Origin of the sequence: Cupriavidus sp. SHE (assembly GCF_000812445.1) — a bacterium.
Lineage (GTDB): Bacteria > Pseudomonadota > Gammaproteobacteria > Burkholderiales > Burkholderiaceae > Cupriavidus > Cupriavidus metallidurans.
Genome location: NZ_JWMB01000009.1, coordinates 1 through 113493 on the forward strand (window position 1 = coordinate 1; position 113493 = coordinate 113493).

Genomic DNA, 113493 nt, shown 5'->3' on the forward strand with positions numbered 1-113493 from the left:
CGACTACGAGGCTCTGCTGCCCTGGAGGCTCAAGCCCTCAACCGTCTAGCGGATACCGCCGGCGGCCGCAAGGGGCGCCCTTAAAAGACCGCTTACAACCAAGCATCAAACATCCCCTCGGACGTGTTTAACAAATCAATGCGTATTGCGAAACCTCTGTACTCTGTCGTGCGTTGCATGCTCATCTCCAAGTCGTTTTGACATTCTTCGCAAGGTCAAGCCCGAAATCGAAGGTGACATCGCAGATGGTTGGAGGCCAGGCAATCATGCCCACCTGATTCTCGGCATCAGGTCGTTGTGCTCGTCAATCGCTACACCACCCAGTTCGTGAATCAACTGCTTCGTGGATTCCTTGGAGTTCGAGTCGCAACTGGAGATCATCAGCAACTGGTCTGGTGTCATTTGCGCTTTCTGCCGCCGCAGTCCGAGACGGCTAATCCTGGTGCCGACCAATCCCCCGACCCACCAGCCGCTCATGGCACCTAGCGTCATAGCACCAACATAGGCAATGGCAGTGGCACTTGTACCGACTGAGACTCCGTATCTCAAAACAGCCAGCGCGGCGATGATCGCGCCGACGAAGATTCCGCTGATCGCCAGTTCTTCGCGATACGTGGTCTGACCAACGTCGATGCTTGGCAACCCGTCCACTGGCTGATTGTCACGCTGGGAAAACCAAGGCCCCACAATCAGTGCTGATGTATTGGCAAGGTCGCCGAGTCGCGCTTGTGCCAATCGTGCGGTAACGACGTCTTTCAGAATGAAATACAGCAACGTACGCATTGTGTTACCTCACTCAGCATTATTCTTCTGCCGGCGATCCGACGGACGACTGTGGAGAAATTTCGCCTCAGCGCGATCCCAGTCGAACAATAGCGTGGCTGCCCCATGCCATTGAGTTGCCACTACGCGTATGAATCCAGGTCTCCTTGCCGACCAGGTGGTCACGCATAGGGCGCGTGATGGGCAAGCTTCGGTCGAGAAGGATCGCAATCGCCGGGCATCGATTGCATCGATCCTGGCGCACGTCGGACTTTCCTGGATATTGAGGGTGTTGGCGAGCAAACGTCGCCGCGTGGCATCTTGCATGGAGTTTCCAGGAAATCCCCGTGAGTGACTTTAGGAGTCACCAGTCCTCAGACGTCGTCGAGGGGGAAGCCCGGAAACGAGCGAAGGCGCTCCGAAACCGATGATCATCGGGAACGCTCTAGCTAAGAGTATAGGGGGACGTTTAATCCCCTCCTATCGCCCTTACAAAATGGCTCGGCAAGCGTTGCGTCGTGTACTTTCGATCAAGCTCAAACCACCCGCCGAGGACGATCCATCCCTATCTGATCATACGGCCCGTTGAGCGATCCAGCTTCCAGAGGGTGGTCCACCAAGGACCCCTAGCCTACGCGATCAACGGACTGAACCATGTCAGTTGCGACGCCTACCATCAGCCCACTACGCCAGCGCATGATCGTAGACATACGGATTCGAGAGTCTGCGCCCCGACTACGGGGCCTGACGCCGAGCGCATTGTGCTCAAGGTCGCGGATATCTTCCGCCTCCACGGTCCACCTGCTTGAGCCTCGGGCAGTTGCATGTCATGTCGGGCATCGTAGGACCAATTGATGTCACTTGGAAGGATTATTACGACGATTGCACTCACAACGCTTTGTTCAGTTGCCCACGCCGGCATGTTCAGTACACGCGCAAGGAAGCATGTTTGCTGAGTGCTATTCGGAGTGCGGTACAGGACCTGATGCAGGTAGAACCGGAGGCCGTCAGAGCAGACAGTGCGCGGTCTCTGGCAAATCCGGCGAAGTGATTAGGATCGGATCCCGCTCGCCCTCATTGTCAATCGCAGTGTGAGCTGACAACAGCCAGAGAGCCGCGCAGGTCCGGGCAATCTCGCGGTGCAGCGCAACCGTCATGCTGTAGCGCCGCACCCGCTGCTGACTCACGAAGTCCAGTTAGCGACTGGCAGCCTTCAGAGAAGAACGCCCGCGAAAGCAGACTCAAGGGAAGGGCCAAAAGCATGCCAAGCGCGCACTCAACGTATGAGTGCCGCTGAATGCTGCATGGCCATGCAGACCATCCAGCGGCCAGGAACGACGAGCCGCAGCGATTATCCTCTGGGCCAGAGAATCAATTGCGTGTTGCGAAAACTAGCGATCAGGGCGTTGTCGCCACCGCGACGGACCTCAGCATCCCAGACCTGAGTCGTGCGCCCTTTGTGAATGGGGCGCGCGGTGCAAATCACAATGCCATCGCGGGCCGTTCCGAGCATGTTGCTCTTGAGTTCTACTGTGGTGAACCCGCTGGCCCCGGCTGGTAGGCTTCGCACGGTCCCATAGCCGCAGCATGTGTCCGCGAGCGAGACTACCGTTCCCGCATGCAAGTAGCCATTCCAAGCGCCCAAGGCACGACGCACCTCAAGCGTCGCCACTACTTCATCCGGCTCCACTTTGACAAAGCACATGCCAAGAAGGCCAGGCAAATAGTCAGCACCGGCCGCATTCCATTCTTCCAGCGTAACTGGGGGATTAATGTCCATGAGTTACCTCGATGGTTACAGGGCAGTTTCGCATTCTACTGGTCTTCCCGGCCACTGCGCCTCCGGGGCCACCGCAATAGCAGCATGGGAATCATCGCGAGCATGTTCCATCCTGGCCAGAACTTCGCGAGCGCCAGCGCAGCAATCGCGCAAGCGGTGAACATCCTGCTGCGATAACGCAATCGCTTGGCCGTGGCTGTGGCAGTGGTCGCGGCATCGAGCAGTAACTCGTGATGCTTCAGCACATGTGCAATCCTGCGCCACGTACACAGGGCGATGCACAGTAGATGCCCACTGTATAGCTGGGATGCAGTCGCGAGATCCCCATACGCTCCTTGCACTGATTGAGAGAACGGGAAGAGACTAACAAGCGCGAGCAAGATCAGTTCGATACGAAGGAGGTCCGGATCGATCTTTGAGAGCAAAGCAAAGGTGCGCTGCTGAACGACCCAAGAGGCAGCGATCACAGCAAAGCTCAACAGCCAGATCGTCGCCTTGGGCAAGAGTCCGGCCAGCGCCTGGCGCAACGCCGCGTCGTCCACGCCGGGAGGTAGCGCAGGCAGGCGCAGGTCCAGCACGAGAAGTGTTAGCGCGAACGCGAAGATGCCGTCGGCAAGTGCCTCGAGGCGGTGCTTGCTAAGAACTGGCGACTCTACCGGCAGTGACATGGATGCCCCCTTGAACTGAGAAGCCGGACGCGCAAAGGAATCTAAGTGCACGGCGGCCAATGGCGGTCAGTTGCGGCCAGTTACGGCGCAGACAAGCATTTTGGCATTCAACCACGCCTTTTCGTGGGCGACCGCACATTCTTGCGCACTCGGCAGTAAGCAATATGCTTTGATTCAGCCCGCAATCGACAACGACTGAATAGATTGAGAGGTGAACCGACAATCGACGATCATGGACAGGCCCTTCCTCGACGGTACGACGATATCCCGTCCCAGGCTGTGTTTGCTTCCGCACCGACCTCATGACGTCCGGCGTGTGTGAATAGATCGAGAAACAGCGTGGCGACAACCTGGTCCATCGCGATTCCCGATGATGAAACGTACCTCAGCCCGATTGATCGCCCTTTCGATGCATAGTTGGCTACATCTCGCCGCCGCAGGACCGTAGTGAGCATGTTCCGGTACCACTCCAGGAAACCTTGATGACTGCCGCATAGCGGCCTGCGCCATGACCGAGGCTCACACGTACCCGGGTCTCGCGAGGAGCGGAAGAATTGTCAGGCTCAACAATGTCGGAAGCACACCATGCGCAAACTCATAATGGGCATTGTGGAATTTCGCGAGAAGATGCTACCGCGGTACGCAGAACAGTTCAGCAAGCTCGCGCTCGCGCAAACGCCTGATGCGCTCTTCATCACGTGTTCGGATAGTCGGGTTGTTCCGGACCTGCTCGCATCGACGCATCCCGGCGATCTTTTTACGATGCGCAACGTTGGCAATCTGATACCCCCTGCAACCGCGGAAGGGGTCTCGACCGGCGATCTCTCCGAGGCAAGCGCAATCGAGTACGCGGTGTTGGTGCTAAAGGTCGCGAATATTGTCGTGTGTGGGCATTCCGAATGCGGCGCTATGAAAGCTGTCTACTCACGCAACCCGAAGCTGAAAGCACCAAATCTTGACAAATGGCTTTACCACGCCAGCAACGCGGCGTTCCGCCTCGAACACGAGGGTGCGCTCGATGAAAGCCTGAAGCCGCACGACCAGCTGTCACAACTCAATGTCCTCGTGCAGATCGAGCATCTGATGACTTACCCGATCGTACGCCGGCAAGTTATGGCCGGGGCGCTGGTACTAAGCGGCTGGTGGTTCGACATAGCGACCGGCGACATGTACGCCTATGAGCGGGCGAGCCGTTCGTTCGAGGTCATTGACCGCGCGCTGGCCGAGCGGCTTGCTTCGCGCCTTGCCTCGCGCGCGCGGTGAAGGCCGGGACGATATCAAGATGGCCATCCGTACCACGCGCGACGCGCTCTCTCGCATTTTCTACCAGCGCTGTTTCTGGCTCTTTGTAGTGTTGCTCACGCTCATCGGCGCGGTGTCGTTTGTCCCACCGACCGACAGTGGCCGTCTCGTCCTGAACATCGTCAATATGTTTCTGCTGCTGGCGACCGTGGCAGCCGTCGGCCGCACAACCCTGTCGTTCGTGATCGTGCTGTTACTTGCCGTTCCGGCCATGTGGTTCCAGTACCTCGGCCTTTGGCACGATGACGACAGCAGCCTCGCCATATCCTGGCTGTTCAGCGTTGCGCTTTACTTCATCACCGTCGCGTACCTTCTCCGCTATGTCTTCCAGCCCAGGATCATGACGCCGGACAAGCTGTTTGGCGCCGCTGCCGCCTATCTGTTGATCGGCGTCCTCTGGGCGTACGTCTATGCGAGTATCGGATTCTTCTATCCGCAGTCGTACATGGTCGTCGGGCAGCCGGGGAGGCTCGTCTACGCCGACGCGCTTTACTTCAGCATAACCGTCCTGACGAGCACGGGCTTCGGCGACATCACGCCACTCACGCGCCCCGCACGCGGCATGTGCATGGTGGAACAGATCACCGGCAGCTTGTTCGTCGCGATCCTGATCGCCCGCCTTGCTGGTGTCTATCCTCCGCGAGAGAGTTACACGGACGACAAATCCTAGTGCCCTCAAGCTAGTGGAACAACTCGGTGTAGGACAGTATTCCGCGTCCAATGCCACCTGTGACGAGAACCCTGCCGTCCGCCAGCAATGTTGCCGTGTGTTGCTCGCGCATTTGCTCAAGGCTGCCGACCTGGGACCAGCTTCCGGTTGTGGGGTTGTACAACTCGGTCACGAACAAGTCACGGCCGTCTGTTCCGCCAGCCACCAGTACTCGTCCGCTTGCCATGAGCGTGGCGGTATGGAAGTCACGTGCCTGTTGCAAGCTGCCGGTCGTTGACCACGTACCCGCCGCAGGATCGTAGAGTTCAGCGGTTGCGAGCGCATTTGTGCCATCGAATCCCCCGACTGCGAGCACCCTGCCATCGGTGAGTTGCGCGGCAGCGTAGACGTTACGGGCCTGGCTCATGCTGCCGGTCGGCGACCACGTGCCCGTGGCGGGGTCGTATAGCTCGGCCGAGGCCAGCGCGCCACCGCCGGCGTCTTCTCCGCCGGCTACCAGGACCCTGCCATCGGGCAGCAACGTGGCGGTATGTTGTTTGCGTGCCTGGCCGAGATTGCCGGTGGGCGACCAACTACCCGTGGCTGGATCGTAGAGTTCGGCCGAGGCCAGTGCTCCCGTACTGCCTCCCTGCCCCTCGCCGCCTGCCACCAGCACGCGGCCATCGAGCAACAGCGTGGCAGTGTGACTGTCACGCTGCTGGCCCAGGCTTCCGGTCTGCGACCAGCTACCTGCGGCCGGGTCAAACAGTTCCGCCGAGGACAGCGCGTTCCCTCCACCGGTACCGAATCCCCCTGCCACCAGGACTCGCCCGTCGGGCAGAAGCGTAGCGGAGTGCGCTTGCCGGCTCCGCGCCAGGCTGCCCGTTCGCGTCCAGCCGTTCGTGGACGGATCAAACAACTCGGCAGCGGAGGTCGCCTGCTTCCTGTTCCCTGCCGCCACCAGGACTCGACCGTCGGGCAACAGCGTGGCCGTATGCCGGAAGCGCCCTAGATTCATGGCATCGGCGGGTTGCCACCCGCCGACCTGGGCTGCTGCCACCGTAAGGGAGATCTGCGCGGTGACGCTGCCAGCGCTATTGCTGGCGGTAACGAAGAACGTCGTCTGGGCCAGTTCGGCAGTGGGCGTGCCGCTGACGACCCCGCTCTGCGTGTCGAGGCTCAATCCTGCCGGCAACGCAGGGGATACCGAAAACTGGGTAACTTCGCCGCCAGAGTAGGCGGGCTCGTTGTACGTGATCGGCACGCCCACGATGTATTCGGGTAGCGCATCCACATAGACGAGGCCAGCCGGCGGCACGACCGCCGCAGCCACTTCGATCGTCAGCAGGGCCTGGACGCTGTCCACACTGTTGGCGCCCGTCACCGTATAGACCGCTGATGCGGTCACTGCAGTGGGGATGCCAGTGATGATGCCGGTCTGAGGGTCCATGGCAAGGCCCGCCGGCAAAGCCGGCGAAACGCTGTACTGTGTGATCTCGCCGCCCGTGCTGATCGGCGTGTTGGGCGTGATCGACGCATTGGTCGGGTAGATGACTGACCGGTCCAGGTAGTCCAGGCCGTCTGGCGCGATGGGAACGTCCTTGACTTCGATTTCGACCCGGGTTGTCGAACTGCCCGCAGCGTTACTCGCTGTGATCGTGTAGACCGTGGCATGGCTGTCGCCCGTAGGCGTGCCGCTGATCGTACAACTCTGCGGATCGAGGGTCAGGCCCGGAGGCAGCGGCGGCGATACCGTGCATTGGGAAATGGCGCCCCCGCTATGACTCACCGTGTCTGGGACCACTGGAACGCCGACTGCGTAGATCGGCGATTCGTCCCGCTCGACCAGGCCGGCTGGTGATGTCAGAACGTTGATCGTACTGCCCCCACTATCGCTGCCGCCATTACCACACCCCGTCAAGACGATTGGCAGAGACACGAGCAGAGTCGCCAGCCAGCGCAGATTCGGCATCTCAAACTCCGGCAGGATCATTTGATCCAACTAGCTTAGATCACAGTTCGGCGGCGCAATGATGGACGAAAGGTCCATTAACTTTGAGATTTCATGTCCCGCCTCAAACTTAATAGGGTGCCAATCCCAGACGAATCAATGGGTTGCGCGGCACGGCACCAAACTGACTGGTTCGAATTCTCACAGCAGGTGGGTAATAGTTGCGGCCTGCCTCGCTGTGACTGGGAGCAAGGAAGCGGCACACTGCCAATGCGAGTCGACGCGCTTCAGATCGACCATTTATTGCCGCTTCCAAATCCCGCCCTTGTTGACTGGAGCGCTGTCTTAAGCCGACGTTAACAGCACGTAAAGCATCCTGCCCATCAGAAGTTCCGTATCCGGCTCGATGAGGAATTCTGGCCGCATAAGTGCCATCGCTCGTGGCGGGATGGCCCGCATTACCTAAACGCATTTGCTGATATCCGACGACACCGGTCAGAACGCCATCGCTACGAAGATCTAAGCCGTGGCGGAGCGGGGTCCGCCACCGCCTGTGGGCGCCTGACGACATCTGCCTCCCCAGTACTTACTCGCTCGCGAAGCAATGCCAGTCTTACTTTCCTACGCGAATAACGACTGATGCAATGCAAGCGAGTAAGACGGTGCAGAGACAGATGAATATCAATGCCGCATGGGCTGAGGGCGGAGCCGTCTCGAGCGTGAGCGAGCGATGGCGATACCACCCCACAGCAAACATGGCCAAAGCGCCAACGACAACCAGCAAGGCGGCCACCCACAAGCCGGCGGAATGTGCCTCCGCGGCGGCGCGCACTAGTAGAGCACCGTTGACCAGTGTGGAAAGTGCTGTACGTCTCCATGCGAGCGCGGTGCGCTCCGGCTGGGCGCCAGGATCGCGACTCACTGAAGCTTGACCACCAGTCCGACAGTAAGGACCAATGCTACGCAGCTGATCACAGCACTGAGCAGCGGGATGCCGATAGAGGCAGGAAGGGGCCCGGAATGACGCATCGCGATCTCATTCCCCTTCCAACGAGAATAAGCGCAGCCTGCCATCACCGCTGCCAGCAACGACAACGCTAGTGCTACACAAGAAAGTACGGCTTTCGATTCCACATGGCTAGCGAATTGGTCGAGAACAATGCCGCCAGCCAAGACGGCAAGTGCAGTCCGAATCCAAGCCAGAAAGGTGCGCTCGTTCGCAAGCGTGAATCGATAGTCCGGCTCCTGACCAAGCATCTGCCACTGCGGTCGCTTCATACTCGTACTGTTCCTTGGGACAATGACTGGGCGCCAGGCGCATACAGATTTGGTACCCCCTGCTCCTGGAGCCATCCAGTGGTACATGAAAACCAACATGGAATCGTCGATTTGACGAGGGTATTCCAAATACCGACCGGATGAGAGGCAAGCCAGGAGGGATGATCGTCGTTACTGAAAATTCAATGACGCAATGAATCAGATCGCAGGATAGGCGCTTGCCTCAGTGAATCTGAATGCCAGTCTCGGCAATCTTCTTTCCCCAGGTGTCGTAGTCGCTGCGAATGCGGTCGCGCAACTCGACTGACGTCGAGGTCCGCGGCAGCATGCCCATGCTCTGAAGTCGCTCTGCAATGTCTGGCCCGTTGACAGCCTTACGCAGGGATTCCTCCAACCGCCTCATGACGTCCGGCGCAACTCCCGCAGGTGCCACCAGGCCGTACCAGGAGTTCAGGCCGAACTGAATGCCGAGCTCCCTGAACGTGGGAGCCGAGGGGAACATCGGAGAGCGCTGCGGCGAGGTGACGGCAAGAACGCGCACCTTCCCGGCCTTCACTTGCGTCGACGCCAGGCCCCATCCACCGAAGACCGCATCGATTTCGCCGCCCAGCATGGCCATTACGGATTCGCTGGATCCCTTGTAAGGAATGTGCAGGATGTTAACGCCAGCGGCCTTGTTCATGACCTCGCCGCTGATGTGACCCGCGCTACCCTCTCCCCATGAGCCAAAACTGAGTTTTCCCGGGCTAGACTTTGCCCGCGCCATCAGATCAGCATAGGAGGTGATCGGCGAGTTCTTCGCCACCATCAACGCGTTTCCTGAAACGGAAATCAGGCCGATCGGGGCGATGTCGGTAAGCGGGTCAAAGAGTCTCTTGGCGACAAGGTGAGGCGACAGCGCGAGTGCCGCCTGGTAAACGATGCCGATGGTGTATCCGTCAGGTTTCGCGTTTGCGACCGAGGCCACACCGATCAATCCGCTGGCGCCAACCTTGTTCTCGACGACGATCGGCTGTCGCAGGTCCACACTCATTTGCCGGGCCACGAGGCGCGCGAGGATGTCGGGCTCGCCGCCCGCGCTGGCAGGTACCACTAGCCTGATTGGCCGCACCGGAAATCCGGTTTCCGCCTGCGCCGTGGCACTCAGGGAGATGCAGCAAAGCGCCGCAAGGGAGATCAAACGAGCAAAGTGTTTCTTCATGACGTTAACCTGTAAGGAGGGAGGTCAGCGGTTGGCGTCTTCAAGTATCAGATCGACCGCCTTCTCGCCAATCGCAATCGACGGCGCGTTGGTGTTGGCAGAAGGCATCGTCGGCATGACGGATGCGTCTGCGACACGCAGGCACGCCACGCCACGCACGCGCAGGCGCTCGTCCACCACGGATCTCGCATCGGTACCCATGCGGCAGGAGCCGATGGGGTGATAGGAGGTCTGGCCGACCGCGCGCGCGTAGTCGAGCAGTTCCTCATCGGAGTTGCCCGCGGGACCGGGTCGGGTTTCCCGCACCACGAAGCGCGCGAGGGCCGGCTGCTGGGCAACTCTGCGCGCCAACCGCAGTGCCCCGAGCATCGAAGCGACATCGTCGGGGTGCTGCAGGTAGTTGGCGTTCATCGCGGGTGCCTGAGCAGGGTCAGGCGAAACGATATGCACCGTGCCCTGCGACTTTGGCGTGAGCGCAAAGGTCCCGATGGAGAAGCCGGAGAACTCATCCAGGACCAACTTGCCGGCCGTGCGCGCGTCGGCGCTCGATAGGTAATGCAGCTGGAGCTTCGCGTCCGCCTGACTCAAGTGCGGCGCGGTGCGCACCAAGGCATGCGCGACCGCGCTACCGCTGCTCATGAGACCGTTGCCATGCACGGCCAGGCGCGCCGCCATCAGTGCCTTGCGCCACAGGCTCGGCATGATCTGGTTGAGCGTCACCGCATTGCGAGATTCGAAGGTCAGGCGCACATGCAGATGGTCGCGCAGACATTCGCCCACCTCCGGCGCATGATGCCGCACGTCGATACCCAGGGCGCGCAGGCGCGCCGCATCGCCAATGCCTGAGAGCTCCAGCAGTTGCGGGGACTGCAGCGCACCGGCTGAGAGGATGACTTCCTTCGCGGCAAGCACTTGGCGCAGTTCGCCGCCGACTCGGTACTCGACACCGCATGCCCGCGAGCCGTCGAACAGAACGCGCTGTGCCATGGCGCCCGTCTGCACGCTCAGCTTGCTGTTGGCGGGCAGAGACTTCAGGTAGGCATCGCGTGCACTGACACGCAGGCCGCGCCGGGTGTTGAGCTGGAGGTAGCCAACCCCTTCGTAGTTGATGCCGTTGTAGTCCGGGTTGGCAGGTATGCCGGCCTGCACGCAAGCCTGCACAAAGCCCTCCATTAGCGGCAGATGCGGCCCATACTCGCTCACCCGCACCGGGCCGGCGTGTCCGCGCATCGCCGGGTCACCCGCCCGGTAGCACTCCGCACGTTTCAGATAGGGCTTGAATTTGTCGCTGCCCCAGTCTGCGAGGCCATGCTCGTCGCGCCAGCGGTCGTACTCCTGGCTATCGCCGTGCACCCAGATCATGCCGTTGACCGCCGAGGAACCACCAAGCACCCGCCCACGTGGCCAGTAGATTTTCCGGTCGTTCAACTGCTTTTCGGGTTCCGTGAAAAAGCGCCGCACGACCCGCTCATCGCGAATCAGGTAGGCCACCCCCGCAGGCACTCGAACCCACACCTGGCGCGAGTCATTGCCCGCCTCGAGTAGCGTCACGCTGTGCTTGCCAGAGCGTGCCAAGCCAGCGGCCAGAGCGCAGCCGGCGGAACCGGCGCCGACCACGACGTAGTCTGCCGTTGTCTGCGTCGCCTTCATGCGAGGGTTCCCAGGTTGCGCATCAATCGCTGCGCCTCCCTGCCCATGCGCTCGAAGCGAGCGTCTGGCTGCTCCGGCTGCAGAAACGTCGGGCCGAAGCGCGGCGCTGTCGGTGCAATGGTCAGTTCAATCAGTGCTGGAGCAGGCTGGGCCAGGCAGGAAGCAATGCCCTCCCGAAGGTGCGCCGCCTGGTCAAAGCGCGTTGCACTGGCATAGCCAGCGGCCTTGGCCATCGCGCAGAAGTCGATCGGCGCAGAACCCGCCACCGCCAGGTTGGCGCCGCCGTTGAACTGCACCCCATTGGCAAACACGAAGTGGTAGAGGTTCGCCGGGCGCGCGCCCGCGACTGTCGCCAGCACGCCAAGCTCCATCAACAGACTCGCATCGCCGTCCAGCACGATAACCTTGCGCTGCGGGACCGAGAGCGCCAATCCCAGCGCCAAACCGGCCGCGCCGCCCATCAGCGGCACGGAGGAAAGGCCGAGCGCATAGTCCGGATCGATCTGATCCATGCAGTTCATGGCGGACATCGTGCTGACCACGATTGCCTCGGCGCGCGCGTCGCGAATGATCTCGCAAGCTTCTTGTGTATTCAGAGTCATGCTCAGTTCCATCCGGTGTAGTGACCAATCAGCACAGCGGCAGGCATGTGGCGTGCAACGCTGGCTCTCGCCGCTTCCTCGATACAACCAACGTCCTGCGGCCCATCCAGGCGCCAATGCGGGATACCCATCACGTCCAGCATCGGTTCCACGAGGTTCACCACACGCCGGCGCGATTGGGCAGGGTCCTGTCCGACATTGTCGAACTCGCGCCCGAACTGGCCAACCACCAGCAGCATCGGCAGGCCAGCATCCAGGCCAACGGCGCGCAAGCTGTTGATGCAATTGAGCAGGCCCTGATTCTGGATAAGTACGGCTGTCCGCTTACCACCAATCTGCAAGCCCCCGGCCACATGGATGGCCTGGTTCTCGTCCGAGCAATGGATGACTTTGAATTGCGCGCGGCGATCGAGCAGGGCGTGAACCGAGAGCTGAACGAAGTCAGGCACGGTGACGATGTGATGCAAGCCGCTTGCGTCAAGGCAGTCGACGATGGCACTTGCGGCAACCGATGAAGGAAGGGAGGTCATGGGTTCGCTTCTGGAAAAGGTGCAGGTAGTTTAAGAAGCAAGCCAATAATCGACTATTCAGATAATCTGATACATTGATGCCAAAAACGTATCGCCCTGATCAGGCATTACCACCGTGGACGACCTTAACCATCACCTGTTGCGCAAATTGCGCCTGCGGCATTTCGAGCTGCTGGGCCACCTCGGGGAAGTGGCGACTGTGCACGCGGCTGCCAAGCGCATGCACCTCACCCAGCCGGCGGTGTCGCGCATGATCCAGGAGATCGAGGAAATCTTCGGTGGCCCCCTGTTCGATCGCACCGCGCGTGGGATTTCCGCCAACCACATCGGGCTCGCGTTGATGCGTCGCTCCGGGATGCTGGTGGCAGAACTCGCAGCAGCCCAGCAGGAGGCCACCGTGATGCGCGCGGGCGCCAGCGGGATGCTGCGCATCGGCACCTTCTCGGGCTCTACCTCATTGCCGCAGGGCATCGTCGAGTTACGACGACGCATGCCGAATGTCTTCGTTCAGATCCGTGAAGCGCATGTGAGTCAGCTCATCGCCGACCTGCTGCAGGGCGAAATCGATTGCATCGTCGGGGCGCTCGCGCCCGATGAACTAAACAATGAGCGGCTGGACCGCCTGCGTGTCGACGTGCTGGCCGAAGATCACATGTGCGTGGTCGCGTCGCGTACCCATCCACTGGCCAAGCGAAGGAAGATCAGCTGGAATCAACTTGCCGAACAGCAATGGATCCTGCCACCCCGAGGCTCCCTGCTGCGCCGCGCCGTCATCGCCGCCAGCCTGACGGAAGGCATCACGCCGCCACAGCCGTGCATCGAATGCCTCTCTCCCCTCACGGTGCTAACGCTCATTCGCCTGGACCCGCGTTGTATCGGGCCGATGCGCATGCAGCAGGCACAAGAGGAGGTCAGAATCAACAAGAGCCTGGTCATCCTGGATGTGCAACGCATCGCCGCGATGCCCCCCTTGACGATGATCACCCGAACCGCAACGGGTATGCGCGAGCTTGTGGTTGCTCTGAAGAGTTGCCTCGTTGATGCAGTCGGCGGCAATTCCACGAAGCCGACTATCTCAGGGTAAGCGTCGTCGAGCTTGCCGCGAGCGCGGCCGCCTGCTGAGCATACCTGCACGAGAACAGGAGCCGTCGCTACCAGCGCCGAACAGCTTCCAGTACCGAACGCGCTGTCCGACGTGGCAACGGCCAATGCAAAAGACGCGCGCGCGGAGCTGCGATCGAGCTATACCAAGCTATTCCCCTGCACTCCCAATAACTGGCTCCGGGCAAGGAACACCGCCGCTTGAGCCACACTATCTGTTCAGGTATCGTCTCGCGAGTCGTGCGGTGGATGCACCCATGCGGACTACCTACCTGTTGATTGTGAGAGGTGAGAACTGATGATCGACCATACCGGCGTCAACGTTAGCGATTTCTCCCGGAGTCTGGGCTTCTACGCTGCTGCGCTTGGCGCGATTGGCATCGTCAAGATCATGGAAATTCCGGCCAGCGTGACTGGACACACTGACGTGGCCGGATTCGGGCCGCCGGGAAAGCCGGAGTTCTGGATTATTTCGGGCGCCCCCAACAAGCCACCGCTGCACGTCGCTTTCCGCGTAGACAGCCGGGCGGAAGTCGATGCGTTCTACAAGGCCGCCATGGCGGCCGGCGGCCGCGACAACGGTGGCCCCGGGTTGCGACCGCACTATCATCCGGACTACTACGGCGCCTTCGTTCTCGATCCAGACGGCCACAACATCGAAGCAGTCTGCCACCAGGCCGCCTGACAACGCTCGGTTGAAGGCGGCAACGATGGGGATCAGAAGTTGTGGGTGATGCCCAGACCGAAGCCGCTGACCGCATCGCCTGCCTTCAGGCCGGGCACGGAATTGGCCGACAGGTTGTAGCTGGCGGTGGCGTGGTTAACCAGACGCGTATAGGCCGCCCAGAGTTCGGTGCGCTTTGACAGCGTATAGCCATAGCCCAGCGACACCTGCCACGCGCCGGAATCAGTGCCCGGCAGGCCGATACCGCCCACGGCCTGGACGGTGTTGCCGTGGGCATTGCCCCCCTGCGTGTACGACGCACGGAACGTATGTGGCCCGCGATTGTAGGTAGCCGCAGCCTGCCACGCATCGCGCCGCACCGACTGCCCCGGCGCAGGCTCGTAGCTGAGCCGCTCATAGGCGGCGCGCAATCTGACGCCGCCGATGGCGTACACCAGTCCGACCCGATCGGCGTAGTCGTGCGAGCCGCTATAGAAATAATCGCCGTGGTACTCGTGGCCCCACGCCGCATACCATTGGCCGGATTCATAGCTGACCAGCCCAGACCAGGCAATCGGATTCGTGGTGGCAGTGCGGTTTTCCGGCATCGATACCGCCACGCGCGCCGACACACCGCCCCAGTCCGGCGTGGCGTACTGGACAAGGTTGGGCTGGCGACGGTCGAACGACTGCGGCGAGACGCCATTCGCGGCGGTCACGAAGCCATTCCCCATGATCGAGTTGGACGCGAAGATCCCTGCCGTGAACGGGTCCACCTTGTACACCGACACGTAGCGCAGGGGCATCTCCCACTGCCCCATCCAGAACTGCCCCCAGGGGCCGCTCAGACCAACGGCAGTATTGCGGTCACCGATCTGCGCGGTGCCGGTGCCGTCCATGCGCAGGTTCGTCTCGATCTGGAAGAAGGCACGGTTGCCGCCTCCCAGCGACTCCCCGCCACGAAAGCCGAGCACCGACAGATCGTTGGACAGGCGTGCCAGGGACTGGCTGCGCCCGTTCCCGGAGATCTGGATCGACTCGACGTTCTCCTTGATGAAACCGTAGATCTGCACGCCGTCGCTCTGGGCGGCGGCTGGGGTGGCTGCACAGAGCAGCACGGGAAAAGAGGCAACGAGCGGTGCGAGCCGCCCCCGGTACAACGGTTCCATTTTGTCTCCATGTCGTTATGAGTACAGTTTCTTACAAACGAACTCATATTTGAAGTTCGTGTATACACCAATAAGAAACGGTATTCATTGCATGGAGACCGCCTGTAGATTCGACTGTTACCAGCTGTTGCGCACCTCCGCGTGCCCGGCGTCTTCCCCGTCCCCTTGTGCCGCACCGCCGCGCTTCCGGTACCAGAGCCAGTAGGCCGCCGACAGCGCCAGCATGAAAGGCACGCCCGCCACCAGGGTCATCCTGAACTCCGGCGTGAACCACGTTGTCACCAGCGTGGCGAACATCAGCCCCGCGCCGAGCAGCGTTGTCACCGGAAAGCCCCACATCCTGAAGGCGAGCGGCCGCCCCCGGTGTTGCCGCCGAAAGAACAGATGCGTGATGAAGATCATCAGCCAGGTGAACATCGCACCGAACATCGAGATCGCCATCATCAGCATGAACGAGGCATCCGGATACACCACGTTGAGCACCACCGCGAAGGCGATGCCAACGGTGGACAACAACAACGCCGTCATGGGCACGCCGCGACCGTTGACCTGACCCAGCGCCTTTGGCGCGTAGCCCGCGCGGGACAGGCTGAACATCATCCGTGTGGTGATATAGAGCTGGCTGTTCATGGCAGACAACGCCGCCACCAGAATCACGAAGTTGAACACCGCTGCGGCACCCGGCACGCGCGTGGCCGCCATCACCCTGACGAACGGACTTTCACCGGCGCCGGCCGCCGTCCACGGCACGATCATCAGCATCAGCGCGAGCGTCAGCAGGTAGAAGAACACCAGACGCACCATGGTCGCGCGAAATGCGCGCGTGATGGCGGTCTCCGGGTCGCGTGCCTCGCCGGCCGCCACGGCAATCATCTCGATGCTCAAGTAGCTGAAAATGGACACGATCACCGCCACCCACATACCCCACATCCCCTTCGGGAAGAAGCCACCATGCGCGGTGTAGTTGGCCAGCCCGATGCCGGACCCGTCCGGCGCGCGTGTCACCACATAGGCGCCGAGCAGGATAAAGCCGACGATGGCGGCAATCTTCAGCATCGAGAACACATACTCGACTGCGCCGAACACCTTGACGCTGGTGGCGTTGATGCCGGTCAGCGCAGCGGAGAAACCGACGATCCAGTACCACCCGGGCACCGCCGGGAACCAGTACTTCATGTAGACCGCGATGGCCGTGACTTCCGTGCCGACCGCGAATACGATCGACGACCAGTAGGCATAGCGCACCAGGAATCCGGCCAGCGGCCCGATGTAATGCTCCGCATTGGCGCCGAACGAGCCGGAAGTCGGATGCGCCACCGTCATCTCGGCCAGGCAGCCCATCAGCAGCAAGGCGATCAACGCCCCGATGGCGTAGCTCACCAGCACGCTCGGGCCGGCGAAGCCGATGGCAAACCCGCTCCCCAGGAACAGGCCCGTACCAATCGCGCCACCGATGGCGATCATGGAGAGCTGTCCCGTGGACAGCCCCCGATGCAGCCCCTGCTCCCGCTCGACGATTGCGTCGAATCCCTGTTGCTGCCTCATCGCTTGTCTCCTCTTATTGTTCTGGCCGTTGCACTCAGGTCACTGACTTGCGCGTGCGGAACGCTTCCGTGTTCCACGCCTCGCTTGTGACGATGTCCTTCAGTGCTGCGATGGTGTCCCAGATATCTACGTGGCGAACGTAGAGCGCGGCAAAACCGAAGCGCAGGATGTCAGGGGCGCGGAAGTCGCCGATGATGTTGCGCGCGATCAGCGCCTGCATGATCGCGTAGCCCTCCGCATGCCGCAGCGATACCTGGCTGCCGCGTTGCTCTGCATCACGCGGCGTGGCCAGCGTGAAACCCAGTCCCGCCAGTTCCTGCTCGGCCAGTGCAATAAACAGGTCGCCCAGCGACACGCTCTTCTCGCGCAATGCTTCCATGTCGACACCGTCGAACGCTTCCAGCGCGCTCTCCAGCGAAATCAGGCCGAGTTGCGGCGCGGTACCCGTCAGCATCCGGTCGATACCGGCATGCGGTGCGTACTCGTGCGTGAACGCAAATGGCTGAGCGTGGCCATGCCAGCCGGAAAGCGGCTGACGGACATGCTCCAGGTGGCGCGAGGCGACGAACACGAACGCAGGCGCACCGGGGCCGCCGTTCAGGTACTTGTACCCGCACCCGACCGCAAAATCGACCTCGCAGCGATTCAGGTAGACCGGCATCGCGCCCGCCGTGTGGCAGAGGTCCCAGACCACCAGCGCGCCCGCCTCGTGCGCACGGCGGGTCATTGCCTCCATGTCGTAACGCTTGCCCGTCTTGTAGTTCACGTGGGTCAGCGAGACGATAGCCACGTTCTCGTCGATTGCGGACATCACCTCTTCCGGATCGACGCAACGCAGCTCGCAGCCCGTCATCTCCGCAACGCTCTCCGCAATGTAGACGTCGGTCGGGAAATTGGTACGCTCGGCGAGAATCACGCCGCGGCCGGGCCGCATACGAGTGGCCGCCACCAGTACCTTGAACAGGTTGACCGAGGTCGAATCGGCCACGATCACCTCACCCTGCCCGGCGCCAATCAGCCGGGCAATGCGATCGCCGGTGCGCTGCGGCGCGGGATACCAGTCGGCATCGTTCCACGAACGGATCAGGCCTTCCGCCCATTCCTGTTCGATGGCCACCTTCATGCGGGCTGGCACATTGGCGGGCATCGCGCCCAGGGAATTGCCATCGAGGTAGATGGTGCCGGCCGGCAGCGCAAATCGTGCGCGGCAGCCAGCCAGTTTGTCTGCCGCGTCCAGTGCGGCACAGTCTTCGCGAATCATCATGGGTTGCGGGAATGCTGCTAGAAAAAAGCGTGGAAATGCTGGTGTCCCGTCGGGACATCAACCCAGCGTGTCAGGCCGCGCGTCCGGGATGGACTTGTCCGCAGTGCGGGCAGCGGCGCTTGTCTTCCGAGGCGTAGAAGCTCTCGAAAAGAGGCGGGAGGTCGGTGACGATGCTCTTGAGCTGCACCTCGACGCGATGCACCAGGTGACCGCATGCGTCGCAATACCACTCGAATCCGTCCAGCATGCCGGCGGGCCGCTGCCGCTCGATCACCAGGCAGGCGCTGCCGGCCTCGGGACGCTGCGGGGAATGGCGAACGTGCGGGGGCAGCAGGAAGATGTCGCCCTCTTTCAGGTCCACCCGCTCGCGCCTGCCGTCGACCCAGAGATTCAGGTAGGCATTGCCGCGCAGCTGGTAGAAAAATTCCTCGAGCGGATCGTCGTGATAATCCGTGCGGTGGTTGGGCCCGCCCACCACCGTCACGATGAAATCGCTGTCCTGCCACACCTGCCGGTTGCCGACGGGCGGCTTCAACAGGTGTGCATGCTCGTCGATCCAGCGCGGGAAATTGAAGGGCGCTCCGTAGGTCAGCATAGGTGTCTCTCTCCGTCGGTGTCGCGTCGCAAGGCGTCACCGGCCTCTTGAATGGCTCGACCGGAGTCTAGGGGAGCCACGCCGGCCTCGATAATCAAACATCCGGCGCTGGCTATCCCGAACAGGAATACCAGCGCGTCCCGAAGCCCCCCTTTCGGAATGTGTCACTCAGCAAGGCAGCGGCACGTCGGGCACGTCGGGCACGCTTGCCTGCGCGGCCTCTCGCAGGCAAGCGATGAATGCACGGCCCGCCGCGCTCTGTTCCTTGTTCGAACGCACCGAGAATCCAACCGTGCCGAAGGCGCAGGTCTCCGGCAGGTCGAGGACGCGCAGCAGGCCCGCGCGCGCGAACTGGTTCGCCGCCACGCTTGGCATCAGTGCGATGCGTGGGGTCTCCATCAGCAGCCCAAGGTTGGTCAGCAGCGACAGCGACTCGACAACGTCCCCTGGCAGCGGCAGGCCGGCAGTGCGGAATAGCTGCTCCGCTGCCAGGCGTGCCGGAGAGTCGGACGTCGGGAGTATCCACGCCGAATCGGCCAGCTCGGACAGGTGCCCCACGCGATCCGGTGCGTCGCCGTAGCCCTTGCCGACCACCGCGCAGAGCGACTCCTCGAACAACACCTCATGCGCCAACGGGAATGCCGTGGCAATCGGCAGTTCGCGCTCGGGAAGGCGGCCGACGACGATGTCGAGGTCTCCCGTGGCCAGCGCCGGAAACAAGTGGGCGGTGGTGCCTTCGCGCACGGTCACCAGTACGTTCGGTGTGCGCGACTTGAGCATGGAGATGGCCAGCGGCAACAGTCGTGCCGATGCCGAGATCAGCGTGCCGACGATGACGTGTCCGCTGGTCCCCAAGCGGAAATCATTCAGCTCGTCGGTCATGTAGCGCAGTTCGGCCATCAACGACTTGACGCGCTGGCCGAGCAGCAGCCCAAGCTCCGTCGGCATCACGCCGCGATTGGAACGCAGGAATAGCGCGCCATCGAAGCAAGACTCCAGTTCGTGGATCACCTTGGTCACGGCTGGCTGCGTCAGACGCATGTCATTGGCGGCGCGCATCACCGAGCGCGTCTGCAGCACCCGCTCGAAGATCATTAGTTGGTTCAGCTTCAACCTGCGAATCAGCGAGATCTCGCTGAGTGGATTGACGGACATTTGAGCCTCGGAATCACAAAGTTTGGAAGTCCTGCACGGGCAGCCGGTGATTTCCCACGCCATACATGCTGTATAGCGCACACACATTCGGGTCAACCCGCTATTACCAAACCCCCTCTGTGTATAAGAAAATAATCATCGGAATACACATAATCGTCTACGTATAATTTGTAACGCCCGAGTATACACGCTGAGGAAATACGCGGGAGAGAGGAAGACGCCGCCGGGCGACGTCTTCCGCACGACGGCAGGGGGAGGTGCCTGCGGCGATGACCAGCGACCCACGCTGGCCGCGCCGCCGTGCGGATGGACGTTGCCCGCGACACAAGAAACGAAAAGATTCGGAGACACAATGAAAAGGAAGCTGCTTGTACCGGGCGCGATGCTGTTCGCATGCGCTGGTGCCTACGCCCAGAGCGCGGTATGGCTATCGGGCTACGTCGACCTGAACATCGAGCACCTGATTCAATCGGGCCCGGCCAGCGTCACGCGCATGACCAGCGGCGGGCTGAACAACTCGCGCTTCAACCTGAGCGGCGTCGAGGATCTCGGCGGCGGCTACAAGGCCGTGTTCACGATCGAGCCGATGTTCTCCGCCGACACGGGCGTGCAGTCGGCGCAGTTCCGTCAGTCCTTCGTCGGACTCAAGAGTGCGGACCTGGGCGAGGTGACGATGGGCCGCCAGTTCACGCCTTCGTACTGGATTGCGGGTTACGCGGACCCGAGCTGGGCCGCCGCGTACAGTATGGTGAACAACATGGAGTTCTTCTACGCGTCCTATCGCGTGGACAACGCCATCCAGTACAAGACGCCGACCTTCTACGGATTCACCGGCCGCGTGATGTATGCGTTCGGACTCGAAGACACGACGCGTGCGGGGCGCTTCCTCAGTATCGGCGTGGACTACCGTAACGGCCCGCTGTTCCTGGGCGCGGTCAGCGAGCAGCAGTACACACGCGACATCCACCAGGCGTCGCAGATCCCGTCGTCACGCGACAACTACTTCTCCGCGGTCTACCGCATTGGGGGCTTCGAGCCAACCGCCATCTTCCATACCTATAAGGGTTACTACGCGTATCCCCCCTATGTGGCGTTCAATTCGAGCGGCTGGGATGCCCAGATCGGCGCGCGCTGGAACATCGACGGCCGCAGCCGCTTGTATGGCAGCGTGGTCTATCGTCACGACGACAACAACAAGAGCATCACCAGCGCGACCGGTTTCGTGATCGGCTACATCTACGGCCTGTCCAAGCGTACCGATCTCTATGCCACCTACGCACACGTGCACAACCAGAACACGGTGCCGATCGCGTACCCGGTGACCTTCCAGTCCAACCCGAGTCCCGGACAGAACCCATCGGGGATGCAGCTTGGCATCCGCCACGCCTTCTGAACACACCCGCTTGCTGCCGGCGCTGCAGATGTGGCACCGGCTGGAACCACATCGCCTGATCAACAAGGAGTCAGTCATGCATCATCCCCAACGCCGGCATCGCCACACGGCCCTGACCAGGGGCTGCGCCCTGGCAATCGCCCTGATGTCCACCGCCCTGCTGCCGCTGGCCGCACGGGCCGCCGGCGCCGAATCCGCGCCTCCCGCAGCCGCCACCCCTGCCGTCACGCCGAACGCAGGCCAGGTCACGCCGGGCACGCCCAACGTCAAGGACCCGTACCTGGCAGGCTGGCTGCGCCTGACCCCCGACCGTCGGCCCACCGCGCTAAAGGCCGGCGTCGACTACGGCATGGACCCGGCCACCGGCGAGTTCATCTGGCCCAAGGCCACGCAGGAAGTCCACAACGGCCAACGCTTCCCTGGCGAGATGACCACGTGGGACAAGAACACCTACTCGAAGAACGTCAAGGTTCTCGCCTTCTACCCGGGTGTCGGCTCGCCGTTCCATGCCTGGAACAACATTATCGACTTCGAGGGCAAGCGATACCTGTACATCCATGATCGCGACTACCTGCGCATCATGGACGTGACCGACCCCGCTCACGGCAAGGTGGTCTACTCGCAAGGCGGTGTCTGGGGTCCCAAGGGATCGAGCGAAAAGTATGATCCGAACACCGTGCAGGACTACCTCGGTGGCGCGACCATCGCCTGGAGCAAGAAGCTGGGCAAGCCGGTCATGGTGGCCTCGTATGAAATCGGCCGCTACGGCCTGATGCAGGAGAAGATGGAGCAGCCCGACAAGGTCGCGGCTCAGCGCCACTACAACTCGCTCAAGGGCTTCAAGGTGTTCGTCATGGACGGCCCGCTGCCCAGCCAGTGGAGACTGCTGGCAACCCGCACCACGGACACGCAGCATCCAGATGCGCCAGTGGGCCAGCAACAGGGTTCCGGCTCGCTGGATGCGCCCGAGTACTACGGCGGCAAGTACATGATCGTCGCATCGGCGCCCGACGACAGCTACGCCCTGACCGAATACCCCAACTATCTGTACTCGCCCGGATACCAGGTCTGGGACATGTCGGACCCGGCCAATCCGACCTTCGTGTCGCAGGTGGCGGTACCGGGGCAGATCCTCGGCAATGCGGAGCATGAACAGACCTACCTCATGAACCCGCGCGCGGGTAACCGCACCTCGTGGATGGGGGCACGCAATCCCATCTTCCTGCCCAAGTCGCTCGAAGCAGGCGGCAAGATCGGCTTCGGCGCGATGGGTGGTCTTGGGTTCTATGCGTTCGACCTGTCCAACCCCGCCCATCCCAAGATGCTCGGCAACGTCAACACGCCGCCGAGCTACGCCGGCACCGAGTTCGACAATGCCGACGTAAGCCAGTACGAGCGCACGGGCTACGTGTTCACAAACGGCTATCCGATGAACCGGGATTGCTACGAGCCGTACAAGGACATCTTCGTCGTCGACGCGCGCGATCCCGCGCGCCTCAAGGTGGCGGCCAAGCTGCCGCGGCCCGAGGTCCCGGCCGGCGCGCCCTTCACCAGCTTCTGCCAGCGCGGCGGCAACTTCGGGCCCAAGCGCGCCAACGCCATCGGTCAGCCCGGCGGCTGGCGCCAGGGCATCGTGCCGTACTCGTTCTATAACGCCGGCGTGCAGATCTATGACGTGAAGAACCCGGCGCAGCCCACCATCGCCGGCTACTTCATTCCGCCGCTGGCCGACGAGACGCAGCTGCCGTCTTACACGCTGGGCAAGGGCGTGTTCGCGATCTACACGGAGTACGACCGCAACATCATCTGGGCCTTTACCGAAGACGGCGCCTACGCACTGTCGACGCCGTTGCTCGGCGAACCCGTGCTCGGCGCGCCGGCAAAGCCCTGGCCGCGACGCTAAGCATGTCGGCCCGCCACGCCTTGCGTGGGCCGGCGGGCCGGTCTTTCAGGCGACACGATGAATTGATGAAGTCGAAGATGAAGTCGAAGAAAGCGTTTGTTTTTGCGGTGTACTCCACTTGGGCGGCCGTGCTCGGCCTGTTGAATCCGGCCGCGCACGCCGCCCCTTCTTCCAGTGAGGAAACCTGCCGCGCGTGTCACGCGCTCGATACGGTCAAGGTTGGGCCGCCATTCCGTGCGATTGCCTCGCGTTATCACGACGATGCCGACGCCGTCGACAAGCTGAAGCAGAGCATGCTCCAGGGTAGCAGCGGGAAATGGGGCACGGCGCAGATGCCGCCCAATCCCATCACGCCCGCCGAAGCCACGCGCTTCGCGCACTGGATCCTGCAGCTTGCGGCACCGGGCCAGCGCAACTAGTGGCAGCCGACGCGCCGGCTGCCACATGCGCGCCGGCGGCGTCGCGCTCAGCCTGCCAGATCGACCGGATGGGCCGGCGCAGCGTGACGGAACCATCCGTCCAGATTGCGCAGCAGCGCCTCGTGCTGGGCCACGCGCGTTTCGGGCGAACGGCCCGCCATGTGCGGCGTCAGGATGACCTGATCCATCTCGCGAAACGCCTCGGGCACCAGGGGCTCGGTTTCCAGCACGTCGAGCGCGGCACCACCCAGTTCGCCGCGTCGCAGTGCCTGTACCAGCGCCTCGGTATCCACCACGCTGCCACGCGCCACGTTGACAAGCAGGCCGTCGGGACCCAGCGCGCGCAGTACCTCCGCGTCGACCAGATGCCGAGTGGCCGGACCGCCGGGACAGGTCAATGCCAACACATCGCTTGCGGCCGCCAGCGAACGCACGTCGCCATACGGCGTGCGGTTCGGCTGCAGAGCGCCACTGCGGCGCAGGTAGGCCACGCGCATGCCCACGGCCTCTGCCAGCGCGGCCAGACGCTGGCCGATATTGCCAAGCCCGACGATGCCCAGGGTCTTGCCGCGCACGCCCGGCCGCGGCGCGCGCAGCGCATCCCATTGCCCCGCCTTCAGGCCGCGATCGAGCATCGCAATGCCGCGCGACCACGCCAGCATCATCGCCAGCGCGTGGTCCGCCACGACCTGGCTATTGGTATCCGGCGCATGGCACACGCGCACGCCACGCATCCGCGCCGCATCCCGTTCGATGTTCTCGTAGCCGGCCCCAAAGCTCGCGACCAGTTCCAGCGCCGGCAATGCGGCCATCTCGGCCCCGGTCAGTCCCGTAGAGCCATTGGTCAGCACTGCGCGCGCCTGCACACGCTGCGCCTCGTCCACCGCTGTCCACGGCACGAACCGGTAACGCGGCGCATGCGCCCGCAGCCAGTCCTGATCCAGTGGCAGCCGCGTCAGCACGACCACCTCCCCTTCGTCTTTCATGCACGCCAGCGACATTGCCTCGCTCCCTTTGGCTCGTTGTTGATGGGTTCTGCGTCGATACACGGTACACGATGAAAAGTATCACTTACGCCTTGACATGTATACACGTAGAAAATAAAGTATTCACAAACGCGGATGTGCATAAAACGAACCGGGAGACCGAGTACGTGCTGCGCATACCAACTTTGTCCGACAACACCAAACAGGAGACATGGTGAATTGGTATAGCCTCGCCACTTTTGAACTTGCCGGCCGGCAGCAACCCGGCCTGGTCGTCGAGAACACGCTCTATGCGCTGCCCGATGTGGGCCAGGCGTGCGGCATCGAGGCATCGCGCCTGCCGCAGGACCTGAATGCGGCACTGGCGGACTGGTCGCGCCATGCGCCGCTGCTGGCCGACGCCGCCGCACGTATTCCCGCATTGCGCGCGGCTGGCAAGCTCGCCGCCGTGGACGCCGCCGCCACCTATGCGGCGCCCTATCGGCCACGCCGGATCTTTGGCACCGCCTCAAACTTCTACGAGCACGCGGACGAGATGGGCACCAAGCTGGCTGCCCGCAGCGAAAGCCAGCCCTACATATTCATGAAGGCTGAAACCAGCGTGGTGGCCACCGGCACCACGGTGCTGATGCCGCCGGAAACCAAGAAGCTCGACTGGGAAGTGGAGCTGGGCGTGGTGATTGGCCAGGCATGCCGCCATGTCAGCGTGGAGGACGCGCTGTCGGTGATCGCCGGCTATACCGTGTTCAACGACATCAGCGCGCGTGACCTGAACCGCCGCACCGACTATCCGTTCACGCACGACTGGTTCCGCGGCAAGAGCTTCGATACCTTCGGCCCGATGGGCCCGTGGCTGGTGCCCGCGGCCTGCATCCCCGATCCGCAGAACCTGCGCATGACGCTGCATGTCAACGGCGAAGCCATGCAGAACGGCAACACCTCGCAAATGATCTTCTCGGTGGCCGAGCAGATCGCCTACCTGTCGCGTATTCTGACGCTGCAACCTGGCGACCTTATCGCCACGGGCACGCCGGACGGTGTGGGCATGGGGCGTGGAGTCTTCCTGAAGCCTGGCGACAGCATGACGGCCTGGGTCGAGCAGATCGGCACGATCGAGAACCGCGTCGCGCTGGAACCGGACGCACGCTAGCCACGCGCCGGCCACAGCCCGCTTCGCCAGGCAAACCAGGCAGGAGACAATCACATGACCCCCATTCGAACCCGCAAGCTGGGCCACCTCGTCCTGATGGTGCGCGATCTCGAAGCATCGACGCGCTTCTACACCGAGGTCCTGGGACTTACGGTGTCGGACCGTATCGCCGACCAGATGGTTTTCCTGCGCGCCGGCGAGGACCACCACGACCTGGCACTTTCGCGGCTTCCGCCCGACGCGCCCGACCGCGACACCCCACCCAGCTACACACGGCCAGGGCTCGAGCATTTCTCGTACTACGTGGAATCGCTCGATGAAATGCAGCGCGCGGTCGAGGTGGCACGCAGCCACGGCGTCACCATCGAGCGTGGCATCGGGCAGCACGGACCCGGCGGCAATTGGTTCCTCGTCTTCAAGGATCCCGATGGCAACAACGTCGAGATCTATACGGAGATGCAGCAGATTCCCACCGGCAGCGAGCACACCGCGCAGACTTGGGAGCGAAACCTGGAATCGTTTGACCGCCATCGCCTTGCACACTTCGTGGTGCCGCCGGCGCCGGGCCTGCTCGCGGCCAAGCAGCGCAGCGAGCAACGGCCTGCCCCGGCAGAAGACGACGATGCCGGCAAGGACACCGGCGGCGGAGCGGGCGCATGACCGGGAGCGCCATGCCGGTGGCATCGGCGTTCCCGGGACTCTCGTCCTCGCAGGCCAGCGCCATGCTGGCCCTTGGACCACGCTGGACCGATGACATCCAGGCCAACCGGCGGCAGGTATGCACGATCTACGACAGCGTGCATGCGGCACAGCCTGCCGACGGCGTACGCAGCCACGCGAACATTGCCTACGGTACGCACGCACGGCAACGGCTCGATCTCTATCTGCCGGAGGGCAGCGCCGCCGGCGATGCCCGGCCAGTGGTGGTCTTCGTCCACGGTGGCGCGTTCATACGTGGCGACAAGGATGCCAGCCCGCATATCTACGCCAACGTGCCACGCTGGTGCGCGCGGCAGGGCTACATCGGTGTCAACGTCGAGTACCGGCTGGCTCCGGAGGCCTCCTATCCCGCCGGGGCCGAGGATGTGGCCATGGCGCTGGCGTGGTTGCGTGCCCATGCACGCGCCCATGGCGGCGATCCAGGGCGCATCGTATTGATCGGCCACTCCGCGGGCGGAAGCCACGTCGCAAGCTGCCTCAGCGACCCTGCCTGCGGCGAGAACGGCTCTGGCGTGGTCGGTGCCGTGCTCGTCAGCGCACGCCTGCAGGCCGACACGCTGCCGGACAACCCCAACGCCAACGGCGTCGCCGCGTACTACGGCAGCGACCCGGCACTGCAACTGGCCCACGCGCCGATGCCCTTCGCGGGGCGCCTGCGTGTGCCGTTGATGGTGGCCTTCGCGGAGTTCGAGAATCCCTACCTGGATCTGTACGCGCTGCAGTACGCGGCGCGCGTACGCGAGGCACAGGGGAGCAGCCCGCGCGTGGTGCAGGTGGCACGCCACAACCATACGTCGATCGTCGCCCACCTCGGCACGGCCGACACCACATTCAGCCAAACCCTGAGCGAGTTTCTGGAGACGGTCACGCGGATAGCTACGTAGCTCCCAACCCACCGACCCCACCGCCCTACCAGACAAGCATCAAAGAAAAAAACAGGAGACAAAGTCATGCCCACCCAACAACTACGGGGCGTGTTCACCCCCGTCGTCACCCCGTTTCATGAAGACCTGTCGATCAACCTGCCCGCTTTCGTCGCGCACTGCAAGCGGCTGATCGCCGACGGCGCCGGTATCGCCATCTCGGGCACCAACAGCGAAGCCTGCTCGGAAACGTTCGAGGAACGCATCGCGCTCGTCGATGCCGCGATCGATGCGGGAATCCCCGGCGAGCGCGTGCTGGTGGGAACCGGATGTTGCGCCATCGACGATGCCGTGGTACTGACGCGCCACGCCATCGATCGTGGTTGCGCGGGTGTGCTGGTGCTGCCACCGTTCTTCTTCAAGAACGTGAGCGAAGACGGTGTCTTCGCCTACTACAGCGAACTGATCGCGCGCGTCAACGATCCCGCCCTGCGCATCGTGCTGTACCACATCCCTGCGATGTCTGGCGTGCCCATCTCGCTGTCGCTGATCGAGCGCCTCGTGCAGGCATTCCCAACGCATATCGTGGGCATCAAGGACAGCAGCGGCAACTGGGACAACCTGGTGGCCATGCTCGAGCGTTTCCCGTCGCTCTCCATTTTTCCAGCCTCGGAACTGCTGATGCTGCGCAGTCTGTCGCTGGGTGCCGCCGGCTGCATCTCCGCCACCAACAACATCAACGCGCGCGCCATTGCGCAGGCATTCGCCGACGCCGCCGACGCAGCGCGCCTGCAGCCAGCGATCGCCGCGGTGCGCAGCACGGTGGAGCGATTCCCGATGGTGGCCGCCGTCAAGCACACGCTGGCGCAGCAGACCAGCGACCCCAGCTGGCGTCACGTGCGCCCGCCCCTTGTGCCGCTGGCGGCGGATGCCTCCACCGAGTTGCTGCAGGCACTGGCCGGCATTCCCGCCATGGAGGCGCGCGCATGAATCCGCCGCCACTTGCGGCGTACTCGCCTGCGCGCCGGGCCGGTGGCCATGTCCACCTGGCCGGCATGAGCCCGCGTACACACGATGGATGCGCGGGCGTTTCGACCGGCGCTAACGGCGAGCGTGTCTATGACCTCGCCGCGCAGACCGAGTGCGTGCTCGACAAAATCGATCGTGCCTTGCTGGCGGAAGGACTCGAACTGGCCAACTGCGTGACGATGACTTGCTATCTGGTCGACATGCGCGACTACGCCGCATTCAATGCGGCCTACGATGCCATCTGCATGCGCCGCTTTTCCAGCGCGGGCCAGCCCTTGCCGGCGCGTACCTGTGTGGCTGTGGCCGCGCTGCCGCACCCTGACATGCGCGTGGAGATCACCGCGACGGCCTGGGGGCCGGACACGCCGGAAAACCCAGGCAACGCACGGGGTGCCGCATGAGCGCGCCAGTCGCATCCGATGTGCTCGACACCCTGTTCCTGACGGCCCGCAGCCACAACGGCTGGCTCGACGGGGACGTCTCCGACGCCACATTGACCCGGCTCTACGCACTCGTCAGCCAGGGGCCGACCAGCGCCAACTGCAGCCCGATGCGCCTGGTCTTTGTGCGCTCCGACGCCGCCAGGGCAAGGCTCCTGCCTACCCTCGCGCCAGCGAATGTCGACAAGGTCAGGCACGCCCCAGTCACCGCCATCGTGGCCTACGACACGGCGTTCCACGCGTTCGGCGAAACCTTGTTCCCGCACCGTCCCGCCATGTTCGACACGTTCGCAACGGACCCCGCACTGGCTGCGGAAACGGCGATGCGCAACGGCTCGATGCAGGGCGGCTACCTGATTCTGGCGGCGCGCGCGCTCGGCCTGGACTGCGGCCCGCTCTCCGGCTTCAATGCAGACGCGGTGAACCGCGCCTTCTTTCCCGACGGGCGCTGGCGTGTCAACTTCCTGTGCAACCTTGGCAAGGGAGACCCGGCGCGACTGTTCGCAAAGCTGCCGCGATTACCCTTCGATCAGGCCTGCCGCATCGAGTAGCACTGACGGCCGCAACCCATCACAATGTCCCCCTGCGCACAGAGCCAGAAGGCCGGTGCAGGAGAACTGGAGGAGACCATGAACATTTCCCATCTGCGCGCCCGCCTGCGCGCCATCACCCGCGGGGCCGCGCTGGCGCTGTGCGCGCTCGTCGCCGGCCCCGGCTACGCGCAGGAGCCCTGGCCATCGCGGCCGGTCACCATTGTCGTGCCCTTTGCGCCGGGCGGTAATACCGACATGATCACGCGCCTGATGGCCGAGCGCCTGACCAAGGCGTTCGGCAAGCCATTCGTCGTGGACAATCGCGGCGGTGCGGCGGGCCTGATCGCGGCCGAGTACGTCGCGCGCGCGCCCGCCGACGGCTACGTGCTGTTCATGTCCACGCTGACGCAGATCGTCACCGCGCCAATGACCAACAAGATCCGCTACGATCCGGTGCGTGACTTCGTGCCCATCATCAACGTCGGCGGCAATCCTTTCGTGCTGACGGCCAGTACGCGCAACAACTTCAAGTCGCTCGACGATCTGGTGCGCTATGGCAAGGCCCACCCCGGCGCACTCAATGTCGGACATGCCGGCAATGGCGGCCTGACGCAACTCTCCGCACTGCTGTTCCTGAACCGGGCCGGCATCCAGGCCACCATGGTTCCGTATCGCGGCGGCGCGCCGGCGCTTGCCGATGTGCTCGCCGGCCAGATCGACTTGTACAGCGCCAGCGTATCGGAAGTCATGCCCTACAACGGTACCGGCAAGGTGTCCCTGCTGGCCGTCTCCAGCGACAAGCGCCTGCCAGTGCTGCCAAATGTCCCCACCATCGCCGAGACCTTCCCGGGCCATGAGGTGGATACGTGGAACGGGCTGGTGGGACCGGCAAAGATGCCTCCGGAAATCGTCGACCGCATCGCCGCCGAATCGAAGAAGATCATCGCCGAGCCGGAGTTCCGCGCGCGCCTGGAGAAAGCCGGCATCATCCCCTTGGGAGAGACCCGCGACGCCTTTGCCCAGCGCATCCAGAAGGATCGCGCGAAGTGGAAACCCGTCGTCGAGGCGGCTGGCATCCAGCCCGAGTAAGGCTGGGCCGCAGGTATTCCGACCCGGAATAGACAACGGCGAAGGATTCAATTTCCAGCGATGTGACCGCTGCCTACACTGCGTCTCAGACCATCGCCGGAGACTGCACCGTGTCGCTCCCTTCCGCTCTCTATCGGAACTACGTGGATGGCCGCTTCGAGGAAGCGGCCAATCTTTTTCCCAATCTCTCACCGGTCGACGGCAGCATCGTCGGCCACATCTGCGAAGCCGACGCCAGCCAGGTGGATCGCGCGGTGCAAGCCGCACGCGCCGCAATGGAGGGCCCCTGGGGCAACACCAGCGCCGCCGAGCGCGCCCGGGTGCTGCATGCCGTTGCCGACGGCATCGAACGGCGCTTCGATGAACTCGTCGCCGCCGAGGTGGCCGATACCGGACGTACCGAGCAACAGGCGCGCGCGCTCGACATCCGCCGCGGCGTGCTGAACTTCCGCACGTTCGCGGACCTGGCCAGCCAGGCAGGCGGCGACTACTTCGACATGAGGACAGCCGAAGGCGACGTCTTCAGCTACACCGTACGCAAACCCCACGGCGTGGTCGGCATCATCTCTCCATGGAACCTGCCCATGCTGCTGATGACGTGGAAGGTGGCCCCCGCGCTGGCCTGCGGCAACGCCGTCGTCGTCAAGCCATCAGAGGAGACCCCCGGTAGCGCCACGTTGCTGGCCGAGGTCATGCATGAGGCCGGCGTGCCGGCAGGTGTCTTCAATCTCGTACACGGCTTCGGCGGCGGCTCGGCAGGCGAGTTCCTGTCGCGGCATCCAGGCATCGACGCCCTCACCTTTACGGGTGAATCCCGCACCGGCAGCACCATCATGAAAGCGGTGGCTGATGGCGTGAAGGAAATCTCCTTCGAACTGGGCGGCAAGAACGCCGCAGTGGTCTTCGCCGACTGCGATTTCGACAAGGCCGTGGCGGGCGTGATGCGCTCCAGCTTCACCAACACCGGGCAGGTGTGCCTGTGCTCCGAGCGCGTCTACGTGGAGCGGCCAATCTTCGAACGCTTTGTGGCGGCGATGAAGGTGCGCGCGGAAGCCTTGCGCATCGGCTACCCAACGGTGGAGGGCGTGGAGATGGGTTCACTGATCTCCCGCAATCACCGCGACAAGGTGCTGTCCTATTACGCGCTGGCGCGGGAGGAAGGCGCGACTGTCGTCACCGGTGGCGGCGTGCCGCATTTTGGCGACGCGCGCGACAACGGCGCCTATGTGCAGCCCACCATCTGGACCGGCTTGCCTGACTCGGCACGCTGCATTCAGGAGGAGATCTTCGGACCGGTCTGCCATATCGCGCCGTTCGACACCGACGCCGAGGTGGTGAAGCGCGTCAACGATTCGCGCTATGGACTCGCCGCCTCGGTGTGGACCCGCGACCTCGCGCGCGCGCACCGCGTCACACGGCAGTTCGACGTCGGCATCGTCTGGGTCAACACCTGGTTCCTGCGCGATCTGCGCACGCCATTTGGCGGCACCCGGTTGTCCGGTATCGGCCGCGAGGGTGGACGCCATTCGCTCGACTTCTATTCCTCCCTGACCACCATCTGCGTCAATCCCTGACGCCATTGCGAGAGACCGCATGCTGAACCCCGAACTCATCCAGGTTGCGGACCAACTCCGGTTCGCCTCCGAGCATGGCCAGCCTTGCCCGCCGGTGCGCGATGCCATCGCGCGGGCCGCCAGCGCCGGCGCCGATCCACTTGCGCTGGCCTACGCCGTCCAGCAGCGCAACACCGAGCACGCACTCGCCGCCGGCCGCCGGCTGGTTGGCCGCAAGATCGGCCTGACATCCGTCGCCGTGCAAAGGCAACTGGGCGTGGACCAGCCAGATTTCGGCATGCTCTTTGCCGACATGGTGCGCCAGGACGGTGAAGAGATCGACTGGGGCGATGTCCTGCAGCCCAAGGTCGAAGCCGAGATCGCGCTGGTGCTGGAGCATGACCTGCCGCACGCCGCGCACACCGTCGCCGACGTGATCCGGGCAACCGCCTTCGCGCTGCCCGCCATCGAGATCGTTGGCAGCCGGATCGCCAACTGGGATATCCGGCTGACGGACACCATTGCCGACAATGCCTCGTCCGGCCTCTATGTGCTGGGCACGCGGCCCGTTTCGCTCGCCGCGCTGGATCTCCCGCATTGCGGCATGGTCATGGAACTGGCCGGCGAACCGGTCTCAGTGGGCAGCGGCGCGGCCTGTCTTGGCAATCCGTTGAATGCCGCCGTCTGGCTCGCCAACACGATGAGCCGCGTTGGCGCACCGCTGCGCGCCGGCGACACCATCCTTACCGGCGCGCTCGGCCCCATGGTCGCCGTGCAGCCGGGCAATGTCTTTACCGCCAGCATCGAGGGCCTGGGTAGCGTGACCGCGTCGTTCCAGGCCGTCAGACAAGGAGACGCCTGAGATGAAACCCTGCAAGGTAGCCATCATCGGTTCCGGCAACATCGGCACCGACCTGATGATCAAGATCCTGCGCCACGGCAAGCATGTCGAAATGGGCGCCATGGTGGGGATCGATCCCGCCTCGGAAGGCCTGGCGCGCGCGACACGCCTCGGCGTGCCGGTCACCGCCGCCGGCATCGACGGCCTGCTGGCCATGCCGGAGTTCGGTGAGATCCGCATCGCATTCGATGCCACCAGCGCCGGCGCGCACGCCCGACACAACGCCACGCTGCAGGCGCACAACGTGCGCGTGATCGACCTGACACCAGCCGCCATCGGCCCCTACGTGGTGCCCAGCGTCAATGCCGGCGAACATCTTGATGCGCCGAACCTCAACATGGTCACCTGCGGCGGCCAGGCCACCATTCCCATCGTGGCGGCCGTGGCCAGCGTGACGCCGGTCCACTATGCGGAGATCGTGGCCTCGATCGCGAGCAAGTCCGCCGGCCCCGGCACGCGCGACAACATCGACGAGTTCACGGAAACGACCTCGCGCGCCATCGAATCAGTGGGCGGCGCCAGGCGCGGCAAGGCCATCATCGTTCTCAACCCGGCCGAGCCGCCGCTGATCATGCGCGACACCGTGTGCTGCCTGATCGACGAAGCCGACACCGCGGCGATCGAAACCGCCGTGCACGCGATGGTGGAACGCATGCAGGGCTATGTGCCCGGATACCGGCTCAAACAGCGTGTGCAGTTCGACCGCATCGACACACCGATGAATGTGCCCGGCCTCGGACCGACGACCGGCCTGAAGGTCACAGTCTTCCTGGAAGTGGAAGGCGCCGCGCACTACCTGCCCGCCTATGCAGGCAACCTGGACATCATGACGAGCGCCGCACTCGCATGCGCCGAACGCGTCGCACAGGCATTGGGCAATCATCATGCCCTGTCGGCAGCAAGCTAAGGAGCCGGTCATGACCGACAAGAAACTTTATATCTCCGATGTGACCCTGCGTGATGGCAGCCACGCGATCCGTCACCAGTACTCGGTTCCGCAGGTGCGTGCCATCGCACGCGCGCTCGATGCGGCAGGCGTGGACTCGATCGAGGTGGCGCACGGCGACGGCCTGGCTGGCTCCAGCTTCAACTACGGATTCGGCGCCCACACCGACGTGGAATGGATCGCGGCAGTGGCGGAGTCCGTGCAGCGCGCAGCGGTGGCCACGCTGTTGCTGCCGGGTATCGGCACCGTGCACGACCTGCGCGAAGCCTACGCCGCCGGCGCACGCGTGGTCAGGGTGGCCACGCACTGCACCGAGGCCGACACGGCGCGGCAGCATATCGAGACCGCGCGGTCGATGGGGATGAATGTCGCCGGCTTCCTGATGATGAGCCACATGATCCCGCCCGACAGGCTGGCCGGCCAGGCAAAGCTGATGGAAAGTTACGGCGCGCATTGTGTCTACGTGGTGGACTCCGGTGGCGCCTTGACCATGGACGGCGTGCGCGCGCGCTTTCGTGCGTTCAAAGACGTGCTCGATCCAAAGACTGAGACCGGCATGCACGCGCACCACAACCTCAGCCTGGGCGTTGCCAACAGCATCGTCGCGGTTGAGGAAGGTTGCGACCGCATCGATGCGAGCCTGGCCGGCATGGGCGCGGGCGCGGGCAATGCGCCGCTGGAGGTCTTTATTGCCGCTGCCGAACGCATGGGATGGCACCACGGCTGCGATCTCTACCAGTTGATGGACGCCGCCGACGACATCGTGCGCCCGCTGCAGGATCGCCCCGTGCGCGTGGACCGCGAAACGCTGGCGCTCGGCTACGCCGGCGTGTATTCGAGCTTCCTGCGCCACGCGGAGAGCGCGGCCGGCAAGTACGGCCTGAAGACCGTCGATATCCTGGTCGAACTGGGACGCCGCCGCATGGTGGGCGGGCAGGAAGACATGATCGTCGATGTGGCGCTCGACCTGCAGCGGTCGGGCGGCGCGAAGAGCAAGGAGGCAGCATGAGCCATCACGCCGCCATTGCAGGCGCCCTGGACGCGGCCGCGCGCGACGCCGCGGCGATCGGCCAGTTCAGCGCGGCCTCGCCGTTCACGATTGACGAGGCCTACGGCATCCAGGCCATGTCGATCGAACACCGCTGCCAGCGCGGCGAACGCCGCGTAGGCATCAAGCTGGGTTTCACCAGCCGCGCCAAGATGATCCAGATGGGCGTGGACAGCCTGATCTGGGGATGGCTGACCGACGCCATGATCGAGGAAGACGGCGGCCGCGTGGATCTGGAACGCTATATCCATCCGCGCGCCGAACCGGAGGTCTGCTTTCTGACCCGCCGCGACATCACTGGCCCGCTGACCCTGCTGGAGAGTGTCGACTACCTGGAGGCCGTGGCGCCGGCGATCGAGATCATCGACTCGCGCTACCGCGATTTCCGCTTCACGCTGGAAGATGTCGTGGCCGACAACTGCTCGTCGGCGGGACTGGTCGTCGGCCCGTGGTCGCGCAATGTTGATGTACTGGCCAATCTCGGCGTGGTGCTGCGCATCGACGGCCGCACCAGGCAAACGGGTTCGACCGCCGCCATTCTCGGACATCCGCTGCGCAGCCTCGTACAGGCATCGCACGTGCTGACGCGCGCCGGCGCAGTGCTGCCAGCCGGCAGCCTGATCATGGCGGGAGCGGCCACGGCTGCGGAAGCGTTCGTGCGCGGCAACCATGTTTCGGCAACGATAGGCGCGCTTGGCCGCGCTTCTTTCCTGGCGGCATGACGCCATGCCTGCCCGGCTACCGGGCAGGCCTTCACAACGAAAAGAGCAAACATGCAGGCAAACTCCGCTTCATCAGTGGTGGCCGGAAAGGCCACGCCACGCGGCACCTTTCCCCATGTGCGTCGCGCTGGAGACTTCCTGTTCGTCTCGGGCACCAGCTCCCGCCGCGCCGACAATACCTTCGAGGGCGTCGAGGTGGATGCCATGGGTACGACCGCACTGGATATCCGCCGGCAAACCCGCGCTGTGATCGAGAACATTCGGGACATCCTGCGCAGCGTGGGCGCGGACCTGGAGGACGTGGTGGAAATCACCAGCTTCCTGGTGGATATGAACGACTTCGGTGGCTACAACGCGGTGTATGCCGAGTACTTCGGCTACGAAGGACCGACCCGCACGACCGTGGCCGTGCACCAGCTTCCGCATCCGCACCTGCGCATAGAGATCAAAGCGATCGCCTACCGTCCGCTCACGTCCCAGGCAACATGAAGAAAATCGATATGCATGCCCACTTCTTTCCGCGAATCACGCGGGAAGAAGCCGCCGCGCTGGACGCGGACAACGCGCCATGGCTCGCCGTCGACAGCGATGGCGAATCGGGCCACATCATGGCCGGCGACAGACGTTTCCGGCCCGTCTATCGCGCGCTATGGGACCCCGCGCTGCGCATCGAGGAAATGGACCGCAACGGGCTGGACATGCAGATCGTCTGCGCCACGCCGATCATGTTCGGTTATGGATACGACGCCAGCGCCGCAGCCACATGGGCGCGCCGGATGAACGACCTCGCGCTCGAGCATTGCGCCTATCGCCCGCAGCGCCTGAAGGCGCTGGCACAGGTGCCGCTGCAGGACCTGGACCTGGCGTGCATCGAAGCCTCACGCGCCAGGGAGTCCGGCCACGTTGGCGTGCAGATCGGCAATCACCTGGGTCCGCACGACCTGGATGACGAGCGCCTGGTCAGTTTCCTGGTGCATTGCGCGAACAACGATATTCCGGTGCTGGTGCATCCATGGGACATGATGACCGACGGGCGCATGAAAAAATGGATGCTGCCGTGGCTGGTGTCGATGCCGGCGGAAACGCAACTCGGCATCCTCTCGTTGATCCTGTCCGGCGCGTTTGAGCGGATTCCGGAAACGCTGAAGCTCTGCTTCGCCCACGGCGGTGGTGGTTTCGCGTTCCTGCTGGGTCGCGCGGAGAACGCCTGGCATTGCCGGGACATCGTGCGGCAGGACTGTCCCCACCCGCCCTCCCACTATCTGAAGCGGTTCTCCGTGGACAGCGCGGTATTCGACGATCGTTCGCTACGTCTGCTGGTGGAAGTCATGGGTGCCGACCACGTGATGCTGGGCTCGGACTACCCGTTTCCGCTCGGTGAACAGGAAATCGGCAAGCTGGTCGCCAACAGCCCCGACCTCGATGAAACGGACCGGACGCGGATTCTGGCAGGCAATGCCATGCGCTTCTTCGGTCTGACAGGCTGAGGGCCCGCTGCACATCGGTGCTCCGCCGCTGTATCAGACAGCGGCGGACAGCGGCGGACTTGGATGCCGCCTCGCCCGGTATCAGCCCGCGCTTTTCGCGCCGCCGGCCTGCTTCGACTGGATCAGTTCCATCACATGCAAGGTTAGCCGCGTGGTGTGGCTGCGCATCGCCAGATAGGCCTGCTCGGGATGGCCGCCCAGCACTGCCTCCACGATCTGCTGGTGCTCGCGGTGCGAAACCTCGAAGCGGCGCTCGACGCCCGACTGCGCCGCGCGGAACGGCGCCAGCCGCTCGCGCAGGCTTTCCACCGCGGCTACCAGGGTCGCATTCTGGGTGCCCTGGCAGATCAGTTGATGAAAGCGATGGTTCAGGGTCAGGTAGGCGTCACTGTCGTGTTTCTCCGCGGCGGAGATGGCCTCTTCGTGCAGGAGTTCCAACTGCCGGCGCTGCATCGCGCTCATCCGCTGCGTGGCAATGCGGCAGCACAGCGACTCCAGTTCGCACAGTGCCTCGAGCATATCGGCGAGTTGCTCGGGGCTGGTGTTGATCACCACCCCGCCGCGACGCGGCACCAGTTCTATCAGGCCGCGTGCATCGAGCAGCCGCAGCGCCTCGCGCACCGGCGTGCGCGATACCTGGAAACGCTCGGCCAGCGCAGGCTCCTCGAGCTTCGCGCCGGGCGGCAGCGCGCCCGAGATGATCTCGTCGGCAAGTTGCTGGCCAATTTGGGAAGCGATGGTGGTCACGGTGTCCTCAGGTCTGGTACGCGCTGGATGCGACGCAATTATACGCGATGAAGACTGGTTATTTTTATTTACCCATATGAGTACTTTTTTCTTTTATTGAACACACTTTGTGTGTAGTGTATACACATACACCAAATCGAACTCGGGCGTCCAACCTGGGTCCGCAACGACGACAACACACTGACCACAAAGAGGAGCACACCCATGAGCAGCAAACTGCGCCATATCGCCTTGTCCGTCCCGGACCCCTGGGCCGCGGCCGAGTTCTATCAGCAGGCCTTTGGCTTCCGCAAAGTCGGCGAGACGGATTCGTCGCTGGCACGCGGCGTCTACCTGACTGACGGCACGATCAGCATCGCCCTGCTGAACTACAAGAGCGACCACGCTGCCGGCGAAGACCGCGGCAAGGACTTCGTCGGACTCCATCACATCGGCGTGTGGGTCGACGACATCGTCGAGGCACGCAAGACCGTGGAAGCTGCCGGCGGCCGCTATTACATGGGCGAAGTCCCGGTGAAGGGCAACATCTTCTACGAGGTGAAGTACCGCGACCCGAACGACATCATCATCGACCTGACCGACCACGGCTGGGGCGGCGCCTCCAAGGAAGCAAACGGCGGCGACGAGGGTCCGGCCCTGCGCAATCCCGACCTGAAGGCCGACCGCAGCGGCATCTGACGGGCCTCCACGCGCCGCCGGCGCCCTGGTCGGGGAGACACGGGCACCCGGCGCGCGCCAGGCCTGCCCTGCGTCCGTGCGAACGCACGGCGCGCAGGGTTGCGCGTCGCGGCCATCAACTTGCCCGTCAGTTCGGCCAGCTATGCATCCCCCCACCCCGATGCGCGCTCGCCGCTTTGCTCAGCCAGTTCTGCAAGATTTTCTCGCTGGCCTCGCGTGCGTACCGATGGTCGCAAGGAGTCTGCGTCATGAAACACCTCGTTCCGAGGCTGGCAAGCATGACGTCACCCGGACCGGCCGATGCTGGTGCCCTATCGCATTCGTATCCCGTCTGGCAGTTGATGGGTCAGGTCCGGTGTCCAAGATCGGCCAGTCTCGGCCATCGAAATTTTGTTGCCGAGCGACTGCTATGCAGCTACAAATGGGCACTGACCCAGACCGACGTCATTGAGTCGACGCCTGTTCCCGACAGTGAGCGAGCTTGACGAGGCCGAGGGTCATTCTTTCCCCCAGCAAAATCTATCAAAAAACTTCGACGCTGCTTCCGCGCTATCTGCGTCAAAAGTCGCCAGGAGCACTGGATCCGATCCAATCGAACTTGCTTGCTGAACGAACTGACCTTTGCCTATCACACACTTCTGTCGATCGCCATCTTCATCCGTTCCTTCCCATATCTCAAAAGTTCTTTTCATAAGTTCCTCACGGAACGAAGGCAATTCCCTCGAATACACCTATATCGACTCGCACCGAGCCACCGGCAGATATTACCTCTGAGCTCTGGAACGATTCTTCAAAGTGTGCCCTCTGCCCGCCCTCCACGCTCTTCGAGACCATAGAACGGGCCGCCTTCTTGATCGCGCCTGCTCTCGACATGTACTTAATTGAAATCCGATACGCACTTTGGGTATCGGTCGCGCTCTGTAAGCCCTGCTGAGACGTTGGTGCCCTCTGCCATCGGGCTCTTCGGCACTGCGTTTGTCACCTCCGAGTGCACTCCAATTGACGCCATCCCGGTCGATTTCGGCCATTGAGGACTTGGTAGTGCAATGACCCAAATGGCTCGATCAGCGACAACCATGCCCCTGACGATCGGCGCCCGCCCAGATCGTCCCGGAGGATCGGTCACCCCGTCTTCGTTCAGCCTTCTCGCCAGCTCGTACTGCCTTCCCCCCGTCAGCCCTGTTGCCCCGATACGAAAGCGCCAGCCGGTTCGCTTTGGCGAGCCTCGGCCAGAATCCAGTCCAGAAATGCATTCTGCGCGGCGCTCCGTGGCCGCTGTGCGTCTACACAGGTGAAATAGCCGCGCCCGGTGTCGACTCGCAAATCAAAAGGCATCACCAGTTCACCGGTTTCCAGCTCGCGTTCGATCAGGCAGGGTTGCGTTAGCGCGATACCCAGTCCGGCCTTCGCCGCAAAGATCAGATTGATGCTCAGGTCGTAGCCTGGGCCCAGCTTGGGTGTGACCCCAAGTCCGGCCGCTTTGGCCCAGAGCGCCCAGTTTTCCGGGAAATTCGTATGGTGGAGCAGCGCCTCTTCAAGCAAGTCTCCGGGACGCTTCAGGCGCGAAAGCAACGATGGCGCGCAGACCGGAACGAGTTCGCGTCCAAGAAGGTATTTCACCTGCATTCTGGCCGGCCAACGTCGCTTGGGGCGCTTCACCTCAATCCAGATATCGATGTCATCGCGGCTGAAGTCTTCGTCATGGCGAAATTGCCGCATTTCGACGTCCACATCCGGGTGCGCCGCCCTGAAGCGCGCGAGGCGGGGAAGCAGCCATTGAGTACCGAGCGTGGGAATCACGCTCAGCCGCAGTTTCCCGTCAGCGCGTGGCCCCTGAAGTCTGGTCGCCGCAGCCTCGAGGGCCAGCACATGGCGCTCCGTCAATTTGCGTAACTGGCGGCCTTCTTCGGTCAGCGCCACACCCTGCGATGATCGCTCGAATAACTGGCAATCACCCAGGTGCTGCTCCAGACGTTGCACTGCTCTGCTGACAGCCGCCTGGGTGACGCAGAGTTCCTCGGCCGCCAGGCGGAAGCTGCGCAGGCGACTCACCGCCAGAAAGGCATGCAGTTCCACCAGTGAAGGAGAGCGAATTTTCATGGGTCATTACATTTTGTTATCGTGCTCAATGGTTTTGTCGTTTGCTTGCGGATCTGCGTCTGCTTAACCTTCGGGCAACGCTAACTCGCACGCCGGCAATGTCCATCAATCGTCGCACCTTTCTCAAAGCAACCGCCCTTGGCAGCCTTGGTGGCCTGGAACTGCCCGTCTTTGCCGCCGACAAATATCCCACACGCCCGATCACTCTGGTTGTGCCGTTCTCCCCGGGTGGCTCGGTCGACGTGTCCGGTCGCCTGATCGCCGAAAGGTTGGGCAGAGCGATTGGCCAGCCTGTGGTCATCGACAACCGGCCCGGCGCCGGGGGTGCCATCGGTTCGACGTATGTAGCGAAAGCACAGCCGGACGGCTACACCCTCATCGTCACCTCGCAGAGCACGCATGTCGTGAATCCGGCGATGAACCCCAAGCTGCCCTATGACGCTGTGAAGGGCTTCTCGAATATCACGCTCATCAGCCGACTGTCAAACGTGCTGCTGTGCAATGCGTCGCTGCCGATTCGCAACTTCGCCGAACTGGTCAAATACGCGCGGGCCAATCCCACCGCGCTGAACTATGCAAGTGCCGGGACGGGCTCGGTGTCACACGTCAGCATGGAGCTTCTCAAAGCCCAGGCGGGTATCCCGATGACGCATGTGCCCTATCGGGGCGCCGGTACCGCGTTGACCGACCTGCTGGGCGGGTCGGTGCAACTGACCTGGAACAATCTGTCCTCCAACCTCGACCACATCCTGCAAGGCAAATTGCGTGCGCTGGCCGTGGCGGCACCGGCGCGCGTGCCGCAACTGCCGGATGTGCCAACCTTTGCCGAACTCAAGCTGCCTGACCTGAATGAGACATCGTGGACCGGCCTTGCCGCCCCGGCAGGGACGCCGCATGCGATTGTTCAACAGCTCTACCTCGCGGTACGCAAGATCCTTGCGGAACCTTCGACTCGGTCCATCTGGACTGCGAAGGGCATGATCGTGCCCGAGGACATTACGCCGGAAGCCTATACCAGGGAAACGGAACAGCGCATCAAGTTCTACCAGCGCATCGCCAAAGACAACCACATCACTTTGGATTGACGATGGCCATCGATTCCAAGGCAAGTACAGCGCTTCCCGACCTGCTCCCCCTGCACGACGAGCTTGCCGCGCTGCGGCAGCACATCCATCGGCATCCGGAGCTGGCCTTTGAGGAGCACGACACTGCGGATCTGGTTGCCGGGAAGTTGCAGGAATGGGGATACCACGTAACGCGCGGCATCGGAAAGACGGGGCTGGTTGGCCAGTTGCGCGTGGGGAACGGTGACAGGTGTCTTGGCCTGCGCGCCGACATGGATGCCCTGCCTATCCAGGAAGACACCGGGCTTCCCTACGCCAGCATCCGGCCCGGCCTCATGCATGCCTGTGGACACGATGGCCACACCGCGATGCTGCTTGGCGCGGCAAAGCACCTTGCGGCCACACGGAACTTCTCCGGTACGTTGAACCTGATCTTTCAGCCTGCAGAGGAGCGCGGGTTCGACAGCGGCGCCAAGGCCATGGTGGCGGATGGTTTGTTCGATCGCTTTCCTTGCGACATGGTGTTTGCCATGCACAACCATCCCGGTGCACCCCAAGGCCGGTTCCTGATGCGTCCGGGACCGTTTCTCGCCGCGGGCGATCGGGTGTTCATCAAGGTCATCGGCCTGGGCGGCCACGCCGCGCGCCCTCATCTTGCGGTCGATCCGCTTGTGGCAGCGGCTGCCATCGTCATGGCACTCCAGACCGTAGTCTCTCGCAACGTCCCCCCCAACGAGTCGGCAGTACTCACGGTTGGCCGGCTACGTGCGGGAGACGCACTGAACGTCATTCCGGCCGAAGCCGAGATCGGCATCAGCGTGCGCTCGTTCAGCCCGGAGGTGCGCGCACTATTGAAGGATCGCATCACCACGCTGGTCCACATGACTGCCGAATCGTATGGCGCGAAAGCTGAGATCCGCTATGTGGAAGGCTACCCGGTTGTCGACAATGCCGCCGACGCGGTTGCCCTGGCGGCGGAAGTTGCCACGGCGCTTGTTGGCCCAGAGGACGTAGACCGCGACTATCCGAGGATGATGGGTAGCGAGGACTTCGCCTACATGCTGCAGGAATGCCCGGGGGCGCTCGTCCGCATTGGTAACGGTCCATCTGACGGCGGGCGCGGCTTGCACAACCCGCGCTACGACTTCAATGACCGCAACCTGGCGTTGGGTGCAGCGTACTGGTGCCGACTGACAGAGACGTTCTTGGCCTGAGCCCAGCCTGGGAGACGAAAGCAGTACGTGCGGCGGCGAAGAGGGGCAATCGAACAACCCGCATGGGTCGGGCAGAGGCGGCCTCGATTTCCCAGCGGCCGTCCGTCCGCGGCCATGAGAAGCGGTTCACCGCTCTCTCGAAGCCGGGCATTCAATCGGCTGTTCGATTTCGAAAGCAGCCGGATCAAGTCAATGAGCCTATGTGTGGTTTCGCACCGTGCAAGGTCCACTGTCATTAATCACAGTAGACCGCGGCGTAGTGCACTCTCATCATACGGACAGCTGCAAGGATGTTTAGGGTCACCCCATGCGTTCCGATGGTCGACGCACGAAACAGCGGCCGGACTCGCACTTCGGTCGACCAAGAGTATCGCTGCTGAGCGACTCTCCGCTGCACGGAAACAGCCTGAATCACATCCGGCAAGCCGAACGGAGACGCTCATGCAGTGGGTTTCACGGGAACACCCCGGGATCGATCGGATCGCCAGCCCCTGGCTGATTGCACGCTTCATCGACGAGACACCAGACTTCCTGTTCGTACCACCGGGGGACGTGCTCCGCATTGCCAATGAAACCGGCGCAATTCCGTATGACGTCCCGAATGCCGAGCTCACGACCGCAAACGAGCTTTGCAGCTTCGACGAACTCCTGGACAAGTACTACCTTGCTGGCGACCCTGCGCTGCAGTTGATGGCGGGAATCGTGCGCGGAGCGAGTACGTCGCGGCTGGAGCTGACCCCACAGTCAAGCGGGCTCCATGCCATTTCACTCGGACTGTCCCGCATTTTCGCTGACGACCGCGAGTTGCTCGAATATGGCATGGTGATGTACGACGCGCTGTATGCATGGTGTCTGAGCTGCCAACCAGAAACGCATGTGCCAGCCACGCGACTGCCAAAGCGAAGCTAGTCGGGACCGGCAAGCCGTCCAACGGCAGCTGGACGCGTCAAGTTCGAAAGCACTGCGCCGTACATTGGCAACGAAGCAGGCGACGTGTCCGAACATGCCGCCCGCCATAAAGACCAAAGCAGGTTAGGCCACCCACCGAGATGGCCGCATTGTTCTTCCAGATGAAATCAAACGTAGACCTCCATCCATGCGTCTCAGACCTCAGATTTATGGGAACTTAAGTATCTCGCTCTGAAGCTATCGGATGTCTCAAATGGCTTGGTGGTTACTTCTGAGGCCAGCACGACCCGCACGTGATCGCGCAGACGTCGCAGCGTCCCCTTATCAGCGTTTATCGCAATGGAAGCGACTGTGGATCATAGAAAAAGCGTGGATTCGAAGCCTGTTGGGCTCGCAGAATGTCGCACGTGAAAGTCAGAATACAAGCGTTGCTGTAGCCAAGACGGTGGCAGTGCTATCCAGCCGGTTCTTGCTGGTGACCGTAGGCACCCAGCGCACGCTGAATGAAAGCGGCGCCTTGCCGCCAAGCTTGGTGTCGTACGTGACGATCGGCCCGATCGTGAAATCGTGGCCGCGGAAGCCATTGAGGCGGTCGGCCGTGGGCCCGGTGTCGTTACCCAGTTGCTGAACCGTGCCCATGACGATCCCTGTACCCCAGGCGCCGAACTTCTTCAGCCCCATGACATCAAGCGTGAACAGCGGCGCATTCTGATAGTCAGTGGCGCTGTTGCGCGTATAAAACTGGAACGCAGCCACGCCGTTAAACTCCAGCCCGTATTGCGGCATCACGTGCGTGAATGCGGCCTGCGGCACGAAGGTCCAGTTGTTCAGGCTCGGATTGGCCAGAGCGTTCTTGTCGTATTGCCCAGTGGGGGCCCAGACATTGAAGCTCAAGGCCATGTGGCTGTTCTGCGAGAAGTGAAAGCCGGCGATGATCGGGCTGAAATAGATATCGTAAAGATTCGACGCCCGATCCGAGATGCCACGCGAGAAGCTGGCGCCGCCGGCGGTCACGCCCGCGTTGGCGTGCACCGAAGTCCAGACATAGGGTAGCGTGAAGCTCGAGGCAAAATTCCAGGCGCCGGGGCCCGTATCCCACACCTTCATCAGTGTGGCCAGCGTGAACGCGATCTTCGCGTCAACGCCAAGCGTGGTACGGCCACCGATCGGCACCTGACGACCGCCGCTGATCGATCCGTCCATATAGAGTTGCTGGAGATTGGCTATCCATACCGGCTGGTCCGGGATGACGGCAACGTTGGACGACACGCTGGTGCCCGCCACCGGTCGGCCCAAAGCGCCCTCCGTGGCATGTCCAGCCAGCGGTGCCGTCAGACTGCCAGCGGCGATGGCGGCCAGGACGGGGCCACTTGCACGCTTCATGGTGTGTCTCCGTGTTAAGAGTGCTGCTACGACTTACAGTGGGTGGGGATGCGACATTGCGAGGAAACGCGAAGACGCGCCTCACCCTTGGCCAACGCCATCCAAGAGAGGACAAAGGCGTTCTCAGATCCAGAATGCCGCCTTCGTCCAAGTACCTTCCGCCTTTCCCGGCGCGCTCTGCTTAGTCCACAGCCTGAGCCTGCGGAAAACTCCATGCGCCACGGACAATCTCGGCGTGCGGCCGATACAGGCGTACGGTGTAGTTCCACCCGGGAACAATGGGCAGGCAGTTGGGCAACTGTCCGTTGCACCCGCCGAACTGGATCGGAATCGACCCGTCACTGTTCTTCGTCGCTGTGATGTTGTTGACGGTGTAGGCATTGGCCGCGTTTCTCTGGAAGTAGCCTTCAGCGTTGTAAACGCTGATCGACCAGAATCCATCCACGGGCACATCCTTCACGTTCACCCGGTACACGGTCTTTCCGTCGTTCTTTTCCGGTGTGATGTTTAGGTAGATGGCGTCCTTGTCGGGGTTGCCACCCCAGCCAGCCGCCGTGCCCATCAGGTGGCGCACCGGATCGACCTCGCCCTTCTTGCCGAATGACCTCTTGAAGTCCGGTGTCGTGGCCGACAATGCCAGCAGCGCGTCGCGCACCTTCTTCTGGCTGGCCTGGTCCCAGTTGGGCAGATCCAGCGTTCCCGTCGCCTTTTGGCTGACCTTGATGGCGTCCTGCAGCGCATGGACTTGCTTCAGGTCATTCGAATCATTCGGATTCACCAACGTGCGGATGGCTGCGGCCACATAGCGCGTGCCGACGTTCTCGCGCGTCAACGTATGCGTGCCGGCACCGTAGAACACATTGGGTACAAAGTGGTCCTCGCTGATGACCTGCAGCGACATGAAGCGCTTGCCCGGGTCCGGCATGGTAATTGTCACCGGGCCAGCATCGAGATCGAACACGCCCGAGGAATACAGCGTGTCACGGTTCAGGCGGATGACGGCCTGGTCATCAATCGACGCGGGCTCGCGCCGGTGCTGCAGCTTACCCACGCCACCCTGCTTTGCCACTCCGACGATATACATGTCGGACTCCGCCCGCACGAAGTTATCTACCGTGACCAGCACGGGCGCGCCGGTCGCCTGAGCAGCGGCAATCTGGCCGTAGGTGGTACTCACGCCAACGAGTGCGAAGCCCATCAAGGCGTTGGAAATCATTGTTTTCTTCACAGTTCCCCTCCGTCGTATCGGGTTTTCATCGTCACACCGGCGCCTTGGCGCCTGCGCCTGATTCTTACTCGGCCACCACCATGGGCGGCTGGCGCCATTGGCCAGACAGCATCTCCTGTTTCGGCAGGTACACGCGCAAGATGGTATAGAAAGACCCGTCAGGCGCCGGCAGCCAGTTGCTCGCCTTATCCTTGCCTGGACTGTCTTTCTGGACATACAGGGTGAGCCCACCGTCGCCATCTCGCTTGAGTTGGCCGAGCATCGAAGCGTTGATCAGATACCGGTTCAGAGGGTTAGCCACCAGCAACTTGCTCTGGCCGTCATACATCGTTAGCGACCAGAACGCGTTGGCCGGCGGCAGTTTGTCCTTGTCGAAATGCAGCGTATAGCGCGTGGCGGCTGCATCCAGCGGCTTGCCTGCGGCATCCAGGAAGTAGCCGGGATAAATCGCCTCTTCCGCCGAGTTGCCGAATATCCCCAGTACTGCCGCTGCATAGCGGTACATATAGTTGTTCTTCAGGTGCTCGCGTGTACCAAACAAGTCGCCGCTGGTGAGCTTCCCGGTGTCCAGTTGCGTCTTTTTGAATTCCACGAACTGGGTCTTGCCATCAGCGATGCCGCCCGCCATGGACTTCTGTATCTCTGGCGATAGCGAGTTTTTGTCGAACGACAGGCCGCGGCCCACACCGATTTTTGCGAATCGCGCCATCACGTCCTGCTCGCTCGGCACCGTCGGCGCGAACTGCAACATGAAGTTCAGGTAGCGGAAGAAGGCCAGCGAATCCGTGGCATCCGCGACGGGCTTCGGCCAGTCGATGGGGGAAGCTGGCGCTGGTGCCGGCCTGCCGAGAAACGCGCTCAGCGTCCGCACCTTGTAGCCGTTCTGGATGGCACGCACCCGGCGCAGGTCCTTGGCATTAAAGAGCTGCGTGCGATAAATAGCATAGGCAATACTGGATTCGCTACGAATCACGGCCTTCACGTTGGCTGGCTTCTCGCCGCTCCAGTCGGGGCCCACGATCATGTAATTTCCGCCCTGGTTGCCGCTGGTGCGAGTGCCAAGATAGGCGAAGTTGTGCGTATAGAGATCGATCAGCTGGACGGAGTAGTAGCGCTTGTTCTCGATGGGCGGCAACGTCAACACCAGCGGCTCCGCGCGCAGGTCCATCCAGACGAATGAATATGGCGTGTCCGAATTGGGCGTGATGATCGCCGTGTCGTTCGGCGTGAAGACGTTGGCCGTGTTGCCTATCTGGTTAAACGGCGCCTTGAAGTTCGGACCGCCCTGGTCGACGGCCTGGGCGTAGAGCGTCTTGTACGCTTCGACGACCGGGTAGCCGTAGATGTATGCTTCGCGCGCGATGGCGCGAACTTCCGCTTCATTGACTGCGCTCGCGGCTCTCTCGTCAGTTGCCTGTTCCGTCTCAGGACTAATCTTCACGGACTGGCATCCCGACAACGCAAAGACCGACAGCAAAGCGGCCACCAACAGATCCTTCATCGACATCACGGCTCCTAGACATTACAGCAGAGGGTTACATGCTCCAAGTGCAGCACACATGGACAATTGCGACGCCCACCAGCACGCGTTCACGGTCGGCTTCCACTGCCCGCACGATGATCTCGCCCGCCTTTTGCGGGGGCAAGGGGGACGACACCAACGTGCCGGTTCAGAAAGGCTAACTGCGCCGCGACACTGCTTGCGAACGCCGGTTCATCGTGCAAATGCAGCTCAAAGTGGTTGCCTTCCACGAGATGGAACTCGCAGTACGGTATGCGCCTGGACGCCCGTCGCGCGGCACTGGCCGGGGTGATAGTGTCATGGGTTCCGGCCACGATCAACGTAGGCGCGGCGACCTTGTGCGCGTGCCGAATCGGGCTGTAGAGTGGCACCTCCAGAAAGATGCGCGACAGTACTTTGTTCTCCCACGCCGTTCCCGCAGGCAGCAGCCTTGCATAGCCATGCCAGGCGTCGTCGCCGGTCAACGCGGCCATATCGCCGTGACGACCGATGATCGGGCTGTAGTGCTCGCGACGAATGACGCTGCCGCCAAGGTCGCGCATGGCCGCAAGCATCATGCGCAGCAAGAGATGGACGGGTACCTGCTTCATGCTGGCCAGCCCGCTGACATGCGGGACTTGGGCTATGACGGCTCGGACCCGATGATCTGCAGCAGCAGTCTGGATGACGTGCCCGCCCGAGAACGACGTCCCCCACAACACCATGCGATCGGCGTCCACCTCTGGGAGTGAGCGCACATGTGCGATGGCGGCGGCCCAGTCCTGCAGGTGGCGGCGCGGGCTGACCCAGTGCCGCGGCTCCCCTTCGCTGTCACCGAAGTTCCGGTAATCGAAGAGATATGCGGCGTAGCCTTCGGCCACGAACCGCTCGGCAAAGGCTGGTAGACCGGCGGCGCGAATGGCGCCGAATCCATGCGCCATGATGATGACGGGCGGGCGCGTCCCCTGGCTCGGCAGCATCAGCGTGGCCGCGCAGCGCTCACCGTGGCTTTGGAAGAAAGAATCAATGCTGACCATGCAAGGCTCCAATGCGGAAAGCGGCTGAACCTCACACGGCTGTTTCGTCCATGCCGGTTGCCACAAGGTCGCTCGCCGGCCGGCCGCGCGTCACCGTCGTGGTCGTTGCGGCACGGACGAACCTCAGCGCTGGATCGTTGAGGGGATGCCTTGTCAACATCTCGCGATCGGCCGCGAAGTTGTGGAGAACGCGCCAGGGAGGTGTACGGCCCTGACGAGGCAAGGTACTCCGACCCCGTTGCACGTAACCGGACTGCAGGGAATCCATGACCGTTTCTTCCAGCATTTCCCCGGCTGGGGCGATTGGCGTTACGACGTTGTAGCCGTGGCGGTCCATGTGGTTGAACAGGCGGCAGATGTAGTTGGCAGCCAGGTCGACCTTCAATGTCCAGGATGCGTTGGTATAGCCAAACAGGTTGGCCAGGTTGGGCACGTCCTGCATCAGCACACTCTTGTAGGTCATGAGGCTGCTGGGGTGCCGCGGCTGCCCGTCCACCTGCACCTCCATGCCACCAAGGGACTGGAGCTGAAGCCCAGTGGCCGTGATGATGATGTCAGCGTCGAGGCTCTTGCCCGACTTCAGGCGAATGCCGGTTTCGGTAAAGGTCTCGATGTGATCCGTCACCACAGAGGCCTTGCCTTCGCAGATAACCTTGAAGAGATCGCCGTCAGGCACTGCGCACAACCGCTGGTCCCACGGGTTGTAACTGGGCGAAAAGTGCCGCATGTCGGCACCATGACCGAGCTGTTGTTCAACATGCGACAGCAGCCAGGAGCGGACGCGCCGCGGCCACCGCTTTGCGGTCCTGTAGATGATGCGCTGCAAGCGGATATTGCGCCACCGTGCCAGGCCATACACCCAGCGTGCCGGCAGCATCTTTTGCAGGACGGCAGAGATCTTGTCATATGCCGGCACCGAGAAGACATAGCTGGGCGAGCGCTGCAGCATCGTGACGTGTGATGCCTGACCGGCCATGGCCGGCACCAGCGTCACCGCCGTCGCGCCACTGCCGATCACGATGACGCGCTTGCCCCGATAGTCCAGGTCTTCAGGCCAGTGTTGCGGATGGACGCAGATGCCCCGGAACCGCTCAAGGCCGGCAAAGTCGGGCCGGTGCCCGTGGTCATAGTTGTAGTAGCCCGTGCAGGGGATCAGGAACTTGCAAGTGAGGGTATGGGTATCGTGGCTGCCTTCCTGCTGTGTGGTGACGGTCCAGTACTGGTCCTCGCTCGACCACGATGCCCGCAGGACTTTTAGCCCGAACTGGATCCATTTGTCGACACCGTATTCGCGCGCGGTATCGCCAATGTAGCGACGGATCGAAGGGCCGTCGGCAAGGACTTTCAACTCGTGCCAGGGGCGGAACTTGTAGCCGAAGCTGAACATGTCCGAATCTGAGCGGATGCCGGGATACCGGAACAGGTCCCATGTCCCGCCGATGGCGCTGCGCCGCTCCAGGATGCCGACGCGTTTGTCCGGACATGCCTCGGCCAGGTGGCATGCCATGCCGATGCCGGATAGTCCGGCCCCGATAATCAATACGTCGTAATTGGCGTTCACGCGGCGTCTCCTTATGCCTTGCCTTGTCGTCCGGAGACTGTAGCGCGTGGCGCCAAGCCACTCTTGACGTCACGAGACAATTAATTTACGTTACGAGCCATGGATGCCCTAGTGCGAACAAGCGGACTGCGTGGCTACCCGGCGCTGATGCGCGCCATGGGTTGCGACCCCGCGCCGCTGCTGCGGCGCTATCACGTCGACGAAGGGGCGCTCGACAGCGACGACGCCATGATTTCCCTGCGTGCTGTCGTGCATCTTCTGGAGGCCAGCGCGGAACAGACCCGGACCGCTGACTTCGGCCTGCGCTTGTCCAACCACCAGAGCATTGACGTGCTAGGGCCCTTGAGCATTGCGTTGCAGAATGCAACGACAATCCGCGCTGGTATGGATTTCGCGGCGCACCATATGTTTGTGCATAGTCCGGGTCTCGTCTACACAGTCCACGAGCACAGCGAGATTGCGAAGGATGCGGCCGAGGTCTCCATCGAGATCCGGCTCTCGCGGCAGCCGGCCCAGCGGCAAGCCATTGACCTGTGCCTGGCGGATATGCACAACTTCACCCGGCTACTCGCCGGCGACCGATACGCGCTTCGCGCGGTGTCCATTCCTCACACGCCGATTGCATCGCTTAGCACCTACGAGCGCTTCTTTGGCGCCAGGGTATTGGTGGAGCAGCCAAGGGCCAGTCTGCATCTCAGCCGCAGCACGCTTGCGGCTGATCTGCTGGGCGTCGACGCGACGTTGCGGCGGATCGCGGAGGACTATATCTTCCGCAATTTCCGCAGCGAGCACGGCAGTGTTTCGGATCGTGTCCGGCAGGTGCTGCGCGACACGCTGGGCACGTCGAGCCACAGCAAGGCCAGCGTGGCCGATCTGCTGGCCATGCACCCGCGCACGATGCAACGCCGCCTTGCCGCGGAGGCAACCAGTTTCGAGGCCATAAGAAACGATGTGCGCAAGGAGTTGGCGATGCGCTATTTGTCCGAAACCAATCTACCTCTCGGGCAGATCACCCTGCTTCTTGGCCTTCCCGCCCAATCTGCATTGTCGCGGGCCTGCCGTCAGTGGTATGGCGCCGCCCCTTCGGCACTGCGCAAACATAAACGCACCCCAGATTGATGGGTGATTCGCTGCCAGGATAAAAAAATCCCCTCGACCATGTGTGATCGTGAGGGGCTTTTTAACGGTCCGCGACTGGGGAAGAGGACGCCGACGTCGCGCTCTGTGAGAGGCTGACCTTACGGCCGTCCGGATCATCCGCCAGCCAAACCAGCAGGCGAACGACGGCTGTGCTTCGGCAGGAGACACCTGCGTCGGCTGTCACCGATCGGCACTTCTGGATCGGAAGTCGCCATTTAAGTCGCTCGAGAGCGGATGACTGCGAAAGGGCGAGCGGAGACCCTCGAATGCCCTCTGGACGGCCACCGGCGACTGATGGTCCAGGCAGTAATGTGTCGCCGTTTGAGTACCAACGTGCTGCGGGCGTTTGTGTCGCGCCAGTACCGAGTTGGCATCCTATCCAGATTCGGGGTGCGAGAAGGCCTATGGCTTTTGCTTAGCCTCCGCAGGATCGTCGGCCGAACGCCGAGGACGGCACGTCAACCCACGCACGCCCCGTCGCGTAATCCTTCAGTGCCGACCGCCCCTTCAGCCTTGCCTGCTGCTTGCCAGATTCCACAGCGTTGCCGAACGGGTTCCCGTGCGGCAGTACGCAAGTACGGGCTTCGGCAGCTCTGCCACGAGCAAACCGAAGGCTGCAGCGGCTTCGACGGTGACATCACCCGATTCCACGGGCAAGTAGTGCGCGGCCATGCCAAGCGAACTGGCAACCTCCGCGATTTTCGCGAACTGGGTCTGGCCGGCCGCCTCTCCATCGTGCCGGTTGCAGACAATGGAACGGAACCCAATCGCATGCGCCGCCCGTACGTCGGCTCCGCTTAACTGTGGCGCCACGCTCACGTCGTTCGAGAGCTGCCTGATCTGCATGTCCTGTCGGCCCGCGCCCGCTTCCCGACAGCGCTCTATGGCCCCGCGAAAACAGTCGACCGCAAAATCCACGTCTGCCTCCGTTGTGAAGCGTCCGAGGCTCAGGCGAACTGTGCGCTCCGCCGAATCCGCACCCAGACCGATGCCAGTCAGCACATGAGACGGTTTGCCAGCCGCCGAATTGCAGGCCGACGTTGAGGAGATGGCCAGGTCGTCGGCCAACATGGACGGGAAGAAATTGGGCAACTCCACAGTCAGACTGAGTGTGTGCGGAATGCGGACTGCGGAACTGACGTTTTGCGTGATGGCGCCAGTCGCGCGCACACCACTCAGCAAACGCTCGCTCAGTTGCGCGATGCGCTCGTTGTCCGAAGCCATTTCCGTCCGCGCCAGTTCACAAGCCGTTCCCATGCCGACAATCTGGTGCGTGGCGAGGGTGCCAGACCGTAGTCCCTGCTCGTGTCCTCCACCATGCATCTGGCAAGCTATGCGCGATGCCACTTCGCGGCTCACATAGAGCGCACCGATGCCCTTCGGACCATATACTTTGTGTGCCGACATCGACAGCAGATCTACGCCCATCGCCTTTACGTCAATCGCGGTCTTGCCAACCGCCTGCGCCGCGTCCACGTGAAGCAGAGCGCCAGCGGCGTGAACGAGCCGCGAGATCTCGGCGATGTTGGTAAGGGTGCCGATCTCGTTGTTCACCATCATCAACGAAACGAGGCCCGTGTGATGGCTGCAGGCCGCTTCCACGGCGGCTGGCGAGATCTCGCCTGACGGATCCGGCAAGAGGTAGGAAACGGAAACGTCAAGTCGCTCAAGGTACGACGCGGTGTCCAGAATTGCCTTGTGCTCAAGCTTGCTGGTAACCAGATGGCGCCGCGTCGGCTCGCAGTCGAAAAAGCCCTTGAGGGCCAGATTGTTCGACTCGGTCGCGCCGGACGTCCAGACAATCTCGGATGGTTCCGCACCAATCAGAGCGGCGACCTGGGCGCGAGCCTGCTCGACCAGATCCTTTGCCTTCAGTCCTGCAGCGTGGGAGTTCGACGCAGGGTTTCCGAAGACGCCGGCGGCCCCCAGGCAGCCGAACATCGCCTCCATGACACGAGGGTCCGCCGGTGTGGTTGCAGCGTAATCGAAGTACCGCAGAGTGTCCGTGCTCATCATTCATCCTTCAGAAGGGTAGAAATGCTACGACGAGCGCACGAAAAATTGCTTCCAAAATCCATGATCGATATTGGAATGTGGAGCATATGATGCTACCAAATATCACTTTTGTAGAATGCTCTCGCGTTACCTGCTCGCACGGGCAGACTGAAGTGGTGCCCTGCCGGGTCCCTTTGCTGCATCTGTCCTTCGTGGCGGTGAAAGTTGCGGCGTGAGGCAGAGGCCGGCCATAAGGCGCCGCTCGCCCTACCGGGACAAGCAACGGATAGGGATCAAATTTAGGACATTCCAATACCCCAGCACTGAAACGCCAATCCACGACAGTCTTCTTCGCTCTCCATGCCGATAATCCCCCGGAGCGCTGCCATTCAATACCGCACGGCGGCGCCCCTCACAAGAGTGCGACGGAGACTTCGATGACGACAACAACCCCTTGCGCAGACCTGCGCACGCTTCGCGAACGCGTGGTTCGCGATCACTTTGCCGACGAGATCCGGCAGGACTTCGACGCGGTCCTGTCTACGTTTCCACATCCGCACTACGAACTCATTGCGAGCGGCGCAGTGTTCGATGGCAATGATGACGTCCGGAAGTACTACTCGCAAAGTCGCGTGGCCTTCCCGGACCAGCGCAGCGAGATCATCCAGCTTCGGCATACCGACGATGCCGTGATCGTCGAGTTCTGGCTGCTCGGCACGCATCGCGGCAACCTGAACGGCCTGCCACCGACCGGGAGGCAGTTCCGCTGCCGAATGATTGCGCTGTTCCTGTTCGATGGCGAGACGCTGACCTGTGAGCGGATCTACTACGACAGCCTGACCCTGATGCAGCAACTGCTGGCGGGCTTGCCAGCCGTGCAGAAGGTGCAGGCCATTGCCGCCCTGTTGCAGGACACGACGGCAGACCAGACGACCGCGGCGTAGACCGCCATCACCGCCCACAATAGCCACGGAGACACGATATGCCCTTGCCACAAGCCACGACGCATCAGGAACGCCTGCTGACGATCAACACCAACGAAGTCCCGCGCCTGCCGACGGAAGTGCCGGGCACCACTATCACCCCCCTGTTCCTGGACCGTGAGAACGGGGTCTGGGTGCTTTACGGAAGATTCGAACCAGGGACGGTCCTGCCAACGCATTTCCATACGGGCACAGTGCATTTCTACACCACACGCGGCATGTGGAACTACGCCGAGTACCCAGGCGATCCGCAAACGGCGGGCAGCTACCTGTATGAACCCGGCGGGTCCATGCACACCTTCATGGTGCCGGCCGATGCCAGCGAACCGGCCGAAGGCCTGATGGTTGTCTATGGCGCCAACATCAACTTCGTCAATGGCGAGTACCACAGCATCATGGACGCCGGAGCCATCGAGGAAACCCTGCTGGCCGCCGTCAGGCTGGGTGCCATGCAAATGCCGAAGTACATCCGTCCGAAAGGCGGTGCGGAATTTGCCAGCGCCCGGTAGCGGGCACGTCAGGCCAGACGCCGCAAGGCGTCCTGGTCCAGCAGCCTGACGTGCCCGTAGTGCAGTCGCAGGATCCGCTGGCCTTCCCACTCCTTGAGCTGCCGGTTGATGCTCTGACGCGAGACGCCAAGCATGTGCCCAAGGTCCTCCTGAGACAACTGCAGCGCGGTATCCCCGGCGGCGGGCGCGGACAACGCGTGCGCGTGCTGCGCCGCCAGCAGCCGGCGTGCCAGCCTCACCGGCAGCGGTTGCAGGATGGTCTCGTCGATCCACTCCAGCGCCCAGCGATAGCGCCGGCAGATCAGTCGCGTGAACTCCATCAGGAACGCCGGGTGATGGTCGACGATGGCGTGGAACGCTTGCGCGGGCACCATCAGCACCTCGCAATCGACCACCGCGCGCGCGTCATAGACGCGCGGTGCGTCCATGAACAGAGAGACCTCGCCGAACCATTGCCCTGGCTCCAGTACGCTGAGCACCGCTTCGCGGCCGTTGGCCGCCGTGACGCTGAAACGCATGCGCCCGCGCTCCACGCAGAACAGCGCCTCCGGCGACGAGCCATAGGTGAACAGCACTTCGTGCTTTGCCAGTTTCCGGCGCAAGACATGGGCGCGCAACGCGACCTCCAGCTCCGGGGACAGTAGTTCCGTACCAGCATGACCGTTGACATCCGCGAGGCCACCCATGAGCCGTCAGTCCAGCGTGATGTTGGCATCCCTGGCCACGCGCTTCCAGACCTCGATCTCCCGCACATTGACGGCAGCCTGCTCGGCACCCCCAAGGTAGTCGGGGGTAATACCCCAGTCGTTCATCTTCGCCATGACCGAGGGGTCCTGCAGCGTATCCTTCAGCGCCGCCGCGATCTTGTCGACGATCGGCTTCGGCACGCCCGGCGGTGCAAACATCGCCCAGCCCGTCCACTGGTCGAAGTCGACGCCCTGTTCCTTGTACGTGGCAACGTTCGGGAAGTTGGCAGTGCGCCGGGTACACATCGCCAGTGGCTTGATCTTCCCAGTCTTCACCGCTGCCGTGCCGGAGCCAATGTCGAGCCAGCCAACCTTGATCACATCGCCCATCATGGCCGTCATGACCGCCGCACCGCCCTTGAACGGAATATGGTCAAGCTTGATGCCCGTCTTCTGAGCCAGCACTTCGGCGCAGAAATGGCCGGTCGAGCCCTGGCCCCAGGTGCCGAACTGAATCGGCTTCTGGCTTCGCTTCGCTAGCTCGATCAACTCCTTGAGGTTGTTGGCCGGCAAGTCGGCAGTGGCGACCAGGATGATCGGCGAGGTGCCGACGCGTGCCAGCGTGGTCAGGCCCTTGACCGGATCGTAAGGCAGCTGGTGATAGACCGCCGGCGCCAGCGTGGTCGTGGTCATCGTGCCCAAGGCGATCGTGTAGCCGTCAGGCCTGGCGTGCGCCAGTTGTCCTATGGCAATCGTTCCGGCCGCGCCGGCGATGTTGTCCACCACAATCGGTTGCTTCAGGCGCTTGCTCAGTTGATCGCCCAGCAAGCGACCAAATGCGTCCGCGCCACCTCCGGGAGCAGACGGCACGATCAGCTTGACCGGGCGGGTGGGATAGTCGCCGGTGGGCTGGGCAAAGGCGACGGTGGCAATCGACATGCAGAGCGCCGCGAAGCCACTGCAGAGGGAACGCTTCATGACAGTTGTCTCCTGAGTAGTTGTTCTGACCTGCCAGCTCCGGGGACGCTTCAGCCCGCGGAGAACTCGGCGCCCCCTTTGGGGCGGATGTATCGCGGCACGGGAACCCCGGCCTTGCGCGCGGCCGCAAGGATGCCCTCTTCGATCGCGCCGGCATCGCGGACACTCTGGAATTCTCCCTCGGAGAAAATCACATTGGCGCCGTAGACAACCATGAAGCCTTCGGCTGGCTCTTTCGCATCCGCCGGCACGGAGAAGGTATGCACCGAACCGCCAGGTTCATACAGGTAGCTGCCCGCGGTCTGCGGATCCTCGGGATACTCGACGTAGTTCCACTGCCCCTTGGTCGTGAGGAAGTGCACGGTACCCGTGTGAAAGTGCGGCGGGAGCGTGGTGCCCGGATCGAACTTGCCGTAGAGCACCCAGACGCCGTTTTCGCGGTCCAGGAATAGCGGGATGATGGTAGAGCCCGGCTCGGAGCCGGGAAATTCGCGCGATTCGTTAATGTTGACCGACAACAGCCGGTCCTGGTGCGTGACGACGTTCGGCAGTGGCATTGCTATCTCCAGCAGAGATGGATATGGGGAATGATTTAGTCCAGCTTGATATTGGCTTCGCGCGCGACGCGCTTCCAGACTTCGATGTCGTGCGCATTGATCGTGGCCTGATCGGCGCCGGCAACGTAGTCGGGCGTGATGCCGAGGTCGGCCATCTTGCTCGTCACTGCCGGATCCTTGAGCGTGTCCTGGACGGCCGCAGCAAGCTTCTCCGTGATCGGCTTTGGCAGGCCCGCAGGCGCAAACATGGCCCACCCCGTCCATTGGTCGAAATCGACCCCCTGCTCCTTGTAGGTGGGAACATTGGGGAAATTCGCCGTGCGGCGCGTGCACATGGCCAGTGCCTTGATCTTGCCGGTCTTGACGGCCGACGTACCGCTGCCGATGTCCAGCCAGCCCAGCTTTACCACCCCGCCCAGCATGGCAGTCACCACGGGTGACGAGCCCTTGAACGGGATATGGTCCAGCTTGATCCCGGTCTTCTGCGCCAGCACCTCCGCGCAGAAGTGGCCGGTGGAACCCAGCCCCCACGTGCCGAACTGCAGCGGCGACGCGCTCTTCTTCGCCAAGGCGACGAGTTCCTTCAGGTTGTTGGCGGGAAAGTCCTTCGTGGCGACCAGGATGATCGGCGACGTTCCCACGCGGGCGATGGTCGTCAGGTCCTTGACGGGGTCATAGGGCAGGGCCTGGTAGACGGCCGGGGCCAGCGTAGTGGTGGTCATCGTGCCAAGGCCGATGGTGTAGCCATCAGGCGTGGCCCGGGCAAGCTGCCCGATTGCGATGGTGCCGGCAGCGCCGGCATTGTTCTCGACGACCAGTGGCTGTTTCAGGCGTCGGCCGAGCTGGTCCGCGAGGATCCTGGCGAATACGTCGCCGCCACCGCCCGGTGCGGTCGGGACGATCAGGCGGATCGGCTTGTTTGGATAACCGGCTTCACCCTGCGCCTGCGCGCCGAAGGACAAGGCGGCTACAGCGAGTAAACCGAGGGCGGCGAACTTCTTCATCTTTGTCTCCAACTTCTGTATTTCACGCGTTCCGCGCTTCATGTTCGCTTGCCATCCGCGGATGTAGTTTATGGAACATGAAGAAACGTTTCCACAAATTGTGCGAGGGTACCCGCGCAAATCAAATGGTGGTAAACCCGTGAATCTTTTGTGAGATTTATGGGACGCGCGGGTACCCTGGAAAGAGCGCGCCTTATGCGTCCTGCGTCAGGACGATCTTTCCGAAATGCGTGTTCCTGCGCATCATTTCGCAAGCCTCCGCGACACGATCCAGCGGTAACCTGGCATCGATCGGCAGGCGCAATTGTCCTTGCCGTAGCGCCGGCCAGAAGTCCCGCTGCACGCGTTCGGCAATGACGCCGAAATCCTCGACGGTGCGGGTCCGGAAGGTCATGCCGAGATACTGGATCCGGCGCAACGAATGGAGGTCGAAGTCGAACTCTCCACGCTCCCCTGCCATCCGGCCGATATTGACGATGCGCCCGCCGATCTTCGTGGCGCGCATGCTGTCATTGATGAACGGACCGGCCAGGAAATCGACCAACAGATCCACGCCCTGGCCATTGGTGTGCGCCAGCACGGCTTTCATCCAGTCGGGATCGTTGCTGTCGAGCGCGACGTCGGCACCAAACTCCGACAGGCGCGCGCGGCGGTCGGGCTTGGTCGACGTGCCGATGACCAAGCTGGCGCCAAAGTGTTTTGCCACCTGCAATGCCATCAGCCCCACGCCGGACGATGCGCCCAGCACCATCACGGTCTGCCCGGCTTCCAGCCCGGCGAGATGACGCATTGCCGTATGGGTCGTTCGCAGCGCAACGGACAGGCAGGCGCCCGTCTCATAGTCCATCTCGGGGTCAGGAAAGGGGAAGGCGCGCCGCCAGTCCGCAATCGCATACTCGGCAAAGCCACCGAGGCCAGAGCACATCACCTTGTCGCCAATCTTGTAGGCGGTGACCTCCGTGCCAACCTCGATAACATCCCCCGACCATTCCAGGCCCAGCGGCGTACCGGTACCGCCTGCCGCTCCATGCGCTTTCCCGTCCACCAGCGACAAATCGGCGCGATTCAGGGAACTGGCCCGCACTTTCACAAGGATTTCAGTGGGCTTGGGTCGAGGGATCTCCAACTCCGCAAAAACAAGTCCCGTCTCACCGCGAATCGCAGCTTTCATTGTGCGTGTCTCCTGTCGAATAGGTCTGGGTACGTCGTCACGGAGCCACCACCGTGGAGACGTAAGGCGTATCCATTGTAGAAACGTTTTCGCACTTTACGCAAGATTCCATCGGACAAAAAAATGCCGCCTCACATGGAGGCGGCATTGCCGAGCCCAGACGCCTTGCGCTGCGGCTATGCAGTGGCCTTCTTCCGCGCGGCCGCGGGACCGCATGACTCGCGGAGCACGAGTTGCGTGGTAATCACGATGGTCTCGGGCTCGATGCCCGCGTCACGCTCCAGTTGCTTGAGCATCAATTGGGCGAGCACAGTGCCGACAATCTCCAGATCCCACGTCAGCGATGTGATGGACGGACTGAACAACTGCGACAGGTCGGTATCACCGATGCTGATCACGCTCACATCCCCGGGGGCCGTCCGGCCGGTATGCCGCAGCGCCTGCAGCACCCCAGCCAGGATGCGCGTGCCGAGGCACATGAAAGCCGTTGGCGCTTCAGGCCCAGACAGCAGCGACAACGCTTCGGTGAACGCGAAATCCATCGCGGATTTCTCGCAGCGGATCAGCTTCGGCACCGGCTTGAGATCTTGTTCCTTGTACGCTTCCTTGAAGCCGGCGATACGCTCCCGACCCGGACGCAGGACGCTGCCCGGCGTCAGCAGCGCGATGCGTGTGTGGCCGAGATTCAGCAGATAGCGGGTTGCCTGCAGCGCACCGGTGTAGTGATCGACATAGACGCCGGTGCCAGTCGGACCGAAATCCCGGTCGAGCGCGATGACCGGCATCTCCTGGGAGAGTTGTTCCAGCAGTTTGGGATTTTCCGTCTCGCAGGGCCCCAGGATCAGGCCATCCACGCGTCGGCGGCGGAACAGGTCGATCAGATTCTTTTCGCGCTTGCCGTCGTTATGCGTGCTTGCGATCAGCAAGGCGTATCCGGCCGCCTGAAGCGCAGCCTCCACCGAAGTGATGATCCTGGCGTAAAGCGGATTGGCGAGATCCGACACGATCAGCCCAATGGCGCCGGACGAGCGCGTACGCATGCTCTGAGCAATCGCGTCGGGCTCGTATCCCAGCCGCCGGGCCGCCTTGGACACTGCGGCAATCGCTGCTTCGCTGACGCGACCGGCACGATTCAGCGCACGGGATGCCGTGCCAATCGAAACGCCGGCTTCCTTGGCAACCTCCCGGATCGTGATGCGTGGCTTCATTGGCGACGTTTCACGATACGTTGTGCCGCAACAGGCTTAAGACAAGACCGCAACATCGACTCCCTCCCCGGCTTACTTTGCCGCTGCCCGCCGCGATTGCGCAGCGGGCCAGCGACGCGAGACGCATCATTTTCTGGACGTCAGGCATTCTAGCTCACCAGATGCCGCGGACTCTTCAGGCCTGCGCCCGGGGGGATACCCGGTCGGAAGAGGCAGGCCTGCCGGGCCGGCGGCGCGCTATCGCGGCGCGCCGATCTGGTGGATGGCTTGCCCCTTGCCGTCCCAGGCCAGCCCTGCGCGCCTGACCTCGGCAAAGTACTCGCCTTTGCCGCCGGTCAGTTCGGAGATCTCGAACATGCCGCTGGGCAACTCCGGATGCACAAAGTAGGCAAAGCGTCCACGCGGCCCCATCCGGCCTCCATGCCCCTCGACATACCCTGCTTCCAGCAGGTGGGCCACGATTTCGTCGAAGCGGTCTTCGGTCCAGTAGGCGATATGTTGTGCGCCTTCACCACTGCGCTTGAGCGAGTCCAGATAGAGCGATGGGGCGTCGTCCCGCTGCTGGATCAGTTCAATCTGCAGGTCGCCCGAGTTGGCCAGCGCAATCGACAGCTTCGGCGGCGTGGCGGGCTTGCCGTAGTAGCGGTATTCCGTGGTGCCCACGTCTTCCTTGTAGAACCACGGTCCGACGCCCAGCTTCTCCGTCCAGTGAGCCATGGCCTTCTCAATGTCGCTCACCACGTAGCCAAGCTGCCGGACGCCGCCGAACAAATAACTCATCACTGTCTCCTTGTCCTCTGAAGGTTGCGGTCCTGCTTTTGCAGAAACGTTTTCACAATATAGCCGTATCCACCCAGTTCATGCGGGTAGTGTTTACCATGATTGCCCGCATTTTTCGCGGCAACAACAATCCACCCCAGCAGTGGAAACGTTTCTTCATTTTCACAGAATCCGGTGACATGCAGGAAGCTGCGCTTGCAGGACACCTCACAGGAGACTCATCGAGATGACTCAGTTCAAGGACCAAGTGGCGCTGGTGACCGGTGGCGCAAGCGGCATCGGGGCGGCAACCGCGCGCGTGCTGACGGAGCGCGGTGCGCGTGTCGTCATTGCCGATCTTCCGAACGGCAATGGCGCCGCGGTGGCGGACCGGATCGGCGCCGAGTTCATGGCGCTGGATGTCACCAGCGAGCCTGGCTGGAAAGCCACGATCGCCGCCATCCTTGAGCGCCACGGACGCCTCGACGTGCTCGTCAATGCGGCCGGCATCGTCGGCGACGTGGTCAATGGCACCCTTGCCAACACCACCCTCGCCGACTTCCGGCGCGTGATGGCGGTCAACCTGGACGGAACGTTTCTGGGCTGCCGCGAAGGTATCGAGGCCATGCGCCGGTCCGGCAAGGGCGCCATCATCAATCTCGCATCCGTCGGTGCGTATTACCCGACCCTCCAGAGCGTCGCCTATGGCGCCAGCAAGGGTGCCGTGACGCAACTGACCAAGACCGTGGCGCTGGCCGGGTCCGAGAACGGCCACCAGATTCGCTGCAACTCCGTCCATCCTGGCAAGATCGCCACACCGATGCTCGAGACGATCTTCGATCAGTACAAGCAACGTCAGGCCGCGGGCGGCGTTGATCCCCGGACGGCTGGCCGGCGCATTCCGCTTGCCGAGGAGGGCAAGCCCGAGGACGTTGCCAACCTGATCGCCTTCCTCGCGTCGGACCAGGCCGGCTACATCACGGGCGGCGAATTCACCGTAGACGGCGGCTGGCGGCTGCTGCGCTGACACCGCATTCCATTCCCATTTGGCGACTGGCACAGCGCAAGCCGATGCCAGTCGCCGATCCCTTTCCGCAAAACCTGATGGAGAACAAGATGTCCGAATCCCTGAACGCCGCACGCATCCAGACCGTGCGTGACCATATGGCCCTTGAGTGCACGCACGAATGGGACGCTGTGATCGACACCTTCGCACACCCCCGCTATGAAATGCACGCCACTGGCACAGTGTTCGATGGGGAGGAAGAGGTGCGCGGCTACTTCGACTCGTCGCGCGCTTCATTCCCCGACCTGGCTAACGAAATCATCGCCATCGCCGCCGCAGATGACACTGTGCTGGTCGAGTTCTGGCTTTCTGGCACGCACCTGGGCGATCTGAAGGCCAATGGCAGAGTTTTCCCGCCCACTGGTCGCAAGTTCCGCGTGCGCATGGCCGCGACCTTCGAGTTCGCGCCGAATTCGGACAAGATCATTTGCGAGCGGCCCTACTCCGCCACCGACGCCAAGCTACGCGCCCTCGGCCTGCTCTGACACTTCGCGGCAATTTCGGATAGAAGCGAGGGCCCGATGGCCCTCGCTTCTTTTTTTCTCAGGCGGCCGACGTGTGGCTTGCCGGGCGCGCAACGCGGCGTGCGTCGGCGCCATCCCTGAAGTAGTACGCGAAAATGACGGCAGCGCAGGCCAGTGCGCCGCTCAGAAGGTAAAGGCTTGCGGTAAAACCGCCGGTGAGCGTCTTCAACGCCCCGACGAGCAGTGGAGCGACCGCGCCGGAACTCGAACCGATCGTCGTGATGACTGCAATGCCCGCAGCGGCGCTGGGGCCGGACAGGATCGTCGCAGGCATCGCCCAGAAGACCGCATAGGCACTGGACATGCCGATCGACGCGAGCGTCAGGCACGCGATGGTCATGACGGGATCCCGCGGAAACAACGACGCGCAGAGCATGCCAATTGCCCCCACCAATGCGGCAATCGCAAAGTGCCAGCGGCGCTCGCCAGTCTTATCCGAATGACGACCGACCAGGATAGCCGCGGTGACCCCGAACAGCGCCGGGATCGTTGCAGCAAGGCCCACCTGCATGACGCTCAGCCCCATGCCCTTGAGCAGCGTCGGCTTCCAGAACGACAGCGCGAAGACACCAAACACGACAAGGAACACGATCAACCCCAGCACCCACACGCGCGCATCAAGGATTGCGTCGCGCATGCGGGCGTGGCCATGGCCGGCGCGATCCTGGTCCAGCATCTGCTCGAGGTCAGTGCGGTCACGCTCCGTCAGCCAGCGTGCCTGCTTCGGGCCTTCTGACAGCAGCAGGTATGCCATGACGCCCAACGGCACGCACGGCAGGCCCTCCAACAGGTAGAGCCATTGCCAACCGCGGAGCTGCAACGCTCCGTCAAGCCACGTCATGATTGCCCCGGCCGCCGGGCCGGCCAGGATCGGAGCCAAGGTATAGGACATATAGAAGATCGCTGTCGCCTGGGCGATGCGCCGCTTCGGATACCACAGCGTCAGGTAATACAGGACGCCAGGAACGAACCCGGCCTCGAATACCCCGATGAGAAAGCGCATGATGTAAAACTGCGTGGGCGTCTCCACGAAGATCATGGCTGCGGAGGCAAGTCCCCACAGGATCAGGATGCGCAGGAATGTCTTCCGCACCCCGATTCGCGACAGCAGCATGTTGCTGGGCACCTCGAACAACGCATAGCCAACGAAGAAAACGCTGACTCCCAGCCCGAACACCGCATCGCTGAACCCTAACTCGTCGCGCATCTGGAGCTGGGCGTAGCCCACATTGGTGCGATCCAGAAAGCTAAAGACATAGCAGACACAAAGCACCGGCAGTATTCGCCAGCTCACCTTCCGGAACAGCCTGCGCTCATCGTCTTCGTTGATGTCAGTACGCACCAGGTCCATGCCATGTCTCCCAGAGTGATAGGCGTCGCGCCGATTATCTGGTCGGGGTCGGGTACGGACTGTCGCCTTTTGGCAGTCATGCATGCGGACTAACCCGCATCGGCGCCCATGATTGCAGCCCGGTGCGAAGGATGGAGAGCGGCACAGTGGCATCGGCCCGGGGATACGCCTACGCCCTGCGGTAGCTCATTGTGAATGGCCGGTTGAGCAAGTCCTTCGGTCCTCGGCTGGACATAGCGGAACGTCTGAGACGGGTTGATAGTTGTCCTAGGTGTCGCATCTCGAAATAAATGGGGCGCCGATTTCAGAGGAATCAAAAGATTACGCAGCACCGTCTCAAACTAATTGGGTCGGATTCTCGCAGCAAGTGGGTACACGGAGTCAAGCACTCAGCCAAGGCGTGGTTAGCGGAAGTGGACCGGTCATCGGCACTGGCAAACGCGACAGTCAGCGACGATCGGATCGCGGCGCGCCGAGGCCCCTTCCCCGGTCGTACAAGACCATCGAGCAGGGCGCGGCAACTAGCGTCTGGTGCGCCACAAGTCCGCTGCTGACGAACATGGGCGGCGTGTACTGCGAGGACTGCGACATCGCGCGTGCCGTCGCGGCAGACCATGTACCGTTGGACGGTGTGTTGCCGTGGGCCATCGATCCACAACTGGCGGACCGTCTCTGGAAGTTCAGCGAACAGTGTCTGGCGGTGACTAGCCCCCCGGCCGCGGCGCCTCCGCCAGCCGCAACTCCTGAGCCAGGCTGATCAACGCGCGCAATCGCGCGGGTACGAAGCGATGGCCGGAGTAATAAAGCCGCAGACCGCCAAACGACGGGCACCACGGCACCAGCACGGGCACCAGCGCGCCGCTCTGCAATGCTTCCTCGATAAACCATTCGGAGAGGAAGCCGATGCCGAGCCCCAGCAGCACCGCCTGCTTGATGGCCCCGAGCTCGTTGAGCGCAAAGCGCACCGGCAGATCCATCTGCAGCTTCTCGCCCTTGCGCTCCAGTTCCCAGTGATAGATGCCGCCGTGGGACATGCGCATGCCGATGCTCTGGTGCTTGAGGAGATCGCGCGGATGCCTGGGCGTGCCGTGACGCTTCAGGTATTCGGGCGTTGCCACCACGAGCATCCGGACATCGCCCGAGAGCGGCACGGCGATCATGTCCTGCGGAACGGATTCGGCCAGCCGGATCCCGGCGTCGAACCCTTCGGCCACCACGTCGATCAGGCGCGACTCGCTCACGATGTCGATCCTCACCTCCGGATAACGCTGCGCATACACGTTGAAGAGCGGTTCGAGCAGCAAGGAAGCCACGCTCTGCGGTGCGTTGATACGCAGCGTGCCGCTTGGCACGTCTGGGCCGGTACCGGCTTCCTCACCGGCGTTCTTGATTTCCGCCAGTGCGGGAGCAATGCGCTCCACATATCGTTGGCCCGCGTCAGTCAGGGCCACGCTGCGCGTCGAGCGATTGAATAGTCGCACCCGCAGGCGGGTCTCCAGCCCGGCCACGGCGCTGCTCACGGCCGTGGTGGACATGCCCAACTCCTGCGCCGCGCCCCGGAAGCTATTGCGGCGTGCGACGGCAAGCACCACTTCCAGCTCGGTCATTCCTGTTCTGTGCATGGATTGTCCTGAATATCGGGATGCATCATCACCCGTGAGACGGCTTATCAGAACAATAAATCATTCCTAGACTGCGTTGCACATCCCACCCGAAAGGAATTCACCATGCAACGCATCGAACACATCTACATCAACGGAGAATTCGTCACGCCACATGGCCAGGAATGGTTCGACCTCTACAACCCGAGCACCGAGGCCGTCATCGGCCAGGTGCGGCTGGGCGACGCAGAGGACGCGCAGCGCGCCATCGCGGCAGCGCAGGCCGCATTCCCCGCCTGGTCACGCACCACGCGCGCAGAGCGCATCGCCGCGCTGCGGCGCATGCACAAAGCCATCGCGGCACGTGAAGACGAACTGATGGAAGCCATCCTGGTTGAATATGGCGCGCCGCTGGTGCGCGGGCGCTGGATGGCGACATACCCGGCCGATGTCATTGCCCAGGCAATCGAGACGTTGGAGTCCTTCGTGTTCGAAGAGCAAGCGGGCGCAGCCAAGGTGATCCATACACCCGTAGGCGTCGCTGGCCTGATCACGCCGTGGAACAGTGATGCAGGGTTTATCTGCAACAAGCTGGCCACCGCACTGGCGGCCGGTTGCACCGCCGTCATCAAGCCCAGCGAAATGAGCGCGATGCAGACGCAGGTCGTGATCGAGGCGTTGCATGAAGCCGGCCTGCCCCCGGGCGTGTTCAACATCGTCAATGGCCGGGGCGACGTCGTCGGTGAAGAGATTGCGCGCAACCCTGGCATCGCCAAGATCTCGTTCACGGGCTCGTCGGCGGTTGGCCAGCACCTCGTGGTCGCAGGAGCGGCCACGATGAAGCGCGTGACGCTGGAACTGGGTGGCAAGTCGCCCACGGTAGTGCTGGACGATGCGGACTTTGCCGCCATCATGCCGCTGGCGCTGCAGGCCGGCTTCCTCAACAGCGGTCAGGCTTGCATCGCGGGCACGCGCATTCTTGTGCCACGCAGCCGACTGACCGAGTTCGAGCAGGCCGCGAAGGCAGGGATCTCGCAAATTCGCTCTGGAGACCCGCGCGATGCTGACACCGACATCGGCCCGATGGTCAGCCGGAAGCAGTGGGAACGGGTGCAGGACTACATCCGTCTTGGGCAACAGGAAGGCGCGACGCTACTGGCAGGTGGTGAAGGCCGGCCCGAAGGCATGAACACGGGATGGTTCGTGAAGCCCACGATCTTCACGCACGCCAACAATCAGATGCGCATTGCTCGCGAGGAGATCTTCGGCCCCGTGCTGACCATCATCCCCTATGACGACGAAGCCGAGGCGATTGCGATTGCCAACGACACGCGCTATGGCCTGAGCGCGCTGGTACTGGGCAAGAACCCGGAAAGCTGCGAACGGGTGGCACGCCAAATCGATTCCGGCCGCGTGCTCGTCAACACCCTGGCGCACGAGCCGCGCGCACCGTTCGGAGGCTTCAAGCATTCCGGGCTCGGGCGCGAAATGGGCCGATGGGGTATCAGCGCGTATCTGGAGCCGAAGACGTTGATGACGAACGCAAGCTGAGCCTGACAGCCCGGCGCCAATCGGCGCCGGTACCTGTCGGCCGATGCCTCACGGGGTCGCCGTCAGTGCCGCGGCTTCCGCGGCACAGTCCCGCACCGGCGGCAGACCCTGGGCACGCACCTTGGCCAATTCGTCGCGCGCTGCGGCCAGATCGGCCTCGAATACCGGATCGGCATGCATACGCGCCACCGTGGCCGCCGCCACCATGCGGCCTTCATTGACGTCGCTCTGCCAGTGCACGTTGCAGGCGATGCGGCTTTGTCCGAAGGCACGGCCGCGTGCCAGGATGGCGTCCGCGCGATCGGGGGCGACCTCGGTCAGCACCAGCGCCCACGCCCAGCCCGCCGCGCTATGACCGGACGGATACGAACCGTCCTTGGCCAGCTTGGCTTCCTCGCCGGGCGTACAGGAAGACGTGTGAGTGGCGACGAACGGACGCGTGCGGTTGTAGCGATCCTTCGCGCGGTAGGTCGCCAGGCCCGCATCGACCAGCGTCCGCCGCAGCAGCATGTACAGGCGCGGCGTCTGCGCCTCGCTGACGGGCGCGTTCAGCGCGCAGGAAAACGTGCCTGCCGCTGCCGGGAAGCTGAGGTCCGCGTCGAGTTGCGCCTGCTTCCAGCGTGCCGACCCCGGCTTGGCCCACTGGGTCTGAGCCAGCCTTGCGGTGTCCTTGTCCAGCGCGAAGGCCACCGACTCGGCCGCCGGCGGCGGCGGCACCAGCGCCAGGCTATCGGGGCGCGCTTCCGGGGCCAGGTAGCCGGCGGGAATGCCGGGACGCAACTCCGGTACCTTGGCCGACGTGGCCGACTGGGCGGACGGATTGGCGGCGCAACCGGCAAACAGCCCGGCCGCGGCGGAGATCGTCAGGGCCAGCACCGCAAGGCGAGCGGGGCGCGGTGAAATCAGGGAACGGTCGGACATTGGGATCGTTTCATGTGTGGGTGTACCGGCAGGCTACCGCTGGCGCGGACATTCGAGAATCGGGCACGACCCCAAGTCGTATCGAACTTTCACCCACTCAACCGCCCACGAGCCGATCCTTCTCCGCCCCCCTCGCCGACCCTTCACTACGGCGATGCCAACCCGACCGTGCCCGATGCGCCGTAGTCAACCGGTGCATCCGCCGGACGCGGCGTTTCGCCCGCACGCTCGATCCAGCCGCCTCCCAGCGCGCGGTATAGATCGACGAGGTTGGTCAGCCGCGCAAGCCGCGCGTTGATCAGCGTCTGCCGCGATGTGTATAGGTTGGTTTGCGCCGTGAGCACTGGCAGGAAGCTGTCCACGCCCGTCCGGTAGCGCAGTTCGGAAAGCGTGAGCGTGCGCTGGTTCGCAAAGGTGTTGCGCTCCAGCGCGGCGATCTGCTGATCGTACGTGCCGCGTGCAGCCAGCCCGTCGGCGACCTCGCGGAACGCCGACTGGATCGACTTCTCATAGCTGGCGATCTCAATGCGCTTCTCTACGTTCGCCAGTTGCAGGTTCGCGATGTTCGCGCCGCCCTCGAAGATCGGCAACGTGATCTGGGGGACGAAGCTCCATGCCGTCGAGCCCGCCTTGAACAACCCGCCAAGCGAAAGGCTCTCGGTACCGAATGCCGCAGTGAGCGAGATCTTCGGGAAAAATGCCGCTCGCGCCGCACCGATGTTCGCGTTCGCCGCAAGCAGGGACTCCTCGGCCTGCATGATGTCCGGGCGCCGGGTAAGCAGGTCCGACGGAAGCCCCGCCGGAATATCGGCCAGCAGGGCCTGGCCATCGAGCGGCAGGCCTTGCGGCAGGTCCTCCGGCAATGGCTCGCCAATCAGCAGGACGAGCGCATTCACGGCTTGCGCGCGGGCGCGCAACTGCGCCTGGAGATTGGCCTGCGTTTGCTCCACCACACTCTGCGCCTGCCACAGGTCGAGCTCGGTACCGGTACCGGTATCGAACTGGATCTTTGTGAGGTTGTACGAGTCCTGCGCCGTCTTGAGCGTGTCCTGCGTGACCTTGAGCAGGTCATCGTCGGACAGCAGGGTCAGGTACTGGTCAGCAACTTGCGAGACCAGCGAGATCTCTGCCGCCTTGCGCGCATAGGCCGTGGAGAGGTATTGCGCCAATGCCTGATCCTTCAGACTGCGGATACGCCCCCAGAAGTCGATTTCCCATGAGGCTTGCAGGCCTACGTTGTACACGCTGTAGGGGTTGTTCTGCGTGACCTGCAGCTCCGACGGCAGGCGTGACCGGGTGTCCGTGGCCACGGCATTGATCGCGGGGAACAGTTCGGCGCGCGTGATCTGGTACTGCGCTCGGGCAGCATCGACGTTGAGCACCGAGACGCGCAGGTCGCGGTTGTTTTTCAGCGCAATCCCGACGAGCTGCTGCAGGCGCGGATCAATGAAGAAGTCGCGCCAGCCGATATCGGTCGCGGGGGCGTCATTGGCGCTGCGAGGGCCTTGGTCGCCGGTGGCTACACCCGGCGGCACCGCGTAGACACCGCCCTGCGGAAAGGTCTCCGAAACTGGCGCGTCGGGCCGCTGATAGGACGGCGCCATGGTGCAGCCCACGAGGAGCACGGCGGCCGCTGCAAAGACGGTTCGCTTGTCCATGTCAGTGTCCTTCCTTGCCCGGGCCGTTATCGCCGCTTTCGCTGTTACTGCCACCGCTACCACCGTTGTCAGCATTATCGGCATCGTGGTCGTGCGCGTGATGCGCTTCGTAGTGCTGCAACGCGACGTCGGGGTCTTCCTTCTCCCCGGCCACGCGCGCGCGAAGCACGACGAAGAACATCGGGATCATGAAAATGGCGAGGAACGTGGCCGTGATCATCCCGCCGATCACGCCCGTGCCGATCGCGTGCTGGCTGGCCGAACCGGCGCCATTACTGATCGCAAGCGGTGTCACGCCGAGAATAAACGCCATCGACGTCATGAGGATCGGCCGCAGCCGCAGCCGCGACGCTTCGAGCGCCGCCTCGATCGGTCCCATCTTGCCCTCAGCCTGCAGGTCCCTGGCGAACTCGACGATCAGGATGGCGTTCTTCGCCGAGAGGCCGACCGTGGTCAGCAGGCCCACCTGGAAGAACACGTCGTTCTCAAGACCGCGCAGTGTCACCGCGAGCAGTGCGCCAAGCACGCCGAGTGGCACCACCATGATGACCGCGAACGGAATCGACCAGCTCTCGTACAACGCAGCAAGGCACAGAAACACCACGAGGATCGAGATGGCGTACAGGATCGGCGCCTGCGAGCCGGACTGCCGCTCCTGGAAAGACAGTCCGGTCCATTCGTACCCGATCCCGTCGGGCAGCTTCGCCGCGATCTTCTCCATGGCCGTCATCGCCTGGCCGGTGGCCTTACCTGGAGCAGCCTGGCCCTGAATCTCGATCGACGAGATGCCGTTATAACGTTCGAGCTTCGGCGATCCATAGGCCCAGTGCCCCGACGCGAACGCGCTGAACGGCACCATTCCGCCCGTGCTGTTGCGCACGTACCAGAGATGCAGATCCTCTGGCGTCATGCGGTATGGCGCATCGGCCATCGCATATACCTTCTTGATCCGGCCATCGGTGTCGAGGAAGTTGTTCACGAACGCGGACGCCCACGCGATCGAGAACGTCTGGTCCACGGCCGATGCCGTGACGCCGAGCGCGTTCGCCTTCTCCCGGTTGATATTGATCTTGAACTGCGGCGTGTCGTTCAGGCCGTTCGGCCGTACGAGGGCGAGCATCGGCTCCTTTGCCGCCATGCCAAGCAGCATGTTGCGCGCCTCCATCAGTTTCTCGTGGCCAAGGCCCGCGCGGTCCTGCAGTTCGAAGTCGAAGCCCGAGGCCGTGCCCAGCTCGGGAATCGACGGCGGATTCACCGGAAACACCATGGCGTCCTTGTAGCTGGCGTAACGTCCGAACATCCGGCCCACCAATGCCTGAACCTTCTGGTCGGCACGCTTGCGTTCCTTGTAGTCCTTCAGCCGGACGAACGCGAGACCCGAATTCTGCCCATTGCCCGCGAAGCTGAACCCGCCCACTGTGAACACCGATTCGACGATGCTGCTCTCGTCCTTCATCAGATAGTCCGCGATATTGGCGAGCGTACGCGCCGTGATCTCCTGCGTCGAACCCGACGGCGTCTGCACGAGCACGAACATCGTGCCCTGGTCCTCGTCAGGCAGGAAAGACGTCGGCAGACGCAGGTACAGCAGGCCGACCACGGCGATCACCGCGAGATAGATCACAAGCCATCGCCCCGAACGCTTGATCACGTGGTACACGCCGCTGTGGTACTTGTCGCGGCTCGTCTCGAACATCCGGTTGAACCACCCGAAAAAGCCCGTCTTCTGTTCGTGGTGGCCTTTCGGGATCGGCTTGAGGATCGTCGCGCACAAGGCGGGCGTGAGGATCAATGCCACCAGGACCGACAGCACCATGGCCGCCACGATCGTCAGCGAGAACTGGCGGTAGATGGCACCGACCGAACCGCCTGAGAACGCGACCGGCACGAACACAGCGGAGAGCACGAGCGCCACGCCGATCAGCGCGCCGGTGATCTGCCCCATCGCCTTGCGGGTGGCTTCCTTTGGCGACAGGCCCTCCTCGGCCATCACCCGTTCGACGTTCTCCACGACCACGATCGCGTCGTCCACCAGCAGGCCGATGGCAAGCACAAGCCCGAACATCGATAGCGTGTTGATCGAGAAACCCACCGCCGCCATGATCGCGAACGTACCAAGCAGCACCACCGGCACCGCGATCGTCGGAATCAGTGTCGCCCGCAGGTTCTGCAGGAACAGGTACATCACAAGGAACACCAGCACGATGCCTTCCAGCAGTGTCTTGAGGACTTCCTCGATCGACAGGCGCACGAACGGCGCCGTTTCGTATGGGTACTCCGCCACCAGACCGTGAGGGAAGTACTTCGAAAGCTCTTCGATCTTCTGCCGCACGCCCATCGCGGTGTGTAGCGCATTCGCACCGGTTGCGAGCTGGATGCCGAGCGCCGTGGCCGGATGTCCGTTGTACCTGGAATCCACGTTGTAGTTCTCGGCGCCGAGCGCGACGCGTGCCACGTCCTTCAGCCGTACCTGCGAACCATCCTGGTTCACCTTCAGGAGGATGTTGCCGAACTCCTCTGGCGTGCGCAGCAGCGTCGATTCGGTAACGGTCGCCTGGAACGACTGGCCCGGCACAGCTGGGGTGCCGCCGAGCTGACCACCCGCTATCTGCACGTTCTGGGAGGTAATCGCGCTCGTCACATCGCTCGGAGTCAACTGGAAGTTGGTGAGCTTGTTCGGGTCCAGCCAGATGCGCATGGCGTACTGGGTGCCAAACAACGTGACGGTACCCACGCCATTGACGCGACTCAGCGGGTCCTTGATGTTCGAGGCAACGTAGTTGGCGAGGTCATAGGCGTTCATGCCCCCGTCCTGGGAGTAGAACGCCGGTACGATCAGGAAGCTGCTGCTCGATTTGGTGACGCTGATGCCGAGTTGCTGCACCACCTGCGGCAGGATCGGCGTGGCCAGCTGCAGCTTGTTCTGCACCTGCACCTGCGCAATGTCCGGGTTGGTGCCGGGCGCGAACGTCAGCGTGATCGTCGCTTGTCCGGAATCGTCACTGGTCGAGGAGAAGTACAGCAGATGGTCCAGTCCGCTCATCTGCTGTTCGATGACCTGAGTGACGGTGTCCTCCACCGTCTTGGCTGACGCGCCGGGGTAGGTCGCGGCGATCTGGATGGCCGGCGGCGCAATGGTCGGATACTGCTCCACCGGCAGCGTGAATATCGACGCGCCCCCTGCCAGCATCAGGATGATGGCGATCACCCAGGCAAAGATCGGGCGATCAATGAAGAAATTTGCCATGTCGCAGGCTCCCGGTTAGTGCGCTGCGGCGGTTGGGGCGGCAGTTGCGGCGCTAGCGGGGCTGGCCGAGGGGCGACTGGCAGCGCCCGGCGGCGGCGGAAGTTGCGCGGCGACAGGCTTGACCGTCGCACCGGCGTGCACCTTTTCGACACCCTGAACGATCACTCGGTCGCCGGGATTTAGACCACTATTGACGATCCAGTTCTGGCCCTGCGCGCGCGCTGTAACGACCGGACGCGACACGACCTTGTTGTCCTTGTCGACGATGAGCACGGACGCCTGGCCCTTCTGGTCGTGCAGCACGCCAACTTGCGGCACAAGGAAGGCCGTGTCGTTGGTGCCCTCGTCGATACGCGCGCGCACGAACATGCCGGGCAGCAGCACGCGGTTGGGGTTGGGGAACAGCGTGCGGATGGTGACCGACCCGGTGGTCTGGTCGACGGTGACATCGGTGAACTGCAGCTTTCCCTGCTCCGCGTAGGTACTGCCGTCCTCAAGGATCAGCGTTACCTTCGCCGCCCCCGGACCGCTCGTTTTCAGCCGCCCCTCCTCGATTTCCCGGCGCAGCTTCAGGCCGTCCAGACTCGATTGATTGAGGTCCACGTACATCGGGTCCATCTGCTGCACCGTGGACATCAGCGTGGCCTGGCTCGCCTGCACGTAGGCGCCCGGTGTCACCTGCGAGATGCCGACCTTGCCCGTGACTGGCGAGATCACATCGGTGTAGTTCAGGTTGATCTGTGCTGCGTCCACCGCCGCCTTGCCAGCGTCGACGTCGGCTTCCGCCTGGCCCTGCGCCGCCACCGCGTTGTCATAGTCCTGCTTGCTCACCGCGCTAGCCGAAACGAGCACCTTGTAGCGCGCCACCAGTGCGTTCTGCGTGACCAGGTTCGCCCTGGCCTTCGCCAGCGAAGCCCTGGCATTATTGAGCGTGGCGACATACGGCGCGGGATCGATCTTGTAGAGCCGCTCCCCGGCCTTCACGTTCGAGCCCTCGATGAATTCCCTGCGCAGTACGATGCCGTCCACGCGTGCACGCACCTGCGCTACCAGGAAGGCGTTCGTGCGGCCGGGCAGCTCGGTCACGACCGGCACGGCGGTCGGCTGGACTGCCACCACACCCACTTCCGGAATCTGCGGCGGCGGGGCTGACTGCTTCTGCCCGCATGCGGCGAGCACAATGGCAACCGTCGCAAGGCCGATCTGGCGAAATGGCACCCGTTCCATGCGCATGGGGGGACCTCATAGGTTTGCCGAATGAAAGCAGACAGCCCGGCGGGTTCGAGAGAGACAGGCAAAACGGCCCGGGGAATCGGCGTCACGCGTGCGCGACGGCCAGCCGGTAGATGTCAGCCGATTCCAGGACCGGCTTCGTCACGCCGATACGCACGACATTCAGCATGGCATCGCCGATCAGTCCAGTGGTCAGAATGCTGGCGGGCGATATGCGACGGAGCAGCACCAGCAGCGGCCTGAACACGACATAGATCCACCGGTAGATCGCGGTGCGCGACTGGATGCCGCCTTCGGGAACAATCGCGGACGGCCGGAAGATGGCAACGCCTCCAAATGGCAGCCGCTGCAGCGCGTTCTCGGTTTCGCCCCGGACGCGCGCCCACATCGTCTTGCCCTGTTCGCTGCTGTCCGCACCGGCGCCTGACACATACACCATCTTCATGCCCGGGCTGCGGGCGAGCAACTGTTGCGCGCAATGCAGCGTGAGGTCGTAGGTGACCGCGCGGTATGCCGGCTCGGGCATGCCGAACGAAGACACACCGACGCAAAAGAAGCATGCGTCGATATCCGCAAACATGGCACCTGTCGCTTCGAAGCGACTCAGCTCGGAAACAACGTAAACGCTCAGCCTCGGGTCCACGTAACCGGGTGGCGCGCGCCGGCCCACCACGATGATCCCGGTGACGTCTCGGGCTTCAAGACACGCCCGTAATACACCCTGGCCAACCATTCCCGTCGCACCGATCAGGACAACTCGCATAGCGTTGCTCCGACGGTCGTGGCAATGCTCGCGGCGAATGGCGTCTTGCCTGACCCGCAGCATTACAGGTTCGGCGAGCGCCTTCCGCGCTTGCAGATCGGACAATCAATGTGAATACAGTCACTCATTTATAGTAGAAAAATCCGATGCGTGATGCCGCACAACACGGCGATGCGCGTCCGCGCCCCGCTGCTGGCGCGATCTGAGCGCGAACTGAACACGAACACAACGCGCGTTCGCAACGACGAGTCGTGGTCTGTTTCGCGCGATGCAAGGGGGTATCGATTCATGCGTCGCACTTCGATCGATAGACGGAGTTTGAAACGCAATGGCCGAGCGCATCGGATGCCCCGCGCGGGCGTCCGCACGTGTGCCACGGAACGACTGCGAGGCCTCTCTCGTGCGCGGCGCGCGGCGCCAGCGTTCCGGCATCGCCGCCAGTCTTCCCGCCCACGCGCTCATGGGGCCTTGACCGCTCCTCCCTCGCCGGCCAGCTCGACCTGTCCCGGGCCACCAGCCCGGTGTCGTCGATCGGCGAACCTGACGCGAACGGGTTTGCGGCGGAGACCCTCAAGCTACTGAGTGACGTAGCAGGCCTCTCGCAATGCACGGTCTTTGTTTATGCGTTCCGCAACTGGCCAAGCACCATGTCCGTCGCGGACCATCGCAGCGGGCGGTATCTGCGCGATGTGGCCGACACCAACGCGAGCCGGTTCTATGTGCTGGACGGCAGCCAGCGCATCATGACGACGGCCGGGCCCCGACGGCGTCCGAGTGACAACGGTCTGATGCTGCACCAGCAGACAATCGATGAGATCGAGCAGGTGGAAGCCATGGCGCCGATGATCGCCCACGCCGCGCCACCACTACGCACTGTGCTGGCAGGTGCAGATGGGCATTCCCCAGCTCATGCTGGCGCGCCTGCGCGGAACATGCCCCGACCTGTCCAAGCGCGAACTTGACGTGCTGCGTGGCGTACTGGAAGGCAGCACCACGCATGACATTGGAGAGCGCTTCGGCGTCAAACCTTCCAGCGTGGTGACGTACCAGAAGCGGGCCTATCGCCGGCTCGGCATTTCCGATTGCACCTTACCCGAACGGGCTCGGTGTCGCCAGGCGCATTGTCAGCGCAAATGAAAAAAGCCGGCTTGCGCCGGCCCTGAACGGCTCGTTAATTGGGACAAGCACCTGATCATTGGGACCAGGCGCCTTCGACGCCGGCTGACGCAGCCAAAGTCACTGCTGGAAGCGTGGGCAATGGAATGAAAGAAGCGCAAGAAAAAGCGCACGTACTGGTACGCGTTCCATGAACGGCCCAACTTGCTGCTCGATCACCTCGAGCAGCAGATCGAGAAGGCCTGCGTCTCGATTGATTGGCCATTTACTGGGGCGGTCGCTGCAAACGTCTACGGAAGGCGCGGCTGCGAGCATCGACATTGCAGGGTCGGACTCCGCCGTGCCGTCGCCCGCGGCTTATCAGGCATCGAAGACAACGTCCGCTGGCGCGCAAATCAGTCGCCACCTCCGCAAGGGCAAGGTGCAGACCGGCTCGTCAGAGCCGGCCCTGACCGTTCAAGGGAGGTTACGAACCTACCTTGAGCTGGCCGCCACGCCCCAGGCCGCCCTTGACTTCCTGCGCCTTGTAGTTGCGCAGCGAGATCACCATGTTGTTGTAGGCGTCCATGAAAGCTGCCACTGTGGCCTTGCCTTCAGGCGTTCGGGAAAAGCCGCCAAGCCCACCGGCGGCACCGCCACCAAAGGCGCCCATCGCGGCACCGAAGTTGGTTGCCGTCGCATTGCCTTCCGAGATGGACAACTGGACGCCCGAACGGATATCAAACATGGTCAACGTCACGACCGATGCCTTGCCCTGCATGGCCCCGCCAACGAGCGCGCCGACGCTACCCAGCAGGCCGCCCACACCGGCAACCATCTGGCCCGTAGCGTCGTTATCGATGATGATCGCTGGCTCCATGTAGTAGTCAGCCGCCACGCGCTGGCCCTTCTGCTGTTTCGAACCTGCACGGAACTCGCCGGAATTGCGCTGCTTGTCGGTAATCGACGAAAGCTTGCTTTCGGTACGGTTGTTGCCAACCGACGTAATCACGAAGCAGTTTGACTGTTGCACGGCCAGGCGGATCAACGGCTCGATGGTCGTGATCTTCGTGGCTGCACCGAAGCTTGCATACCATTCCTTGCCACGGCCATCATCCACAGCGATCGTGCCCAGAGGCGCGTCGCATCGCTCCAGCGCCTTATTGGCATTCACGCTCGTTGCGCCGCCCGCGGCACCGGTTGCTGCCGTGGGTGCTGTGCCGGTACTGATCGTGCCGCCGCCCAGGTTGGCACAACCAGCCAGAGCCAGGGACGTGACCAATGTGGCCATACGCAAAGAAGTTTTCTTGTTTTTGTACATGGAATCTCTTCCTGTTGATGGAATTGAAGCAAGAAATCTGGGGAGAGGAGAGTTAGCGCAGGTACCAGCCGGAAGGGCCCCAGACCCAGTAGTACGGAGCGCTGCTGTACCACGCAATCCAGGACGTGCGATAGGCTTCGCGCACCCGATACAGACTCTGTTCATCCTTCTTGGCAGCCTGCGCTTTTGGCAGCAAGTCCTTGGCTTCCTTGCTGCCCTTGGCTGCAGCGAGTAACAGCCAGGACTCCGCCTGCGCCGGGTCCGAACCCATCTCCTCGAGGCCCATCAGATAGATGCGCCCAAGCGCCAACTGAGCCTGCACGTGGCCGTTGTCTCCGGCCTTGCGCAACCATTCGATGGCTTGATAACTGTTGCGCTCGACGCCGTCGCCGCGCAACAGGCGCAGGCCGAGGTCATAGGCGCCGTTCGGATTGCGCTCGGCCACCTCTGTCAGCGCCTGCAGGCGGCGCTCGGCATCGGTTGGTTGTGCGCTTGGCAATGTCGATACGCGCCGATCCTGCTCGGTGCAGGTGTTGCCGTTGCACAGGCGTACTGTCTGCGACTGCGGCGCCAACTGTCCTTCCGGCGTCTGTGCGCATCCGGCAAGGCCAAGAACTGCCACGGCCCCGCAACGAACAAGAATATGCATGGATAACCCCCGCCCCGAGATACGCATGCGTCTCTCGAAAATGCTATTTGTAAGTAGTTGTATGAAATTGTAACAGCGCAATATGCAATCTATAAAGCTCATTATGTGAGCCGCAAGCGCATTGTGGTGCGCATGGCACGAACGTTTACATGAATAAGTGAATTAATATACACAAAATACCGACTCACGCAATTCCCCCAAAGAAAGCCATCTCCGCAATGGAGATGGCCAGGAATCCGTGATGCGAGTTCATCTATCCGAGCGGTGGCGCAGACTTCTACGTGGCGGACGTCGGGAGGCTGGAGCGTGAAGATGATTTCGCTGAAGGTGCTGTAGTGGATCAGCCAGACACACCGAGGGATATAGGTTCACGCAATCACACTCAATTCTGTCGCCGCAATCGTTCGCCATGCCGGCCATCAGATGCCGGTGACTGGTCCGCAAGCGGGCTTCCGTCATTCGCAGGCCGCCGGCCGATTGACACCTGCGGCAAAGCGCCACGCAAACTTCCTTGAGCACGATCAGGCGTTTCATACTAAACTTTCACAAAATTCTGAAAGTTCGAAACGAACATGCAACTCTCGCCCCTGATCCAGCGCTTTGTTCTCCACTTCGGGGAAATGGGCAGTCGCTGGGGGATTAACCGAACGGTTGGTCAGATTTACGCCCTGCTCTTCACTGCCTCGCGCCCCCTCAACGCCGACGAAATCGCCGAATCTCTTGGATTTTCGCGCTCGAATGTCAGCATCGGCCTGAAGGAACTGGAATCCTGGAGCCTGGTACGGCTGTCCCACCAGCCCGGTGACCGGCGCGAATACTTCTCCGCGCCCGACGACGTCTGGGCCATCTTCCGCACGCTGGCCGAGGAACGCCGCCGGCGCGAGATTGATCCCACGTTGTCGATGCTGCGCGAGGTGCAGCTCGAAACGCCGACATCGCCCGAGGATCTCCATGCGCAGGCGCGCATGAAGGAGATGTACGGGCTGATTTTCCTGGTTACCACGTGGTTCGGCGACATGCAGAAGCTTGACGTCGCCACGCTGGAAAAGCTGATGCGCCTGGGCTCGCGCGTCACCAAGCTGCTCGATGTGAAGGACCGCCTGACCTCCGCCATCGGTATCGGCGGCGCGAAGGCCTCCGGCAAGGCATCGAGCAAGCCAGCCCCCCGGGAGGCCGCCAAGGCCCCCGCGAAGTCCGCCCGTTCCCGCAAGGAGTAATTCGTGTTTGCAAGTGTCGATCCGGTGATACTGGCCCGCATCCAGTTCGCCGCGAATATCACGTTCCATATCCTCTTTCCCACCATCAGCATCTCTCTGGCGTGGGTTCTGCTGTTCTTCAAGCTGCGCTACAACAAGACCGGCGACGAAAGCTGGATGGACGCCTATCGCGTCTGGGTGAAGATTTTCGCGCTGACATTCGCGCTGGGCGTGGTCAGCGGCATCACGATGAGCTTCCAGTTCGGCACCAATTGGCCGGGATACATGGAGACCGTCGGCAATATCGCGGGCCCGCTGCTGGCCTATGAAGTCCTGACCGCGTTCTTCCTGGAAGCCACCTTCCTGGGCATCATGCTGTTCGGGATGCGCCGCGTCAGCAACCGGATGCACACCATCGCCACGCTGCTGGTGGCAGGTGGCACCACGCTGTCGGCGTTCTGGATCCTGGCACTGAACTCGTGGATGCAAACCCCGGCCGGCTTCGAGATGATCGACGGCCGCGCGCATGTGACAAGCTGGATCGAGGTCATCTTCAACCCGTCCTTCCCCTACCGTCTGGTCCACATGCTGCTGGCTTCCGGTCTTACCGTTGCCTTCCTGGTGGCCGGCATTTCCGCATACCGCTGGCTGCGCAACGATCGCAGCCGCGAAGTCCTGCATTCGATGCGTACGGGCGTGGTGCTGGCGGCAATCCTGATTCCGCTGCAGATCGTGGCCGGTGACCTGCACGGCCTGAACACGCTGCATCACCAGCCGGCCAAGATCGCGGCAATGGAAGGTATCTGGAAGACCGAGAAGGGCGCGCCGGCTGTGCTGTTCGGCCTGCCCAACGCCACGACGCAGTCGAACGATTTCGAGATCGCGATTCCGAAGCTGGCATCGATCTACCTGACCCACAAGATCGACGGCGAAATCAAGGGCATCGACGCATTTGCCGATCGCCACCCGCCCGTAGCCCCGCTGTTCTTCGCGTTCCGCATCATGGTTGGCGTTGGCCTGCTGATGCTCGCAGCCTCGTGGGTCGCTGCGTGGCAGTTCCGCAAGCGCGGCGCACCCGCGCCGTGGATGGCGCGGCTGCTGGTGGTGATGACGTTCTCCGGCTGGGTCGCACTGGTCGCCGGCTGGTACGTCACCGAGATCGGCCGCCAGCCGTATCTGGTGTACGGCGTGCTGACCACGGCGCAGGCTGCCTCCAAGGTGCCCGCGACGATGATCGGCAGCACGCTTGCCATGTACCTGACGCTCTATGCCGTACTGATCGTTGCCTATATCTCGGTGGTATTCCACCTGGCGCGCAAGGCCGGCAAGTCAAAGGGCGATTCCTCCCAATCCGTTATCCCAGGTCAGCTCAGGAGCGCGCAATGAACCCGGCCACGATGCACGATCTCTCCCAGCCGGCCGGCTGGATGCCGCTGGTGTTCCTGGCGTTGATGGGCTTGTCGATGCTGATCTACGTGATCCTTGACGGCTACGATCTTGGCGTGGGCGTGCTGCTGCGGCGCGCCGACGACGCCGACAAGGACACCATGATCGCCTCGATCGGGCCGTTCTGGGACGCCAACGAAACGTGGCTCGTGCTCGGCGTGGGCCTGCTGCTGACCGCGTTTCCAATGGCGCACGGCGTCATCCTGACGCAGCTGTACCTGCCCGTGGCGCTGATGCTGGCCGGCCTGATCATCCGTGGCGTGGCATTCGACTTCCGCGTCAAGGCACGAGACCCGCACAAGCCCTGGTGGAACTTCGCGTTCTACGCCGGCTCGCTGCTGGCCAGCTTCTCGCAGGGTCTGATGCTCGGCCTGTACATCACCGGCTTCCGCTACGACCTGCCCAACCTGCTGTTCGCCGTGGCCGTGGGCCTGTGTCTGGTGGCCGGCTACTGCCTGCTGGGCGCAAGCTGGCTGATCATGAAGACCACGGGCAACCTGCAGTTGCGCGCGATCTACTGGGCGCGCCGCAGCCTGTGGCTCACCGCGATTGGCGTGGCCGCCATCTCGATCGTCACGCCGATGGTCAGCGAGCGCATCTTCGAGAAGTGGTTCTCCCTGCCGAACATCATCCTGTTGGCGCCGATTCCGCTGCTGACGATGGTGCTGTTCGTGGTCATCGAGCGACTGTTGCGCCGGATGCGTGAGCTGCACGCGAACGGCAACGACCGCTGGTGCTGGGTGCCGTTCGTGGGCACCGCCGTGATCTTCCTGCTGGCGTTCAACGGCCTGGCCTACAGCCTGTTCCCGTACCTCGTGGTCGATCGCATCGACATCTGGCAGGCGGCCAGCGCGCCGGAATCGCTGATGGTGATCCTGATCGGCGCGGTGATCGTGCTGCCCACGATCCTGGGTTACACGGCCTACGCGTACCGTGTATTCTGGGGCAAGGCCACGGACCTGCGTTACGACTGACCCCATCGAACCCGTGGCTTTCTGGCGTCGAGGAGGCGCCCATGCCGCAATGCCGCCAGGACTCCCCCGTTCGTCCGCCCCGTCCACACCTCCCGCCGGCCCGTTGCAGCGTCTGCGCAACCAGGCCGGCGCGCAGGTCCGCGCCCTGACGCGCAGCAATTCCGGGCTGACGCTCGACTACGACAACCCACCCGGAGACCCCGGCCTGTTCGGGCCGGACGCGGTCTGCTGGCGCGTCCATTCCGATTTCCCGGCGATGCTGGCCGGGGGTGTCAGCGCGCTGCTGCTGCAGGCGCTCCATCCGCTGGCATTGGCGGGCGTCTGGGACCACTCCACGTTTCGCACCGACATGCAGGGCCGGCTCGGGCGAACGGCGCAGTTCATCGCGGGCACCACGTATGGCAGCCATGCCGACGCCATGGCGCTGATCGAGCGCGTGCGCCGCATCCATGCCTGCATCAAGGGCACCGCGCCCGATGGCCAGCCCTACGCCGCCGACGACCCGGCGCTGCTGACGTGGGTACACGTGGCCGAAGTGTCGAGCTTTCTGACGGGATACCTGCGCTATGTCGGGCCGCTCTCCGCAGCCGAGCAGGATCGTTACTTCGAGGAAGAAGCCAGGGTCGCCGCGCTGCTGGGCGCGCCGGATGTGCCGCGTTCCCGCGCGGAGATCGACGCATATCTGGAGGCGCAGCGGCCGCTGCTGGTCAATAGCGAGCGCACCCGCGAAGTCGTTCAACTGGTAATGACGATGCCGGTGGCCAATCCGCTGCTGATACCGGCGGTACGGACCATGGCCGATGCGGGTGTGGCGCTGCTGCCGCCCTGGGCGCGCCAGATGCTCGGCCTGCACCGGCCATCGCTGCGCCGCTCGCTGGCATTGACCGGCATGCGCGCGCTGGCGCCCACGTTGCGCTGGGCGCTTGGCCCAGGGCTGGCGGCGCGCGCGCGTCGACGCGTGGCTAATCCTCCGAAAAAATGATGATTTTCAGTCACTTTTGTCGCAGCACCGAAGAAGCCTGCTGAACGACCCCAATTCGAATTGACTGATTTTTTGGCTTCTCCTCCGTACTTTAGTCAGAACAGGCAGGACGCATCATGCTGGCGTAATCCGTCCAGGCGATGCCCATGTCCTTGTCCAGTCCCGAAGTCTCGGAAGTCCTACCTCAGGCGCAGCAGCAGGAGCAGGATGTCCTGCTGATTCTGCAAAGCGCTCTTGAGCTACAGCAAGCCGGCGCTTATGAGGACGCGCGGGCCCTGTACGAGATCATCATCGGCGCCGTGCCGATGCACGCCGATGCCCAATATGGCTACGCGATGCTCAAGGTGCAGATGGGCGAACCGGCGGACTCGCTGCGAAACTTCGAGGTTGCCCTCGGCCTCAGCCCCGACAACCGGCACTATTGGGTCAACTACATCAGCGCGCTGTTCCAGAGCGGCCAGGCATCCGCTGCCTGGATCGCACTCGATCTCGCGCAGCAGCGCGGGGTCAAGGGCCCCGACCTCGATTGGCTGATCACGCAGATGGCGCGGTCGAATGCGTCGCCGGCGCCGGCTGCCGTGGCAATGCCTGCCACCACGCCTGGCGCCCCGGATCATGCCGTCGGCAACGCATCCGGCACAGCCACCGCGAGCGGTGACAAGCGCAAGGCGCCGTCCTCGAAAGTGAACAAGGTCAACGCCTTGATCCAGGACCGGCAACTTGAGGAAGCGATAGCGTATGCCCGCGGTCTGACGGCCGAGTACCCGTCAGATGGCACTGCATGGGGCGCACTCAGCCTTGCCCTGCATCAGGTAGGACACTTTCAGGATATCGTCGACGCAGCCAGTCGCTCGGTGGAACTGCAGCCCAACGACCTGGTGATCCGCGGACTGCTTGCCAACGCATTGCGCGAAATCGGCCGCCTGTCGGAATCCGAAGCACAATGCCGCCACATTCTCTCGACGGCCCCGGACGACGCCAACACACTATGGCACCTCGGGAGCGTACTGCACTGCCAGAAGCGGTATGACGAAGCGGCCGTCGCTGGCCGGCGTGCTGTCGAACTTGCGCCCAATAGCGCGCTGGCCCACCTCAGCTTCGGCATGGTGCAGATCGATAGGGGCCAGGTAGCCGAAGCCCTTGGGCATCTGCAAACGGCGATCGAGCTTGACTCGAACAATACCAAGAACAACAGTGCCGTTCTGTTCCGCCTGACCCACTGCGATGCCGTTGATACGGCAACCCTGACCGAAGCGCATTTCGCCTATGGCAAGCGGAACGCGATCCGGACCAGCCCGAAGCGGCACGCGAACGTCCCCGACCCGCGCCGAAAGCTCCGGATCGGCCTTGTATCCGGCGATCTCTACAACCATGCTGTCAGTACATATCTTGGGGCCGTTGTCGAGTATCTCGCGAAGGACCCGAGTGTCTCGCTGCACTTCTACTACAACTTCACGATTGAAGACGAGGTCACTAGCTTCCTGCAAGCGCACGCGGCATCGTGGACGGTCGTGACCAGGATGAACGATGTCGGCTTTGCCGCGACGGTCCGCCGCGATGAGATTGACATCCTGATCGACCTGTCAGGCCATACGAACCACAATCGTTTGCCTGCGTTCGCTCGGAAACCTGCGCCGATCCAGGTGACATGGCTTGGATATCCGGCGACGACCGGACTCGACGCCATGGACTATTTCCTGGCCGACCGCCACAGCACACCGCCAGGACTATTTGACGCGCAGTTCAGCGAGAAGATCGTCCTGCTGCCAGCAGTCGCGCCCTATTGCCCGACTGCCGCCTCCCCACCTGTCAACACCCTGCCTGCCCTGCACAAGGGTTACATCACCTACGGCAGCTTCAATCGGCTGAACAAGGTAAGCCGGCAGGTCGTCGCGCTCTGGGCAAGAATCCTGCACGCAGACCCGAGCGCGCGAATGATCATCGGTGCCATCGAGGGCGATGCAGACCAGCAGACCTGTCTCACCAGGTTTGCCGATGAAGGCATCGACGCCGGGCGCCTGTCGTTCCGTACCCGGACCGAGACACCGGTGTACCTCCAGCAGCACCATCACGTCGACATCTGCCTTGACACGTTCCCCTACACCGGGGCAACCACGACAATCAATGCGCTATGGATGGGCGTACCCACGGTAACCATCGCAGGCAACAGCCCGCTGAGCCGCGGCAGCGCCAGCTGGCTCGGTCAGCTAGGACTCCATCAGTACATCGCGAACGACGCAGACGACTTCGTCCAACGCGCGCTTGCCCTGTCGAAGGACCTGGATGCGTTGAAGCAGCTACGCGCCACCCTGCGCGAGCGTTGCATGCACGCGACGTCGATCCAGCCCGCGAATGTCGCGTCCAGCCTGTCCCTTGCGCTACGCGCGATGTGGGAACGCTGGTGCGCGGGCCAGGCGCCCGATAGCTTCGAAATCGAACCGGTTCAGAACACGGTTGCACCCGCCGCAGCCAGCGAGCACGCGCTCCAGCCCGTCACGTAAGGATCAGCGACCATGACAGCCAGCCTTCCGTCGGAATCCGTGCGCGCCCTGCTCGAGGACCGCATCTACGTCACCCAGCCACACCTGCCTCCGCTCGACGAGTTCCTGCCCTATCTGCAGCAGATCTGGAACTCGCGCGTGTTGACCAATGGCGGGCCGTTTCACCAGCAGTTCGAGCGTGAACTGTGCGAGTACCTTGGCGTCCCTTACCTGTCGCTGTTCGCCAATGGCACGCTCGCGCTCGTGACAGCGCTACAGGCGCTGCGGATCACGGGAGAGGTCATCACGACGCCATACTCCTTTGTGGCGACGGCGCACTCGCTGCTGTGGAACGGCGTCAAGCCCGTCTTCGTCGACATCGACCCGCATACGATGAATCTCGATCCTGCAAAGATCGAGGCCGCGATCACACCGCAGACAACGGCGATCATGCCCGTGCATTGCTACGGCCACCCCTGCGATGTCGACGCGATCCAGAAGATCGCGGACAACTACAACCTCAGGGTGATCTACGATGCCGCCCATGCCTTCGGCGTCCGTAACGAAAGCGGCAGCATCCTGAAGCACGGCGACCTGTCGATCCTCAGCCTGCACGCCACCAAGGTCTTCAACACGTTCGAAGGTGGCGCCATCATCTGCCCCGATGCCAAGACAAAGCAGCGCATCGATCATCTGAAGAACTTCGGTTTTGTCGACGAAGTCACCGTCGTCGCTGCCGGCATCAACGGCAAGATGAGTGAAATCAACGCTGCGTTTGGGCTGCTGCAGTTGCAGCACATCGACGAGGCGCTCGAGCGTCGCAAGGCGATCGATGCACGCTATCGCGAACTGTTGCGCAACATCCCGGGCATTCGTTGCCAGGCGGATGCCGGCGAAACCACAGCCAACTACGCGTACTTCCCCATTCACGTCGAAGCTGACTACCCGATCAGCCGGGATGCCCTGTTTGACAAGTTCCGCGAGCAAGGTATCTTCGCCCGGCGCTACTTCTATCCGCTGATCTCGGATTTCCCGATGTATCGCGGCCTGCCGTCCGCCAGCCGCCATAACTTGCCCATTGCATCGGAGGCGGCGCTGAAGGTGCTGTGCCTGCCGATCTATCCGGCGCTCACTGAAGAGCAAGTTCAGCGCGTCGTGAGCATCATCGCGGAGCATTGAGCATGCGGCTGGCAATCATGCAGCCCTATCTGTTCCCGTACCTCGGCTACTTCCAGCTAGCGGCATCGGTAGACCGTTTCGTGGTCTACGACGATGTCACGTTCATCAAGAATGGCTGGATCAACCGGAACCGCATTCTGCTCGCCGGCGCGCCACACTACCTGACCGTACCACTGGCGGGAGCCAGCTCGTCGCGCCGGATCGACGAGGTCCGCACACAGCCTCGCGAACGCTGGCTGGGGAAGCTGCTCGAGCAACTTCGCCACGCTTACGGGCGCGCTCCGCAGTACGCACCGGTCAGCCGGCTGGTCGAGCAGGTGCTCTCCGATAGTACGGATTCGATCGCACGGCTCGCGGCGAAAAGCGTGATCGACACCTGCGCATACCTCGGCCTGGAGACAACGTTCGTGACGACGTCAACCGGCTACGGCAACGAAGCGCTCAGGAGCGAAGCGCGTGTTATCGATATCTGCGCTCGCGAACACGCAAGTACCTACGTGAATCTACCCGGCGGCCGCACGCTCTACGATGCCGGCACCTTCGCCGCTGCCAGCATCGATCTGGAGTTTGTCGATACGGCGCTTCCTGTGTATCCGCAGTTCGGCGCGCCGTTCGTTCCCGGCCTGTCGATCATCGACGTGCTGATGTTCAATCATGTCGAATCCGTCCACGCAATGCTTTCCCGAGAGGCCATCACCGCATGAACACGGACGCGATAGGCGGCTACCTCGGTCTGGAATTGCCACAGTACGGTCAGGAGTGGTATCCGCAAGCACTGCGCTTCCAATCGGCGCGCGCGGCATTCCTGGCCCTGCTTCGCACACACGCGCCGGCAGCCGTCTGGGTACCCTGGTATTTGTGCGACAGCATGCTCGAACCACTTCGGACCGCGGGCTCGATAGTCAAGCGATACGCGCTGCGGCACGACCTCGGTTGCCCCGATATCGCGCTCGCCGATGGTGAGTGGCTGCTATACGTCAACTACTTCGGTGTATGCGATCGCCACGTGGACGATGTGCTCGCGCGCTTTCCGCACGAACAGGTGATCATCGACAATGCCCACGCGTTCTTCTCGCCGGCGCGTGACAACCTGGCGACGATTTACTCACCGCGCAAGTTCGTCGGCGTGCCGGATGGCGGATACCTGGCGACACGCGCATCGGTAGAGCTTCCCGAAGTGACCGACGATGGCTCGGTAGCCCGTAGCAGCCACCTGCTGAAGCGACTAGCGGGTGGCGCCGAATCCGGCTATGCGGACTATGCCGCCGCGGAGTGCAGCCTGGAGTGGCAGGAACCGCGCCGTATGTCACCGCTCACGCAGCGCCTGCTCGCAGCGATCGACTATCCGCAAGTCCGTGCGCGGCGTGCGTCCAATTTCTCCTTTCTCCATGAATGCCTGGGCAGGCGTAACCGCCTGACGCTTGCTGCCGCTCCCGATTGCGCGCCACTTTGCTACCCATTCCTGGGCGCGCCGCAGGGCCTGCGCGAAGCATGGCGGTCCCAACGCATATACAGCGCAACCTATTGGCCTGACCTCGAGCAAAGCCAGGACATGCCAGAGTTTGAGCGGAGCCTGCCGCGCAACACGCTGTTCATTCCCTGCGACCAGCGTCTTTCGCCCGAGCAGTTGGCTCCGCTTGCCCGGCAGGTCCTGGAGTACCTCGACCGTCAATGATGGTCCCGAATTGACAGACATATTCATGAACACGAACCTCGCCAGGCACGAAGCCGAACTCGAATCCCAGGGGTGGACAGTGGTCCCGCGACTGATCCAGGAGGAACTCGTCGGCATGCTGAACCACGCCCTTGTGCCATCGCTGGACAAGCGTGACGCGATCCGCACGGCAAATGGTCTGATGGAAAACTGTCAGGGCACCGCTCACCACGTGCTTTCCGACGACCGCTGCTATGTCGAACTGCTGGCGAAGTTCGAAGCGCTCGATCCCATTATCAAATGGTTCTTCGGCGGCAACTACATCCTGAACTCGTACGGCGGCTTCATCAACGACGGCAAGACCTACGCCCACGACGTTCACAGGGATATCCGCTTTCATTCGAACGCCAAGCGCTTCATGCTGAATACGCTGGTGATGCTCGACGATTTCACCGAGCCGAATGGCGCGACCCATATTCTTTCCGGTTCCCAGCATCAGCCCGAAAGGCCGTCCAACGACACGTTCTTTCGTGATGCGGCGCGCGTGACAGGCGAGCGCGGTTCGGTCTTGCTGTTCGACTCCCGAATCTGGCACGCCGCCGGAGAGAACACGACAAATCTTCCCAGAAGGGCATTGACGCTGACGTTCACCTGCCCCTTCTTCAAACCGCAGCTCGACTATCCGAGGCTCATGGCCAGCTCCGGCATCTCGACCCTCACGCCATTCCTCCGGCAGGTGATCGGTTTCAACGCCCGGGTGCCCGCGTCCCTCGAGGAGTTCTACGTACCGGTCGAGCAGCGCTTCTATCAACGCGGACAGGACTGACATCATGAGCCGAGATTACAACGCCGAAGCCAAGGACCATCCCGAACACAGCTACGCCTACGCCTTCGACTACCTGATGCATGAGTACATGCTCAAGACGTTCGGGCCATCCATGGTGGCCGGCAGCGCGCTCGAGCTTGGTTGCTTCGAAGGTCATTTCACGCAGCGCTTGCTCGGGCACTTTGCCACGGTCGACGTCGTCGAGGCGTCTTCCGACTGCATCGAGGTCGCCGCGTCCAAGACAGGCGAAGCGGCAACGTTCTATCACTCGACGTTCGAAACATTCGAACCCAAGAAGAAGTACGACAATATCTTCCTGATCCATACGCTCGAGCATCTCGACGAACCTGTCGAAGTGCTGTCCCGCATCCGCCAATGGTTGTCGGAGCGTGGCCGCCTGTTCGTTGCGACACCGAACGCGCGGGCCGGGTCGCGCCAGATTGCCGTCAACATGGGATTGATCCGCCATGCGGCGGCCGTCACACCCGCTGAAGCCGCGCACGGTCATCGCGTCACCTATTCGCTGGACACGCTGAAGGCAGACCTGTGCGACGCGCAGCTGCAACCAGTCACGCACGGCGGCATCATCTTCAAGGGCTTGGCGAATTTCCAGATCGACGCTGCGCTGAAGGCAGGCATCATCTCCAGGGAGTATCTCGATGGATGCTTCGAGTTGGGACGGGTCTACCCGGATCTGTGCTCGAGCATCTACGTGATCTGCGAGCGCGGCGACACCGCCTGAAGTCAGACGGAATGAGTGCGTCCATGAACAAGAAACTGAGGGTCCTGGTTTTCCCCTGCGGCTCGGAGAACGCGGCCGAGATTCACCAGGCGCTCAGGTATTCGTTACATGTCGAGCTGTTCGGCGCATCGAGCGTGGACGACCACGGCCGCTTTCGCTTCGAACGCTACGTTGGCGGGCTGCCGAAGATCAGCGACGCCGAATTCGACAGCGCCTTCTCGCGGCTTCTTGTCGAACTCGACATTGATGTCGTCTTCGCAACGCACGACTCCGTGCTCGACTATCTCGCGCCGCGCGCCCCTGGCATGGGCGTCACGCTGATCAATGGCGACCCGCAGACCGCGGCCATCGCGCGGCGCAAGAGCGCCACCTATGCGTGCTTTCGCGATGCCGACTGGGCGCCGCACGTGTTCCAGTCGGTCGAGGCGGTGAAAGCGTGGCCGATCATCGTCAAGCCGGATCTTGGACAGGGCGGCCAGGGTGTGACGCTGGCAAACGATCCGCAACAGGCTCGCGCGGCGATGGACGCGATGCAGTTCCCGGTCCTGGTCGAGTACCTTCCGGGCGAAGAGATCACCGTGGATTGCTTCACGGACCGCAAACGGCGGCTCGTCTGGACCGGACCGCGTACCCGCGAACGAGTGCGGGCAGGCATCACCATGCGCTCCCGCTTGCTGGCACTGTCCCCTGAGATCGAGGGCATCGCCCGCGAGATCAATCAACGCCTGCAGCTCCGCGGACCCTGGTTCTTCCAGCTCAAGGCGGACAAGGATGGCCGCTGGAAGCTTCTCGAGATTTCATGCCGCGTTGCCGGCACGATGGTCGCGCAGCGCGCGCGCGGCGTGAACCTGCCGCTGATGGCGGTGCAGGATCACCTCGGCCGCGATCTGGTCGCGCTGGACAATCCGCACGTCAACCTGGTGGAGCGGAGTATCGCCACGCGTACGCGTCTGGATTTCGCCTACGACTCTGTTTTCGTCGATCTCGACGACACCCTGGTGCTGAACGGACATGCTGTGCCGCAAACCATGGCGTTCCTGTATCAGTCCAAGGCGGACGGCAAGAAGGTGAACCTGATCACCCGGCACGCGTTCGATGTGGCCGAGACACTCGAGAAGGCCCATATCAGCCGCGGCATCTTCGATCAGATCATCGTGATCACCGACGGCGGCTCAAAGGCCGACCACATCTCGCCTGACTCAATCTTTATCGACAATCATTTTCCAGAGAGACTCGAGGTCGCGAGAAAGCTCGCAATCCCCGTTCTCGACGTGGACATGGTCGAGTTCCTTATCAAGTAGACGGAACCCATGGAAAAGACATCTCCCGATTTTCTGGCTGTGCTGCGCACGGAGCGAAGAGATCTGTTGAACCGGATGCGGCAGACCCGATTCGAATCGCTCAGGGAAGGGTGCAGCCACTCTCAGGTCATCCCCTTTGCCACCTATTCACCGTGGCTCGATGACGAGGCATTCTCCGCCATCTACGAGATCATCAAGCCGTTCACCATGGTGGACGTCTACCGCTGCTACGAGCTTTACAGTCTTGCGCGGCAATGCCGTCGCGTTGCGGGCGAGATCGTCGAAGTCGGTGTATGGCGGGGCGGTACCGGTGCGTTGATGGCTCATGCCTTGAACAACCGGCCGGTGCATCTGTTCGATACCTTCAGCGGCGTCGTCAAGCACGATGCCGAGTTCGATACGCTCTACTCGGGTGGAGAGCACGCCGACACCGACGAAGACATCGTGCGGAGCCTGTTTGCGAAGGCCAACGTGGAATGCCGGATCCACCGCGGCATCTTCCCGGACGACACGCTGCAAAGTCTGCCAGCATCGATCTGCCTCGCGCATATCGACGTCGACACTTACCGCTCCGTCAAGGAATCGTTTGCGCAAATCTGGCCACGGGTTCAGCCGGGCGGCATGGTCGTATTCGATGACTTTGCCGTATTCGGCTGCGAAGGCGCGAACCAGGCCGTCAACGAAATCGTCGCGGCCCACGATGACGGGCTGTTCATTCACAACCTCAACGGCCACGCCCTGCTCGTCAAGCAACCCGCGATGGCCTGCTCCTGAGCGGTCCGCTGTACCCGACGAACAGTTCCGCAGCACGACTCCGATCATGAAAAGAATCGCCCACTACCAGTACCTGGAGTATGTCCGCGTCATGTCGCTGATGCGGCAGTATCAGGCCGCAAGCGCAAGGCCGCTACGCGTGCTGGACTTCGGCTGCGGACTCGGGAAATTCCTGAATGTCTTCGCAAGCCTGGGCATGGAGGTCACCGGCGTCGACGCGAATCCGGCCTACGTCGCGGGCGCCCGCGAAAAGGGCTTCCAGGCCTACGAGCCGGAGGCCTTCTTCGCCACGACCCAGGACCCATTCGACGTGGTGTTCCTGAGCCATCTCATCGAGCACGTCACGCCGGACGCACTCGTCGCACTGGTGCCCCGCCTTTGCGCGCGACTGGCAAGGAACGGCCGCATGATCATGCTGAGCCCAACGCCCGGCGAGCGCTTCTATCACGATTTCTCGCATATCCGCCCGTACCTGCCGCAGAGCATCCGGCACGCGTTCGGCGCAACCGGTATGCCGATCTCCTATGGCGAAGCCGGCCTGCTTGAAATGGTCGACATTCACTTCTTCAAGGACCCCTATCGCACGCGCCTGTGGCGGTCCTTTTACGTCAACCGTGGCATCAAGGGCGCGTTCACACGCCAGTACAACCGCCTGCTCGATGTACTGTGGCGCGCATCCGGCGGCCGGATCGGCAAGACAGCGTCGTGGCTCGGGGTGTACGAACTACGCGCACGTAGCTGAATGGCGGACGCGGGCAACCCGCGCCGCGTCACTCGGCAGCGGCCGACGCCGCTGCCCCGGCCGGGCTGCCACGCAGCGTCTTCTCCTTGAGCCGCATGACGAAGAACGGCGCGATCAACGACACGCCCGCGCTCATCAGGAACAGCAGGCGGAAGGCATGCTCCGCCGCCTCGCGCACCGCGGCAGCATCGCCCTGATCCCCCGCATCCATGGCCCGTCGGAACATGCTCATCAGCACATCCTCGCCACCATGCAGGTCACTGACCGCCATGCCGCTATGGCGTAGCAGCGCGATCAGCACCGTGGTCAGCACCGCCACGCCCACTGCGCCACCAAGCAGGCGCGAGAAGGCGGTCAGCGCGGTGGCGATGCCAACCTGCTGCGGCGGCACCGAGTTCTGCGTGGCCACCAGCCCGCTCGGCAGTTGCAGGCCGATTGACAGGCCCAGGACGATCATCACCAGCGCGGCCGGCACCACCGCCTGCGGCGGCACAAAGGCCAGCCCGACGATGGCAATCGGCGCCACCAGACAGCCAGCCAGTTGCAGCGGCTTGTAACGCCCGCTCCACGACATCAGCCGGCCCGACGCATAGGCGCCGAACGGAATGGCCAGCGTCAGCGGCACCAGCCGCAGCGCGGCGGTGTCGGCCCCCGCGCCGCCCACGACCTGGAAGCGCAGCGGCAGCAGCACCGACATCGCGATCAACTGGAAGAAGCACAGGAACAGCGTCAGGCAGCAGATGGCGACGGTCGGCACGGCGAGCATCTTCAGCGGAATCACCGGGTCGACAGCGCGGCGCTCCTGCCAGATGAAAAGCACCAGACCGATCAGCCCGGCAGCCAGCAGGCCGATCGTCTGCGGCTCCAGCGGCGAGTGGCCCTGCCCCATCCGCGTCAGGAACACCAGCACGCCGGACAGGCCGCCGCCAAACAGCAGCGCGCCGAGGTAGTCGATGCGATGCTTGCGTCCGCTGACCGGCAGATGCCGCAGCGCCCGGCGCACCACGACCAGCGCAATCAGCCCCAGCGGAATGTTGATCCAGAAAATCCAGCGCCATGAAAGGAAGTGTGCAAGGTAGCCGCCAATCACGGGCCCGGCCATGCTGGCCACGGCCCAGACGCCGCTGACGTAGCCCTGGTACTTGCCGCGTTCACGTAGTGGCACCACGTCGGCGATCGTTGCCTGCGATACCGAGATCAGGCCGCCACCGCCAAGGCCCTGCAGAATGCGCGCGACGATCAGCATCGGCATCGTCGTAGCCATCGCGCAGGCGATCGACGCCAGCACGAACAACACGATCGAGAACGTCAGCACCGAGCGGCGCCCGAGCACGTCGGACAGCTTGCCGTAGATCGGCGTGACCACGGTGGACGCCACCAGATAGGCGGAGATCACCCACGCCATGTCCTCGAAACCGTTGAGCTGCAAGGCGATCTCGGGCAGGACCACGGCCACGATCGATTGTTCGAGGGCACCCAGCATGATGGCCAGCATCAGGCCGAAGATAACCTGCATCACGGGCACGTCTGGGGGTGAATGCGGGGCGGAGGGCGCTTGCGGAGCGGACATGGAGGAGCCTGCACGGCAGGCATTGGCCGGACGGCCTGCCTGCTCTTGTTGGTCAAGAAGAGCCGCTATTTTATGCGAGCGCTTCAAACCGTGCTTGTCGGCTTGCTTTCAGCCCGGCGGCGCGTGCTCGCCCCATCACCCGCCACCACATCGAACCCGCGCGGCTAGGTGCCCTCGGGCTGCTGGCTGCACGCCCACACCGTCTGGCGCAGCCAGCGATGCGCGGGATCGGCCCTGCGCCGCGCGTGCCAGGCCTGCTGGAACGGCACCGGCGCCAGCGCGATCGGCGGCGCGAACGCCCGCAGCGCGCGATTTGGCGCCGCGGCAACCGCGCGGGTCGCGACGGTCAGGATCAGGTCGGTGCCAGGCACGAGATCGAGCGCAGCGCCCCAATGGGGCAGCACCAGGGCCACATGCCGCTGCATGCCAGCCTCGGCCAGGGCGAGATCGATCTCACTAGGCGCGTCGGGGCGCATCGCCACCAGCACATGCGGCCGCGCCAGCCAGTCCTCCACCGATAGCGGCCCCCGCCGAGGCAGCGTGGCCCGGTCCGCCACGCTCGTGTAATGGTCTTCGAACAGCGTAGCCACCTCGATATCGCCGGGCAGCCGTGGAAAGACACCGATCGCCAGATCGGTCTCCCCGTCGGCAAGCTGCGCGAGCATCGCCTCGCGGCCAGCCTGGATCACGGCAAGGTCGATGCCGGGCGCCTCGCGGCGCAGCCGCCGCATCAGCGCGGGCAACACGCTGCGCGCGCCATAGTCGGACAGAGCCAGCCGGAAACAGCGGCGCGCATGGGCGGCGTCGAACGTGGATTCGCCCACCAGTCCGTTCAATTGACTCAGTGCATCGTCAAGCGGGCCCAGCAAACCGCGCGCGCGTGCGGTAAGCGTCAGGCCGTTCTCGCGACGCACCAGCAGCGGGTCGTCGAAGATATCGCGCAACTGGGCCAGTGCGTGGCTGACGGCCGGCTGGCTCTTGTGCAGCCGCACGGCGGCACGCGTCACATGCTGCTCGGTCAGCAAGGCGTGCAACGTCAGCAGCAGGTTCAGGTCGATACGGCGCAGGTCATCCATGCGGCGAATGTCTCATGTATGGATTGCGAATTTCCATTGCGGCGGCGGCGCGTGCAACATGCCCGGCAACAGATTGCATTCAGATTGCATTCGAATCGGAGAAATTATCATGACCTCGCCGCTTGCCGCATCCGCCGGCTCGCTCTGGATGCCATTGGGCGTCGCGCTTCTGGCCGGCGCGATGATCCCATTCCAGGCCGGCAGCAACGCCACGCTGGGCCGCGCGCTCGGGCACCCGCTCTGGGCCACCGTCGTCTCGCTCCTGATCAGCCTGGTTGCCGTCGTGCCCGTGCTGCTGGCACTGCGCGCGCCGCCGCCGAATCTCGCAGCGGCCGCGCAGGGACCGTGGTGGCAATGGATCGGCGGGCTGTTCGGCGTGATCTACATCACGGCGGCGCTGTGGCTGGCGCCCCGCATGGGCGCCGCGAACTTCATTGTCGGCGCCGTGGCCGGCCAGTTGCTGGCCTCGATGCTGGTCGATCATTTCGGTTTGGTGGGCCTGCCGGCCCGGCCCGTCACGCTGGCGCGCCTGGCCGGCGTGGTGCTGGTCCTGGCGGGCATCTGCGTCATGCAATGGCAGCCGGCGCGGGCCACGGGCAGCGTATTGGGCGAGCGAGATCTCAGGGGACAGTCAGATCAGCCAAGGCATCCCGGATCAGCGTGATGCCGGGCCAGGCCCCCATCTCCGCCATCGTGATGAATACCGTGCGCCCCACCGGGAACGAAAAATCATGGCGTACCGGGTGCACCATTCCCAGTTGCGCATAGTGCGCCACGGCGCTTTCCGGTGCGACGGTCAAGAGATCGCTGCTTGCCACCACACTCAGATTCGTGTGGAACGAGAACGACTCGACCCTGGGATAGGGCGGCACCAGGCCTGCGGACAGGAAGGTGTCGTCGAACACCTGGCGCGTATAGGCCTCGCGTGACGCCACGATCCAACCCAGCTCGCGCAGTTCCGCCAACCCGACGTTGCGCCTGCGGCGCAGTGGGTGGTCCTGTGCGCACGCAATGGCGAGCGGCTCCTGCCACAGCGGCGTCACCGCCAGCTTGCTGGCGGCCTGCTCATCCAGCTCCACGCCGATTCTGCCAATCACGCAGTCGACATCGCCACGGCTCAACATTCGAAGCAGCCCGCCCACCGTCGATTCACGCACGACGAGTCTTGGGCAGTCTGGCCGCGCAGCCATTGCCGCCAGCAATCTCGGCAGGATCACCACGCCAACCAGCGGGAGTACGCCAAGCCTCACCACGGGAGCGGGCGGTGTTTCCGTCGTTGACTGAGCCGCCACCGCCAGCGCGCTGAGCGCGATACGCAGGCGGTCCAGCGCAACCAGTCCCGCAGGGGATAGTGCCGCGCCGCGCGTGGTGCGCGCGACCAGTTCCACCCCGAACGCGGATTCCAGCTCCTGCAGCATCTTGGTTGCGGCAGGCTGGCTGAGCGCCAGTTGTGCGGCCGCCGTCGTCAACGAGCCATGCTCGGCCACGAGTTCCAGAAAGCGTAGATGCCGGATGCGCAAGCGATCCAGCCGCTGCGCGCGCGCTGGCCTGTGGAGGCCCATACCGTGTTGCTCAGGCGATACCCGCGTCATAACAAATCGTGATGATGCTATCAAGACATCATAATTTACAGGAAAGAATCCGGCTCGCACAATGCTGTCGAACAAGCTCACTAGAGCAAGACCAGAGCAAGAGGAGACAAAATGCGGCGAATCGCAAGGCGACTGGCATGGCTACCTGGCCTGGCAGTGGCGATCGGCACGACAGGAGTGGCAAGCGTGGCAGCAGCCTCGTCGGAAGCCGGATATCCCACGCGGCCCGTGCACTTGATCGTTCCCTACGCCGCAGGTGGCGGCCCCGACATCCAGGCCCGCAAGCTGGCCGAAGTCGTCTCGCGCGACCTGGGGCAACCGGTCGTTGTGGAGAACAAGGTTGGCGCAGGGGGCATTCTTGCCGCTGAATTCGTCGCCAAGCAGCCGGCTGACGGCTACACGCTGATGATCGGCGCCTCCACACACCTGGTGCAGAAACTGATGCAGCCGTCGGTCAGGTTCGACCCTGCCAGGGATTTCACCCACATCATCCGCACAGGCTTCAGCCCACAGGTCATGCTGGTGAAGAGCACCTCGCCCTACCAGTCCGTGGCCGATCTTGTCGCGGCCGCGCGCAAATCGCCGGGCAAGCTCAACTATGCGTCGGGGGGCATCGGCAGCGCCGCCCATCTGTCGGGCGCGGCATTGGCAAGCGCCGCGACGATCGACCTGGTCCATGTGCCGTACAAAGGCTCGGTCGAGATTGTTCCCGCGTTGATCCGGGGCGATGCAACACTTGGCTTCCCGATTGCATCAACCGCGATTCCGCAGATCGAGAACGGCAAGGTGCGTGCATTGGCGGTTACCTCCGCATCCCGCTTGCCCGGCTTGCCCCAGGTGCCAACCCTGAACGAGGCGTTGGGCCGGAACGACCTGGCGCTGGATTCGTGGTTCGGCATCTGGGCGCCCGCCGGCGTGCCAAAGCCCGTGGTTGCACGCCTGCAGGCTGCTGTGATCAAGGCCCTGAATGATCCGGGCACACGTGACATGTTCCAAAAGGCGGGTTCGGTGATCGACCCCACACCGAGCCAGGAAGCCTTTGACCGATTCGTTGCCGACGAGATGGTCAAGTACCGCCGGATCATCGAATCGAACCATATTTCGCTGCAATGAGGCCACCCATGACCACCGAAAACCTCTCGTTCTCCCCCCTTGCCGGCGTCCGGGTACTGGACTTCTCGCATGTCATCGCGGGCCCGTTGGCAACGTTCTACCTGTCACAACTCGGGGCCGATGTGCTGAAGATGGAGAACGCCAATGGCGGCGATGTCATGCGCAGGACCGAGACTGGCCGAAAGGGCTTTCTCGCGCTCAATGCGGGCAAGGACTGTCGTGACATCGACCTGGGCTCCGAAGCGGGCCGCGCCGACGCTCTCGCCCTGGCGGCCACGTGCGATGTCGTCGTCGACAACCTGCGCCCCGGCGTGCTGGAGCGATTCGGCCTCGGCTTCGAAGCGGTGCGGGCGGTGAATCCGCGCGTGGTGTATTGCTCGATTTCGGGCTTTGGTCGCGGCAGTGCCGACTGGTCGGGCCGCCCCGCATACGACCATGTCATTCAGGCGGCCACAGGCATGACCTTTCTGGCGGGCAACGAGAACGACCCGCCGATCAAGACCGGATTCCCTGTCGTCGACGCCGCAACGGGTATGCAGGCAGCGCTCTCCATTCTGGCCGGCCTGCGCGAGCGCGACCGCTGCGGCTGCGCCATTCAGCTCGACATCTCCATGACCGGCGCAGCGATGCAGCTCATGTATGGCTTTGCCTGCGAGGCATTGACGGATGGCACTTCGCCCTCTCGCGTGGGCAACCGGGGATACTCGGGTAGTCCGACGGCGGACTTCTTCCCCACGACCGACGGCTGGATTGCACTCGGCGCCAACACCCCACGCCAGTTGCTGCGCCTTCTCGAAGTCCTGGAACTGTCCGAGCTTGCCGCCGACCCGACCTACTTTGCCGAACCACTGGACGCGGAGTCCCCCACCACCTTCGTGCGCTCACGCGACCCTGCCGCGCTGAAAACGATCATCGCACAACGCCTGCAAATGCTGCGCGCCGACGAACTCGAGGAACGCCTCGCCACGCGCGGAGTACCCGCAGCGAAGGTGCGCAAGCTGGGCGAGTTTGCCGAAGCGGCGCTAGGTCACGGCCGCATTTCGACTGTCACACTGCGCGACGGCGACACCGAAGTCATGTCGCCGGGCCTGGGCTTCGGTGCCCGGCGACATCCGGGCTAATCCAGGCTAATCCGCACTAATGCTGGCCGCCCCGCACCGGCGCGCGCTCAGAACGTTTCCCAATCGCCGCTATCGGCCGTCGCGGGCACCGGTGCGGCCGATGGCCTCGCCTTTGCCACGGGCCGACGGCTCGACGGCGTGGCCAGTACGGGTTCCTTGCGCTGATGAGTGACCGGCTGGCGGGCCTTGGCTGGCGTGGCTGGCTGGCGCGCCAGTACCGGGGCCGCCGAGGTCTTGCGAACCACGGGCGGTCGCACGGCGGCAGGCACTGCGGGCGCGCGCATTTGGCGTGATGGCTGCACCGGGCGCTGCGGGGCAGCGGCTGGCGTCTGAATCGATGCCTTCTGGGTCGATACCTTTTGGGTCGATACCTTCTGGGTCAATGTCTTCTCGGGCGATGCCTTCTGGGGCGAGACCTTCGGGGGCGATGCCTTCGTGGGCGATGGCCTCGGCGTCAATGCCTTCGGCGCAGCAGCGGGCAGGCGTGGCGCCGGTTGAACCGGCTGCGCAACGACTGCCACGGGCCCCGGCGCGCGCTGCACTTCGCGCTGCTGTTGCTGACCCAGATCGAAACGCGCGACTTCCGTCACCAGCCCGCCGGCCTGCTGCATCAGGCTTTCGGCGGCAGCACTGGCTTCTTCCACCAGCGCGGCATTCTGCTGCGTCACGGTTTCCATCTGCGCAATTGCCAGGCCCACCTGCTCGATGCCGGCGCTCTGCTCCTCGCTGGCGGCGGTGATCTCGCCCATGATGTCCGTGACGCGGCGCACCGCGCCGACGATGTCATCCATGGTCTTGCCAGCTACTTCGACCTGGCGCGCGCCTTCCTTTACCTGCCGCACGGAGCCATTGATCAGATCGCCGATTTCCTTGGCCGCCGACGACGAACGCTGCGCCAGGCTGCGCACTTCGGCCGCCACAACGCTGAAGCCACGACCTTGCTCGCCGGCTCGCGCCGCTTCCACGGCGGCGTTCAGCGCAAGAATGTTGGTCTGGAATGCGATGCCTTCGATAACGCCGATGATCTCCGCCACACGTGCCGAGGACTGGGTAATGCCGTCCATCGTATCCACCACGCTGCGCACCACGCGGCCGCCTTCGGTGGCAACATCCGATGCGTTCGCGGCAAGCTGGTTGGCTTGTCGCGCGTTCTCGGCGTTCTGGCGCACGGTGGACGTCAACTGCTCCATTGACGCGGCAGTCTGCTCCAGCGATGCCGCCTGCTGCTCGGTACGGCGGGACAGATCGGTATTGCCACTGGAGATCTCGCGGGCGGCGGTGTCGATCGAACCGGCCGCGTGCTGGATGCCGCGAACCAGCGTGCCGAGCTGGCCAAAGGCGCGCTCAAGCGCGCCGAGCATCCGGCCCATCTCGTCCTGGCTGCGTACTTCGATGGTGTGCGCAAGCTGGCCCTGCTCCAGCGCCTCGGCAGCATCAAGCGCCTGCCGGGCCGGACGCGTCACCGAGCGCGTCATGCCGATACCGAGCAGCGCGGCAATGATCGCCGCCAGAGCTGCCATGCCGATCAGAAGGTTACGCGTAAAAGCGTAGCGGGTTGTTGCATCCTCCACCGCTTCCACGGCCAGCTTCTGGCCGAGCTGGGCGATCATGTCCAGCTTGTCGAAGTACGCGGCCTGCGATGACGGCAGCGTGGCGGTTAGCCCGGCGCGGGCGCCATCGTATTCCCCGGCGCCCAGTTGGCGCATGACCAGGTCGAGCTGGCCGTCGTAGGTGGCGCGTGCCTGCGTCAGTTGTTCGAACACGGCTTTCCATTCCGCGTTGCCCGACGCCACCAGGGTCTTGCCGATCGGTTCGAGCGTCGCGTCGATTTCCTCGCGGAACCGGGCGATCTTCGCCGCGTTCGCGGTGACCAGCGCGGCATCCTCGGTCAATGCCGCATCGCGCACCATCAGACCGATCGTCAGCACGTGCGCCTTGGCGTGATTCAGGTCGATCACCCGCAGCAGCCGCTTCTCCACCGCCATGTGCATGGCATCGTTCATGCTGCCCAGCGCCGACACTCCAACCGCGGCAACCGCGGCGAGCAGTAGCACCACGAGACTGAAAGCAAAGGTCAGCCGCGCCCCGATCCCCATTTTTCGCAAGCCCATCACTTCGTACCTTTCTCTTGTGATCCGATTGTTCGTACGAGCGATATCCGCCCGAAACCGGGCATCGCACGGCCTCCTATCGGCGGCGTCGCGGACGGACTTGAGCGCGAAAACGAATTGAGGGGGAAATCGGCAGGTATTCGATGGATTGACTGCACAACAAATGGCATCTAATCCATCTGCGCAACACGCACCGGCACCGGAGACCAGACACACGGCGTCAGACCATCGTCGGCCCGACCAGCCAGTGCGAAAAAAAAGCCTACGCGCGGGGTGCTCGTAGGCTTTCCAGGACTGCTCAGAAGGACCGGCTGTACCCGGTCCAGCGCTCGAATATAAACCCGCTTACATGAGGTGTAAATCGCGCTTCTATCAGGGATTCCCCTGATGGCGGGTGTAATCCGAAGATCACTTGATGGCTTCGCAGTAGCGTAAAAGTCACGTGTGGACTCTTCGTCAGATATCGGCAATTTCCCGCAAAGCGTTAGCTGGCGCGGGTTGGCGGCATCTGGCCGGGCGTTCCGATGGCAGCACACCGCATGCGCCTGCCACAACTCACACTACGCGACAACATCACAAATAGAGTAATGACTCTAGCCGAAGACAAGCAGCCGCTCAGTCAATGCTTGTAAAACTTTGTTACTCTCCCCGTCTGAAGTATTCCCCTTCTCTCCTGGCTGCGCCGATTGGACGTGATGGCCGGGCAGCGCCCCCGAAACTCGCGAATCGTCTGCCCGCCGCAGTCATGCCGGCCAGCTCCTGCGCCACCTCCGGCTCCGAGAGCGAATGTTTCAAAGCGCACCATGATCTGAGCGCACAAAACGTCACCCATAGTGCGTTACAGATCGAATCATGTGGTCATCGGACCGTTGTCAGCCGCCAGATCCCTCGCGGGTTCTTCCGGAGAAGTTGTGAAGAAGGAAAAAAAGGCTCCAAGACCCAGCCGGAAACTGCAGCACCTGCATTACGCAGCCCACGGCGCAAGCCGCAACGCAGTCATCGTCCATCTGTCGAACGGCACGAGGTTGACCGGTGTCGTCCTGGCATCGGACAACTATATGGTGCTGCTCGGGCAGAGCGCGGAAGATCCGACCCCCACGCTGATCTACAAACGTGCGATTACCGTCGTGACCCCCGGCCATGCGCCCGAAACGGCGTCGGAGCTGCTCGAGGCCGAAACATCGCCGGACTTCGTGCGCCTCTACACCCCGCGCACGCGCAAGCGCCGCTGAGCGGCGCAGCAAGTCGTGGCGCCCTTCTATATAGATGCGGGCCCACGACCACGCAAACATCAGGTCAAGTTGCGCGCGCAACCCCCGCAAAGATCACTCTAAAGTCTCCCCTTGCCCGGTCGATAACCTTTGCAACGGAGGCACTCTACGCCCTGCAACGCAGGCAGCCAACGTTACGGCACCCGCCGGAATGCCTAAAACATTGCAAATAGGAGTCGTACCATGGCGCAAGTCATTAATACCAACTCGTTGTCTCTGATGACTCAGAACAACCTGAACACGTCGCAATCGGCGCTGAACACCGCCATTCAGCGACTGTCGTCGGGTCTGCGCATCAACAGCGCAAAGGACGATGCAGCCGGCCTGGCCATCGCCAGCCGCTTCACGTCGAACATCAACGGCCTGACCGTTGCCCAGCGTAACGCCAACGACGGCATCTCGCTGGCGCAAACGACTGAAGGCGCGCTGACCGAAGTCACGAACAACCTGCAACGTATCCGCGACCTGTCGGTGCAAGCCGCCAACGGTTCGAACTCGGCTTCGGACCTGAAGTCGATCCAGGACGAAATCACGCAGCGTATGTCGGAAATCGACCGCCTGTCGGCCCAGACCGACTTCAACGGCGTGAAGGTGCTGTCGTCGACCGCCAAGAGCGTGAACATCCAGGTTGGCGCGCAAGACGGCCAGACCATCGCCGTGAACCTGCAAGAAATCAGCACGAAGACGCTGGGCCTGAACAGCTTCAACGTGAACGGCCCGCAAGGCGCCGTCACCGCCGCCACCGCTGCCAACTTCCAGAAGGTCTTCGGTAGCTCCACCACGTTCACGACGTCGTCGATCACGGAAGCCGTCGGCGGCACGCTGGCCACGACCCTGGGTATCAGCTCGAGCAGCGTGGCCATCGGCAACCAGGCAATGGTTGACGCGAACGGCAACTGGTTCGCACAAGTCACCGTCACGCCGGCGTCGGCCACGGAAGCTCAGGCACTGAAGAACCAAGGCATGACCACCGCAACCAGCGGCTCGGCCATGACCATGTACGTTGCACTGAACCCGAACTCGACGACGAGCACGACGGGCGCGACGGCATCGTTCACGCTGAACACCACTGGCGTGACCGCTTCCACCCTGAGCGGCAGCGCCTCGGCCAACCCGCTGGCCACGCTCGACAGCGCCCTGCAAACGGTGAACAGCCTGCGCAGCTCGCTGGGTGCTATCCAGAACCGTCTGGATTCGACGATCTCGAACCTGGGCACGACCATCACCAACCTGTCGTCGTCGCGCTCGCGCATTCAGGATGCTGACTACGCAACGGAAGTGTCGAACATGACCCGCGCGAACATCCTGCAACAAGCTGGTACCTCGGTGCTGGCTCAAGCGAACCAGACCACGCAAGGCGTGCTGTCGCTGCTGCGTTAATCGCACCGCGTAAGCAGGAAGGCCGGACCTCGTGTCCGGCTTTCTTGCGCCCGGAGTATTTCCCCAGGGCTTCGGCTCTGGGAAAACATTTCGAGATGACCGAGTCAGGACAATCATGGCAACCCAAGCTGCTCCATCGTCCGGCGTAGTGCAAGCGGCAGTCGGCGTGTCCCTGCCGCAGCCCGGCCTACGCGCGTCCGCAACGCCTGCGGATGCATCACAAGCACCGGTGGGCGTCACGTCGGCCGCACCGGCGCCTGACCAACCGGCGGTGCGCCCCAGCACGGACGCGGCGGTCAGGAAACTGACCGAGGCCCTGCGCGCTGCATCGGTCAGCGTCCAGTTTGAAATCGACCGCGAGACCAACCGCGTCGTGACCAAGATCGTCGACAAGGCCAACGGCGAAATCATCCGACAGATTCCCACAGAGGAAGTCGTGCGTATCGCCGACGCGCTGGCCCAGTTGCAAGGGCTGTTCGTCAACCAGACCGCCTGACATCGTCGCAGCCCCAACCAGAAGCCCCCTGGAACACAAGAAATGACTACGATCTCCAACCTCGGCGTCGGCTCCGGTCTCGATCTGAGCAGCCTGCTCGATCAGCTCACCACGGCTGAACAGGCCCCGCTCACCGCGATCAAGACCCAGCAGAGCAGCTACCAGACCAAACTGTCCGCGTATGGCCAGTTGCAGAGCATGCTCGCGGCGTTCCAGGCATCGGCCAACCAGTTGTCGAACCCCACGTTCTTCCAATCCACCACGGCAAGCGCAAGCAACACGTCGGTACTGAGCGCCACCGGCAGCACCACTGCGGTGCCAGGCACCTACTCGGTCAACGTCACGCAACTGGCGCAGTCGCAGTCGGTGGTTTCCACCGGACAGGCATCGCAGACCACCGCCGTCGGCACCGGCACGATCCATATCGATTTCGGTGCGATCACGGGTGGCACGCTGGACAGCAACCCGGCCAGCGCCACCTACGGCAAGTACACCGGCGCCACCTTCACTGCCAATAGTGGCTCCACCGGCGTCGACATCACGATCGACAGCAGCAACAACACGCTGCAGGGCGTTCGCGACGCGATCAACAAGGCCAATGCCGGCGTCACAGCCAGCATCGTCAACGACGGTTCGGGCACGCCCTATCGTCTGGTCATCAGTTCCAACGCCACCGGTGCCACGAACAGCGTGCGCATGTCGGTGAATGAAACCGATGGCGGCACCGGCCTCTCGGATCTGGTGGCATACGATCCTGCCGGCACGCAGAACATGCAGCAGACCATTGCCGCCCAGAACGCCCAGCTCACGGTCAACAACATCGCCGTTCAGAGCAAGGGGAATTCCGTGGCGGACGCGGTGCCCGGTGTGGTCCTGAACCTGACCCAGACCGGTACGAGCAGTGTGACGGTCCAGCGCGACAACAGTTCGATCGTTTCCGGCGTGCAGGCCTTCGTCGCGGCTTACAACAACCTCCAGAACACCGCTGCGTCGCTGTCGGCCTACGACCCGAGCACCAAGACGGGTTCTCCGCTGACGGGCGATTCCACGTTGAGCATCATCCAGTCCCAGATGCGCAGCGTGATGAACACGCCGCAGTCGGGCAACGCGCTCACCACGTTGTCGCAGATCGGCATCTCGTTCCAGAACGACGGCACGCTTGCGCTCGACACCACCAAGCTGACCTCGGCGCTGAACAGCAACCCCGGCGCGGTTGCGGGGCTGTTCGGCAACACCGACGGCGTGAGTGGCTACGGCAACCAGATCAACAAGCTCGTCACGGGCCTGACCAGCAGCAATGGCGCGCTGACGACGGCCACGGCCGGCATCAACAACACGCTCAAGGATCTGAGCAATCAGTACGATGAAACGCAGACCCGCGTCGACGCGGTCATCGCCAACTACAAGACGCAGTTCACGCAACTCGACGTGATCATGTCGCAGATGCAGAACACCAGCTCGTACCTGACGCAGCAGTTCAGCGCCATGAACGGCACAAGCAGTAGCAAGAAGTAACGTCAGCCAACAGCAGGAGTCCACATGTTCGCGCGCCGCAATGCCGTCAATGCCTACGCCCAGGTGGGTGTCGAAACCGGAGCCATGAGTGCCAGTCCGCACCAGCTGATCGTCATGCTCTACGACGGCGCGCGCGCGGCCATCGCACGTGCCAAGTTCCACCTGGCGGCCGGCGACATCGCAGCCAAGGGCAACGCCATCTCCAAGTCGATCGACATCATCGACAACGGCCTGCGCGCCGTGCTCGACCACAATGCCGGCGGCGACGTTGCCGCGGACCTGGAGCGGCTGTACGACTATATGTCGCGCCAGCTCATGCTGGCCAACCTGCGCAATGACGAAGCGCTGCTCGATCAGGTCGACAGTCTGCTGCAGGACCTCTCCAGCGCCTGGGCACAGATCGGCAATCCAGCCGCCAACGGCGCGCTCGCCGCACAGCCGATCGCTGCCAACTCGTGACTACCTTCCGGAACTGAGACGATGTACTCCAAAATGCCTGCCACCCCGTCGGTCACCCAGATCTACGAGGAACTCGTCCTGCTCTCGGAGCAGATGCTCGAAGCTGCCCGCCATGGCAATTGGGACGCGATGACCGAAGTCCAGCGTGTGTATGTGGCTCAGGTGGAAACACTCCGCGGCAGGGACACTCACCCGCCCGCGACGCTTCAGGAACGTATGCAGCGTCAGGCCCTGCTGGCCAAGCTGCTGGCTCACGACGCCGCGATCCGCGATCTGGTGATGCCACAGTTGCAACGCCTCGGGGAACTGCTCGGCAGCGCCCGCCGCCGCCGCGACGTCAACGAGGCCTACGGCGTTTCCGCCTGAGAGATACGCTGAGAGATTGGCTGAGAGATACGTTCACAGGGCGCCCCGCGCGGCGCCAATGCGGGCCTTGAGCTCATGCATCCGTAACGCCCCATGTCACGGCCCGTTCCATGTCGATTCCGATTCATTCCCAGCCTGACGCTGGCCAGCTCGCACGTAACGACCTGCTGACACAGCGCACGGCGCTGGCGGTCGACAAGCTGGCCGCGCTGATGCCGGTCCAGGACACGAACGAGACCAGTTCGCGTGACACCAGCACCGATCTCGGCACCGCTGGCCGCGTGCCCGGTGCGCGGCCCGGCGAAGCATCGGCCGGCAATACCGCCGGCGCCGTCGTCACTTCGACGCGCGAAACGCTGAGCTTCGCAGCACGCACGATCCTCGACCTGTTCGCAAATGCCGACGAGGCCGCCGCCGCGCTAAAGTCGGCCACACCACTCGCCACGCGCACGGAAATGCAATCCGCGCCGCTGCTGGCCACCAAGCTTGCCAGCCTGCTCGACCAGAGTGGCATGTTCTACGAAGCGCATCTCGCCGAATGGGTGAGCGGTGCGCGTACGCTTAAGGACATCACACGCGAGCCCCAGGCCGTGCTGGCACGCGCCACCGCCAACGGCGCCAACCCGCCCGCTCCTGATGAGCCACTGCGCCAGTTGCTGGCGCTGCCCTATTCGCCGCGGGCCGCCGATGCGGTGCGTGCGACGATGCTTGCTGCCGTGGGCCTTCCCGACGCACCGGATGGCGACGCCACCGGCCGGGCGGGAAACACCGCACATGGCGCGGGTACTGCCAACGGAACGGGCAGCGCAGGCGGCATGGCCGCGAATCGCGCCGCGGATGTTTCGTCATTCGGCCGTCACCCGCCGGTCACCCGCACCATCACCGTCGGCGATCCGATTCCCGCACCCGACGGCGCACGCACGCAATCGCTGCAGGCAGCCCAGTCGTATGCCAGCGTTGCCGACGCGGGCAACGCGCCACGCGCGTCTCTGCTGGCTACGCACGCGTCGACATCCGAACCGCCCGCCGCACCGCCCCCAGCGCAAGGCCAGATCGTGCACCCGGCGACAGAGGGCCTGATGCGGCAGCAACTCGAACTGCTGGCCGCCCAGCAGTTCCGCTGGCAAGGTGAAGCCTGGTCAGGCACGCAGATGTCGTGGGAAGTGTCGCCGAATCCGGTCGACGAGGATGGAGCCGGCACGCAGCACCAGGCGCGGAGCTGGACCACACGGCTGGTCGTGCAGATGCCTGGCATGGGCATGGTCGAAGCCAGCCTGACGCTATCGCCGTCGATGCTGGACGTGCGAGTCAATGCACCGCTGGATGACACTGCCGCAAGGCTTAATGCGGCCATTCCCGATCTGCACGGGCGTCTGGCGGCCAGCGGTTTCGTGGTGGGCCAGATTACGGCACGCGCCGATACGGCGCCAACGGAAGCGGGAGTCCCGTCATGAGCGACACGTCGCGCGGCGCCGCGGTGGCGCTGTCATATGAAGAAGGCGAGAAGGCCCCACGCGTGGTGGCCAAGGGCTACGGCGTCACGGCCGAATCGATCATCGCGCGCGCCCAGGAAGCCGGAGTCTATGTCCACAATTCTCCGGCGCTGGTCAACCTGCTGATGCAGGTGGACATGGACTCCCAGATTCCACCCCAGCTCTATCTGGCGGTGGCCCAGTTGCTGGCGTGGCTGCATCAGATCGAGGATGCCACGGTCAACCGGGGTTGATCCGGCGCATTGCCGGATCCTTACTGAATACGCCCGGCCAATTGATTCGGCCGTGCGATCCTGACCGTCATCACACGGGCATGTTCATCATTTCCTGATACGCGGCGGTCAGGCGGTTACGCACCTGCACGGCGGTCTGGAACGAGATGTTGGCCTTCTGCATGTCGATCATCACGTCGTTGAGCGACACACCAGCCTTGCCCATTTCGAATGCCTCGGCCTTGCCGTAGGCACGGTCCTGCGTGGCATTCAGGCGTTGCAGCGAGCGCTGCAGCTCGCCCGCGAAGCTTTCGGTTGCCGCCGATGCCTCCTGGGGCGCGGCGCCGCCGCCGGCCACCTGCGCGGTGGCGCGCATTTGCTGGAGCATGCCCTCGATGGAAGAAATGGTCATGACGCGTCCGGGTCCTTGAACTTGAAGAGAGAGGCGAACGGACGACGCGCCCAATAAATCACACGTCATCCAGTTTCAGTCCTCGCACTGTACCCATCCGTCCGTGTCGACCAAAGCACGAAATCGACAGGAAAACCTCCCCTATTCAGCCGATTGTCGTTGGCCCTTCTGCCCGATCATCGCTACCGTGCCGGATCTGGCGGAACAGCCGCGACCATTGCAGCCCGCCCCCGGCCATGAACATCAACTATCGCGGGGAGTGCGCGTGTTTTTTCTGCAGCGTGATTTGAGCCGTGCCGGGAAGATTAACGGCAGCAAAGGCCAGAGTGGCAAGGGCGGATTCTGCCTCGCCAAGCCGGAGACGCGCGCATGAACGCGACCGCAACCCTGCCGAACGGCACGGCCCTGCTCGAAAAGGTCAAGGCCAACCCGCGCCTGCCCATGATGCTGGGCGGCGCCGCGCTGGTCGCCGCTATCGCCGTGGGGGTGATGTGGTCCCGCGCGCCGGACTACAAGGTGCTCTATTCCAATCTGTCGGAGCGCGACGGCGGTGCCGTGATCCAGTCGCTCCAGCAGATGAACGTGCCTTACAAGTTCGCCGAAGGTGGTGGTGCGGTCATGGTGCCGGCCGACAAGGTGGCCGAGACGCGCCTGCGCCTGGCCAGCCAGGGCCTGCCGAAAAGCGGCACGACCGGCATGGAACTGATGGACAACCAGAAGTTCGGCATCAGCCAGTTCGCCGAACAGGTCAACTATCAACGCGGACTGGAAGGCGAACTGGCCCGTTCGATCGAATCGATCGGCGCGGTGCAGTCGGCCCGCGTGCACCTGGCGATTCCCAAGCCCACGCTGTTCGTGCGTGAGCGCCAGAAGCCCACCGCCTCCGTGGTGCTGCAACTCTACCCGGGGCGCGCCGTCGATGAAGGCCAGGTGGCCGCGATCACGCACCTGGTGTCATCCAGCGTGCCAGAACTGACGCCGAAGTCGATCTCGATCGTCGACCAGCAGGGCAACCTGCTGTCCGGTACCAACGATCGTTCGCTCGATGCCAGCCAGCTCAAGTACGTCCAACAGGTCGAGCAGGGCTACGTCAAGCGCGTGGAGTCGATCCTCGCGCCGATCCTCGGCAAGGACAACATCCACGCCCAGGTCACTGCCGATGTCGATTTCTCGTCGGTCGAGCATACCGACGAGAGCTACAAACCGAACCAGGACCCGACCAAGGCCGCGATCCGCAGCCAGCAGACCAGCGAATCGAACTCGCAGGGTGGCACGCCTGTAGGTGGCGTGCCCGGTGCGTTGTCGAACCAGCCGCCGGCCGCCGCCGTGGCCCCGGTGACCACGCCGCAACCGCCGCGCCAGCCCGGCCAGCCGAATCCGCCCGCACAGGCCAACCAGCCCGCGCAGACGACCCAGACGGCCGAGAAGACCGGCCCGAGCAACAGCCGCCGCGACTCCACCACCAACTACGAACTCGACCGCGTGGTGCGCCACGTGCAGCAGGCAGCAGGCGGTGTGAAACGTCTGTCGGTGGCCGTGGTGGTGAACTACCGCACCAAGGTCGATGCCAAGGGCAAGCCGGTGACGGAAGCGCTGTCGGCCAAGGAACTGGCCCAGATCGAAAACCTGACCAAGGAAGCGATGGGCTTCTCCGCCGACCGCGGCGACTCGCTGAACGTGGTCAACAGCCCGTTCACGAGCGACGTCAAGACGGAGCCGGAAGTGCCGGTGTGGAAGCAGCCGCAGATGATCGACCTGGCCAAGACCGGCGTCGGCTACCTGCTGCTGGCCCTGCTGGCCGTGTTCCTGTGGTTCAAGGTGGCGCGTCCGGTGCTGCGCAAGTACACCGCGCCGCCGCTGCCCGCGCCTACCGAGACGGCAGCCGCCACCGAAGCCGTTCTGCTGCCGCCGGAAGAGGAAACCAATCCGGAAGTGCTGCGCTTGGCCGCGAAATATGAAAGCGATCTCGCCCTGGTGCGCGACGCCGCGCAACGCGACCCGCGCCTGGTCGCCAGCGTAATCAAGACTTGGATGGCAAATGACGAAGGCTAACAAGGGAGTGCCCGAAAAGGGCCTGCAGAAGAGCGCCATCCTGATGATGGCCGTGGGCGAGGATGCAGCCGCCGAAGTCTTCAAGCACCTGTCGCCGCGCGAAGTGCAGCAACTCGGCTCGGCGATGGCCAACCTGTCATCGGTGACGCGCGAGGAAATGTCCGAGGTACTGTCCGAGTTCCGCAACGAAACCGAGCAGTACCTGGCGCTGGACGTCGATTCGAGCACGTTCATCAAGAGCGTGCTGAACAAGGCGCTGGGCGAGGAGCGCGCGCTGTCCGTGATCGAGGACATCCTCGAATCGCGCGATCCGGGTGGCGGCATCGACTCGCTGAACTGGATGGATTCGACGTCGGTGGCGGAACTGATCAAGGACGAGCATCCGCAGATCATCGCCACGATCCTGATCCATCTGGACCGCCAGAAGTCTTCGGAAGTGCTGGGCTTCTTCACCGAACGTCTGCGCAACGACGTGATCCTGCGTATCGCCACCTTCGGCGGCGTGCAGCCGGGCGCGCTGCAGGAACTGACCGACGTGCTGACCAAGCTGCTGGCCGGCCAGAGCCTGAAGCGCAGCCGCATGGGCGGCGTCCGCACGGCGGCCGAGATCATCAACCTGATGAGCACGGCCCACGAGGAAGCGGTCATCGACGGCGTGCGCACGCACGACGCCGACCTGGCGCAGAAGATCATCGACGAGATGTTCCTGTTCGAAAACCTGCTGGAAATCGAAGACCGGGGCATCCAGCGCGTGCTCAAGGAAGTGGCCACCGAATCGCTCATCGTCGCGCTCAAGGGCGCGCCGCAGGAGCTGCGCGACAAGTTCATCCGCAACATGTCGACACGTGCCGGCGAGATGCTGCGCGAGGACCTCGAGGCGCTGGGACCGGTGCGCGTGTCGCAGGTCGAGGCCGAGCAGAAGGCCATCCTGCAGGTCGTGAGACGTCTGGCCGAGGCCGGCGAAATCCAGATTGGCGGAGGCGACGATGCCTACGTTTGACCGCGGTTTTTCCGCTGGCCGTGGCCCGGGCCACGGCGATCCAGGGTTCTTCGGCGCGCCCTCCAAGGGCGCGACCGGTGGCCTGACCAACCTGCACGAGAGCGACGACGGCTTCCAGGGCTTCCAGCCCCCTGCCCGTCCACGTTCGCGCGGCGAAAGCTGGCAGCGTTGGCAGATGGAGTCGCTGGATCCACGCGATGTCCTGCGCAAGGCGCTGGCGGCGCAGTTGCCTGCCGAGCCGCCACCGCCCCCGGCAATCGATTTCGAAGCGCTGGATGCGATGCGCGACGGCGCCCGCAAGGAAGGCTACGCGCAGGGCTACAACCAGGGCCAGACGCAAGGTTATGGCGATGGCCACCGCGAAGGCTACGCACGCGGGCTCGAAGCGGCACGCAATGAAGCGGCCCGCCTGCAACAGCTTGCCGCCAACTTCCGCGACGCGCTTGGCCGCGTCGATAACGATATCTCCGACGCGCTGATCGGCCTGGCGCTGGACGTGGCCCGCCAGCTCGTGCGCAAGACCGTCGAGCTCGATCCGGCCGCATTGCTGCCGGCTGCGCGGGAACTGCTGACCGCCGAGCCGCCGCTATCCGGCGCGCCTTGCCTGCTGCTGAACCCGGAAGACATCGCGCTGGTGGAAACACACCTGAGCGGCGAACTCGAAGCCGCCGGCTGGACGCTGCGGGCCGACCCGTCGATCGCGCGCGGTGGCTGCATCGCCAGCGCCGCAAGCGGCGAGATGGACGCCAGCCTGTCCACGCGCTGGCAGCGCGTGGTCAAGGCGCTGGGCCGCAACGATCCGTGGGAGCCGCCCCATGCGTGACGAGCCAGCGCAGGGCACCGCGCCCGACGCCCCCGCCGCACACGTCGGCCCGCATGTCGGCCATTGGCGCGACGCACTGGCAGCCGCATCGGCCGGCGTCAGCGAAATCGACAGCAAGCGCACCTGTGGCCGCCTGACGCGTGCCGCCGGACTCGTGCTGGAAGCCGTGGGGCTGCGTCTGCCCGTGGGGAGTGACTGCCTGATCGAACTGCCCACCGGACAGCATTCGCATGGCGGCCCGCGCACGGCAGAAGCCGAAGTGGTCGGCTTTGGCGCGGACCGTCTCTACCTGATGCCGCAATCGGACGTGGCCGGCCTGGTACCGGGCGCGCGCGTCTATCCGCTGGAGCCGTCGCCACTGCCCAACGGCATCATCGGCGCCGGCGCGCCGCGCGAGCAGGGATCGAAGCGGCTGCCGGTTGGCGATGGCCTGCTCGGCCGTGTGCTCGATGCCGCCGGACGACCGCTCGATGGCCTCGGCCCAATTACCGCCGCCAGCGAAGTTCCGCTGGCCGGCACGCAGATCAACCCGCTGACACGCGCGCCGATCGAAACCGTGCTCGACACCGGCGTGCGCGCGATCAATGGCATGTTGACTGTCGGTCGCGGCCAACGGATGGGCCTGTTCGCCGGTTCCGGCGTGGGCAAGAGCGTGCTGCTGGGCATGATGGCGCGCTACACCAATGCGGACGTGA

106 protein-coding genes and 1 pseudogene (1 of these 107 only partly in view) are annotated in these 113493 nt (G+C 63.3%); 61 read left to right on the plus strand and 46 right to left on the minus strand.

The features are described 5' to 3' along the window. Positions 1 to 264 precede the first annotated feature (264 nt). The 3 genes from RN01_RS04015 to RN01_RS32440 form a co-directional block, all read right to left on the minus strand. On the minus strand, positions 265 to 783 hold the full coding sequence (locus RN01_RS04015) for a hypothetical protein (RefSeq protein WP_017515613.1): 519 nt from the start codon (positions 781 to 783) through the stop codon (positions 265 to 267). Positions 784 to 2113: 1330 nt separating this feature from the next. Next, a complete protein-coding gene (locus tag RN01_RS04020) occupies positions 2114 to 2542 on the minus strand; it encodes a PaaI family thioesterase (protein WP_029700273.1) in 429 nt (142 codons plus the stop codon). Between the two features lie 35 nt (positions 2543 to 2577). After that, on the minus strand, positions 2578 to 3210 hold the full coding sequence (locus RN01_RS32440; RefSeq protein ID WP_017513474.1) for a TMEM175 family protein: 633 nt from the start codon (positions 3208 to 3210) through the stop codon (positions 2578 to 2580). Between the two features lie 585 nt (positions 3211 to 3795). Here RN01_RS32440 and RN01_RS04030 point away from each other — a divergent pair. Together RN01_RS04030 and RN01_RS04035 are read left to right on the plus strand one after the other, a co-directional pair. Then, positions 3796 to 4473: a carbonic anhydrase gene (locus RN01_RS04030; protein WP_011519591.1), complete on the plus strand. Its 678-nt coding sequence runs from the start codon at positions 3796 to 3798 to the stop codon at positions 4471 to 4473. A gap of 19 nt (positions 4474 to 4492) precedes the next feature. Continuing rightward, positions 4493 to 5182, plus strand: coding sequence for a potassium channel family protein (locus RN01_RS04035; protein ID WP_011519592.1), 690 nt, complete (start codon positions 4493 to 4495; stop codon positions 5180 to 5182). A 10-nt stretch (positions 5183 to 5192) separates the two neighbouring features. Here RN01_RS04035 and RN01_RS04040 read toward each other — a convergent pair whose 3' ends face one another. The 7 genes from RN01_RS04040 to RN01_RS04065 all read right to left on the minus strand — a co-directional run bounded on the left by RN01_RS04040 (position 5193) and on the right by RN01_RS04065 (position 12373). Further along, on the minus strand, positions 5193 to 7133 hold the full coding sequence (locus RN01_RS04040) for a kelch repeat-containing protein (protein WP_029700271.1): 1941 nt from the start codon (positions 7131 to 7133) through the stop codon (positions 5193 to 5195). Between the two features lie 592 nt (positions 7134 to 7725). Further along, entirely contained in the window at positions 7726 to 8034 is a 309-nt protein-coding gene (locus tag RN01_RS32785; RefSeq protein WP_080672814.1) for a DUF202 domain-containing protein, read from the minus strand. Beyond that, the gene (locus RN01_RS04045) at positions 8031 to 8390 is read right to left on the minus strand and encodes a YidH family protein (protein WP_017513469.1); all 360 of its coding nucleotides are present in this window, start codon (positions 8388 to 8390) and stop codon (positions 8031 to 8033) included. The genes RN01_RS32785 and RN01_RS04045 overlap by 4 nt, the downstream gene beginning before the upstream one ends. 223 nt (positions 8391 to 8613) lie before the next feature. Then, positions 8614 to 9591: a tripartite tricarboxylate transporter substrate binding protein gene (locus RN01_RS04050; protein ID WP_017513468.1), complete on the minus strand. Its 978-nt coding sequence runs from the start codon at positions 9589 to 9591 to the stop codon at positions 8614 to 8616. Positions 9592 to 9615: 24 nt separating this feature from the next. Continuing rightward, a complete protein-coding gene (locus tag RN01_RS04055; RefSeq protein WP_024570064.1) occupies positions 9616 to 11241 on the minus strand; it encodes a GMC family oxidoreductase in 1626 nt (541 codons plus the stop codon). Further along, a complete protein-coding gene (locus tag RN01_RS04060) occupies positions 11238 to 11855 on the minus strand; it encodes a thiamine pyrophosphate-dependent enzyme (RefSeq protein ID WP_029700270.1) in 618 nt (205 codons plus the stop codon). Before RN01_RS04060 ends, RN01_RS04055 begins: the two co-directional genes overlap by 4 nt. Further along, complete coding sequence (locus tag RN01_RS04065) at positions 11846 to 12373, minus strand: thiamine pyrophosphate-binding protein (RefSeq protein ID WP_024570063.1); 528 nt, start codon at positions 12371 to 12373, stop codon at positions 11846 to 11848. The genes RN01_RS04060 and RN01_RS04065 overlap by 10 nt, the downstream gene beginning before the upstream one ends. 115 nt (positions 12374 to 12488) lie before the next feature. On the opposite strand from RN01_RS04065, the gene RN01_RS04070 reads away from it, so the two are divergent. Further along, positions 12489 to 13457, plus strand: a complete 969-nt coding sequence (locus RN01_RS04070) for a LysR family transcriptional regulator (RefSeq protein WP_024570062.1) — start codon at positions 12489 to 12491, stop codon at positions 13455 to 13457. A 315-nt stretch (positions 13458 to 13772) separates the two neighbouring features. Further along, on the plus strand, positions 13773 to 14159 hold the full coding sequence (locus RN01_RS04080) for a VOC family protein (RefSeq protein WP_017513605.1): 387 nt from the start codon (positions 13773 to 13775) through the stop codon (positions 14157 to 14159). Positions 14160 to 14191: 32 nt separating this feature from the next. Here the strand turns inward: RN01_RS04080 and RN01_RS04085 are convergent, their stop codons facing one another. The 5 genes from RN01_RS04085 to RN01_RS04105 all read right to left on the minus strand — a co-directional run bounded on the left by RN01_RS04085 (position 14192) and on the right by RN01_RS04105 (position 19866). Continuing rightward, complete coding sequence (locus RN01_RS04085) at positions 14192 to 15307, minus strand: porin (protein WP_017513604.1); 1116 nt, start codon at positions 15305 to 15307, stop codon at positions 14192 to 14194. Between the two features lie 117 nt (positions 15308 to 15424). Then, positions 15425 to 16852 (minus strand): amino acid permease, encoded by a 1428-nt coding sequence (locus tag RN01_RS04090; protein ID WP_017513603.1) that lies wholly within the window; start codon positions 16850 to 16852, stop codon positions 15425 to 15427. 34 nt (positions 16853 to 16886) lie between these two features. Next, a complete protein-coding gene (gene kynU / locus RN01_RS04095) occupies positions 16887 to 18116 on the minus strand; it encodes a kynureninase (RefSeq protein WP_017513602.1) in 1230 nt (409 codons plus the stop codon). Positions 18117 to 18186: 70 nt separating this feature from the next. Next, complete coding sequence (locus RN01_RS04100; RefSeq protein WP_017513601.1) at positions 18187 to 18711, minus strand: 3-hydroxyanthranilate 3,4-dioxygenase; 525 nt, start codon at positions 18709 to 18711, stop codon at positions 18187 to 18189. Between the two features lie 168 nt (positions 18712 to 18879). Continuing rightward, complete coding sequence (locus RN01_RS04105) at positions 18880 to 19866, minus strand: LysR family transcriptional regulator (RefSeq protein WP_024570060.1); 987 nt, start codon at positions 19864 to 19866, stop codon at positions 18880 to 18882. 352 nt (positions 19867 to 20218) lie between these two features. Here RN01_RS04105 and RN01_RS04110 point away from each other — a divergent pair, with 352 nt between their 5' ends. The 3 genes from RN01_RS04110 (at position 20219) to RN01_RS04120 (ending at position 23581) form a co-directional block, all read left to right on the plus strand. Then, positions 20219 to 21259, plus strand: coding sequence for a porin (locus RN01_RS04110; protein WP_008646197.1), 1041 nt, complete (start codon positions 20219 to 20221; stop codon positions 21257 to 21259). A 76-nt stretch (positions 21260 to 21335) separates the two neighbouring features. Next, entirely contained in the window at positions 21336 to 23162 is a 1827-nt protein-coding gene (locus RN01_RS04115) for a hypothetical protein (RefSeq protein ID WP_051385302.1), read from the plus strand. Between the two features lie 77 nt (positions 23163 to 23239). Beyond that, positions 23240 to 23581, plus strand: a complete 342-nt coding sequence (locus RN01_RS04120) for a c-type cytochrome (protein ID WP_231582253.1) — start codon at positions 23240 to 23242, stop codon at positions 23579 to 23581. Positions 23582 to 23628: 47 nt separating this feature from the next. Here RN01_RS04120 and RN01_RS04125 read toward each other — a convergent pair whose 3' ends face one another. Then, positions 23629 to 24567: a 2-hydroxyacid dehydrogenase gene (locus RN01_RS04125; RefSeq protein WP_223277373.1), complete on the minus strand. Its 939-nt coding sequence runs from the start codon at positions 24565 to 24567 to the stop codon at positions 23629 to 23631. A gap of 211 nt (positions 24568 to 24778) precedes the next feature. Between RN01_RS04125 and RN01_RS04130 the strand changes: the two genes are divergently transcribed. The 14 genes from RN01_RS04130 to RN01_RS04195 all read left to right on the plus strand — a co-directional run bounded on the left by RN01_RS04130 (position 24779) and on the right by RN01_RS04195 (position 37048). After that, positions 24779 to 25717: a fumarylacetoacetate hydrolase family protein gene (locus RN01_RS04130; protein WP_017515362.1), complete on the plus strand. Its 939-nt coding sequence runs from the start codon at positions 24779 to 24781 to the stop codon at positions 25715 to 25717. A 54-nt stretch (positions 25718 to 25771) separates the two neighbouring features. Beyond that, positions 25772 to 26377 (plus strand): VOC family protein, encoded by a 606-nt coding sequence (locus tag RN01_RS04135; protein ID WP_008645561.1) that lies wholly within the window; start codon positions 25772 to 25774, stop codon positions 26375 to 26377. Further along, positions 26374 to 27321 carry an alpha/beta hydrolase gene (locus RN01_RS04140; RefSeq protein WP_024570056.1) on the plus strand — a complete coding sequence of 316 codons (948 nt, stop codon included), beginning with the start codon at positions 26374 to 26376 and terminating at the stop codon, positions 27319 to 27321. The genes RN01_RS04135 and RN01_RS04140 overlap by 4 nt, the downstream gene beginning before the upstream one ends. 66 nt (positions 27322 to 27387) lie before the next feature. Next, the gene (locus RN01_RS04145; protein ID WP_017512507.1) at positions 27388 to 28290 is read left to right on the plus strand and encodes a dihydrodipicolinate synthase family protein; all 903 of its coding nucleotides are present in this window, start codon (positions 27388 to 27390) and stop codon (positions 28288 to 28290) included. Then, positions 28287 to 28730, plus strand: coding sequence for a RidA family protein (locus RN01_RS04150; protein ID WP_017512508.1), 444 nt, complete (start codon positions 28287 to 28289; stop codon positions 28728 to 28730). The genes RN01_RS04145 and RN01_RS04150 overlap by 4 nt, the downstream gene beginning before the upstream one ends. After that, a complete protein-coding gene (locus RN01_RS04155; RefSeq protein WP_017512509.1) occupies positions 28727 to 29320 on the plus strand; it encodes a malonic semialdehyde reductase in 594 nt (197 codons plus the stop codon). The genes RN01_RS04150 and RN01_RS04155 overlap by 4 nt, the downstream gene beginning before the upstream one ends. Positions 29321 to 29398: 78 nt before the next feature. Continuing rightward, a complete protein-coding gene (locus RN01_RS04160) occupies positions 29399 to 30391 on the plus strand; it encodes a tripartite tricarboxylate transporter substrate binding protein (protein WP_017512510.1) in 993 nt (330 codons plus the stop codon). A 110-nt stretch (positions 30392 to 30501) separates the two neighbouring features. Continuing rightward, on the plus strand, positions 30502 to 31965 hold the full coding sequence (locus RN01_RS04165) for a 2-hydroxymuconic semialdehyde dehydrogenase (protein WP_017512511.1): 1464 nt from the start codon (positions 30502 to 30504) through the stop codon (positions 31963 to 31965). A gap of 19 nt (positions 31966 to 31984) precedes the next feature. Next, positions 31985 to 32806 (plus strand): 2-keto-4-pentenoate hydratase, encoded by an 822-nt coding sequence (gene mhpD / locus RN01_RS04170; RefSeq protein ID WP_017512512.1) that lies wholly within the window; start codon positions 31985 to 31987, stop codon positions 32804 to 32806. A gap of 1 nt (position 32807) precedes the next feature. Then, the gene (locus RN01_RS04175) at positions 32808 to 33752 is read left to right on the plus strand and encodes an acetaldehyde dehydrogenase (acetylating) (RefSeq protein ID WP_017512513.1); all 945 of its coding nucleotides are present in this window, start codon (positions 32808 to 32810) and stop codon (positions 33750 to 33752) included. 10 nt (positions 33753 to 33762) lie between these two features. Then, positions 33763 to 34800: a 4-hydroxy-2-oxovalerate aldolase gene (gene dmpG, locus RN01_RS04180; RefSeq protein WP_017512514.1), complete on the plus strand. Its 1038-nt coding sequence runs from the start codon at positions 33763 to 33765 to the stop codon at positions 34798 to 34800. After that, positions 34797 to 35561 carry a 2-keto-4-pentenoate hydratase gene (locus tag RN01_RS04185; protein WP_017512515.1) on the plus strand — a complete coding sequence of 255 codons (765 nt, stop codon included), beginning with the start codon at positions 34797 to 34799 and terminating at the stop codon, positions 35559 to 35561. The genes dmpG and RN01_RS04185 overlap by 4 nt, the downstream gene beginning before the upstream one ends. A gap of 51 nt (positions 35562 to 35612) precedes the next feature. Further along, positions 35613 to 36050, plus strand: a complete 438-nt coding sequence (locus RN01_RS04190) for a RidA family protein (RefSeq protein WP_008645543.1) — start codon at positions 35613 to 35615, stop codon at positions 36048 to 36050. Then, positions 36047 to 37048 (plus strand): amidohydrolase family protein, encoded by a 1002-nt coding sequence (locus RN01_RS04195; protein WP_017512516.1) that lies wholly within the window; start codon positions 36047 to 36049, stop codon positions 37046 to 37048. Before RN01_RS04190 ends, RN01_RS04195 begins: the two co-directional genes overlap by 4 nt. A gap of 81 nt (positions 37049 to 37129) precedes the next feature. Here the strand turns inward: RN01_RS04195 and RN01_RS04200 are convergent, their stop codons facing one another. Continuing rightward, positions 37130 to 37795, minus strand: a complete 666-nt coding sequence (locus RN01_RS04200) for a GntR family transcriptional regulator (protein ID WP_008645541.1) — start codon at positions 37793 to 37795, stop codon at positions 37130 to 37132. 204 nt (positions 37796 to 37999) lie between these two features. Here RN01_RS04200 and RN01_RS04205 point away from each other — a divergent pair, with 204 nt between their 5' ends. Further along, positions 38000 to 38473, plus strand: coding sequence for a VOC family protein (locus RN01_RS04205; RefSeq protein ID WP_017513904.1), 474 nt, complete (start codon positions 38000 to 38002; stop codon positions 38471 to 38473). Between the two features lie 1173 nt (positions 38474 to 39646). On the opposite strand, the gene RN01_RS04210 is transcribed toward RN01_RS04205, so the two are convergent. Next, on the minus strand, positions 39647 to 40573 hold the full coding sequence (locus tag RN01_RS04210) for a LysR substrate-binding domain-containing protein (RefSeq protein WP_024570055.1): 927 nt from the start codon (positions 40571 to 40573) through the stop codon (positions 39647 to 39649). Positions 40574 to 40671: 98 nt separating this feature from the next. On the opposite strand from RN01_RS04210, the gene RN01_RS04215 reads away from it, so the two are divergent. The 3 genes from RN01_RS04215 (at position 40672) to RN01_RS04225 (ending at position 43760) form a co-directional block, all read left to right on the plus strand. Beyond that, positions 40672 to 41658 carry a tripartite tricarboxylate transporter substrate binding protein gene (locus RN01_RS04215; RefSeq protein ID WP_017513906.1) on the plus strand — a complete coding sequence of 329 codons (987 nt, stop codon included), beginning with the start codon at positions 40672 to 40674 and terminating at the stop codon, positions 41656 to 41658. Between the two features lie 2 nt (positions 41659 to 41660). Next, positions 41661 to 42851 carry a M20 aminoacylase family protein gene (locus RN01_RS04220; protein WP_029306614.1) on the plus strand — a complete coding sequence of 397 codons (1191 nt, stop codon included), beginning with the start codon at positions 41661 to 41663 and terminating at the stop codon, positions 42849 to 42851. A gap of 441 nt (positions 42852 to 43292) precedes the next feature. Further along, a complete protein-coding gene (locus RN01_RS04225; protein WP_017513907.1) occupies positions 43293 to 43760 on the plus strand; it encodes a chromate resistance protein ChrB domain-containing protein in 468 nt (155 codons plus the stop codon). Between the two features lie 414 nt (positions 43761 to 44174). On the opposite strand, the gene RN01_RS04230 is transcribed toward RN01_RS04225, so the two are convergent. The 5 genes from RN01_RS04230 to RN01_RS04250 form a co-directional block, all read right to left on the minus strand. Further along, a complete protein-coding gene (locus tag RN01_RS04230; RefSeq protein ID WP_024570053.1) occupies positions 44175 to 45143 on the minus strand; it encodes a transporter in 969 nt (322 codons plus the stop codon). Positions 45144 to 45324: 181 nt separating this feature from the next. Further along, on the minus strand, positions 45325 to 46359 hold the full coding sequence (locus RN01_RS04235) for a DUF1254 domain-containing protein (protein ID WP_017511370.1): 1035 nt from the start codon (positions 46357 to 46359) through the stop codon (positions 45325 to 45327). Positions 46360 to 46435: 76 nt separating this feature from the next. Then, positions 46436 to 47878 (minus strand): DUF1254 domain-containing protein, encoded by a 1443-nt coding sequence (locus tag RN01_RS04240; RefSeq protein WP_017511369.1) that lies wholly within the window; start codon positions 47876 to 47878, stop codon positions 46436 to 46438. Positions 47879 to 47961: 83 nt separating this feature from the next. Then, a complete protein-coding gene (locus tag RN01_RS04245; protein WP_017511368.1) occupies positions 47962 to 48909 on the minus strand; it encodes an alpha/beta hydrolase in 948 nt (315 codons plus the stop codon). Positions 48910 to 48940: 31 nt separating this feature from the next. Next, a complete protein-coding gene (locus RN01_RS04250; protein ID WP_017511367.1) occupies positions 48941 to 50470 on the minus strand; it encodes an NAD(P)/FAD-dependent oxidoreductase in 1530 nt (509 codons plus the stop codon). 99 nt (positions 50471 to 50569) lie between these two features. On the opposite strand from RN01_RS04250, the gene RN01_RS04255 reads away from it, so the two are divergent. After that, the gene (locus tag RN01_RS04255) at positions 50570 to 51589 is read left to right on the plus strand and encodes an AraC family transcriptional regulator (protein WP_017511366.1); all 1020 of its coding nucleotides are present in this window, start codon (positions 50570 to 50572) and stop codon (positions 51587 to 51589) included. Positions 51590 to 52117: 528 nt separating this feature from the next. Here RN01_RS04255 and RN01_RS04260 read toward each other — a convergent pair. Next, positions 52118 to 53626, minus strand: a complete 1509-nt coding sequence (locus tag RN01_RS04260) for an aminotransferase class V-fold PLP-dependent enzyme (RefSeq protein ID WP_024570051.1) — start codon at positions 53624 to 53626, stop codon at positions 52118 to 52120. A 416-nt stretch (positions 53627 to 54042) separates the two neighbouring features. On the opposite strand from RN01_RS04260, the gene RN01_RS04265 reads away from it, so the two are divergent. Further along, entirely contained in the window at positions 54043 to 54549 is a 507-nt protein-coding gene (locus RN01_RS04265; RefSeq protein ID WP_017511364.1) for an ester cyclase, read from the plus strand. A 38-nt stretch (positions 54550 to 54587) separates the two neighbouring features. Then, positions 54588 to 55097 carry a 2,4'-dihydroxyacetophenone dioxygenase family protein gene (locus tag RN01_RS04270; protein ID WP_017511363.1) on the plus strand — a complete coding sequence of 170 codons (510 nt, stop codon included), beginning with the start codon at positions 54588 to 54590 and terminating at the stop codon, positions 55095 to 55097. An 8-nt stretch (positions 55098 to 55105) separates the two neighbouring features. Here the strand turns inward: RN01_RS04270 and RN01_RS04275 are convergent, their stop codons facing one another. The 7 genes from RN01_RS04275 to RN01_RS04305 all read right to left on the minus strand — a co-directional run bounded on the left by RN01_RS04275 (position 55106) and on the right by RN01_RS04305 (position 61481). Beyond that, positions 55106 to 55783 (minus strand): Crp/Fnr family transcriptional regulator, encoded by a 678-nt coding sequence (locus RN01_RS04275; RefSeq protein ID WP_024570050.1) that lies wholly within the window; start codon positions 55781 to 55783, stop codon positions 55106 to 55108. A gap of 6 nt (positions 55784 to 55789) precedes the next feature. Then, entirely contained in the window at positions 55790 to 56761 is a 972-nt protein-coding gene (locus RN01_RS04280) for a tripartite tricarboxylate transporter substrate binding protein (RefSeq protein ID WP_024570049.1), read from the minus strand. 50 nt (positions 56762 to 56811) lie between these two features. Next, a complete protein-coding gene (locus RN01_RS04285) occupies positions 56812 to 57318 on the minus strand; it encodes a 2,4'-dihydroxyacetophenone dioxygenase family protein (RefSeq protein WP_017511361.1) in 507 nt (168 codons plus the stop codon). A 35-nt stretch (positions 57319 to 57353) separates the two neighbouring features. Continuing rightward, entirely contained in the window at positions 57354 to 58322 is a 969-nt protein-coding gene (locus RN01_RS04290; protein ID WP_017511360.1) for a tripartite tricarboxylate transporter substrate binding protein, read from the minus strand. 193 nt (positions 58323 to 58515) lie between these two features. Then, complete coding sequence (locus tag RN01_RS04295) at positions 58516 to 59493, minus strand: zinc-binding dehydrogenase (protein WP_017511359.1); 978 nt, start codon at positions 59491 to 59493, stop codon at positions 58516 to 58518. Between the two features lie 176 nt (positions 59494 to 59669). Then, a complete protein-coding gene (locus RN01_RS04300; RefSeq protein ID WP_017511358.1) occupies positions 59670 to 60701 on the minus strand; it encodes a LacI family DNA-binding transcriptional regulator in 1032 nt (343 codons plus the stop codon). Between the two features lie 237 nt (positions 60702 to 60938). After that, on the minus strand, positions 60939 to 61481 hold the full coding sequence (locus tag RN01_RS04305; protein ID WP_017511357.1) for a VOC family protein: 543 nt from the start codon (positions 61479 to 61481) through the stop codon (positions 60939 to 60941). Positions 61482 to 61707: 226 nt separating this feature from the next. Here RN01_RS04305 and RN01_RS04310 point away from each other — a divergent pair, with 226 nt between their 5' ends. Beyond that, the gene (locus RN01_RS04310) at positions 61708 to 62487 is read left to right on the plus strand and encodes an SDR family NAD(P)-dependent oxidoreductase (RefSeq protein ID WP_017511356.1); all 780 of its coding nucleotides are present in this window, start codon (positions 61708 to 61710) and stop codon (positions 62485 to 62487) included. Between the two features lie 89 nt (positions 62488 to 62576). After that, entirely contained in the window at positions 62577 to 63011 is a 435-nt protein-coding gene (locus tag RN01_RS04315; RefSeq protein WP_024570048.1) for an ester cyclase, read from the plus strand. A 58-nt stretch (positions 63012 to 63069) separates the two neighbouring features. Here the strand turns inward: RN01_RS04315 and RN01_RS04320 are convergent, their stop codons facing one another. Next, on the minus strand, positions 63070 to 64401 hold the full coding sequence (locus RN01_RS04320; protein ID WP_017511354.1) for an MFS transporter: 1332 nt from the start codon (positions 64399 to 64401) through the stop codon (positions 63070 to 63072). 704 nt (positions 64402 to 65105) lie between these two features. Next, on the minus strand, positions 65106 to 66023 hold the full coding sequence (locus RN01_RS04325) for a LysR family transcriptional regulator (RefSeq protein WP_024570047.1): 918 nt from the start codon (positions 66021 to 66023) through the stop codon (positions 65106 to 65108). Between the two features lie 105 nt (positions 66024 to 66128). On the opposite strand from RN01_RS04325, the gene RN01_RS04330 reads away from it, so the two are divergent. Next, positions 66129 to 67553, plus strand: coding sequence for an aldehyde dehydrogenase family protein (locus RN01_RS04330; RefSeq protein ID WP_017511176.1), 1425 nt, complete (start codon positions 66129 to 66131; stop codon positions 67551 to 67553). Positions 67554 to 67601: 48 nt separating this feature from the next. Here RN01_RS04330 and RN01_RS04335 read toward each other — a convergent pair whose 3' ends face one another. The 5 genes from RN01_RS04335 to RN01_RS04355 all read right to left on the minus strand — a co-directional run bounded on the left by RN01_RS04335 (position 67602) and on the right by RN01_RS04355 (position 75375). After that, complete coding sequence (locus RN01_RS04335; protein ID WP_017511175.1) at positions 67602 to 68474, minus strand: phosphatase PAP2 family protein; 873 nt, start codon at positions 68472 to 68474, stop codon at positions 67602 to 67604. A 146-nt stretch (positions 68475 to 68620) separates the two neighbouring features. Then, on the minus strand, positions 68621 to 70132 hold the full coding sequence (locus RN01_RS04340; RefSeq protein WP_017511174.1) for an efflux transporter outer membrane subunit: 1512 nt from the start codon (positions 70130 to 70132) through the stop codon (positions 68621 to 68623). A 1-nt stretch (position 70133) separates the two neighbouring features. Continuing rightward, a complete protein-coding gene (locus RN01_RS04345) occupies positions 70134 to 73379 on the minus strand; it encodes an efflux RND transporter permease subunit (RefSeq protein ID WP_017511173.1) in 3246 nt (1081 codons plus the stop codon). 15 nt (positions 73380 to 73394) lie between these two features. Further along, positions 73395 to 74612, minus strand: coding sequence for an efflux RND transporter periplasmic adaptor subunit (locus tag RN01_RS04350; protein ID WP_017511172.1), 1218 nt, complete (start codon positions 74610 to 74612; stop codon positions 73395 to 73397). An 85-nt stretch (positions 74613 to 74697) separates the two neighbouring features. Beyond that, the gene (locus RN01_RS04355; RefSeq protein ID WP_024570045.1) at positions 74698 to 75375 is read right to left on the minus strand and encodes a semialdehyde dehydrogenase; all 678 of its coding nucleotides are present in this window, start codon (positions 75373 to 75375) and stop codon (positions 74698 to 74700) included. Between the two features lie 500 nt (positions 75376 to 75875). Between RN01_RS04355 and RN01_RS04360 the strand changes: the two are divergent. Continuing rightward, positions 75876 to 76512: pseudogene (locus tag RN01_RS04360) on the plus strand (helix-turn-helix transcriptional regulator). A 99-nt stretch (positions 76513 to 76611) separates the two neighbouring features. Here RN01_RS04360 and RN01_RS33770 read toward each other — a convergent pair. From RN01_RS33770 to RN01_RS04370, 3 genes are all read right to left on the minus strand, one after another. Continuing rightward, a complete protein-coding gene (locus RN01_RS33770; protein ID WP_128646519.1) occupies positions 76612 to 76812 on the minus strand; it encodes a hypothetical protein in 201 nt (66 codons plus the stop codon). Positions 76813 to 76957: 145 nt separating this feature from the next. After that, entirely contained in the window at positions 76958 to 77791 is an 834-nt protein-coding gene (locus RN01_RS04365; RefSeq protein WP_017511170.1) for a hypothetical protein, read from the minus strand. A gap of 52 nt (positions 77792 to 77843) precedes the next feature. Continuing rightward, positions 77844 to 78440 carry a tetratricopeptide repeat protein gene (locus tag RN01_RS04370; RefSeq protein ID WP_024570044.1) on the minus strand — a complete coding sequence of 199 codons (597 nt, stop codon included), beginning with the start codon at positions 78438 to 78440 and terminating at the stop codon, positions 77844 to 77846. Positions 78441 to 79012: 572 nt separating this feature from the next. Here RN01_RS04370 and RN01_RS04375 point away from each other — a divergent pair. From RN01_RS04375 to RN01_RS04435, 13 genes are all read left to right on the plus strand, one after another. After that, a complete protein-coding gene (locus RN01_RS04375; protein WP_017511168.1) occupies positions 79013 to 79657 on the plus strand; it encodes a GbsR/MarR family transcriptional regulator in 645 nt (214 codons plus the stop codon). 3 nt (positions 79658 to 79660) lie between these two features. Next, positions 79661 to 81022: a cytochrome ubiquinol oxidase subunit I gene (locus tag RN01_RS04380; RefSeq protein ID WP_017511167.1), complete on the plus strand. Its 1362-nt coding sequence runs from the start codon at positions 79661 to 79663 to the stop codon at positions 81020 to 81022. Continuing rightward, entirely contained in the window at positions 81019 to 82056 is a 1038-nt protein-coding gene (locus tag RN01_RS04385) for a cytochrome d ubiquinol oxidase subunit II (protein ID WP_017511166.1), read from the plus strand. Before RN01_RS04380 ends, RN01_RS04385 begins: the two co-directional genes overlap by 4 nt. A gap of 49 nt (positions 82057 to 82105) precedes the next feature. After that, a complete protein-coding gene (locus tag RN01_RS04390) occupies positions 82106 to 83038 on the plus strand; it encodes an oxygenase MpaB family protein (RefSeq protein ID WP_024570043.1) in 933 nt (310 codons plus the stop codon). 146 nt (positions 83039 to 83184) lie between these two features. Then, positions 83185 to 85539: a tetratricopeptide repeat protein gene (locus RN01_RS04395; RefSeq protein WP_017511164.1), complete on the plus strand. Its 2355-nt coding sequence runs from the start codon at positions 83185 to 83187 to the stop codon at positions 85537 to 85539. Between the two features lie 12 nt (positions 85540 to 85551). Further along, the gene (locus RN01_RS04400; protein WP_011519641.1) at positions 85552 to 86697 is read left to right on the plus strand and encodes a DegT/DnrJ/EryC1/StrS aminotransferase family protein; all 1146 of its coding nucleotides are present in this window, start codon (positions 85552 to 85554) and stop codon (positions 86695 to 86697) included. 2 nt (positions 86698 to 86699) lie between these two features. Then, complete coding sequence (locus RN01_RS04405; protein WP_024570042.1) at positions 86700 to 87401, plus strand: WbqC family protein; 702 nt, start codon at positions 86700 to 86702, stop codon at positions 87399 to 87401. Next, positions 87398 to 88372 (plus strand): hypothetical protein, encoded by a 975-nt coding sequence (locus RN01_RS04410; RefSeq protein ID WP_017514143.1) that lies wholly within the window; start codon positions 87398 to 87400, stop codon positions 88370 to 88372. The genes RN01_RS04405 and RN01_RS04410 overlap by 4 nt, the downstream gene beginning before the upstream one ends. A 115-nt stretch (positions 88373 to 88487) precedes the next feature. Next, positions 88488 to 89177: a phytanoyl-CoA dioxygenase family protein gene (locus RN01_RS04415; RefSeq protein ID WP_231582254.1), complete on the plus strand. Its 690-nt coding sequence runs from the start codon at positions 88488 to 88490 to the stop codon at positions 89175 to 89177. Positions 89178 to 89181: 4 nt separating this feature from the next. Then, complete coding sequence (locus RN01_RS04420) at positions 89182 to 89919, plus strand: bifunctional 2-polyprenyl-6-hydroxyphenol methylase/3-demethylubiquinol 3-O-methyltransferase UbiG (RefSeq protein WP_017514145.1); 738 nt, start codon at positions 89182 to 89184, stop codon at positions 89917 to 89919. A gap of 23 nt (positions 89920 to 89942) precedes the next feature. Beyond that, positions 89943 to 91220 carry an ATP-grasp domain-containing protein gene (locus RN01_RS04425; protein WP_017514146.1) on the plus strand — a complete coding sequence of 426 codons (1278 nt, stop codon included), beginning with the start codon at positions 89943 to 89945 and terminating at the stop codon, positions 91218 to 91220. Between the two features lie 9 nt (positions 91221 to 91229). Next, on the plus strand, positions 91230 to 91994 hold the full coding sequence (locus RN01_RS04430) for a TylF/MycF/NovP-related O-methyltransferase (protein WP_017514147.1): 765 nt from the start codon (positions 91230 to 91232) through the stop codon (positions 91992 to 91994). A 46-nt stretch (positions 91995 to 92040) separates the two neighbouring features. After that, positions 92041 to 92736, plus strand: a complete 696-nt coding sequence (locus RN01_RS04435; protein ID WP_024570041.1) for a bifunctional 2-polyprenyl-6-hydroxyphenol methylase/3-demethylubiquinol 3-O-methyltransferase UbiG — start codon at positions 92041 to 92043, stop codon at positions 92734 to 92736. 28 nt (positions 92737 to 92764) lie between these two features. Here RN01_RS04435 and RN01_RS04440 read toward each other — a convergent pair whose 3' ends face one another. Beyond that, complete coding sequence (locus tag RN01_RS04440) at positions 92765 to 94306, minus strand: MDR family MFS transporter (RefSeq protein ID WP_035832347.1); 1542 nt, start codon at positions 94304 to 94306, stop codon at positions 92765 to 92767. 164 nt (positions 94307 to 94470) lie between these two features. Beyond that, positions 94471 to 95382: a LysR family transcriptional regulator gene (locus RN01_RS04445; RefSeq protein WP_017514638.1), complete on the minus strand. Its 912-nt coding sequence runs from the start codon at positions 95380 to 95382 to the stop codon at positions 94471 to 94473. A 109-nt stretch (positions 95383 to 95491) separates the two neighbouring features. Between RN01_RS04445 and RN01_RS04450 the strand changes: the two genes are divergently transcribed. Then, positions 95492 to 96046, plus strand: coding sequence for a DMT family transporter (locus RN01_RS04450; protein ID WP_017514639.1), 555 nt, complete (start codon positions 95492 to 95494; stop codon positions 96044 to 96046). Here RN01_RS04450 and RN01_RS04455 read toward each other — a convergent pair. Beyond that, positions 96003 to 96944, minus strand: a complete 942-nt coding sequence (locus RN01_RS04455) for a LysR family transcriptional regulator (protein ID WP_017514640.1) — start codon at positions 96942 to 96944, stop codon at positions 96003 to 96005. The genes RN01_RS04450 and RN01_RS04455 overlap by 44 nt on opposite strands. A 141-nt stretch (positions 96945 to 97085) precedes the next feature. On the opposite strand from RN01_RS04455, the gene RN01_RS04460 reads away from it, so the two are divergent. Together RN01_RS04460 and RN01_RS04465 are read left to right on the plus strand one after the other, a co-directional pair. Then, a complete protein-coding gene (locus RN01_RS04460) occupies positions 97086 to 98087 on the plus strand; it encodes a tripartite tricarboxylate transporter substrate binding protein (RefSeq protein WP_024570038.1) in 1002 nt (333 codons plus the stop codon). Between the two features lie 8 nt (positions 98088 to 98095). Beyond that, positions 98096 to 99208 carry a CoA transferase gene (locus RN01_RS04465; RefSeq protein WP_024570037.1) on the plus strand — a complete coding sequence of 371 codons (1113 nt, stop codon included), beginning with the start codon at positions 98096 to 98098 and terminating at the stop codon, positions 99206 to 99208. Between the two features lie 47 nt (positions 99209 to 99255). Here RN01_RS04465 and RN01_RS04470 read toward each other — a convergent pair whose 3' ends face one another. Then, positions 99256 to 101319, minus strand: coding sequence for a methyl-accepting chemotaxis protein (locus RN01_RS04470; protein WP_024570036.1), 2064 nt, complete (start codon positions 101317 to 101319; stop codon positions 99256 to 99258). 911 nt (positions 101320 to 102230) lie between these two features. Here RN01_RS04470 and RN01_RS04475 point away from each other — a divergent pair. The 8 genes from RN01_RS04475 to RN01_RS04510 all read left to right on the plus strand — a co-directional run bounded on the left by RN01_RS04475 (position 102231) and on the right by RN01_RS04510 (position 108532). After that, positions 102231 to 102551, plus strand: a complete 321-nt coding sequence (locus RN01_RS04475) for an RNA chaperone Hfq (RefSeq protein WP_024570035.1) — start codon at positions 102231 to 102233, stop codon at positions 102549 to 102551. 222 nt (positions 102552 to 102773) lie between these two features. After that, complete coding sequence (locus RN01_RS04480; protein ID WP_017511931.1) at positions 102774 to 103970, plus strand: flagellin FliC; 1197 nt, start codon at positions 102774 to 102776, stop codon at positions 103968 to 103970. A gap of 115 nt (positions 103971 to 104085) precedes the next feature. Beyond that, on the plus strand, positions 104086 to 104466 hold the full coding sequence (locus RN01_RS04485; RefSeq protein ID WP_017511932.1) for a flagellar protein FlaG: 381 nt from the start codon (positions 104086 to 104088) through the stop codon (positions 104464 to 104466). Positions 104467 to 104508: 42 nt separating this feature from the next. Continuing rightward, complete coding sequence (fliD, locus tag RN01_RS04490; protein WP_017511933.1) at positions 104509 to 105981, plus strand: flagellar filament capping protein FliD; 1473 nt, start codon at positions 104509 to 104511, stop codon at positions 105979 to 105981. Between the two features lie 24 nt (positions 105982 to 106005). Further along, complete coding sequence (gene fliS / locus RN01_RS04495; protein ID WP_011519660.1) at positions 106006 to 106440, plus strand: flagellar export chaperone FliS; 435 nt, start codon at positions 106006 to 106008, stop codon at positions 106438 to 106440. 21 nt (positions 106441 to 106461) lie between these two features. Continuing rightward, positions 106462 to 106806 carry a flagellar protein FliT gene (locus RN01_RS04500; protein WP_017511934.1) on the plus strand — a complete coding sequence of 115 codons (345 nt, stop codon included), beginning with the start codon at positions 106462 to 106464 and terminating at the stop codon, positions 106804 to 106806. A 110-nt stretch (positions 106807 to 106916) separates the two neighbouring features. Then, positions 106917 to 108260, plus strand: a complete 1344-nt coding sequence (locus RN01_RS04505) for a flagellar hook-length control protein FliK (RefSeq protein WP_017511935.1) — start codon at positions 106917 to 106919, stop codon at positions 108258 to 108260. Next, positions 108257 to 108532 carry an EscU/YscU/HrcU family type III secretion system export apparatus switch protein gene (locus tag RN01_RS04510; RefSeq protein WP_017511936.1) on the plus strand — a complete coding sequence of 92 codons (276 nt, stop codon included), beginning with the start codon at positions 108257 to 108259 and terminating at the stop codon, positions 108530 to 108532. The genes RN01_RS04505 and RN01_RS04510 overlap by 4 nt, the downstream gene beginning before the upstream one ends. A gap of 70 nt (positions 108533 to 108602) precedes the next feature. On the opposite strand, the gene fliE is transcribed toward RN01_RS04510, so the two are convergent. Next, positions 108603 to 108923, minus strand: a complete 321-nt coding sequence (gene fliE, locus RN01_RS04515; protein ID WP_011519664.1) for a flagellar hook-basal body complex protein FliE — start codon at positions 108921 to 108923, stop codon at positions 108603 to 108605. Positions 108924 to 109026: 103 nt separating this feature from the next. Here fliE and RN01_RS32800 point away from each other — a divergent pair, with 103 nt between their 5' ends. The 5 genes in view from RN01_RS32800 to fliI are tightly spaced (each overlapping or abutting the next) and all read left to right on the plus strand, a layout consistent with a single transcriptional unit that may run on beyond the window. Then, a complete protein-coding gene (locus RN01_RS32800) occupies positions 109027 to 109296 on the plus strand; it encodes a hypothetical protein (protein ID WP_080672810.1) in 270 nt (89 codons plus the stop codon). Beyond that, on the plus strand, positions 109293 to 110975 hold the full coding sequence (fliF, locus tag RN01_RS04520) for a flagellar basal-body MS-ring/collar protein FliF (protein ID WP_017511937.1): 1683 nt from the start codon (positions 109293 to 109295) through the stop codon (positions 110973 to 110975). Before RN01_RS32800 ends, fliF begins: the two co-directional genes overlap by 4 nt. Further along, positions 110962 to 111975, plus strand: a complete 1014-nt coding sequence (fliG, locus tag RN01_RS04525) for a flagellar motor switch protein FliG (protein WP_011519667.1) — start codon at positions 110962 to 110964, stop codon at positions 111973 to 111975. The genes fliF and fliG overlap by 14 nt, the downstream gene beginning before the upstream one ends. After that, a complete protein-coding gene (gene fliH / locus RN01_RS04530) occupies positions 111962 to 112798 on the plus strand; it encodes a flagellar assembly protein FliH (protein WP_017511938.1) in 837 nt (278 codons plus the stop codon). The genes fliG and fliH overlap by 14 nt, the downstream gene beginning before the upstream one ends. After that, on the plus strand, positions 112791 to 113493 hold the start of the coding sequence (gene fliI, locus RN01_RS04535; protein ID WP_017511939.1) for a flagellar protein export ATPase FliI. It continues 770 nt past the right edge of the window; the window shows 703 of its 1473 coding nt (coding positions 1-703); it begins with the start codon at positions 112791 to 112793; its stop codon lies beyond the right edge, outside the window. The genes fliH and fliI overlap by 8 nt, the downstream gene beginning before the upstream one ends.

What these genes read in the sequence shown, in the direction of transcription:
- RN01_RS04175 (WP_017512513.1), top strand. Translation starts at nt 32,808, where the DNA reads ATGAAACCCTGCAAGGTAGCCATCATCGGTTCCGGCAACATCGGCACC.
- RN01_RS04065 (WP_024570063.1), bottom strand. Translation starts at nt 12,373, where the DNA reads ATGACCTCCCTTCCTTCATCGGTTGCCGCAAGTGCCATCGTCGACTGC.
- RN01_RS04215 (WP_017513906.1), top strand. Translation starts at nt 40,672, where the DNA reads ATGTCCATCAATCGTCGCACCTTTCTCAAAGCAACCGCCCTTGGCAGC.
- RN01_RS04020 (WP_029700273.1), bottom strand. Translation starts at nt 2,542, where the DNA reads ATGGACATTAATCCCCCAGTTACGCTGGAAGAATGGAATGCGGCCGGT.
- RN01_RS04205 (WP_017513904.1), top strand. Translation starts at nt 38,000, where the DNA reads ATGAGCAGCAAACTGCGCCATATCGCCTTGTCCGTCCCGGACCCCTGG.
- RN01_RS04125 (WP_223277373.1), bottom strand. Translation starts at nt 24,567, where the DNA reads ATGAAAGACGAAGGGGAGGTGGTCGTGCTGACGCGGCTGCCACTGGAT.
- RN01_RS04260 (WP_024570051.1), bottom strand. Translation starts at nt 53,626, where the DNA reads ATGATGAGCACGGACACTCTGCGGTACTTCGATTACGCTGCAACCACA.
- RN01_RS04370 (WP_024570044.1), bottom strand. Translation starts at nt 78,440, where the DNA reads ATGCATATTCTTGTTCGTTGCGGGGCCGTGGCAGTTCTTGGCCTTGCC.
- fliF (WP_017511937.1), top strand. Translation starts at nt 109,293, where the DNA reads ATGAACGCGACCGCAACCCTGCCGAACGGCACGGCCCTGCTCGAAAAG.
- RN01_RS04145 (WP_017512507.1), top strand. Translation starts at nt 27,388, where the DNA reads ATGCCCACCCAACAACTACGGGGCGTGTTCACCCCCGTCGTCACCCCG.
- RN01_RS04345 (WP_017511173.1), bottom strand. Translation starts at nt 73,379, where the DNA reads ATGGCAAATTTCTTCATTGATCGCCCGATCTTTGCCTGGGTGATCGCC.
- RN01_RS04435 (WP_024570041.1), top strand. Translation starts at nt 92,041, where the DNA reads ATGAAAAGAATCGCCCACTACCAGTACCTGGAGTATGTCCGCGTCATG.
- fliD (WP_017511933.1), top strand. Translation starts at nt 104,509, where the DNA reads ATGACTACGATCTCCAACCTCGGCGTCGGCTCCGGTCTCGATCTGAGC.
- RN01_RS04220 (WP_029306614.1), top strand. Translation starts at nt 41,661, where the DNA reads ATGGCCATCGATTCCAAGGCAAGTACAGCGCTTCCCGACCTGCTCCCC.
- RN01_RS04150 (WP_017512508.1), top strand. Translation starts at nt 28,287, where the DNA reads ATGAATCCGCCGCCACTTGCGGCGTACTCGCCTGCGCGCCGGGCCGGT.
- RN01_RS04035 (WP_011519592.1), top strand. Translation starts at nt 4,493, where the DNA reads ATGGCCATCCGTACCACGCGCGACGCGCTCTCTCGCATTTTCTACCAG.
- RN01_RS04240 (WP_017511369.1), bottom strand. Translation starts at nt 47,878, where the DNA reads ATGTCGATGAAGGATCTGTTGGTGGCCGCTTTGCTGTCGGTCTTTGCG.
- RN01_RS33770 (WP_128646519.1), bottom strand. Translation starts at nt 76,812, where the DNA reads ATGTCGATGCTCGCAGCCGCGCCTTCCGTAGACGTTTGCAGCGACCGC.
- RN01_RS04135 (WP_008645561.1), top strand. Translation starts at nt 25,772, where the DNA reads ATGACCCCCATTCGAACCCGCAAGCTGGGCCACCTCGTCCTGATGGTG.
- RN01_RS04505 (WP_017511935.1), top strand. Translation starts at nt 106,917, where the DNA reads ATGTCGATTCCGATTCATTCCCAGCCTGACGCTGGCCAGCTCGCACGT.
- RN01_RS04330 (WP_017511176.1), top strand. Translation starts at nt 66,129, where the DNA reads ATGCAACGCATCGAACACATCTACATCAACGGAGAATTCGTCACGCCA.
- RN01_RS04015 (WP_017515613.1), bottom strand. Translation starts at nt 783, where the DNA reads ATGCGTACGTTGCTGTATTTCATTCTGAAAGACGTCGTTACCGCACGA.
- RN01_RS04300 (WP_017511358.1), bottom strand. Translation starts at nt 60,701, where the DNA reads ATGAAGCCACGCATCACGATCCGGGAGGTTGCCAAGGAAGCCGGCGTT.
- RN01_RS04340 (WP_017511174.1), bottom strand. Translation starts at nt 70,132, where the DNA reads ATGGACAAGCGAACCGTCTTTGCAGCGGCCGCCGTGCTCCTCGTGGGC.
- fliG (WP_011519667.1), top strand. Translation starts at nt 110,962, where the DNA reads ATGACGAAGGCTAACAAGGGAGTGCCCGAAAAGGGCCTGCAGAAGAGC.
- RN01_RS04230 (WP_024570053.1), bottom strand. Translation starts at nt 45,143, where the DNA reads ATGAAGCGTGCAAGTGGCCCCGTCCTGGCCGCCATCGCCGCTGGCAGT.
- RN01_RS04210 (WP_024570055.1), bottom strand. Translation starts at nt 40,573, where the DNA reads ATGAAAATTCGCTCTCCTTCACTGGTGGAACTGCATGCCTTTCTGGCG.
- RN01_RS04455 (WP_017514640.1), bottom strand. Translation starts at nt 96,944, where the DNA reads ATGGGCCTCCACAGGCCAGCGCGCGCGCAGCGGCTGGATCGCTTGCGC.
- RN01_RS04055 (WP_024570064.1), bottom strand. Translation starts at nt 11,241, where the DNA reads ATGAAGGCGACGCAGACAACGGCAGACTACGTCGTGGTCGGCGCCGGT.
- RN01_RS04420 (WP_017514145.1), top strand. Translation starts at nt 89,182, where the DNA reads ATGAGCCGAGATTACAACGCCGAAGCCAAGGACCATCCCGAACACAGC.
- RN01_RS04235 (WP_017511370.1), bottom strand. Translation starts at nt 46,359, where the DNA reads ATGATTTCCAACGCCTTGATGGGCTTCGCACTCGTTGGCGTGAGTACC.
- RN01_RS04275 (WP_024570050.1), bottom strand. Translation starts at nt 55,783, where the DNA reads ATGGGTGGCCTCGCGGATGTCAACGGTCATGCTGGTACGGAACTACTG.
- RN01_RS04105 (WP_024570060.1), bottom strand. Translation starts at nt 19,866, where the DNA reads ATGTCCGTCAATCCACTCAGCGAGATCTCGCTGATTCGCAGGTTGAAG.
- RN01_RS04130 (WP_017515362.1), top strand. Translation starts at nt 24,779, where the DNA reads ATGGTGAATTGGTATAGCCTCGCCACTTTTGAACTTGCCGGCCGGCAG.
- RN01_RS04310 (WP_017511356.1), top strand. Translation starts at nt 61,708, where the DNA reads ATGACTCAGTTCAAGGACCAAGTGGCGCTGGTGACCGGTGGCGCAAGC.
- RN01_RS04050 (WP_017513468.1), bottom strand. Translation starts at nt 9,591, where the DNA reads ATGAAGAAACACTTTGCTCGTTTGATCTCCCTTGCGGCGCTTTGCTGC.
- RN01_RS04115 (WP_051385302.1), top strand. Translation starts at nt 21,336, where the DNA reads ATGCATCATCCCCAACGCCGGCATCGCCACACGGCCCTGACCAGGGGC.
- mhpD (WP_017512512.1), top strand. Translation starts at nt 31,985, where the DNA reads ATGCTGAACCCCGAACTCATCCAGGTTGCGGACCAACTCCGGTTCGCC.
- RN01_RS04040 (WP_029700271.1), bottom strand. Translation starts at nt 7,133, where the DNA reads ATGCCGAATCTGCGCTGGCTGGCGACTCTGCTCGTGTCTCTGCCAATC.
- RN01_RS04500 (WP_017511934.1), top strand. Translation starts at nt 106,462, where the DNA reads ATGTACTCCAAAATGCCTGCCACCCCGTCGGTCACCCAGATCTACGAG.
- RN01_RS04510 (WP_017511936.1), top strand. Translation starts at nt 108,257, where the DNA reads ATGAGCGACACGTCGCGCGGCGCCGCGGTGGCGCTGTCATATGAAGAA.
- RN01_RS04085 (WP_017513604.1), bottom strand. Translation starts at nt 15,307, where the DNA reads ATGGAACCGTTGTACCGGGGGCGGCTCGCACCGCTCGTTGCCTCTTTT.
- RN01_RS04190 (WP_008645543.1), top strand. Translation starts at nt 35,613, where the DNA reads ATGCAGGCAAACTCCGCTTCATCAGTGGTGGCCGGAAAGGCCACGCCA.
- RN01_RS04270 (WP_017511363.1), top strand. Translation starts at nt 54,588, where the DNA reads ATGCCCTTGCCACAAGCCACGACGCATCAGGAACGCCTGCTGACGATC.
- RN01_RS04295 (WP_017511359.1), bottom strand. Translation starts at nt 59,493, where the DNA reads ATGAAAGCTGCGATTCGCGGTGAGACGGGACTTGTTTTTGCGGAGTTG.
- RN01_RS04100 (WP_017513601.1), bottom strand. Translation starts at nt 18,711, where the DNA reads ATGCTGACCTACGGAGCGCCCTTCAATTTCCCGCGCTGGATCGACGAG.
- RN01_RS04245 (WP_017511368.1), bottom strand. Translation starts at nt 48,909, where the DNA reads ATGGTCAGCATTGATTCTTTCTTCCAAAGCCACGGTGAGCGCTGCGCG.
- RN01_RS04290 (WP_017511360.1), bottom strand. Translation starts at nt 58,322, where the DNA reads ATGAAGAAGTTCGCCGCCCTCGGTTTACTCGCTGTAGCCGCCTTGTCC.
- fliS (WP_011519660.1), top strand. Translation starts at nt 106,006, where the DNA reads ATGTTCGCGCGCCGCAATGCCGTCAATGCCTACGCCCAGGTGGGTGTC.
- RN01_RS04185 (WP_017512515.1), top strand. Translation starts at nt 34,797, where the DNA reads ATGAGCCATCACGCCGCCATTGCAGGCGCCCTGGACGCGGCCGCGCGC.
- RN01_RS04140 (WP_024570056.1), top strand. Translation starts at nt 26,374, where the DNA reads ATGACCGGGAGCGCCATGCCGGTGGCATCGGCGTTCCCGGGACTCTCG.
- RN01_RS04285 (WP_017511361.1), bottom strand. Translation starts at nt 57,318, where the DNA reads ATGCCACTGCCGAACGTCGTCACGCACCAGGACCGGCTGTTGTCGGTC.
- RN01_RS04400 (WP_011519641.1), top strand. Translation starts at nt 85,552, where the DNA reads ATGACAGCCAGCCTTCCGTCGGAATCCGTGCGCGCCCTGCTCGAGGAC.
- RN01_RS04325 (WP_024570047.1), bottom strand. Translation starts at nt 66,023, where the DNA reads ATGCACAGAACAGGAATGACCGAGCTGGAAGTGGTGCTTGCCGTCGCA.
- RN01_RS04480 (WP_017511931.1), top strand. Translation starts at nt 102,774, where the DNA reads ATGGCGCAAGTCATTAATACCAACTCGTTGTCTCTGATGACTCAGAAC.
- RN01_RS04465 (WP_024570037.1), top strand. Translation starts at nt 98,096, where the DNA reads ATGACCACCGAAAACCTCTCGTTCTCCCCCCTTGCCGGCGTCCGGGTA.
- RN01_RS04225 (WP_017513907.1), top strand. Translation starts at nt 43,293, where the DNA reads ATGCAGTGGGTTTCACGGGAACACCCCGGGATCGATCGGATCGCCAGC.
- RN01_RS04195 (WP_017512516.1), top strand. Translation starts at nt 36,047, where the DNA reads ATGAAGAAAATCGATATGCATGCCCACTTCTTTCCGCGAATCACGCGG.
- RN01_RS04415 (WP_231582254.1), top strand. Translation starts at nt 88,488, where the DNA reads ATGCTGAACCACGCCCTTGTGCCATCGCTGGACAAGCGTGACGCGATC.
- RN01_RS04120 (WP_231582253.1), top strand. Translation starts at nt 23,240, where the DNA reads ATGAAGTCGAAGAAAGCGTTTGTTTTTGCGGTGTACTCCACTTGGGCG.
- RN01_RS04385 (WP_017511166.1), top strand. Translation starts at nt 81,019, where the DNA reads ATGAACCCGGCCACGATGCACGATCTCTCCCAGCCGGCCGGCTGGATG.
- RN01_RS04030 (WP_011519591.1), top strand. Translation starts at nt 3,796, where the DNA reads ATGCGCAAACTCATAATGGGCATTGTGGAATTTCGCGAGAAGATGCTA.
- RN01_RS04315 (WP_024570048.1), top strand. Translation starts at nt 62,577, where the DNA reads ATGTCCGAATCCCTGAACGCCGCACGCATCCAGACCGTGCGTGACCAT.
- fliE (WP_011519664.1), bottom strand. Translation starts at nt 108,923, where the DNA reads ATGACCATTTCTTCCATCGAGGGCATGCTCCAGCAAATGCGCGCCACC.
- RN01_RS04110 (WP_008646197.1), top strand. Translation starts at nt 20,219, where the DNA reads ATGAAAAGGAAGCTGCTTGTACCGGGCGCGATGCTGTTCGCATGCGCT.
- RN01_RS04410 (WP_017514143.1), top strand. Translation starts at nt 87,398, where the DNA reads ATGAACACGGACGCGATAGGCGGCTACCTCGGTCTGGAATTGCCACAG.
- RN01_RS04355 (WP_024570045.1), bottom strand. Translation starts at nt 75,375, where the DNA reads ATGCGAGTTGTCCTGATCGGTGCGACGGGAATGGTTGGCCAGGGTGTA.
- RN01_RS04160 (WP_017512510.1), top strand. Translation starts at nt 29,399, where the DNA reads ATGAACATTTCCCATCTGCGCGCCCGCCTGCGCGCCATCACCCGCGGG.
- RN01_RS04450 (WP_017514639.1), top strand. Translation starts at nt 95,492, where the DNA reads ATGACCTCGCCGCTTGCCGCATCCGCCGGCTCGCTCTGGATGCCATTG.
- RN01_RS04350 (WP_017511172.1), bottom strand. Translation starts at nt 74,612, where the DNA reads ATGCGCATGGAACGGGTGCCATTTCGCCAGATCGGCCTTGCGACGGTT.
- RN01_RS04155 (WP_017512509.1), top strand. Translation starts at nt 28,727, where the DNA reads ATGAGCGCGCCAGTCGCATCCGATGTGCTCGACACCCTGTTCCTGACG.
- RN01_RS04090 (WP_017513603.1), bottom strand. Translation starts at nt 16,852, where the DNA reads ATGAGGCAGCAACAGGGATTCGACGCAATCGTCGAGCGGGAGCAGGGG.
- RN01_RS04320 (WP_017511354.1), bottom strand. Translation starts at nt 64,401, where the DNA reads ATGGACCTGGTGCGTACTGACATCAACGAAGACGATGAGCGCAGGCTG.
- RN01_RS04060 (WP_029700270.1), bottom strand. Translation starts at nt 11,855, where the DNA reads ATGGAACTGAGCATGACTCTGAATACACAAGAAGCTTGCGAGATCATT.
- RN01_RS04445 (WP_017514638.1), bottom strand. Translation starts at nt 95,382, where the DNA reads ATGGATGACCTGCGCCGTATCGACCTGAACCTGCTGCTGACGTTGCAC.
- RN01_RS04485 (WP_017511932.1), top strand. Translation starts at nt 104,086, where the DNA reads ATGGCAACCCAAGCTGCTCCATCGTCCGGCGTAGTGCAAGCGGCAGTC.
- RN01_RS04425 (WP_017514146.1), top strand. Translation starts at nt 89,943, where the DNA reads ATGAACAAGAAACTGAGGGTCCTGGTTTTCCCCTGCGGCTCGGAGAAC.
- RN01_RS32440 (WP_017513474.1), bottom strand. Translation starts at nt 3,210, where the DNA reads ATGTCACTGCCGGTAGAGTCGCCAGTTCTTAGCAAGCACCGCCTCGAG.
- RN01_RS04255 (WP_017511366.1), top strand. Translation starts at nt 50,570, where the DNA reads ATGGATGCCCTAGTGCGAACAAGCGGACTGCGTGGCTACCCGGCGCTG.
- RN01_RS04335 (WP_017511175.1), bottom strand. Translation starts at nt 68,474, where the DNA reads ATGTCCGACCGTTCCCTGATTTCACCGCGCCCCGCTCGCCTTGCGGTG.
- RN01_RS04460 (WP_024570038.1), top strand. Translation starts at nt 97,086, where the DNA reads ATGCGGCGAATCGCAAGGCGACTGGCATGGCTACCTGGCCTGGCAGTG.
- RN01_RS04080 (WP_017513605.1), top strand. Translation starts at nt 13,773, where the DNA reads ATGATCGACCATACCGGCGTCAACGTTAGCGATTTCTCCCGGAGTCTG.
- RN01_RS04280 (WP_024570049.1), bottom strand. Translation starts at nt 56,761, where the DNA reads ATGAAGCGTTCCCTCTGCAGTGGCTTCGCGGCGCTCTGCATGTCGATT.
- RN01_RS04265 (WP_017511364.1), top strand. Translation starts at nt 54,043, where the DNA reads ATGACGACAACAACCCCTTGCGCAGACCTGCGCACGCTTCGCGAACGC.
- dmpG (WP_017512514.1), top strand. Translation starts at nt 33,763, where the DNA reads ATGACCGACAAGAAACTTTATATCTCCGATGTGACCCTGCGTGATGGC.
- RN01_RS04375 (WP_017511168.1), top strand. Translation starts at nt 79,013, where the DNA reads ATGCAACTCTCGCCCCTGATCCAGCGCTTTGTTCTCCACTTCGGGGAA.
- RN01_RS04440 (WP_035832347.1), bottom strand. Translation starts at nt 94,306, where the DNA reads ATGTCCGCTCCGCAAGCGCCCTCCGCCCCGCATTCACCCCCAGACGTG.
- RN01_RS04045 (WP_017513469.1), bottom strand. Translation starts at nt 8,390, where the DNA reads ATGAAGCGACCGCAGTGGCAGATGCTTGGTCAGGAGCCGGACTATCGA.
- RN01_RS04305 (WP_017511357.1), bottom strand. Translation starts at nt 61,481, where the DNA reads ATGAGTTATTTGTTCGGCGGCGTCCGGCAGCTTGGCTACGTGGTGAGC.
- RN01_RS04395 (WP_017511164.1), top strand. Translation starts at nt 83,185, where the DNA reads ATGTCCTTGTCCAGTCCCGAAGTCTCGGAAGTCCTACCTCAGGCGCAG.
- RN01_RS04470 (WP_024570036.1), bottom strand. Translation starts at nt 101,319, where the DNA reads ATGGGCTTGCGAAAAATGGGGATCGGGGCGCGGCTGACCTTTGCTTTC.
- kynU (WP_017513602.1), bottom strand. Translation starts at nt 18,116, where the DNA reads ATGATGATTCGCGAAGACTGTGCCGCACTGGACGCGGCAGACAAACTG.
- RN01_RS04390 (WP_024570043.1), top strand. Translation starts at nt 82,106, where the DNA reads ATGCCGCCAGGACTCCCCCGTTCGTCCGCCCCGTCCACACCTCCCGCC.
- fliH (WP_017511938.1), top strand. Translation starts at nt 111,962, where the DNA reads ATGCCTACGTTTGACCGCGGTTTTTCCGCTGGCCGTGGCCCGGGCCAC.
- RN01_RS04430 (WP_017514147.1), top strand. Translation starts at nt 91,230, where the DNA reads ATGGAAAAGACATCTCCCGATTTTCTGGCTGTGCTGCGCACGGAGCGA.
- RN01_RS04365 (WP_017511170.1), bottom strand. Translation starts at nt 77,791, where the DNA reads ATGTACAAAAACAAGAAAACTTCTTTGCGTATGGCCACATTGGTCACG.
- RN01_RS04405 (WP_024570042.1), top strand. Translation starts at nt 86,700, where the DNA reads ATGCGGCTGGCAATCATGCAGCCCTATCTGTTCCCGTACCTCGGCTAC.